The sequence below is a fragment of the Curtobacterium sp. MCPF17_003 genome (assembly GCF_003224385.1).
GTDB lineage: Bacteria > Actinomycetota > Actinomycetes > Actinomycetales > Microbacteriaceae > Curtobacterium > Curtobacterium flaccumfaciens.
In genome coordinates, this window is the sequence record NZ_QKLC01000011.1 from 1 (window position 1) to 110522 (window position 110522).

The window sequence follows — 110522 nt, forward strand, 5'->3', positions numbered from 1 at the left end:
AGATGTGTATAAGAGACAGCCCCGCCACCCCCGCACACGCGGAAGGGCCCCACACGCGCAGCGTGCGGGGCCCTTCCGTCAGACGGACTTAGAAGTCCATGCCACCCGTCGGGTCGCCAGCCGGAGCAGCAGGGGTGCGCTCGGGCTTCTCGGCGACGACGGCCTCGGTGGTCAGGAACAGACCGGCGATCGACGCAGCGTTCTGCAGCGCCGAGCGCGTGACCTTGGCGGGGTCGATGATGCCGGCGGCGATCAGGTCGACGTACTCGCCGGTCGCGGCGTTGAGGCCCCAACCCGACTCGAGCTCGCGGACCTTGGCGGCGACGACACCCGGCTCGAGACCGGCGTTCAGCGCGATCTGCTTGAGCGGCGCGTCGATGGCCACGCGGACGATGTTCGCACCCGTCGCCTCGTCACCCTCGAGCTCGAGGGCCTCGAGTGCGACGGCACCGGCCTGGATGAGGGCGACGCCACCACCGGCGACGATGCCCTCTTCGACGGCAGCCTTCGCGTTGCGGACGGCGTCCTCGATGCGGTGCTTGCGCTCCTTGAGCTCGACCTCGGTCGCGGCACCCGCCTTGATGACGGCGACGCCACCGGCGAGCTTCGCGAGGCGCTCCTGGAGCTTCTCGCGGTCGTAGTCGGAGTCGGTCGCCTCGATCTCGGCACGGATCTGTCGGACACGGCCGGCGATCTGCTCGGCGTCGCCGGCACCCTCGACGATCGTGGTCTCGTCCTTGGTGATGACGACCTTGCGGGCACGACCGAGCAGGTCGAGCGTCGCGTTCTCGAGCTTGAGGCCGACCTCTTCCGAGATGACCTGGCCGCCGGTCAGGATCGCGATGTCCTGCAGCATGGCCTTGCGGCGGTCGCCGAAGCCCGGGGCCTTGACGGCGACGGACTTGAAGATGCCGCGGATCTTGTTCACGACGAGCGTGGCCAGGGCCTCGCCGTCGACGTCCTCGGCGATGATCAGGAGCTGCTTGCCCGCCTGGATCACCTTGTCGACGACCGGCAGGAGGTCCTTGATGTTCGAGATCTTCGAGTTGACGATCAGGATGTAGGCGTCCTCGAAGACGGCTTCCTGACGCTCGGGGTCGGTGACGAAGTACTGCGACAGGTAGCCCTTGTCGAAGCGCATGCCCTCGGTGAGCTCGAGCTCGGTGCCGAAGGTGTTCGACTCCTCGACGGTGACGACGCCTTCCTTGCCGACCTTGTCGATGGCCTCGGCGATGAGCGCGCCGATGGTCGGGTCAGCTGCCGAGATCGACGCGGTCGCGGCGATCTGGTCCTTGGTCTCGATGTCCTTCGCGTTGGCGAGGAGCTGGTCGGAGACGGCGGCGACGGCCTTCTCGATGCCGCGCTTGAGCGACACGGGGTCGGCACCGGCGGCGACGTTGCGGAGGCCTTCGCGGACGAGCGCCTGGGCGAGGACGGTCGCGGTGGTCGTCCCGTCACCGGCGACGTCGTCGGTCTTCTTGGCGACCTCCTTGACGAGCTCCGCGCCGATCTTCTCGTACGGGTCGTCGAGCTCGATCTCCTTGGCGATGGAGACACCGTCGTTCGTGATCGTGGGGGCACCCCACTTCTTCTCGAGGACGACGTTGCGGCCGCGCGGGCCGAGCGTCACCTTCACGGCGTCGGCCAGCTGGTTCAGGCCGCGCTCGAGGCCACGGCGGGCCTCCTCGTCGAAAGCAATGATCTTAGCCATGTGGTTTTTCGTCCCTCCCGGACGTCGTCTTGGGGGTCGTGCTGGCACTCAGCGTGAGCGAGTGCCAACGCCGATTCTGGCACTCGCCGGGTGTGAGTGCAACACAGTCGGGAGGCTCGTGACGACTTCCCAGGACACGTCGCGTCCGGCGGACCCCGCACCACCGCCGCGGTCGCGCTCCCCGCACCCGTCACCGTCGCCGCACACGACGAACGCGCCGCCCCTGACGGGACGGCGCGTTCTGGAAGTGGTCGTGCTCAGGCGGGGCGGACGGACTCTGCCTGCGGGCCCTTCGACCCGGTGCCGACGTCGAACACGACGGCCTGGCCCTCCTCGAGGACCTTGTAACCCGACATGTCGATGGCCGAGTAGTGCACGAACACGTCCTGGCCCCCTCCATCCACGGTGATGAAGCCGAAGCCCTTTTCAGCGTTGAACCACTTCACGGTTCCGTTGGCCATGATCTCTTGCTCCCTGGTACTGCAGTGCGGAACGACGTGATCGTCGTCTGCATGGGACTCTGACCGAACGCGCCCGATCAGGCAAGAGGTGTGACGTTGTTTCACGTCGATTCCGTCAGAAATCAACGTGCCCGAAACACAGCCGTCACACAATGCGCGGAAAACGCGGCGCGACGTGGCACCGCGGCCGATCAGCCGGTGTAGTCGGCGCCGAGCACGACGCTCACGTCGGCGTTCGGGAACGCCGCCGACTGCTGCACCGCCGTGACGCCGAGCTGCTTCGCGATGCCCTGCGCGACCGCCGCCTGCGACGCCTGCTGGTAGTAGACGATCGTCGACGTCGACCCCGTCGTGCCGGCGTCGCCGGTGGAGGCGACCTGCCAGCCGGCGCCGGTCAGCGCCGCACTCGCCCGGCTGGCGAGGCCCGTGGTGGTCGTGCCGTTCAGGACGACGACGGTGGTGGTGCCCTGCTGTGCCGGCGTCGCGGCCGCAGCGCTGCCCGCACCAGCCGATCCGGAACCGGCGGAGGAGGACGCGGACGGCTTCGACGTCGCCGAGGGCTTCGCGGTCGCCGACGCCGACGTGGACGCCGAGGGAGAGTCGGAACCGTTGAACGAGTAGCTGCCGTTCAGCAGTGCGAGGACGAGCACCCCGATGCCGACGAGCACACCGGTGGCGAGCGCCGCCCAGGCGAAGGCGATCCATCCACGGCCGCGACGCTGTGCTCCGCGGTGTGCACCGACCCGCGGGCCGTCGGCGACGTCGTCGAACCGGTCTCGGGGGAATCTCGTGCTCATCGTTCCTCTTCACGTCCTTCGGGAGCTGCACCGGGCGCGACGAAGCTGCGCGTCGCCCTGGCGCTGGTGCGCGCGTGACGGAGCCGCTGCAGCCGGGTGACGAGCTGCGGGTCGTACGCGAGTGCCGCGGGTGAGTCGATCACGCGGTTCAGCACCTGGTAGTAGCGCGCCGCCGACATCTCGAACTCCACCCGGATCTCCGCTTCCTTCGTGCGGTCGTGCCGTGCCCTGTCCTGCTCGAACGACAGCACGTGCTTCGCGAGCTCACTGAGCTGGTCAGCACCGAGCTGGTCAGCATCGAGCTGATCAACGCTGCGCTCGTCGACACGGCGTTCGTCGGTGGGGCTGGTCACGGCGGTTCCGATCACGTATCGGGTAACGGGTCTCGCACATCGTAGGGGTGGAGTCGATCCGGACCCTGGCACGGCGCTGGACTGTCGCGAACACCGGTCACAGGTTCGGCGTGCGGAACCACCGCACACGCGTGCCGAACGGGTCGGAGACGGCGACCGCGACCCCGTCGAGCGAGACCGTCGCGAACGAGTCCGGGTCCGCCACGTCGACGTCGTCGGGCAGCGTCGCCGCCACCTGGCGCAGGATCCCGGTGCGTTCGAGGGCGATCCAGTGCACGCTCCGCTCGCGGATCCGGTCCACGAACCGCTGCCGGTCCGCGCCCGGCACGTAGACCAGGGTCCCGGTGGTCAGGACGACCGGTTCGACGTCGTCCGGCAGAGCGTCCAGTGCACGGTCGAGGTCACCTGGCACGGCGCCGACGAGTCGGTCTGGAGGCACGGCGAGCGTCGCGCGCGCAGCCTGACGCATCAGGGCGGTCCGGTCCGACGCCTCTGGCGGGACGGCCTCGACCAGACGGTCGAAGGCACCGGGGAGCGACAGGTCGATCGGGTTCGGGTCGAGCGTGACTCGTGCGCCGACCGTCATCGGGACACGGGCCGGCGCGGGGACGGCCCCGGAGGCGTCCGCGACCAGCCGGAGCGCGGGATCGGCGACCGCCGTGTGCATCCGGAGGACCGCGGCCCCGGAACCGACCCGGTAGTCCAGGGTCACCCGGTCCGGGATCGAGCACAGCCCGGCGGCGGCCCCGGCGTCGACCAGACCGAGCGGACGCGCGGACCGTTCGGCGAGCGCCGCGAAGAGCGGGACGACCGGTGCGAGCCGTTGCGGGTCGTTGGCCTGCACCGTGGCGGAGGCGAGGGCCGCGACCAGCGCGGGGCGGGCCTCCAGGCCGAGCGCGCGCAGCGCACCCGGGTCCGACGGGTCCGCACCCAACCGCCGCGCGACCGCGAAGAACAGTTCGGGCTGCCGCTGCTGCTCGGGGACCTCGGCGAGGAGCGCGACGAGGGAGTCGTCGAGCGACCGTGCCCAGGCGGCGTACGACGGCGAGACGGCCTGGATGCGGTCCGCGTACGCGTCGTACCGGGCGCGGGTGTCCATCAGCGCCCGGGCCGGTGCATGCCGACGTGACGGATGCCGGCCTCGTCGTACGGCTCCCCGAACCGCACGAAGCCGTGCCGCTCGTACAGGGCGGCGACGTACTCCTGGGCGTGCAGGACGAACGGGTCGTGCCCGTGTTCGTCGAGCACAGCGGCGACGAGCCGGCCGGCGATCCTCTGCCCACGGTGCTCAGGGTCGGTCGCGACCCGTCCGATCACCCACGCCGGCGGCGCTGCACCGTCGGGGTGGACCTCGTCCGCCGCCGGGCGGATGAGCCGCAGGTACCCAACCGCAGCGGTGTCCGTGCCGAACCACCAGTGCTCCGTGTCGAGCTCGCGGTCACGGCCGTCGAAGTCCTCGGCGGTGACCCGCTGCTCGAGCGCGAACACGCGGTTGCGCAGGACGACGATGCCGTACAGTTCGTCCGTCGTCAGACGGGTCCAGCGGGCGTGGTGCACGGAATGCTCGGACATCGTGGCGAGTTTAGTGAAGTGGTCGGGAGTGCCCGGAAGAGCCCGGCCGGAAGCAGGAGGAACCAATGGCATACAACGTCGACAAGTCCGACGCCCAGTGGCGCGAGGAGCTCTCCCCGGACCAGTACGCCGTCCTCCGCCAGGCGGGGACCGAACGACCGTGGACCGGTGAACTCCTCGACGAGGAGCGCGCGGGCGTCTACACCTGTGCGGCCTGCAACGCGGAGCTGTTCAAGAGCGGCACGAAGTTCGACTCCGGCTGCGGCTGGCCGTCGTTCTACGAGTCGGTGAACCCGGACGCCGTGCAGCTCATCGAGGACAACTCCCTCGGCATGGCCCGCACCGAGGTCCGTTGCGCGAACTGCGGTTCGCACCTGGGCCACGTGTTCCCGGACGGCTTCGGCACCCCCACGGGTGACCGGTACTGCATGAACTCGATCTCGCTGAACTTCTCGGAGAAGTCGGGCGAGTGAGCCCCGGACGCCCTCACCGGTAGGATGAGCGGCGTCAGCCGGCATGGCGCAATTGGTAGCGCACCGTACTTGTAATACGGGGGTTGCGGGTTCAAGTCCCGCTGCCGGCCCCAGAACTGCCATCGGCGTGTAGCCGAATGTGTAGCCCATAGTGTCACGACCCCCAATCTGGGGTGGGCAGGTCGTGGCACCTGGCGTACTTTCTGCACATGACCGACGAAACGACTTGCGACCACCACTGGACGATCGAACGCTACTTGGGTGCGAAGACTGGCGACGAGGTTTGCGCGAGGTGCGGTGCCGACCGGCCCAGGGAGCGCCGGCAGCTCCCTTCGGACTCTCCCTCCTGACGCATGGGCCGTGAAGCGCTGAGCTTCACTTCGGCGAAGTGAAGCTCAGCGCTTGTCACTGGCCCGGGGCACACTGCTCCCCATGCCGCAGTACCAGTGGTCTCCACCCGAGCACCCGGACCCGCCGGAGGACCAGCCGCAGGGCATCGATGGCGTCGAGTGGTCCGATTCGGTCGACCACGCCCCCGTCTGGGTCGACGTCGTGTTCTCCCGCACCGGCCGCCAGCGGCTCCCGGGCTTCGTCGACGCCGCCACCGACGATCGCGTCTACGTGCAGCTCGTCCACATGGGCAACGCTCACAGACTGTGGCTGCCACGCGACCGGGTGACTCGCAGACGATTGAGGCGCGGGCGCTAGGCAGCAGACTCCGATAGCGCTACGATCGAAACAGCCCCGGCGAGTGCGTCAACACTCAAGCCGGGGCCTAACCACTCACTTGGTACTAGCAAGGAGCAGCTGCGATGCAGCCTACCAATACCCCGACTCTGCCCGACAAGTTCGCCGAGCGCATCGACGTGAGTCCGGAAGGCAACTGCTGGCGGTGGACTGGCTACCTGATGCCCGCCGGCTACGGTCAGTACACGGTCGGACGGCGTCACTACCTCGCGCACAGGATCGCTTACGAGCTCCTGGTCGGGCCGATACCAGCGGGCATGTTCATCGACCATCGGTGCTTCAATCGTGCATGCGTGAACCCGGAGCACCTTCGGGCCGTGACGAACAAGCAGAACATGGAGCACCTCCGCGGGGCCAACATGGACTCGTCGACTGGCATGCGGAACGTGTACCGGTGCCGTGAGAAGTGGCGAGTTCAGGTGGGCCACAACGGGCGTGTCGTGCACGGTGGCGTCTTCGTCGACCAGGCGGACGCGGTCAAGGCTGCCGCGGCTCTTCGCGCGCAGCTGTTCACGCACGATGATGGACCGATCGACGGAGGAACCCGATGAGCGAAGCAACTGACCTGGCCCGCCCGAGGCGCGCAGACCAGGCGACCCGGATCCTCGTGACCGTCCGCAAGGGTCTGTCGACGGCAACCTGGCTGTGCGACGAGCTACTCGGCGTGCTCGAGCGCGGAGCGAAGCGCTGATGGGGCTCCTGTTTCGCCGCAGCAAGCGCGTCGGCCGCGGGGTCCGCGTGAACGTGACGCAGCGCGGGGTGTCCGCGAGCGCCCGGCGCGGGCCGGTCTCGATCTCGTCGAAGGGACACGTGACGATCCGTCTCGGGAAGGGGTTCAGCTTCCGGCTGTTCTAGCCCCCACGCGAACAGGGGTGTCGGCACGGCGGCAGCAGTCCGGCATGATGGCCGCATGGGGACCTTGACGTACACACAGCAGCCGAACCGCGCCCGCGACATCCTGCGAGCGCTGATGGCGCTCCTCGTCGGATGCGTCCTCGTCTTCGGCACTGCGACCGCCGCGCACGCTGCCGACAAGGTGAAGATGCCGAAGGTCGTCGGGACGTCCGCTGACGACGCTCGTGACAAGCTCGAGAATCTCGGATTCAAGGTGAAGCTCAAGGCGAAGCCGAAGGCCGACGGGCCCGTGTTCCTCGAGTCGAACTGGAAGGTCTCGAAGCAGAGCGTCAAGGCCGGCAAGAAGGTGAAGGAGGGGAAGAAGATCACCCTCACCGTCAAGAAGAAGAAGGCCGCGACCACCTCGCCCGCTGCGACCGCTTCACCCACCGCAGACCCCGCCGTGACCACCGCCGGGCTGGACTCCGCGCACGCCCTCACAGCCTGCGACCGGTACGGCGAGCAACAGTTCCCGTACGGCTGGAAGGGACACGTCTTCCTCGGCGTCCTCGCCAGCGAAAACCAAGGCGACCACTACTTCGTGAAGTTCGAGGCCGACGTCACCAACGCGTACGACGCCACAGCATCCGGCACCGCCGAATGCACCGTAAGCGGCTCCAACGACGCACCCGTAGTCACCGAGTTCAACGTCTACTGACCTGGGGAACGACGAAAGAGCCCCGCAGACCATGAAGGTCTGCGGGGCTCTCGTTCGTTACGGCTTCGCAGTCACAAGCGCCAGTGCGGCGTCGAGCTCGCCCTGCACTGCTGCTGCCCACACCTGGTACCCGGGGCCGGTGGGGTGGACGCCGTCGGCCGGGTTGACGAGGTCGCTGAGCGCGCGTCCGTCGTTGAGGAACGCCTGGTAGGTGTCGATGACGTCGACGCCGGGGAACTGCCGCGCCCAGGCGAGGGTCAGGGCGCGGCGGGCCCGGTGCCCGTCGGTGCCAGGGTCGGCGACTGTGCGGGGATTCTGGGTGAGGACGATGCGGGCGCTCGTCAGCTTGTCGGCGGTCACCCCTGTCACCCAGGCGGACAGCCGCGTCGCCCAGAGTGCGTTCCGGGCCTGGTAGTCGTTGTGGCTGCTGCTGAAGAACGTGACGAGCTGCCCGTAGTTCGGTGACATGTGCCGCATGTACTGCGTCAGGTAGCTCGCAGTGGTGCCCGCAGGGGTGTCGAACGGGGTCTGGTAGTCGTAGCCGAGGCCACCGCCGGAGCGTCCCGCCATGAGCCAGGTCACGACCGGGGTGCCCTCGAGGGTCGGTTCGTACTGGCCGATCGAGCGTGCCCAGTGCTCGGGCATGATCGGCACGATGTTCGGGCCGTTGATGCCGTCACGGACCTGAATGGCGTAGATCTTGGTGCCGGCCGTCAGTGAGTTGCTTCCGCGGTGGCCGACGATGTAGCGCGAGGTCGACGGGTTCAGGGCGACGACGCCGGTCGCGGTCTGTGTCGTGCCGACCTGGGTCCAGGTCACACCATCGGTGGACGTGTAGAACTTCACGTCATTACCGCTGGCACCGTTGTCGACGTCGTGCACCACGCGGATCCATCCGTCGGTGTTGTCAGCGAGGGCGACGGGGGCAGTGGAAATCTTGTCGACCAGTGTGCTGCCGTCGGCGTTGTAGGCGCTGTACCGCAGTGTTCCGGTGGAGTTGATCAGGAGCAGCCAAGACCGGGATGCGTCGTTGGTCCACTTCCCGATGATGGCCTGCGTCTCGCCGGGGACGTAGCTCGGCATGCGCAGGTTGACTCGCGCGTCGAGGTCACCGGTCACGTTCGGGCCGGGCGACTGCGGGCCGGACCGCTGCGACGCTGTCCCCGCGGCCATCACGAGCGCACGTCGTGTGGCGTCGCTGGGTGCGTTGAGGACCACGGGCTGGTCGAAGTCCAGGGTGGACTCGTTCCACTTCCGGTAGTGGTGCACGAGCGCCGGGAAGCGTGCGGCGACGGCGTTGGCGAGTAGCCGGAACCACGCGGTATCCGGCACGGTGGTGCTGTCGCCGGTCGCCTGGATGGCGAACGACTGGTTGCCTTCTGCCAGCGCGACGGCCGCGCCGAGGAAGGCGTCACCGGTCGCAGCGGTGACCTGGCCTCCGCCAGCTGCTTCTGCGACTTCAACGACCGCAGCCCCTTCCGGGGTGCCCGGGTCGGCGAGGTTCGATGCGATGCGCGCCCGGACGGCGTCCGGTAGCTGCAGGGTGTCCGAGTCGACGGACGGGAGGAGGTTCGTGCCCATGATGAGCCCTTTCAGTCGTGGGCCGGGTCAGCGTCCGGCTGGTGGTAGTCGGCGCGCATCTGGGAGATGCTGCGCTCGTCGAACGTTCCGTCGAGGTCGTCTTCCGCGAGCAGCTCGCGGATGTGGGCGTCAACCTCCGGTGGCTCGACCGCGCGGCCCCACTGCGCCCGGACCGCTCGGATGTACTCGCGGAACGCCTGACGGACACTGCGCAGGGTGGTAGCCAGCTGCGCGTAGCCGCGCTCGAGACGCTCGACGCGCGCTACCCACGGTTCGATTGCCTTCGCGACTGCCGCGTCGATGCGCTCCTGCGTGTACCGATCCAGCTCGATGGCCTGGTCGAACTGCGAGGTCTTCGACTGCTCGCGCACCTTGGCTTCCTCGACCCGGGTCGACCGGCGGGACGTCCAGATGGCAATGCAGCCGGCGATCAGCGCCACGACGACCGGGGCGATGTACGGCAGGAACGGCTCGAGCGGCGAGGGCGCGGCGGTGGCCGCGGCGGCGATCACTTCCACTGGTGTACCTCCCGGTCGCGGGCGATGTCGCTGACTCGCCACGACGGGACGACGGCCATCGCGAGGATGGCCCAGCCGACGCCGGAGCGGCCGATGTCGCCACCGACCGCCCCGGCAAGGAACACGGATCCCGAGTACAGCAGCAGCAGCCCGAGCAGGAAGCACTTGCCCCAGAACTCGATCCGCCACAGCAGCGCGGGGAACGCGATGCCGCAGAGGCAGACGAGCGCCGTCGCCGACAGCATGAGGCCGAACGACTGGGCGTACCCCTCACCGAACGAGTCGCGCAGCGCCGGGATGCCGCCCAGGTACCCGAAGATGCCGAACGCGATCGCGAAGACGTCGAACGCGGGGAGGCCGACCCGGAGCAGCCACCGCACGCGGTCGTCGCTCGGGTCGACCCCGTTCGGGCCCCAGATGGACGCGGCAGCGAGCCGCTTGATCAGACGGATGGGGTGCATCCGGGGCCTCCTCGGCTCAGTCGCCCTGCTCGGTGCGGTAGTCGGTGCCGCTCGGTTCGAACCGTGCGGGCTGCAGCTCCTGCGACTTCGCGGCCGCGCTGTCCTTCGCGACGGCGCGCGGGACCGAGCCGAGGCCGATGACGGTCAGCCACCGGTTCACCGTCGGGATCGCGATGATCGCGGTGAGTGCCGCGTTGATCGCGACGGCCTGCACGGCGACAGCGGTCAGCCCGGTCGCGGCCGGCCACTGGCCCTGCACGATCTGCACGATCTGCGGGACGATCGGGAGGACCGTCAGGATCGTCGTGAACGCGGTCCGGAGGACGCGCTGCAGCCTGTACCAGATGGCGTCGACGTCGAACTGCTGCGGCTTGGCGATCTCGTGGTCGCCCATCAGACTGCCTTCCCCTGTGCCGCCTCGGCGAGCGATGCGTAGACCGCTCGGCGTTCGTCGAAGTCGCGGGCGTCGAGTACGACGGCCTTGACGCCTTCCCGGTTGAGGACGGTGCGGATGGTGCGGGCGTCGATGCCGGCGCGGTCGACGAGCCAGGTCTTCTTGCCGTCGCGGACGATGTCGACGAAGAGGCCGGGGCCGGCGACGAAGTACGTGTCCTGCGGCTTGCCGGTCTTGTCGTCCTTCCGCTGGAAGTAGGTGAGGGTGTCGGCTGCTGACATGAGGATCCTCCTGAGGGGTTCGGTGGGTGCCTGCTGCTGGGGCTTGGGGGTGAGGTCCGCTGCGGTGGCGGCGGCCCGGGTGACGGCGTCCGGGTACGGGGCGAGGCGCTCGGTGCGGGTCGCCATCTCGTGGTGCCACGGCTCACCGAAGTTGACGCCGGTCCACGTGCCGCCGCGCGCTTCGACGACCTCGTGGAGCTTCGCGAACTCGGTGTCCGTCAGGGCCCGGTTCGACCCGTCGGGCATCGTGATGCCGAAGTCGAGTGCGTTGCCGTGTCGTACTTCGTCGTGCCGTGACGTGAACGGTGGCGCGACAGTGACGCCGAGGGAGAAGCGGTTGGCCCACAGGTAGGACTGCCGCGGGCGGGAGCGCATGCCCTCGTTCACCGACAGGGCACCGACAGCGCCGCGCGACTTCTGCCAGGCGTTGAAGTCGACCATGACGGACAGCACCTGCAGTGCGATGCGAGCCGTCGAGACGAACTGTTCCACGCCGCGGAGGTCGCCGTACGACGACTTCCGGACGCTGTACTTGGCGACCATGTGGCCTCCTCATGAAGAAAGCCGCCCCGGACGGGACGGCTGAGCGGATGGTGCAGGGATCGCTACTCGATGTCGGCGACGGGCTCGAGGCGTTGATGCCAGGCGACGTGCTCCGCCTTGTACTCGCGGACGTTGTCGACCAGGCCCGAGCACGCACGGCATCGTGCAGTGGGCGCGATCGTGATCGTGATGTCGGGCGGGTCCCACCCGTCGGGCACAAGCTGGCCATCGTCGCCGAGGCGCAACTGCAGGACATCGGGGGCGAATGCTCGCATGGGGGCTCCGATCAGTTGACGCGGTACGGGCTGATGCTGTCGAGGATGATGTAGTTCGCGCTGTACCCGGTCGGCAGCCCGAAGATCCCCACGACGCCGTTCGCCCCGATGCTGAGCCGCGGCACGAGTCCCGCCGGGCCGCCCGCGTTGATGATGAGGTCGCGAGATGGCCGGAACTGCGGTTCCAGGGTGAAGAGGTTCGTGTCGGAATCGGTCATCGTGCCGTTCTTGCACGTGATCTGCCCCACGAACGTCACGAACTGCCCGACCCTGCTCACCGATGCCCCACGGGTTCCGGTGTATGCAGATGCGACGGCGAGCGGCACCCACCCGGTGTCGTCCATGAGGATGTACCCGGTCCTCGGGTCGTAGATCCGAGGTGCTGCCATCTCCTGCCCGACACGCAGGATGCGCGTGTACGCAGTCGCACTGCGGGGCATGGTCGCCGCCTGGCCATCAGGGCGCGGGATGAGGCCGCCGATGGTGGTGTCGGGCAGCAGGCCCGCGATCATGCCGTAGTCGCCGTCACCAGGATTGCCGACCTCGATGCCGCCGACCACGGGCTGCACCACAGCACTCCCACCCGGAGTGCCCGGGTTGAAGAAGCGGAGGGTGCCCCGCTCCTGGCCGTTGACGGTCTCGTTCTGGATCTCGACACGAGTGTCCGAGTTCGACGTCCGCACGATGCCGGCGGTGACCATCTTGGCCTGGACCACGTTCGCGAAGAGGTACTCGATGACGGCCTGCTGCATCGTCGCACCCTCGGTGACGAACAGGTTCCCCACGTTCACCGTCTGGATGTTCGCCGTCGACGCCGCGATCTTCAACGCAACCAGCTCCGCGATCGCCGCTTGCCCGGCGGAGAGCTTGCCGACGTCGAGGTTCGCGAAGGTCTCCGAAGCGATGAGCCGGGGCGTCCACACGGGCACGTCCTTGGTGCCGGTCTGCTGCCACTGCCCCGCGATGTTCTCCTCCGCGTTGAGCATCCACCAGGTTGACCCCGGCGGGGCCTTGTCGTCCGACGTGGGCGGCACCGTGGAGAACAGGAGGAGCACCCCACCACCAGCGCCGACGACGATCTGGTCGACCTTCGTGGAGAGGTCCGTCAGCCCTTGCCCGAACGCGTCCGACACCTCCTGCACGGCCGCCGCGACATCGGCACGTGCGTCGTCCAGCTCAGCTAGTGCGTCCTCGAGCTGCGCGTCGAGGTCGTCGTCGTTCGTCGAGATCGTGTCCTGCAGGTCGGCGACACCGTCGTTTCCCGCGGCTGCGTCGTCCTGCACGGCGGGGAGGGCGTCGTTCGTGACGGCGGACTCCTCGACGACGGATGCGACGGGGATCGCCTTCTCGCCACCGACGGTCGAATAGGCAGTTTGCGCGGTGCGGCCGAGCTGGCTGATCTGCTGCTCCTGCTGGAACAGCTGCGATGCGATCTTGCTGCTCGACTTCATGCGTCGACTCCTTGCCCGTAGAGGAACGAGTCCGTGCGCTCAAGCGAGAGCTCGGTCGTGTTGTCGGTGGTCTCGCTGAGGGCGACGATGCGGTGCCACAGCTCGAACCGGCCGTAGTGCGGTACGTCACCCTGGACGAAGATGTCGTCCCCGACGTCGTACGTGCCGCGCTTCGAGTTCGGGTGGTTCAGCACCGTGATGCTGTCGACGGAGAGGTTGTCCTGACGGGCGGCGAGCTCGGCCCGGAGCTTCACGTCGAGCGCCTGCTTCGTCTTCACGTCCTTCGCCTGGAACGTCGCGACGCGGCGGAGCTTGCCGTTCCGGATCCGGATCGAGCGGCGCAGTGCGCCGGCACCGTCGCCGGCACCGATGCCGTACGCTTCGGTCGCCATGTCGGTGCCGCTGGTGGCCGGCTTGAGGGCGACCGAGATGTTGACACCCTGCACGAACGACGGGTCGGACGGTCCGCTGAGCCGCCGGCCGATGCGCGGGTACGCGATGCGGATGCGGGTCTGTGGGAGGTCGTCCGCCCAGTAGTGCTCTTCGGCCCAGTCGAACGGGGTGGACTTCGCCAGGTCGTTGATCAGCTGGCCGCAGTCCTGCGCCTCCCACGGCTCGAGCGCGTACGCCCCGCCGTCATCGGACTCGACCTGCTGTGCGGCACTCTTGGCGTCGGACGCCTTGTCCTTGGCGGCCTTGGCGGTGGCCACGACCTTCGACTGCGTCGTGACGTCCGCGTTCTGCGACTTCACGAAGCTGTTCGCGCTGTTGAGGCTGTCGGTGGCCTGTCGCAACGCATCTGTCTTGCTCGTGAGCACGGTGTTGGCCTGAGCGAGCACCGCCTTCGCCGCGGCGATCTTCGCCGGGTCCTTCGTCTTCTGCGCCGCGGTGAGAGCGGACTTGGCGGCGGTGACGGACTTCTTCGCTGCGGTGACCGCGCGGGACGCTGCAGCGCGTGCGGTCCGGCGGGCAGCTGCGACCTTGCGGGTGTCTGCGACGATGCCCCGGAGTCCCTGCAGCGCCTTGTTCGCCTGGTCGTACGTCTTCACGGCCTGCTCGTAGGCGGCATCCGCGGCGAGGCGGCGCTGGGTGGAGAACGAACCGACGCGGACACTGGTCTTGCCGACCACGGTGACGCCGAGGTCGGAGTCGGGGAACGACTGCACGTGATCCCACACACGGCTCACGATCGCCGCCGGGTCGACCTCCGCCCCGTACCAGGGTGCCCCCGAGTACGGGATCCCGAACGGGTACGTCGACATCCCCGACACCGTGATCGACCAGGTGCCGTCCTCACCGTTCCACGTCATCGCGGTGACGATGCCGCGGAACTGGATCTGCCCGTCGTTGTCGAGGGTGACGATCGTCTCCCACTCGCCGAACAGGGGCCGACCATCGGCCGCGGGACGCGTCACGATGCCAGCGTCGATCGTCAGCGGCAGAGCCCCAACAGCGGACAGCTGCCGGCCGGTCGCCCCACGCCTCACCCCCTGCAGATCGTTGGACAGCACCTCCTTCGTCAGTGCTCGCTGGATGATGAAGCGCTCGGCCATCGGAACCCCTTGTCAGCTGATCCGTTCGACGAACGTGACGTCCGCGAAGTAGTAGTCGCCCGCCGCGGTGCCGATGCGGGCCCCGTTGTTCGCCGCCGAGTTCGGCTGCACCAGCCCGGTGAGCTGCACCGTGGTGCCGCGCATCGACGCCGGGATCGGGAAGTAGTCGCTCGAGGGGGCGATGAACGGCTGCCGGTACTGCCCGCCGACCGTTGTCGCGTCGATTCCTTGGGTGGCGAACAGGTTCGCGGTGGCCTGCGCGCCAGCCGGGCCGATGAAGCCACGGAAGTTGCCGTACGCGTTGCCCTCGAGGTACTTCATCGCCGTCTCGAGTCGGATGATCGCGTGCGTCGCCCACTCGGGGACCTGCAGGCCCGTGATCGGATTCTCGGGGAACGGCTTCCACTGCCCGGTCGCCATCGTGACGTAGTAGTCGGTCGGCGTCGCAGACACACGCACCTGCTCCGTGCGAGGCGTCGCGAGGGTGCGGAGGTCCGTGATGGTCGCCGCCGTCACCGTCCCCGTCGAAGCGGGCAGGTCGATGCGTGCCAGCTCGATCGCCGACAGCCCCTTGTACTGGTCCAGGTCACGGATGCGGCGCGTACCTGCCGGGACGTCGGAGATGATGTCGAACTTGTCGTACGGTCCGTGCACGGGGTCCGCGGGTGCCTGCGCGTTGCCGTCGACGTAGGGGTTGTCGACTCGGCAGATGACCAGGTGTGACCGGCCGCCCGCGGAGCCGGACGCCGGTACTCGGATGGATTCGAGGTCGGCGGTCGGGTTGCGGACGCCGTACGACTGCTGCGAAGCCACCCGGTTGAGGATGGTCCCAGCGCCGGAAGCGATCCGCACACCCGCGCCGGGTACATCGAGCGCGGTGACCTTGAGGTCGCCGGGGCTTCCGACGCCCTGCTTGCCGCCTGTGGCGAGGTACAGCGCCTGCCGGAAGACGTCCGGGCCGTGCTCAGCGTCGCCGCCGATGACGAAGGGGACAGGGTCGAGTGCCATCGGAACGCTCCTACGGGGTGGTGTACGCGGGACGCCAGCTGATGAGCGCCTTCGGAGCGCCCGTCGCAGACGACCCAGACAGGGTCATGGTGTGAGAACCCGGCGGCAGGGCTGCCGCCGGGAGGAGCGTCGACATGCGCGTCAGCGCCGCGCTCTGGACGTCGTTCTTCGTGACGAAGCGGCGGCCCGGACGGGTGTCGATGGTCAGCCACTCGTCGTAGGCGAGTGACGCAGTCGCGGAGAACCGGAAGACGCCGGGCACCTCGACCGTGGGGTTCAGGATCGGACCCCGGATGGTTATGACGGGCCAGGTGGACCTGGTGCCGCCAACGACGAACCCGTTCGAAGCGTTCGTGTACCCGCGTGCGACGAGCGGGAACTTCAACCCGTCTGCGGTTACCGGCCGAGACGAGGGCGAGTACATGCCCGACCCGACGGGGAACTCCACCAGACCTTCTGGTGAGTAGAGGCCGGAACCGGGTGGCGTTTCGGTCAGACCGTTCGGGATGTAGAGCCCGGAGCCCGGCGAGCTCTCCTCGAGCGTCAGCCCAACGCCGTCGGCGTACTGCCGAAACACGAACCCGCCGCCCTGGGAGAGACCAAGCGGCACCTCAAGGAACTCTTCCGCGCCGTACCAGAGGTCGTCCGCGGTGGCGAAGTCGGCGGTGATGCCGATCGCGCCCGCGTCGTTCGGGTAGAACGTCGGAGTGATGCGCCGAGGCCGCCCGAACGTCGACCGTCCGGAAGGAGCCGTCAGGGTTGCGAGCGAACCAGGCGTCTGCCGGATCGTGTCTGCCCGCCACGCACGCCGGAACTCGTCGTACAGCGCCCGGGCGTCATCGTCGGTCTCGCCGAGGGCGGTGAGTCCGAAGGCAATGGTCTGCCCCGCGAACGTGTCGACCCCGAAGGTCGACCCATCCACGCCCGGCAGGTTGCCGTCCTGGGTGCTGCGCTCCGGGTCGCCGATCTCCGGCGCGATCGCGAAGGGGTACCTCGAGGCCTGCGGGCCGAACGGGATGACCCCGTCCGGCCCGCAGTCGATCGTCCAGTCACCGTTCACAGGCGGCCTCCTCGGCGCATCGATTCGATCTTGTGGTCAACCTCGTCGAGGTCCTGCTTCACGTCTCCGGAGGAGACGAGGTGCAGGTGCAGCGGGGTGCGGCCTTCGCTGGACGGGCGGTTCGCGCCGAGGAGGTTCTCCTTGATGCGCGGGGTGAGCGGCACCACGGCCTCGTCGTACCGGCCTTCGCCGACGTTGACGAGCGATCCGCCCGGCCGGCGGCCGATGAGCGCGCCGGCGGCGAGCTGCGGCACGTTCTGGGACATGCCCTTGAACTCAAAGTGCCACGGCTCCCGCTGCGAGAACCCGAGCCCGGTGTTCGCCCAGCCGTACTTCGCGCCGTTCGCGCGGAGCCAGTCCTGTCCGCCGGCGACGTCTGCTGCGAGGCCGAAGCCGTGCACCGACGTGCCGGGGGTGGCGGCGAGGTTGCCGCCGTTCTTGAACAGCGACCACCGGTACTGCTGCGCCTTGAGGTCGCGGTACCCCTCCGTGAGTCGGAGGACGCCGCCCGATGCCCGGTACGCGTTGTTCCACGCGGACGCGGCGGCCTTCTGCATGAGCCCGCCGGTCGCGCCGACGCCGGAGCCCGGTGCGAAGCCGAGCGCCTTGCCGAGTGCCGACGACGCGAGGTTGCCGTTCTTCCCGTTCCCACCGAAGGGGGTGAGCCCGCCGAGGTCGCCGATGCCCTTGAGCTTGTCGATCGCGCCGGACAGGATCTTCTGCCCGACACCCTTGGCGACATCGAGCATCCCGCCGGCACCGGGGATCTGGCCGATGAGCCCCTTCGCGAGCTTGCCGAGGGTCCCCATCGGGTCGGAGACGACCGACTGGGCGGTCTCGGCGGCGTTCTTCGTCCAGTCCCACGCCTTGCCAGCCTTGCCCGCGATCCAGTCCCACCCGGACGACGCGGCACCGACGAGCCCGCCCTTGGCGTACCCGTTGTTCGCGATCGCGTGCAGCTTCGCGACGCCGAGGCGCGCGGTCTGCTCCTTGGTGAAGACGAACTCGCCGCGGTGGACGATGCCGGCGGGGTCGTACTTGCCGCCGTCGCCGGTGTACCCACCCGTCGCGAAGCCCTTGGGCAGCGACACGTCCGGGAGGTGCTTCGTCTTGAAGAAGTCGGCGGCCTTGTTGAAGTTGTCGATGATCCCCTTCTGGATCACCGTCTCGACCACGAACTTGATCGGAGCCTTCACGACGGACTTGACCAGGTCCCACGCTTTGCCGATCCCGTCCTTCATCGTGGAGAAGGCCTTCGGGATGGTGTTCTTCGCGATGTCGACGATCTTGTCGAAGACGGGCTTGATCCAGGATTTCCAGACGCCGCGCACGACGGTGCCGATCGCGGAGAAGACCGGGCTGATGATCGTGTCGCGGAGCCAGGTGAACACTGGGCCGAGGGTGTTGCGGAGGAATCCGACCACGGCCGAGAAGATCGGCATGACGATCCCGTTCCACCAGGCGGAGAACAGGGCACCGATCCAGGTGAAGACCGGCGAGATCACGCCGGACCACAGCCAGGAGAAGGCTGCGCCGAGGGTGTTCCGGACGAAGCCGACGACGAAGCCGAAGATCGACGACACCGTGGTCCACCAGACCGAGATCGCCGCACCGATCCAGGTGAAGACCGGCTGGATGACGCCGGTCCACAGCCAGGAGAACGTCGCACCGAGGGTGTTGACGATCAGGCCGACGATGCCGGAGATGGCCGAGGCGAAGATGCCGCCGGCCCAGACGACGATCGCGCCGATCAGCTGGAAGACCGGCGAGATCCAGCTGTTCCAGAGGTAGCCGATCGCGTTGCCGATTGCGGTGAGCGGCGGCTGGATGTAGTTCGTCCACAGGGCGGCGAAGAACCCGCCGACGGTCTGCACTGCGAGGGCGATGCCGGTGAACGCGGGCTGCAGGATGGTCTGCCACAGCCAGGTCGCCCCGGCGGCGATGCCGTCCCATGCGGGCTTGATCGCGTTCTCCCAGAGCCACGTGAAGGCATCACCGACCGCTGCGACCGCGACCTTGATCGCGGCGAAGGCGGTCTGCACGATGGCTTGCCCGAGCTTCGTTTGGGTGAAGAACCAGACGAGACCGGCGACGAGCGCGCCGACGATGGCGATGATGATGCCGACCGGCCCCATCGCGACCTTCACGGCAGCGCCGAAGACGCGAAGTGCGCCAGCGCCGATGAGCATCGCGACAGTGCCGACCGTCGTCGCGGCGGTCGAGATCCGCTGCGCGAGAGTGAGGCGGCCGAGCGCTGATGCGTTCTGGTTGGTGACGCCGGTGTTGGCGGCGGTCGCGGCAGCGGAGACACCCATGCCGCGGGCGGTCGCGTACTCAAGGCGCGCGGCTTCGAGGCGGAGGATGTTCCGCTTGATCTGCACCGGCAGGGCCAGGAGCTCGGCGGTGCGGAGCACGACCGAGGCCCCGGCCGTCGCCCGGGAGGCGAGCTGCCAGGCGATGAAGCCGGCGACGATCAGCGGCATGTACTTGACGATCGTGTCGACGTGGTCGGCGAGGAAGCCGAGCCCGCCGGCGAGGACGGTGATCCCGGCCGCGGCGAGCTTGCCGGCGGAGTCGCCAAGCTCCGGCAGCTGGTCACGGAACGCGGTGAAGGCCGGGGTCAGCTTGGACAGGGACGCACCGACGCTGCCGAGGGCGGTATCGGTGTCGCCGCTGCTCAGCGAGGTGAAGACGTCGCGGACCTTGCCGGCGAACGCGGAGGCCCCGGCGATGACCTTGCCGAAGTCGACGCGGTCGATCCACCCGGCAAGGGCGGCCATCCCGGCCGAGACCTTCTCGTTGAGGACGTCCGCGTAGGGCTGCAGCGCAGCTGTGCCGCGGTCGACTGCCCCCGTGATGGAGGTGAAGAGCTGGGGAGCGCCAGCGACCGCTCCGGAGAGGAACATCGCGCCGAGACGGCCGAGGGACGCGCCGACGTTCGCCCACGCGCCGCGGACGGTCTTCCCGGAGGCGAGTGCCGCGCCGCCGATGTTCTCCTCGATGACCTTGCGGAAGGTGGCCGCGTCGACCTCGCCCTTGCGGACCATGTCGGAGAGGTCGTCTGCGGAGACCTTGTACTCGTCCTGCAGCCACTGGAAGATCGGGATGCCGCGGTCGGCGAGCTGGTTGAGGTTGTCGGTGTAGACCTTGCCGCTGGTGGTGGTCTTGTTGATGATCGAGCCCATCTCGCCGAGCGAGGTGCCCGCGATGGTGGCTGCGTCAGCGGTGAGCTTGAGGTACTTCGTGAGTGCCTGGCCGGGCTTGATGCCGGCGGCGACGGCGTTCGAGGCGACACCGGCGGCGTCGCCGAGCCCGAACGCGGTGCCCTTCACGGACGCGAGGGCGCTGTCCATGATCTTGGCGATGCCCTCGGTGGAGGTCTTGAGGCCGGCGAGCTTGCCCTTGGCGTCGTCGATGTCGAGGAGCCGGGCGATGCCCTTCTTCGCAGCGACGGCAGCGATGCTCGCGCCGATGGCCGTGACGCCCGCACCGACGATCGCGGTGGACTTCACGGCCATCGACCCGACCGACTTGAGGAAGCCGGGCGACATCTTGCTGCCGATGGATGTGCCGAGCGCCTGCGGGTTGATCTCCCGCTCGATCGCCCGGCCGGCACCCTTGGCCTGCGGGACGACGGAGACGTATGCGATGGCGGACTCAGTCGACATGGGTCAGGCCCTCCCTGTTTCTTCGCAGCACCTCCCGCGCTGCTGCAGGGGTGAGGTTGGTCTTGCCGAGGCGGTTGGTGTTGGCGTTCGGCCAGGGGCGCGGGTACGGCTTGGGGCGGGGGCTGCCCTTGGTCCACTGGGCGGCGGCGAACTGGTCCATCGAGTCCGCGTTCTGGATCCACTCGCGGCTGACGGGGAAGTCCCATCCGTGCTGCGCGGCGAAGAGCACCGATGCGGTGTCGCGGGTCGCGACACGCAGAAGGCGGTCGACCTTGACGTGGTCGACCGCCTTCGCGATCTGCTCTTCGGTGGAGTCCTCGTCGTCGCCGATGTCGTCGACGTCGAGGCCCAGCTGGTAGAGCTCCCAGACGAGCTCGTCGGGGTAGGACTCCGCTAGCTGTCGGAGTCCTTCGATTCCCCCAGGCCGACGTGCTCCGCCCAGTGCTCGAAGACCGTCTCGATGTCCTCGAGGTCGACGACGGCACGGAAGTCTTCGGGCAGGACGAGCTCGAGGAACTTGTCCATCGTGGCGACGCCGAGTTCGCGCTGCCACTCCTCCTGGACCTTCTTCTCCGGGTTGCGCGGCTTCTTGTACTGCGCCCGGATGGTCATGATCTCGGCCGGGATGCGGCCGGGCAGCGTGTACTCGGTGCCGTCGTACTCGACGACCAGCGGCGGACGGGACTTGGCCTTGATCTGCAGGGCCTTGGTGGCGGTGTCGCCCATGTGGTTCTCCTAGCTCGGTGGGAGTGCTCGGAAGGGGTAGGAGGTGTGCCGGGGCCCGAGCGCCCCGGCACACCGGTTGGTCACTCCTTGGGCGCGGACGCCTTCGAGGTGGTCTTGGGGGTCGCCGTGCCGGTGTCGGGCTTGTCGCTCGACTCGGTGGTGGCGGTCGGGGGCGTCGGCTTGACGTCCTCGCCGGTGATGAGGACCCAGATGCCCTTGTCCTGGATCTCGCGCTGCTCCGGCGTGACTTCCCGGATCTCGTCCGTCCGCATGTTGCGGACGTGGATCGGCTTCGCCGCGGTCATGCGCCGGCCCCCGCGGTGGTGTCGAGGGAGCCGTACCACTTGACGGCGGAGTAGGACTCGCCCGTCTCCTCGTCGGTGATCTCGTAGCCGGTGATGGTGATCTCGTAGCCGATGGGCTCGCCGTTGACGTAGACCTGGTCGCCGACCTCGGTGATCTCGCCGTCCGGGACGTCGACGCGGATCAGGTCTTCCTCGTCGATGACGTCCACGGCGAACCGGCGGCGGCCGCCGGTCTTCGACGGGTTGATCTTGATCGAGCCGTTGTCGGCGACCTTCGCGCCGTAGTAGAGCTCGATGTTCTCCTTCTTGGTCTCGAGGAGGACGCAGGCGTACTTGATGGAGGACTCGGTGACGGGCTCGCGGACGAGCGCACCGTTCTGCCACGCGCGGATCTGGTTCGTCGACCGGTCGCGGGTCTCGGTCACGCCGCCGTCGCCGATGTAGCCGTGGTCGATGTAGCCGGTCAGCGCGCTGGTGGCGCTGGTGGGCCGCGTCGCGGTCTTCGGGGCGCTGTACACCGCGCCCGTGACCGCTACGCGGACGTTCTCTGCTTCGAGGGACACGAGGGCCCTTCCTTCCAGTTGTGGTGTGGTGGGCGTGTGCCCCTGGGGTCCCTGCTCGGTGGGAGGAACGAGAGAAGCCCCGCCGCCGGCAGGGCTTCGAGATGGTGGGTCAGAGGCTGCGACCGCGATGTCGCAGCTCGAGCTGCGCGGTCTGCTTGAAGTAGCCGTCCGCCGCGGGGTCCTCGTTCGGGCCGCCGTTGACCTCGGCGAACGTGATGGGAGAGCCGTCGACCATGCCGCCGGCTCCGCGCGAGGTCGCCAGCGCGAGGACGAGGTTGATCAGGTCGGTCGTTGTGCCCTGGTCGTCGGTGATCACGTCGACCGTGACGTAGGAGGTCCGGACGGTGTTGCTCGTGCCGCCGCCGGGGCTCGTCGTCAGGACGACCGCGCGGCGGCTGTCGGCCGACTTCCGGTCGGAGACCTCGACGCCGGCCGCGTGCGGCTCGCTGCGCGCCGTGAGGAGGGCGTCGGTGCGTCGGATGAGGTGGGCGAGGAAGTCGTCGTAGACGATGCCGTACACGGGCCCTCCTAGCGGGACTGGGCGTTGCTGAGGACCTGGCGCATCGCGGAGATCAGCCGGGCGCGTTCCCACACCTCCGCCTCGACGCGGAGGCGGACACGGGAGTTCGAGGTGCCAACGCCGGTGCGGATCGCGGTGACGGTCGCGCCGCCGGGAATCTGCGCGGCAATGTCGTCGGCGTAGGGGCGCAGCTGGTCCTCGATGCCCTTGGACGCGAGGACGGCTCCGAAGCCGCGGCGGTTGAGGACGACGCGTGACTTAGGCACTGACGTAGTCCTTCCGCTCAAGCTGCACGACGGAGCCTGGCTTCCAGTCGCTCATGCCGGTCGACCAGTCGGCCTCGTCGGCGAGGACCCTGTAGCGGGTGCCGCGGACGGTGAGCTCGTCGTCGGAGCCGATGCCGGCGACGACGGGAAGGTAGAGGGTGATCCGGGTGCTCGAGGTGTTCTCAGCGGTCCCGGTGACCTCGTCGCCGAGGTTCGGCGCGACGAGCACGTCGTCGAGCGGGGTGTCGGCGTCGGCGAGGATCGGCTTGTTGTACCGGTCGCGCTTGCCGGTGTCGGTGCGGTGGTGCCAGGTGACGGTCTCGCCGGTCATCAGTACCCCTGCACGATCAGGCCGTACGACTTCACCCGGTACGACTGCGCCACCTTGACGTCGTCAGGGGCGAGGCGCGGTGCGGCTCCCTGCGCCCATGCCGCGTACGTCTCCTGCACGCTGAACGGGCCGCGGGTCTCGCCGCGCTGGGAGACGCCGGCGCGAGCGCGTGGGTCGGCCTCGAACAGCTGGGCGACGATGCCGGCGACCGTGGTGACCACGAGGCCGGGAATGGCGTCGTAGCCGTGCTCGTAGTCGACGACGACGAACGTTCCGGTCTGCGCCGGTACCTCGAGGCGCTGCCCGAGGAGCGTGAACCGGTCGCCGGGCTGGCCGTCGACGGTTAGGACCGCGCGCACGGGGCGCTGCGGGAGGGTGAGCCCGCCGGCAGTCACCCGGAGCCGGTTGGTGGACCGGCCCGGGGTGAACTGCTGGCGGGCTTCGAGGCGGAACAGTTCCGACACCTTCGTCAGGTGTGGGATGACCTGCTTCGCCTCAGAGGTGGTGAGGTCACGACCGAGCGCCGCGACGACGTCTTCCTTCGTTGCCAGCTCGTCGGCCATGACCTCACTCCTCTCAGGATCCCGCGGAGGCGGTCTTCGCGGTGAACGTGACCTTGACGGCGCGGACGAACTGCAGCTTGGGCGTGTCGTCCGCGTTGAGGTCGAGCGACCCGTCCGCCTTGGTCTTCGGGTCGAGGACCGGCGCTGCACCCGCGAAGGAGTGCACGATGGACCGGTCCTTGAGGTGGTCGCTGTCGTAGTCCCACAGCTGCGTGACGGCGAGGCCGTTCCCAGCCGCGACCGCACCGCCCTTGGCGACGCCGTTCGGGACCACCGGCGCGACGTTCGCGATCGCGACGGCCGACTCGTGCACGAAGAACGAGGCGGACGGGTCGAGGGCGTCGAGCTCGATGATGGTGAAGCCAGCCAGGCGGCCGACGACACCGTCACGGAGCGCCTCAGGCAGCCCGGAGGTATCGACCTCGAGCAGCTTGTCGTAGCCGGCGATCGCCTCGGAGACGTCCGCCCCGACGAGCCAGTAGCGGCCGGTGACGGGGACGTGCGCGGTCTGGAACAGCTTCCGCGCGCGGATCGCGACCTTGCGGGGGTCGGACTCGACGTCGAGGGCGCTGTTCTGGTCGAACTTGACGGTGTTGACGTAGGTCGCCCCCGTCAGCGCTCCGACGACGATGCCCTCGATGTACTCGGCGACCGCGGTGACCTGCGGAGCCTGGATGTCCCGGACGTAGTTGATCTCGTCGAGGGTCTCCTCCTCCGGCGAGAGGTGCACACCGGAGTAGACGTGCTTGTTGAGCCCGACCTGCATCTTGGTGTTGACGAGGCGGTCGATCACGATCGCGTCGTCCCCGCGCCACGGCTTCTCGCGCGCGACGAGGACCGCCGGACGCTTGATGTTGATGACGTCGCCGGCGGCTCCCGCGAAGTCGGCGACACCGTACTTCGTGGTGAACAGGCTCGGGGCCTTGACGGTCTTCCGGAGCAGAGCCAGCGCGGTCTGCGCGAGCTTCTCCCCCTTGGTGAAGATGTTTGCCACGATTCCTCCTTGGATGGTTGAGATGGCCGCTTGGGGTTCGTGGCGAACACCAGCGGGGGTTACCTGGCGGTCGCTGCCGCCACGATGTCTTCGGCCGACATGTCGCCTTCACCGATCTGCTCACCGGTCTTCCCCTGCCCGTCGGCCGAGGGGCCGGCGGCGGGTGCGGGGACCAGGGCGAGCAGCTCGTCGGCGTGCGCCTCGAGCTCTTCGCGAGTCGAGCCTCGGAGGGCGGATGCGTTGATCTTGCGATCCCCGAAGCCCTTCTCCGTGGCGATCTCCTCGCGGAGCTTGGCGGCTGCCTCCTTGGCCTCGCGTTCCGCGTTGACCTTCTCGGCTGCCTCGGCGCGCTCCTTGAGCTTGTCGAGCTCGGTCTTGGTGGCCTCTTCGTGCTCGTCGAACTTCTTCGCCTTCTCGGCGTTGTCCTTCGCGCGCTGTTCGTTCTGCCGGGAGAGCGTCTTCCACTTCTCGGCTTCGGCCTCGGCTGCGGCGAGCTTCTCCTCGAGCGTTGCGCCCTCGGTCTGCTTCGTCTTGTCGTCTTCCGACATCGGTATCTCCCGTTTCGGGTTGGGTGGTTGACCGTTTCGGTCACTCCCCGCGGGTGCGGGGACGTCAGTTGAGCGCTGCGATGTCCGCGGCGCTGGTGAACTTGTCGGACCGCCACGCGAGGGTCGGTCCGAGCTCGCCGTGATCGTTGACCACGACGAGGTCCGTGAAGTCGCTGAGCGGCTTGCCCGCGGACGACGTCTTCTCGATGCTGAGGTCGCGTGCGCCGCGGTCGGTGCCGCCGAGCTTTTGGTCGATGAGCGTGTGGGTACGCTCGAGCAGGTCCGGGTCGAGGATCGTGCCGGGCCCGTCGGCTTCCCGGACGGGCTGCACGCCGCAGTCGCAGCCGGGGTGGATCGGCATGAGCTCCGACTTGGAGTACTTCTGCGTCGATGCGATCGCGCAGAGCGCGCAGTTCTCGAGGCCTGTGAGGACCCGGCGGTAGCCGTAGAACCCGGACGCCTCGATCGCTCGCTGCGCTTGCCGGTTCTTCGCCTGCTGCAGCTCGGTCGCGACGATGGTGAGCATCCGGTCGAGGCCGTACGCGACCGCTGCGTCGAACGGGGAGCCGTTCGACAGGGCCGTGTACAGCGTGACCGCGCCGCGGCGGTAGACGTCGGCCGAGGGCACGCCTCGGTAGCCGAGGATCGCGTCCCGGTCGACCGTCGCCGGCGCGAGCTCGGCACCGGTGACGCGGGCGGCCTGCCCGATGTAGGCGTTCGTCAGCGTCGCGGTCGCGAGCTGACCGGCCTGCACCTGGGGCAGGATCTGCGAGATCAGCCGGTCGATGTCGGCGTCCCGGTAGTCCGGCGAGGTATCCCACCGGGCGGCCGTGACCGCGAGGGTCCGGTCTCGGATCTGCTTCGTCGTCGTCTGGTGCGCGGCCGTCAGCTGGTCAAGCGTTGCCAGTGGCACTCGGTGCTCCGATCAGAGTCGCGGCGAGCAGCTGCTCCGCGGACCGGTCCGTCTCTTCCTGGTCGATCTCGTCCGGGGACATGCCCCAGATGTGCTCGTCGATCCAGCGCTGCGACTTGCCGCCTGCCTTCGCCTGCGCAGCCGCCGACGCCTTCTCGCTGAGCGACACGTGCTCCGGCGTCTCGAAGGTGATCTGCACCGTCTCGCCGTCGTCGAGCCCGAGGATCTGCAGGGCTGCGAGCATCGAGCCTTCCATCGGTGCGCCGGCGCGGGCGATGCGGTCCTTCGCCTTCTGGATCTCGCCCTTGTGCGCGTTCGCTGCCCCGGTCGCGGACTGGTTCTGCCCCTCGGGCACGAAGACGTCCAGCGGGGTCCGCATGACGGCAGCGAAGTCGCGCGCGTCGACCTTCTCGCCCTCGAGCAGGGGACGGATGTCGGTCGCCGGCGACTCCCACACGTCGATGCCCTCGGGCAGGTCCCAGAGCGCGCCGGGGGCGGGCTCGAGGATCTTCGCCCAGTCGATCGCGTTGTCGTCCTCGTCGGTCGCGTCGAGCCCGCCCTTGAGTGCGCGCTGCTTGAACGCCTGCATCGCCGTGGTGACGAGGCGTTGCAGCTTGCCGAGGTTGATGCGGTCGATGACGTCGATGTGCGGCTCGAACTCCGCGACACCGTCCTTGTTCTCGAGGACGTAGACCGGCACGCCGCCGGTGTAGGTCTCCGGCTCACCGAGCGGCTCCCACTCGCCGTCGACCTGCGGAATCGGTGTTCCGGTGCTGCTGGTCGACTTCCGGGTGAAGTGCTGCCGCTCGCCGGGAGTCCAGACGAGCGCGTGATCGAGACCCGTGTCGGGGTCGCGCCATGCCTTGAGTGCGGCGCGCGCTCGCCAGGGCTGTGTCGGGTCCGATGCAGTGATGACCTGCTCGGGGATCTCGGCCGTGATGATCGGGCTGCCGTCGCGGACGCCGACGATCAGGTAGGCGACGCTCGTGGTGAGCATCGTCGAGATCGCGTCGCCGAACACGACGTCGAGGCGGTTGTCGCGCCAGACGCGCCGAGCGGCCAGGACAGCGGGGCTCGTGGTCGAGGTGCCCACGCGGACACCGTTCGGCACGATGCGGCCGCCGAGCGATTCGCATGCCAGGCCGCCGTAGTTGGTGCGCGCCTTCTTCTGGAACGCCTTCCACGTGGCCTTCGTGTTCTTGCCCATTTCGGGCAGGGGCGCGCCGCCGTTCGAGTAGGACCGGTTCTTCGCGATCCGCGCCTGGCGGGCGTCGAGACGCTTCGCCAGGACCGGGAGCCATTCGGCGGGTGTGGTAGCCACAGGACCCCTCTCAGTAGATGCGGCGGGCGGCGGTCTTCTTCTTCGTGAGCTTCATGCCGAGCGCGTCGATGCCGGCCGCGTAGGCGAACATCGCGCCCCAGGCGGCGTCGATCTTCGAGCCGTCCGGGTCGTGCTCGGGCTTCATCAGCACGTAGCCGGACCGGCGACGGTCGCGGCGGGCGTTGATGAAGTGGGCGGTGAGCTCCTTCGAGCCGTCGTAGGTGATCGACTCGGGGCCGGCGGAGATCGCCGACTCGAGCTGGTCGAAGGTGCCCGTCGTGCGCGCGAGGTCCTTCTGTCGCCACCGGATCGGCTCGTCGCGGGACATCCGGACCTTGAGCCGCTTCGAGTACTCGGCCTCCCACGTCTTCACGTGGCCTGCCCAGCCTGCGGACGGGTCGGCGTAGAACCCGACGACGTTGTAGTCCTTGAACGCCTGCCGGATGGCCGCCTCGATCTCGAGGACCGGCGGCCGCCACCCGTCACCCTTCGGACCGTCGGGCTGTTCCCAGACGCCGATCTTGAAGAGGTGCTTCTGGGTGACGGAGTAGCCGATGAGGACCGTCGAGTCGGCGGTGCCCTTGCCGGGCTTGCGCCCCTCGGAGCCGTCGAAGCCGAGCGTGACCGGCTCGGTCTTCGAGATGACCTTGTCGAGGTCCTGGATCGCGCGCAGCTCGGGCTGCGAGACGAACGAGTTCGTCGCGTGGGTGATCTGGTTGAGGAAGTCGGCGCGGAGCACCTGCGGGTCGTTCGAGGTGTCGAGGAACGCCAGCATCTGCCGTTGAATCGGTGCCCAGCCGGGCTCGCACGGCGGGTTGTGGATGACGCAGCCGTCGGGGTGGTCCGAGCTGTCCCCGTACGCGTACCGCAGGCCGTACTCGAGCGATGCTCGGTCTGACGGGTCCGTGTCCGCTGGCGCTTCGCGGTGGTCGTAGAGGATCTGCCGCGCGGCGGCGAGGTCGGGGTACTTGCCGGACTCGATCAGGTCCCAGTCGCGGGCGGACGCTTCCGCGACTGAGTTCTCGCCTGGGGTGAATGCGTTCGGAGACTCGATCGTGACGCCGCCGGCCTTCGTCGAGTTGTTGCGGATGTTCTGCGCGAGGCGGAGTCCGCCGTTGCCCTTCACCCACTCCTCGGTCTGGTCCATGATCGCGGCGACCTGACCGGGGAGGCCCTTGATGGACCGGCCGGACGAGGTGCGCGGCTCGATCTTGCCGCCGGGGATCGCGATGAACGTGTCCATCGGGTCGACATCGAATTCGTTGACGAGAGAGTCGAGCCGCGCCATCTCGAGCATCGGGGCCCAGGTGTTCTGCACCTGGTCATCGCTCGTTGCGGTGACCGGGACGTTGATGATCGTCTTGAAGTCCGACCAGGGCCTGGCGACAGGCTGACCGTCAGCATCCCAGCCGTCGGGGACGACCTCGAAGAGCGCTTCGCTGATACCGAGCGCCCCGAGCTTCGGGGACTTGCCCCACCCACGAGGTCGCTGGATGATCCCGCGGGTCTTGATGCGTCGGCAAGTGAGCGGGTCGATCTCGTAGAAGCGGATCAGGAACTCAAGCTGCTCGCGGGTGACGACGTAGTCGAGGAACTCGGCCATCTGGTCGGCGACGTGGAAGCCGAGAGTCGGGAACGCCTCGCCGTCGAGCGGTCGCCACGGCATCAGTTCGCCGTCGCTTCCGGGGGGAGCGCGATGCCGCCGAAGCGGTCACGCGAGCTGCGGCGGGCGGTGGTCTTCGTCTCCGCCTCCTCGGCCTGCGCGAACGTGATGCGCAGACGCGCGCGGTCCTCGGGGGTCGCGCCGAACTTCGCGGTCCGCAGCCGTAGCTCCGCGGCGAGCTTGATGTCGCCGTTCCAGTAGCGGGCGTGGATCAGCGCGGTGTCGCGGAGCTCCGACCAGTCCGTCGCGGTGAAGTCGAGCGAGAGAGGCGACGTCGCCCACATGTCCCACCACTCGCGGGTGATGGCCGGCCACTTGAACTCGCGGAGCTCGCCGTCCTCCTCGACAGCGATCGTCGGGAGGGCAGGTTGCGCGACGACCGCGCGCGGGAGGATGCGGACGACGGTCGGGTCCGAGTTGCGGCGTGCTCGCTTCTTCGGGTCCTTCGGTGCAGGGCCGTGTCCAGGCATGGTGAGCTCCCGTTTCGGGTGAGGCCGCCTGCTCCGTTTCGGTCAGGGGTCGGGTGGGACGCCCTGGCGTTGAAATGTCAGGGTGTGGTGAAACTCGGCGAAAACCCCAGACCCGTACACGGCCTCGGTCACAGCACCTCTACGACCAGGACGGACCCGGGGGGAGGGGGTGGACGGGGGCCTCTGTGCGCCCGCGTGCGCGACGTTCATCGGCCCGGCGTCTACCTGAGCCCTGGGTGCTTCTCGCGTGGCTTACGGGACGACGGGACGCGTGTGAATCGTCGTGCTTCGAGTGCTTCGCGTGCGGTCTTCTTCTCGTGGTGCCATGAGCAGAGCCACTGCAGGTTCGAGAGTGCGTGGTTGTCGCCGTGCACAATGTGGTCGCAGTCTGTGCCGACCTCGACGCAGCGTGTGCCGTCGCGCATCGTGGCTTGGCACCGGCCGCCCGCTCGATCGCGCACGGTGGCGCGTCGCTCTTCCCAGTCGCGCGGGAGTCGCTGCTTGCGTGTGCTGCCTGACCACTGCTCACCCACGTCGCGCTCCTGTCGTCAGCGTTGCTCGTCGTCGAGCTGCCATGCGTACAGCGGTGCGCCCTCGCCGTCGTAGCCGACGGGCTCGAGCGAGGTGCGGGTGTTCGTCCTGGTGCGGTGCGCGCTCACCGGGTCGAGCGGTGTCAGCTGGGCTACCGGGTATCCGGCACCTACCCCGGTATCGGGTAGGCGGGTAGCGGGGCTCCGGTCCACGATGCCCCGCCGGTCTAGCTACGGCGTCCCCGCCACGGGTGAGTGCGCGGGATACGAACCCGCTTCCACTTCACCCGGACAGTGTCGCCGTCGATGATCGGACCGCCGTCCTCCGCGAGGGCCATGTACGCGACCTTGATGTACCGGCCGTTGATGCGGCGTGCGTGCTCGTCGAGGACGTACGTCTTGTGCCGGACGATGTCGAGGACCCGGTCGTAGTCCTCGGTGCCGCGGCGGACGAGATGGTCACGGTCCCACTGGGCCGCTGCGACCATCTCCGGCGTCACTCTGATCGTCGCGCCGGCGAGCTTCATGCGCTGGGCTCGACGGGCAGGTAGGCGACGGTGCCATCGGTGAACATGACGTCGACGCCGATGAGTGCGCCGGCGGCACGCTTCACGTCGAAGCGATCGATTTCGGCGGAGGTCTTGTGCCCATGCTTCAGCAGCAGGGCACGGATCTCGGAGAGCTTCACAGCGGTCCTCCTCGTGACGTGGCCGGCCGTCCTCGTCCGGGGTCCGCATGCCAGCGCGGCTTCCCTCGGGGGTCTCGGCCTGAGTAGGTCCTCGTCGCGCCCTGACCCGAACAGGTCACGACGAGGGAAGGGATCCCCGAGCTCGACGCAGCAAGACGATGAGGTGCGTGTCTGCGGGCCGGGGAAGATCAGGTGTGACGCGGCAGCGTCAAGAGGCGCTCGTCGACGTACGGGTAATGCTCCCGCACGTGGGCGACGTACGCCTGGTACGCATCCCACGGGTCGTCGAAAGCTCCGAGCGTTGCGTAGCGATCGCCGCGCTTCGCCTGCGCTCGCCACTTGCCGCGAGCCGCGTAGAAGGTCACGCCCGGGTAGCCGGACGTGTTGTTCTTGTACAGACGCGTCACGTGTTGCTTGTTCTCCGCCTGCGAGATCGCACGGAGGTGGCTGGGTTCCACGCAATCGCGAGTGCCGCACGTGTGGTCGATCTCGCAGCCCTCGGGTATCTCTCCCACGGACGCGGTGTAGGCCACGCGGTGGGCTTGCTCGTCTCGCCTGCCGTTTCGGATGCGGCCGTACCCATCGCGATTTCGGTAACCCGTTCATCGCAGGCATCCCGTGCGCGGGTCCCTGACGCTGCGTTCCTTCAGATGGATATCGACTCCTTCCCGAGTCGGTCACGCCCCGGGCTGTTAGCGCAGCGCCGGGGCTTCTCTGTGGAGTTAGAGCCCCGCTGACGGTGGGCTAGTCCGGTCGTCGTTCAGGCCTGGACGCGACGACGCGTCAGTGCGCCATCCCTGGCTGCCTTAGTTGTTGCGGGCGGCGCTTGCCGGCCTCGCTCGGTACTCGCGCAGCGCTTGGCATGGTCGCGGGTACGTCTGGGGCCGCGCCTGTCGGGGGCGCGGCGGATGATGTGGGCATGACTGATGACGAGCGCGCGATCCTCGTGTTCGAGGAGCAGCGACCGCGGAACGACCGGGGCAAGGAAGCGGCGGTGCGTGTCGAGTTCGGGGTGTCGTGGGTTCGGTACCAGCAGCAGCTGCTCCGGCTCGTTGCCCGCGATGACGTCCTGGCAGAGTTCGCGCCGGTCGCGCACCGGGTGCAGCGCGTGACCGCTGACCGTGTGGCGGCCCGCGCGGCGCGACGCTTCGCCTGAAACGACGAAAGCCCCCCGCGACGGCGGAGGGGCTTTCTAGGTCGTTCCCGGCAGTAGACACACTTCTGACGAGCAAGGTTCATCCTAGCAGATTCCGATGCATTCCGGTGATTGTCGAGGCGTGTCGGTGAGAGCCGGTTATCGCCGAGGTGTGTCAGTGATGGCCCTGACGACTGCCGCCTCGACGTCGATGCCGATGTTGTCGGCGAACCCGACGAGCAGCCGGCGCGGCCACTCGAACGTGCACGCCTGGCAGTAGACGTCGATCGTCTCCCCCGTCTGCCGGTCGCGGCGCATGACCAGCGCCCACTCGAGGTAGTCGTCGCCGTCGGTCGTCTTCGTGACCTTGTCGTGTCCGCACTTCGGGCATGGGGCGAGGATCTGCGCGTTCTTCGGGGGCGCGAAGAACGCCTCGATCGCGGCGACCCATCTCTCGGCGTGCCGGTAGGCGGTGGTCTCGACTCCCTGCCGGTAGACGGCCTTGTCGACGGTCAGGGCCGGAGCGTGCACGCGGACCACGTCGTGATCGCGGACGAGGTCGCCCCACGCCCTGACGTAGTCCTGCGCGTGCCCGAGCGGAGTCGGCGTCGGGTCGACGGCGGCGAGGGCTTCGGCGGCCTGCTGGGCGATCAGCTCGAGCAGGTCGACTGCTGCGAGGTCGATGGGCGGCTTGCTGCCGAACGACGCCCCGCCGCCCGTGGATTCCATCCCGCCGAAGACGGCCTCCTGCAGGCGCTGCAGGAGGCCGTCGTCGTCCGAGAGCTTGGCGATGAGCTCAGCGAAGCTGGCCCGGAGCTCGAAGGTCGGGATCTCGTCGCCGTCGGCAGGATGCGGCGAGCGCTCGGGGTTCGTGGTGGTTGGGGTCATGTGGTCTCCCTCGGTCATGCTGCGAGTGGTCCGATGGGACCTGTGGTCTTCGGTGCTTCGGTCTCGAAGTAGGCGGTGATGCCTTCCTCGTCACCGCGGACGTAGTAGTCGTCGTCGGCCATGACGATGCGACCTTTCGCCTTCTCGAACGCGAGGTCGGCCTGGTGGAGGAAGTCGCCGATGTCGCGTCGGCTGAGGCCCTCGGCGGTGGTGTTCTCCATCCGGACCTGGTGGCGGGTCACGGTGGTCGTTGCGTGCTGCGCGGTGTTCATGTGGTTCTCCTGCTGGGCTCGGTACTCGTCGAGGAGTCGCTGCTTGATCTGTGGGGTGTCACTGCGTTGCGTGGCTTCGGGGCATGGCCACTCGGTGACGGGCATCCAGTCGTCAGCTTCGGTGTTGTCGCTGCAGGCTTCGCAGCAGACGATGGGCGTCAGGGGGCAGTCGGACGGGTCCGCGCCACCAGACGGGTCCGCGTGCTCGCACGCTTCGTCGAGGCAGTCGGAATGCATCGTCTCGAGAACGACGGGCGTGTGTCCGGTCACTGGGTGGCTCCTTCCAGGGCTGCACGGATGCCGACGAGGAGCGACTCGGTGGTCACCATGCCGCCCCGTGACTTCCACTCACGGATCGCCTGTTCGATGACGGTCATCGGTTCGGGCATGTCGAACTGCTTGCCGATGTCCTCGCGCAGCTCTCGGCTGATCTCCTGCGACTCGGGGTCAGCGTCGAACCATCCGCGGATGAAGGCGTCGAGGTGATCGATGTCGATGATCCGGAGCGTCGAGGGCGGCGGGGTCGGGACAGGCAGCTCGTTGACGATGCTGCGCAGCTCCTCGACCATTCCCGCCCGGGAAGCCTCCGCGATCCGGGTGAGCAGCTCGTTCGGTGTCGGCGTGGTGTCGGCGGTCATGGCTGTTCCTTCCCGCGGCGCTCGCCGCTGGTCTCGTCGGTCTGGTGCGGGCAGGGCGTCGTGAAGAGCTCGACGAGGTTGTCCAGCTCGGCGCGGGTCGCTCCCCGGACGGTCCACCCCTGCTTGACCTCGCGGTCCCGCTCGCGCTTCCGCGGGGTGAGCAGCCTGTGAGCGGACTCCGCGGTCGGGTGCCGGATCCCGCCGACCGCGGAGCCGTCGATGCAGCCGCACGGCTTCACCAGGAACCAGTGCGTCGGGATCGTGAAGGTGGTCGTGGCCGCGTCGCTCATCGCTGCACCCCCTGGTGCTCGATCAGGGCGCGGCACCACTTCTGCGCGACCGCGGCGACCTGGATCAGCTCGTCGAACAGCTTCTCCGGGTCGTCTTCGGCGAGCGCTTCGAAGTGCTCCTCGACGAGGATGTGGCGGTAGGTCACGTCCCCGGCGGCGGTGGCGAGGTCGCACTCGCTCTTCGCCCAGTCGGCGATCTCAGCGGCTTGGTTGTCCTCGCTGATCGAGTAGTCGTCGTGGACGCCCTTGATCGGGTACGAGCGGGAGCCGGTTCCGTTCGGCAGGTGTTTCGGCGCACCCCAACGAGCATCCTGTCGGGCGCGCTCCTCGAGGACGAGGCCGCTGACGTGGGCATCGAGGTCGACGACTGTCTTCGGGTCGGGTTCCGGCGCGTCTGCGGCGGTGACGAGGTACTGCACAGCGGCGGGGAAGACAGCGTCGGGCTGGCCGTCGTAGACGACGCTGACACGGTCGGGATCCCCGGTCGGGTAGTCGGTCACGGTGGCCCACTCGGCGGGCTCCGCCGGCGCGAAGTCCGGCGTGGGTGGAGTCCAACCGGTGAAGTACACCCGGTCGCCGGGCTTGAACAGGTCTGTCTTGGCATCGGTCATCTCGTGTTCCTCCTCTGGGAACGACCACGGCGAGCTCTCCGCTGCCGGAGGGCTCGCCGTGGTGGGGTCGGTTGGTTCGATGGGCAGGACTCTGGTTCGTCCTTGCAGGCCGGGGTGCAGGGCTCCCCCGGTGGGTGGTGCGGGTCGAGCATCAGGTGCCGGGGCCGAGCGATACGAGGCATGCGGGGCACTTGTCGCGCTGGTTGCCGCACTCCCACCCGGCCGCCCGGAACTCGTCGAGCGGCAGGTCGCGCTGGTCCCACGCCGGCCGGCTGCGCGTCTGCTGGCAGAAGTCGCACTCCATCCACCAGATGAGCTTCCGGGGGTAGTGGTTGTTGAGCTCTTGCGACAGCCGGGTCACGTCGTCCTCCGTCCGAGGCGTTCCGCGTGGATCGCGTTCTGTGCCTGCTCCTTGAGTTCGTCGGCCAGGTCGACGGCCTCCTGCGGTTCGAGCCCGTGCTGCGATCCCGGCACCTTGAGCACGACGGAACCCGGCACATGGTCAGCGGTGATCTTGCGGTCCATCAGTCGTCTCCCTCTTCGTCGTCGGCGTACTCGCGGCACATCAGGTCCGCGGTGCCCTCATCGATGCCCTGGTCGAGCAGCCGGACACGCCACTCCTCGCGGGTCAGTGCCATCGGTTCCTCCATGCGGTCTGACTGGCGTCGTCGAACCAGACCTGGGCGAAGCGGACGCCGCCGGCCGCGATGATGCAGCCGACGGCGTCGAGGGCGATCTGCAGGGCGATCACGTGGTCACCGCCGGCGGGGTCACGTCGCGGATCGTGGACGGGTCGATCGACGACTTCGGTCCGATACCGAGGCCGGACACCACCTGACCGTCCGTGCGTACCGCCCAGCGCCAGATGTCAGACGTTGCGGCTGCCGTGAACGTCGTCCCCGGCACCATGGCGGCGATGGACGGCGGTGCGGCATCTGCGCGACACGCGGTACACCCGTTCCGCATCGTGATCTGTCCCGGCTCCCAATGCGGGCAGGCGACCGTCTCGGCGGTCGGGGTCGGCTGCGAGAGGAGAGCGCGGAGCCTGTCGATCTCCTCCCACAGTTCGTCGTTGTCGCCCCACTCGGTGACGTCGCCCTCACCGCTGACGTCGGCCCAGTGCAGTTCGGCGTGGCCGAGGTCACCCTGGCAGCGGACGCCTTCCATGCCGTCGTTCACGGCGGAGCACTGCGACACCGGCACCTGCACGGACTGCTCAGGCACGGTTGGCTCCTTCCTGCTCGAATACGACCTGCAGGGCGCGTCCGTTCTCGACGAGCTCCACGTGCACGCCCGTGACGCCGAGGAGCCCGACGACGCGACCGCCGGGCCCGAAGACGTTGAGGCGGGTGACGCCGAGGTACGTGACGCTGGTCTCGTCGGACAGCAGCGGCGACGCCGGCGAGGTGGCGATCGCGCTCTTCTCGCAGCTGCAGGGCTCGCCGTCGCGGGTCATGAGCAGCCGGCACAGCTCGGCGTGCGGGACCGCGGCGAGCGCTCTGCGGAGGGTGTCGATCTCGTCGGCGGAGTCGGTGAGTGCTTGGGCGGTTCCGGGGAGGCCCATCGCTTCCATGTTGCGCGCTCGGGTGCGCTGCTCGGTGGTGTCGACGGTCACGAGACGGCCTCGTACGTCGCGGCGAAGATGTCGGGCTTGCAGGGGTAGGTCTCGCCCTGCACGCCGACGATGATGAAGTCACCCGGGGAGGCAGTGATGACGCCCTCGAGGGTGGAGATGCGCAGCTCGGCGTGCTCCCGGTGCTCGGTCTCGTTCGTCTCCGCGAACGACGGCACCTGCGAGTCGGGGTGGTTGTCGAGGATCCAGCTGATGATCCGGCCGGCGTCGTTGACCGTTCCGTCCCACTGCTCGGCATCAATGACGACGGGCTTCTTGCGGTACTGGGCCACGATGGGCCTCCTGTCTGCGGCGAGCGCCGCGTGATGCGGCGAGCGCCGGCCCCGGAGTAGTGGGGTCGGCGCTCGTCGGGTGTGGGTGGTCACTGCTGCGGTGCGGCGGTGACTTCGTTCTTGTGGTCGCGGTGCCAGGCCTTGCGCTTGGTGCCGCTGGTGAGGACTGCGGAGGTGGCTCCGCAGCTGCAGAGTGCGTAGCCGGTGCCGGAGGTGGTCCAGCCGGGGGTGACGCGGAGGTGCTGGCCTCGGCGGTCGCCCTTGCGATAGGCAGCACCCTCGGAGCGGAGCTCGTGTCCGGGCACCCGGGTGGTGGCGGGCATCAGTCGGCAGCGGGTGCGGACTCGACCTTGGTGAAGCCGCTCCGGAGGCTGTGGGCCGCGACGACAGTGGTCTTCCCGATGAGGTGCGGGCGCTCGTCGTTGCTGATGGTCTCGGCGACGAATCGAGGGCGGCCATTCCAGTCAGCTGGTGCTTCGCTGGTCAGGCGGAGCCGGCGGTTCCGCTCGTTGCTGTGTCGGTCCTCGTAGACGTCACCCACGGCGGGCGTGGGCTTCTTGCTGGCGTTCGACATCGATCTCCTTCGGCGGGTCGGGTTCAGGCTGCGGCTGCGGCCGCGGTGCTGGGTGGGCTGTACGGGTTGTCGTTGTAGGGCAAGTCGAGTTCTTCTCGGATGCGGAGGACGGTGCGGTCGGAGCAGTGGAGGCGTTCGGCGATGTCGGGGTCGGTGAGGCCGTAGCTGTGGAGCTCGGTGACGGCCAGGCGGCGTTCGGCGGGGGTGAGGCGGACGTCCTCACCTGCGACGGCGAGCTCGACGGCCATGTCGTCGACGCTGTCGTTGCGGAGCGCTTCCGCGGGGCGGTCGTCGAGGTCGATGTCGTCCCAGGCGAGTGGCGGGTGCCAACCGTGCGCCTTGGCGTAGTTCACCGAGCGGTTGTACGAGTTGAGGTCCACGGAGCGGGTGCGGTCGGGGAGCTTGTCCCAGAGATCGGCGAACAGGGCGACGATCTTGCGGTGCATGCCCGCCGTGACGTGGTCCGCTCGGAGGATCATGTTGAACTGCGCGGGACTCATGCCGAGGCGGGACGCGAGCTTCCGCTGCGACCAGCCCTGCCGCACGAGCGCTTGGATGCGGCGGTGCGTGCCCTGTGAGCTGATGAACCCGCGGTCCGCGACGTGCCGCACCTCCGGGCGGACGGCGAGGATGCGGCGGGACAGCTCCGCGCCGACCCTCTTCGGAGGGTGTCGGCGGGTGTCGGTCGACTTCCCGGTTCGCCCGTACATGAGGTTCCGGATGCCGGCCTCGGTGACGTTCGCGATCATCGCGACGCGGTCGATGCCGATCCCGAAGTCACTGAGCGCTCTGACGTGCCGCCTGGCGGGGGCTGCGTCGACCATCGGCGGCGGCTGGTACCGGCCATACAGCTTCGCCCGACGGAGCGCACGCGCGCTGCGTGTGTGTTCCGACCGGCAGGCGGCGCAGCGGCAGCGGTGGGATGAGTAGCAGGTGCCGGTCTGCCCGTGCTTGTGGTCGGGCGGGCAGACGTGCTCCTTCGATTCTCTGGTCATGGTGTTCCTCGGATGTCAGTGGTTGGTGCCTACGCGACTCCCGGGAGGTCGAGGACGTCGACGGCGATGCGTCGGATCTCGTCTCGCTTCTCGCAGGCGCGGGCGATGTACGCGGTGGGTTGCAGCACGGGCGTGCGGGCCCGGCGGAGGATGACCTGCGCGAGCTCGATGCCGTGGCGTGGGTTCAGGTCGCCGACGATCGGCTCGAGGAGCCCCAGCACGGCGGGGAGGTCGTCGACCCCGGCCCGTTTCGCTTCGCTGATGACCTCTTCGGACAAGTCAGTCCTCGGGCTCGCACGGTCACCTACGTGACTTGACTCGGGATCGTTAGTCGTGTCAGTCAGTGGGGACGGGACGGGACGGGACTGGGACGGGACGGGGTGTTCGGACACCGGATCACGTCCGGGCGGTGTCCCACTGGGACTCCGCTTGGACTGTCTCTGGTTCGCTTTCCGGACGCGTTCCGCTTCCCGATCAGCGACCGTCTTCTCTCGGCTGGGGTTGTAGACGAGGAAGTCGTGGATCGAGATCCCGCCGGGCGGCGCTGGTCGGCACTGCTCCGGCCCGCTCGTGCAGTCGTCGCCTGGCCGGTGCCAGAGGCCTACCCGAACCAGTTCGTCGATGTCGGTGTCCTTCGCGTCGAGCTCGTCGAGCTCGTGCTCCTCGAGCCGTCCGTCGGTGAGGGCGCGCACTGCGTAGTTGCCGGCGAGCGTCCAGAGGCCGACGCACTGCTGGCGTCGCTTCCTCGGGATCCGGATCACCTTCTGAGAGACCCCGAACTGGTCGTCGATCTTCTGCCACACCATCAGGTGCCTCCTCCATCCATGCGTCTTCGCGCCTCGTGGTCGCTGATCTCCGTGATTGATCCGTCGTCGCCGTACAGCGCCCAGCCCTTCCGGACGGTGACGCCGTCGAGGTTGCGGTACCAGCGGCGCGCGGGCCACTGAGTGGGGTCGGCCCACCGTGGGACTGCCCAGCCGTCCGCGAGGGCGTCCGCGGGATGCTCGGTCTTCCACAGGTGACAGATGAGCCCGAGGGTCTGCAGGTTCGACGGAACGGTGTTGCCCGGCTGCCGGTTCTGCCGGTGGTCCTGCTGGGGTGCGCCGCACCAGCCGAGGCAGCGCTGGCAGGTGAGGTCGTCACGGCCGGCGGCGATCACGTACGCCTGCTTCTCCTCGGCCGCGGTGGGCTTCGCCGTCTTCGGGCCGATCACGACGCGCCCTTCCAGCTGTAGAGGGCGACGCCGGTCTGTCGCCAGCGGTCGGCGATGGGGCCGACTGCGGCGACGTAGCGGTGCTTCTGCCCCTCGTGGGTGACGATGACCTCCGGGGCGTGGAGCTCCGTGGCCGCGGCGATGGGGACTCTCTCGCCGTCGGAAGGGCCGCCGTCGAGGAGTGCGGTGGTGCAGATCACGCCGCCACCTCCTCTGCCGTCTGGACAGCTCCGGCGAGCGCCGCGGTGATGACGGCTTGTCCGAGGAGGGGTGGGACGGCGTTGCCGATCTGCAGGAACCGCTTGCCGCGGTTGCCCTGGAACGGGAAGTCCGCGGGGTAGGACTGCAGGACGGCGGCCTCGGATGGGGTGAGGCGTACGCGGGAGGTGGGTGAGTCCCACTGGGGGACCTTGCTCGTGATCGTCACGGATGGTTCGTGCAGGGCCCGCTCGGTGCGGCCACGTTCTTCCGCGGTCGCTCCGGCGCGGCCGTTGTTGCTGTAGTTCGACCGCTGTACCCAGTCGGCGCGGTCGGTGTAGCGGGCGAGCTTCGCGATCGGCTCAGCTCCGCCGGTCTCTGTGCCGCCGCCGGTGATGGTCGGTGACGGTCTGCCCGTCATCCCCCACCCGAGCGCGTCGGCCATGCTCACCCAGGGCAGAACACCCGGGTCCCGACGCTCCGGGTCGCGGGAGTAGAACCGGGAGTGCGTCGGCTCCGGCATCCGCGCCGGCAGCCCGTCACGCCGAGCAACCAGGATCGCCCGGCGACGCGTCTGCGGCACCCCGTACTGCTCAGTGCCCAACACCCCGGTCACCACCGAGTACCCCAGCGCCCGCATCTCCCTCGCGACCGCCTCCCACACCGGCAACACCGCAGGCACCTGCTCGAGCACCACGTGCACCGGCCCCGAGTGCGCCACGTACGCCAGCGGAGACAACACCAGCGCCGTCCGATCATCGAGACCCGCAGCGCTCGCCGCATCTCGGAGGGCGGTGCCCTTCTGTGCCCACGCTCCGGTGCGGATCAGTGCGAGGACGTCGTCGAGCGCCTTCCGACCTGCTCCCTTCCCAGCGACGCTGAACGTCTGGCACGGCGGCGACGCGATGAGGAGATCGTGGTCGGGGATGACGGCGGGGTCGGCCAGGCCGTCCCAGACGTCGCGGTACGCGGTGTGCATGCCAGCGGCGGTGCGTGAGGCCACAGCCTCGGGCATCAGCTCGACGCCGTGCTCCTCGATCCCGAGGCGCTGGCAGGCGACGCCCCAGCCGGTTCCGGCGAAGAGGTCGAGGGCGATCATGCGGCTGCTCCAGATTCGTAGAGGTGTCGGTCGAGGACCTGGCGCTCGTACGCGGCGACGGTCACTCGGGGGTGGGTGGCCCAGTGCTCGATCAGCTCCTCCGACGCGTACGCCCGGGCGCGCGCCTCGTTGCCGATGAACAGGTCCCAGGCGTCGATACCGGCGCGGCGACCTCGGTCGTTGAGAAGCCGACCGCGGCACGCCTCGGATGCGGCTTCGTAGGCCGCCAGGCGGTACTCCTCGAACTCGGCTCGGATCTGCTTGTAGAGCTCGATCCCGAAGCCGACCGCGGCGCTGCCGTGTCTCTTCGTCATGCGGGTCTCCGGACAGTGATGGGCTCGCCGATGTTCACGGTGAACGACGCCTGGTCGACGCCCTGACGGACGACGAGCTGCATGCGGTTCGGCGAGGTGGGGTCGGGTGGGCGGACGCCGACGAGCCGCCCGATCGTGCGGTGCTGCGGCTCCCGGGAGAGCCGGTGGCCGGCGGTGCGGAACGCGATGACGAGGTCGACGTCGGTGGTCTGCAGCAGGCGGGCGGGGGTGGTCTCCTCGACGAACGACGGGCGGGTCTGCTCGAGATGGGCGAGGATCCGGCGTCGTTCCCGGCCGCGCTTGCGGCTCACGACGCGTCGTCCTGGTCGTCGGTCTTCCACCAGTCGGTGACGACCAGGCTCTCGTCGACCGCCTCGAGGTCGCGGCGCATCTCGCTCGCGCGCCGCGACCGGTGGTAGTTCCGCCAGGACCGCGGGGCCAGGTCGCCGGCGGCCTTGTCGTCGTCGCTCACAGCGCGGACGGGAGGAACAGAGCGGCGAGGACCGCGGCGAAGAACGCGAGGGCCAGCAGGCTCTCCTTGGCCTTCGGGCCGATCACAGGTCACCACCGCCTGCGATGACGAGCACGGCGCAGACGACGAGTGCGCCGGTGACGAGGGTGAAGTAGGCGGCCCAGGCGATGCGGGTGCAGAGGTCGTTCATCGGACGGCCTTCCAGGTGCGGCTCTTGCCGCCGCTGCTGGTCTTCCCGTACTCCTTGGTCCAGACGACCTTGCCGGCGACGACGAGCTCGGCGCGGCGGGATCGGATCGACTGGTCGGAGGGGACCGTCAGTCCGTGCTCGGCGGCGTACCGCTTGTACTCGTCGATGAGCTGCTCGTCGGTCAGGCCGGCCGAACGGTCGAAGAACGACGTCCGGGCGGGGAGGAGCTGCAGGATGCGCTGCTGCACCTCGGTGGGGTTGTGCGCGGTTCTGGCGGCGAGGTGGCTGGTCTCGACGTCGTGTGTGCGGGCTGCGGGCATGGCCGAGCTCCTTCCGTGTGTGGAGGGCTGGTGAGGGTGCAGCGACGGCGGAGGTTCGGGTCAGCTCCGTCGCTGTCGTGGTCTGCCGAGGACGTCGAACCCCGGTCGCTCCGGCTGCGCGTCGCCGGACCTGTCAGACCTGCCGGCGCACCGCGGATCTCGCGGCCTGACGGCGGTCACGTCGTCGTCTCCCTGTTGCGCGGGGTGCCTGTGTTCCAAGGCCGGACGAGACGTGCATCGCTTCTTCGACTGCCCTGGCCACGTACCGCTCCACACGTCTGTGCTGGGGACGCGATCGCTCCGTGGCTGGGTGAGCCCTCTGTGTAGTTCTGATGTTGCGAGCGCGGCGACGGCGTGCTCCGCGGAGCCGTTTCGAGGCGCACCAATCAGCGCCCTCCGTGAGGCGCGCGGATCGGAAGATGTGGAACCGGTGGTTACGCGGCTCTTTCAGAGCGGAGGCGTGCGATCCACGCATCTGCTTCGGTCGGTTCGATCAGGTACTTCGTCCCGTAGCTGATTGCCACGAGCCGGTGCGCCTTGATCTCGTTGCGGATGGCCTGTGCGCTGAGTCCGGTAGCGGTCGCCAGCTCCTTGACGGAGTAGAGGAGCGTCCCGGGGCGCGTCGGCATGTCCGTGTTGGTCATGCGGCACCTGCCATGAGTTGAGCGGGGTTGATACGGAAAACGCCGCCGACGGTGGCGAGCTCGGGCCACGTGAAGTCCGACTCACCGAGGAGTCGTTCACGCAGCACGGGCTCGCCGATGTCGGCGGCGTGCGCGAGAGTGCTGATGTCGACACCGCGCTCCTGCATCACGGCTGTGATGCGCTTCGCGACGGTGTCGGTGACGGTTGCTCTCTCCATGTGGCTAGCTTACTCCCCACTTGGAGAGTGTCAAGCACATATGTGCCCATACGCCACGTTTCTCGTCCATATGGCCGGTAGGCTGCTCCATGTGGAGAAGTCAGTCATCAACGAGGCGCTCGCGGCAGAGATCCGCGCGGAGCGCGCGCGCAAGAAGGTCACCATCAAGCAGCTGGCGCTAGCGACCGGCATGGTGGAGTCAACCCTGAACCGCGTGCTCGCCGGCCAACGTGACATCAACGTCACGCAGATCGGCCTGATCGCGCGCGCACTCTCGATCGACCCGTCCACCCTTGTGGACCGCGCCGTCGCATCTATGGGAGGGCTGGATGTGCTGGTGTCAGAGGTGCAGAGCAACAATGGGACTCCACTTCGACCCGTCGAGGACTTCACCCTGGAGGACCTCGACAAGGAGCGGTACGCGGCGAACCGCGACAAGGAAGCGGACACGGACGAGCAGTTTGACTGACCACCGACCTGGGGGGACATGTACGACCCATACGAGCACGCTGCGGAGCTCGGGATCACAGTGATCCATCGTCCAATCCGGACCGAGAACGGCCGGTGGTACCCGCAGCACAACCTCATCGTGATTCGCGATGGACTTCGGAGAGTTCACGACCGGTCAGCCCTCGCACACGAGGTCGCTCACGCACTGCTCGGTCACCATGACGATCGACCGAAGCACGAAGTCCAGGCCGACCGTCTCGCTGCGGAGAACTTGATCGACCTGGACCAGTGTGTGGAGTTGATGAAGTGGACGCCTGACTGCGCGCGGTTGGCGCGCGAGCTCGACGTCTCTACGCGCCTAGCTCGAGTGTTCCTTCTGACGCATCGCCTCGCGGGTTGAAGAGCTCGGAGAACTTCGTCATCCCGAGCCGCATGCGCGCGATGTCGTGCCGGCGGCGGTAAGCGTTCGTCTGCAGCCGGGATGCGTGGCCGGCGATCTGGACAATCAGGTCGTCGTCCACGCCGGCGAGGGTGAGGAGATCGATCGCGCCGTGGCGGAGATCGTGGAGGCGGACGTTCCGGTCGATGCCGGTCTGCTTCAGCAGGGTGCGCCAGTCGCGCGAGTGGTCGTTCGGGTCGATGGGCCGGCCGCGATCGGTGAAGACGAGCCCGTTGTCGCCCGGTGGGTACGCGGCCATGTGGTGCTCGAGGATGGACGCGAGCGGATCGACGAGCGGAATGATCCGCCAACCGTTCTTCGACTTCGGCCGCGTCAGGAACAGTCCGCCCTTGACGTGCCGGTACTCGTAGTCCGCGGGCGCTTCGATGTGCCGGGCAGGGCACTCCGCACCGCGGAGGTTGAGGCACTCCCCACCGCACCCGTGCTGCCATGTGAAGCGCTGCAGCTGCCACGAGATGTCGAGGACATCGGACACCCGGTCAGCTTCGAGACCGATGATCTCCCCGCGGCGAGCGCCGGTGAGGAGCGTCGTTGCCCAGAGCGCGAACTCGGGCCCGCCAGAGTCGCGCACGTGTGCGTAGACGTCGAGGGTCTCTTGGAGGTCGAGGACATCGAGGTCGGGGACACCCTTGCGGGGCGCGGCCATCATCTTCGCCGGGTTGATGCTGATCCGCCCTTCACGTACCGCCCACTCGAGGGAGGCAGACATGATCCGGTGCGCGAGGTTCGCGGTGTCCGGTGATTGGCCGGCTCGGAGCATGGCATCGCTGACGCGGCGGATGATCGTCGCAGACAGCCCGGAGAGCCGCGTGGTTCCGATCGTCGGGATGACCCACTTGTAGGTGATCTGCCGGTACCGCTCGGCGGTCTTCGGCCGGACTTCACGGACCGCGATCTGCTCGTACCAGTAGGTGAACCACTGCTCGACGGTCATGTTCGCGGTGGGGATGTCGCCGCGCTTGCGCAGCTCGGCGCGGGCCTCGTCGAGCTTGGCGAGGACGACGCCCTTGTCCTTGTTGCGGATGACCCTGCGGCGGCGCTTGCCGTCGAGTGGCGGGAGCTCAACGGCGACGGTCCAGTAGCCACGCCCGTCCTTGTAGACGGACGATTCGCCCTTACCTCGCGCCATGTCTGCTCCTAGTTGCTGCTGCGGTCTTTGCCGTTGGCGGGGACTCCGTTGTCCCCTACTGCTCTTCTGTCGTGCTGTCGGTGGTCACGCATAGCGTGGTCGTGTTCCTCTCGTGGTTCAGTCACGGGTTGGGATTCAGGGCTGGTCCGTTGCCGCGGGCCAGTCCTTCGTCGTCAGTGGAGACGTCTTCTCTTGAGCTGCTGCAAGTTGTGGTGCCAATCGTGTAGCCATGCCTATCGGCACATCGTGTTGTCGGTGGGCCGTATGGTCAGCATAACTACCCCATGGTGCACATGCAACTCCATATGGAGAGATTACACCGTACTTGTAATACGGGGGTTGCGGGTTCAAGTCCCGCTGCCGGCCCCGGATGAAGCGATGCCCCGGGCGAAGTCTCGCCCGGGGCATCGGCACACGGAACGCGGATCAGGGGGCGTTCCGGGCGCTGGACGCGGTAACCAGCCGGTCGTGCGACGAGGATGACACCTCACCGACCCGCACGTCCACACCCTGACCCCACATCCGCGGAAATCCGCACGATGTGCACGAACGCGCAGCGGCCCTGTCCGCTCAGCGACCGCCCGTGATCTTCCGCTCCCGCTGCGCCACGCCGGCCGTGCCGTAGGGGTAGTCGTCGATGCGGGGAGCGCTGGCGTCGGTCAGCCGGGCGAGCTCGTCGTCGGTGAGCACCAGGTCCGCGGCACCGAGGTTGTCCTCGAGCTGCGACAGGGTGCGGACGCCGAGGATCACGCTCGTGACCGCGGGACGGGCCAGCAGCCAGGCGAGTGCGACCTGCGACTTCGACGCGTCGTGGGCGTCGGCCACCTCGGAGACGGCGTCGAGCACCTCCCACGTGCGCTCGTCGCCGTTGCGGGCCTCCCACGCCTCCATGCCGCGCTGCGGGTTCTCGCCCAGGCGGGTGGCGCCGGTCGGGGCCTCGTCACGCTGGTACTTGCCGGAGAGCCAGCCGCCGGCCAGCGGCGACCAGGGCAGCAGGCCGATGCCGGCGTCGAGGCAGGCGGGCACGACCTCGTGCTCGATGTCGCGGACGAGCAGGTTGTACTGCGGCTGCAGGGTGACGGGCGGCGCCCAGCCGTGCGCCTTCGCCTCGTAGACGGCCTTGGTGACCTGGTAGCCGAGGTAGTTCGAGAACCCGTAGGAGCCGATCTTGCCGGCGGACACGGCGTCGTCGAGGAACCGCAGGGTCTCGTCGATGGGGGTCAGGGCGTCCCACGCGTGCATCTGGTACAGGTCGATGTGGTCGACGCCGAGCCGCTCGAGCGAGGCGTCGAGGGCCACGCGCAGGTGTCGTCGGGACAGGCCGAGGTCGTTCGGGCCGTCGCCCTGCGGGAACCGGCCCTTGGTGGCGAGGACGACCTGCGCGGCCTCGGTGGGATGTGCTGCGAGCCAGCGGCCGATGATCCGCTCGGACTCGTTGCCGGAGTAGACGTCCGCGGTGTCGACGAGCGTGCCGCCGGCTGCCACGAAGGCGTCGAGGATGGCGTGTGAGGTGGGTTCGTCGGCTTCACTGCCGAACGTCATGGTGCCGAGGGTCAGCGTCGACACCGATGTCCCGCTGTTGCCGAGGAGTCTGTAGTCCATGGCGGGGACGGTACGCCCGGTGCCGTCCGACCGAGGGGACCCACGAGTACCCCTCAGCGCGGGGCGGACAGGAACCGCAGCGCCGCTTCGCGGAACGGCCGCGAGGTCGGGGCGTTGGAGTGGTTCCGCCCCGGGATCTCGAAGAAGGTGGCGTCCGGTGCGGCCTCGGCGAGCCGGACCGCGCTGTCGCGGATGCCGTCCTCGCTGCCCGCGGCGATCAGGAGCGGCTGCGCCGGGGCGTTCTCCGGGGTCGGCTCGATGCTGTTCCGCATCCCCTCGACCATGGCCACGAGCGCGCCGAGGTCGTTGCCCTCGACGTTGCCCGCCATCGTCAGGTACCCGTTGGTGACGCGGTCCTCGATGGGGGTGCCGTCCGCGATGTACGCCTTCGCCTGGTCGACGCGGACGCGACGCATCGGGTCGGCGTCCGGGATCCCGCCGAACACCGCGCGCGAGATCCGGCCCGGCAGCCGTTCGGCGGTGTGCCAGCCGACCCGTGCGCCGAGCGAGTAGCCGAGGAACGCGACGTCGTCGAGCAGGTACGTGTCGATGACCGTGGTGACGTCGGCGACGAGCAGGTCCATCGAGTAGGCACCCGGGTCGTGCGGCTTCGCGCTCGCGCCGTGCCCGCGCTGGTCGAGTGCCAGGACCCGGTACCCGGCACGGACCAGGTGCCGTGTCCAGCCCGAGGCGTGCCAGTTGAGCACCGCACCGGACGCGAAGCCGTGCACCGCGATGACGGCCGGGGCGTCGGGGTCGCCGAAGTCGTAGGTCGCGAGTCGCAGGCCGTCGGGCGACATCACGAACCGGGGGCGGGGCGCTTCGGGGACGAGTGACATGTCCTCTCAAGCGTATCGGGGCAGTGTGGTGGCCATGGACGGCTACGGCGGCGATCAGATCCGGGCGGCGGAACGCCCCCACCTCGACGCGGGGGAACCCCTGATGCAGCGTGCCGCCGACGGGCTCGCGCGCATCGTCGGCGACCTGCTGGACGACCCGGCCGTGCGGCCGGTCGACGGGCCGGGATCCGTCCTCGTGCTCGCCGGCAGCGGCGACAACGGCGGTGATGCCCTGTTCGCGGGCGCACGCCTGGCAGCGGCCGGGAGGCACGTGGCGGTCCTGCGCGTCGGCTCCCGTGTCCACGAGGCCGGCCTGGCAGCGGCGCTGGACGCCGGCGCCCGTCTGCTGGACGGCCCGTCCGGCGCCTCGGGACCGGACTCGGGCGGAGCGGCCGACATCCTGCGGGCCGCCGGCCGGAGTGACGGCGAACGCCTGGCGGACGTCGCGACCGAGGCGGCGCTCCAGGCCGACCTGGTGCTCGACGGCATCCTCGGCATCGGGGCACAGGGCGCGAACGCGCTGCGGTCCCCCGCACGCGAGGTCGTGGACGCCATCCGTGAGCTCGCCCGCGACCAGCGTGCGCCGTTCGTCGTCGCGGTGGACGTGCCGAGCGGCATCGACGTCGACACCGGCGGCGTCGCGGACGACCACGTCCTGCACGCCGACGTCACCGTCACCTTCGGCGGTGTGAAGGCCGGCCTGCTGACCGGTCCAGCCGCCACCCTCGCCGGGCGGATCGAACTCGTCGACGTCGGGATCGGTGCGGACCTGGCGACGACGGAGCCGCTGATCCGCACCTGACCCCTCGCCCGTCGGCGTTGATCGAACGTCAGTGGTGCTCGTAGAGCACGGGCTCCGGCAGACCGTGCTCGGCTCGGATGCTGCGTGCGATGCCCTCGATCGCGACCAGGGTGTCGACCACGAGCTCCGGCGTCACCGGGAACGGCATGTTGTGGATGGTCTCGCCCTCCACCGTCGCGGCCTCGGCCACGGCGTGCAGCACGTCACGATCGTCCACCGTCAGGCCGATCTCGGTCAGGGTGTTCGGCAGGCCGACCTTCGTGGTGAAGACGACGAAGTCCTCGATCTCCTCGGCCGGGGCACCCTCGAGCACGAGCTGCGCGATCGTCCCGATGTTCACCTTCTGCCCGTGCGCCAGGCCGTGCGCCTGCGGAGCCGCGGTCAACCCGTTGTGGATCGCGTGGGCGGCGGCGAGCCCACCGGACTCGAAGCCCAGGCCGGACAGCAGCGTGTTCGCCTCGACGACCTTCTCGAGCGCCGGGGTCACGACCTTGGCCTTGACGGCCTCGATGGCCTGCAGGGCGTTCTCGTGCAGGAGCTTCCACGACAGCTCGGCGAGCGCGACGCCGGTCTGGGTCTGCAGGCCACCGGCCATGGTGTCGGCGTTGGCGCGCTTCGCGGCACGGGCCTCGACCCAGGTCGCCAGTGCGTCGCCGATGCCCGCGACCAGGAACTGCACCGGCGCGTTGGCGACGAGCCTGGTGTCGATGAGCACCAGGTCCGGATTGTGCGGGAAGAAGCGGTACTCGATGAACTCGCCCTCGGCGGTGTAGATGACGGCGAGCGCCGAGGTCGGGGCGTCGGTGGACGCAGCCGTCGGGACGCTCACCCACCGGATGCCGGCGAGGTGCCCAGCGGCCTTCGCGGCGTCGATCGCGGAGCCGCCACCGAGCCCCACGATGACGTCGGCGTCCTTCGCGCCAATCTGTTCGACGAGCTCGTCGACGGCCTCGGGGGTGGCGAATCGGCCGAACCCGACACGCTCCACGCCCAGGTCGGCGGATCGGAAGCTCTCGGTGACGGCGGTCTCGACGATGCCCCAGACCACGTCGTCGGCGACGATCAGGGGCCGCTTGCCGATCGGGGCGATGAACTCGCCGACGCGGGTGATCGCGTCCTTGCCCTGGACGTAGCGGGCGGGGCTCATCACGGTGCTGATGGGAGTGGCCATCGTGCGGTTCCTTCCGGTTGTACGACAGGTGTACGACAGGTGTCGGGGTGGCCGACGCCGCCGACGGTACGCGGGGCCGCTGATCGGTAGGTTCGGGATCATGACGTTCAACGACGACTCGCGACTCCGGGGCGGCAAGGTCAAGCGGCGGGGTCGCACCACAGCGATCGGCGGAGGTGCCGTGGGCGTCGGCGCCATCGTGGTGTTCCTGATCGCGCAGTTCACCGGCTTCGACCTGAGCGGGATCGTCGGCGGCGGCGACGGCCTGACGACGATCCAGCAGGAGGGCGAGTCCGCCGACGCCGCTCCCGAGTGCCGGACCGGGCGCGACGCCAACCTGCGCGTCGAGTGCCGGATGGAGGGCGCGGCCGAGTCGCTCGACGCCTACTGGACGTCCGAGGCGCGGTCGCTCGGCATCTCGTACACGTCCCCGGAGTTCTTCCTGTTCCAGGACTCCACCGACACCTCGTGCGGGCAGGCATCGGCCGCGACCGGCCCGTTCTACTGCCCGCCGGACCGTGCGGTCTTCCTGGACACCGCGTTCTACGACGACTTGCAATCGCAGTACGGCTCGTCCGGCGGTCCGCTCGCGCAGATGTACGTCGTCGCACACGAGTGGGGCCACCACGTGCAGCAGCTGCAGGGGTCGTTCGCGAACACCGACCGCTCCGGCACGGGTGCGTCGTCGGGCAGCGTCCGCGTCGAGCTGCAGGCGGACTGCTACGCCGGAGCCTGGGTCGGCGACGCCGCCACGACCGAGGACGCGAACGGCGAGACGTTCTTCGAACCGATCACCCGCTCCCAGATCACCGACGCCCTGTCGGCGGCGAGCGCCGTGGGCGACGACAGCATCCAGGAGCGTGCGACCGGCCGCGTCGACCCGGACTCGTTCACGCACGGGTCGAGCGAGCAGCGACAGCGCTGGTTCCTGCGGGGCTACCAGCAGGGCGCGACGAGCTGCGACACCCTGAGCATCCCGGGTTCGGCCCTGTAGCCGCACCGATCACGGACTGGCGCGACCCGCTCAGCGGCGACGCGAAGCGTCGCGCGGGGCGCGCCGACCGAGCCTGCGAGGGAGGGGTGCCAGCCGGCACCGGGCCTCCCGTCCGTGGTCAGCGCGTCAGCGCTCCTCCAGACGACAGCGCTCGTCGAGACGTCAGCGCTCGTCGAGACGTCAGCGCTTGGTCGGCGTGGGCGACGGGGTCGCGCTGGGCGTGGGTGTCGGGGTCGCGTCGGTCGCCCCGGCGGCCGTCACCACGAAGGTGCGGAAGTCGTCGTTCGTGACCGGGGAGGTCAGCTCGTAGCGCTGCCCGTTCACGAGCACGAGCGGCGTGCCAGGGAACTCCTTGAGCGTCGACCCGGGGATCGTGCCCCCGGATACCGCCGTCGTCTGCTCGTCCACCCACTTGGCGTAGTCCTGGTCGGCGATGCAGCTCCGGACGGCGCTGCGTTGCTGCAGCCCCTGCACGCCCGTGACGACGTCGGTGAGCTCGGCGTTCGTCAGGCCCGGGGTGCCCTCGTCCGGCTGCTTCGCGAAGAGCGCCTGGTTCACCGCGTAGAACTGGTCCGGGGAGTGCTCGGCGACGCAGGCGGCGGCGTTCGCGGCGCGGAGGGAGTACTTCGTGCCCTGCGAGCGGTTCGACAGGATCGCGACCGGGTGGATGTCGACCGTGGCTGCACCGGAGTCGACGAGGTCCTTGATGTAGTCGCCGTTCGCCTGCTCGAACTGGCCGCAGCCCGGGCAGAGGTAGTCGACGTACAGGGTGATCCGGACGGTGCCGGCCCCCTCGGTCGCGGCGCTGCTCGGCGACGCGGAGGCCGATCCGGACGCGGACGCCGTGACGGGCTTCAGACCCTGCCCGATGGTGATGCCGCCCTGCGACATCGTCGACGGGCCGGGGCCGGCGGGCTTCACGGAGTCGACCAGCACGAGCGTGACGATCGTCGCGGCGGCGAGGAGCACGACCCCGAGCCCGATCTGCAGGCCGAGCCGGACACCACGCTGGCGTCGCTTCTGCTGGGTCCGGGCACGCTGGGCTCGCTGGCGGGCGGCTTCACGGCGCTCGTTCCGCGCGGCGCGGGCGGCACCCTCGGGGCGGTTGTTCATCGGTGCGTCGTCCTCCTGATCGGTGTCCGCTCGGCGTTCCCCTGCTCGGCGGACGGACCCGGCGATTGTAGTGGGGCGCTCTGGGAAGCCGCCGACCAAGGGGGAAAACACTGGCGCACCCGGGTGAACTCGTGTTGTATGAACCTCGACAGTCGACGGCGACTGTCCGGGGCCCGTACGGGCACACCGCTTCACTCGGATCGTCCGGCACGTACCTGCCGGTGAAGGAAGGACCGAACGCTCATGGCGTCCGTCACCTATGACAAGGCAACCCGTCTCTACCCCGGAGGCAACCGTCCCGCGGTCGACTCCCTCGACCTGGACGTCGCCGACGGCGAGTTCCTCGTCCTCGTCGGCCCCTCGGGCTGCGGCAAGTCCACCTCGCTCCGCATGCTGGCCGGCCTCGAAGAGGTCAACTCCGGTCAGATCCGCATCGGCGACCGCGACGTCACGGACGTCCCGCCGAAGGACCGCGACATCGCGATGGTGTTCCAGAACTACGCGCTGTACCCGCACATGACCGTCGCCGAGAACATGGGCTTCGCGCTCAAGATCGCCGGCGTCGGCAAGGAAGAGCGCGCCACCCGCGTGCAGGAAGCCGCCAAGCTCCTCGACCTCGAGGACTACCTCGGCCGCAAGCCGAAGGCGCTCTCCGGTGGTCAGCGTCAGCGCGTCGCGATGGGCCGTGCGATCGTCCGTCAGCCGCAGGTGTTCCTCATGGACGAGCCGCTGTCGAACCTCGACGCCAAGCTCCGCGTCCAGACCCGCACGCAGATCGCGTCGCTGCAGCGTCGTCTCGGCGTCACCACGGTCTACGTCACGCACGACCAGACCGAGGCCCTCACCATGGGTGACCGCATCGCGGTGCTCAAGGACGGCATCCTGCAGCAGGTCGGCACCCCGCGCGACCTGTACGAGAAGCCGAACAACGTGTTCGTCGCCGGCTTCATCGGTTCGCCGGCCATGAACCTGCTGCCCGCCGACGTCATCGAGGGCGGCATCAGGTTCGGCACGCTCAACCACGCGATCGACCGCGACACCCTGTCGAACGCCCGTGCCGCACAGATCACGGTCGGCATCCGCCCCGAGGACGTCATCGTGTCGCAGTCCGGCGAGGGCCTGCCCGTCACGGTCGACGTCGTCGAGGAGCTCGGCGCCGACGGCTACCTCTACGGTCACGCCGACGTGAACGGCCAGCGCGCCGACATCGTCGCCCGTGTCGACGGTCGTGCGCACCCGTCGATCGGTGACACGATCGTGATCACGCCGAAGCAGGGCCACGTCCACGCCTTCGACACCGAGTCGGGCGACCGCCTCGACGACAAGGCCGTCGTCAGCGCGTAACCAGCGCACTCCCCCGAGAGCCCGCGCCCGCCTCACAAGGGCGGACGCGGGCTCTCGGCTGTCCCCGACACCAGAGGAACCACCGTGCCCGACTCGATGTCCATCACCGCCGCCACCGTCGACCCCGGCCTGCTCGACCTGCCGTGGGACCTGCCGCTCGCCGACTGGCCCGACGACACGATCGTCGCGCTGCCGAAGGGCATCTCGCGGCACCTCGTGCGGTTCGTGCACCTGAGCGGCTACGTCGCCGCAGTGAAGGAGACCGGCGAAGAGGTCGCCCGGTCCGAGTACGAGATGCTCCGGACCCTGCAGCGCATGGACGTGCCGTGCGTGGACCCGGTCGCGGTCATCACCAATCGCGTCGACGCCGACGGTGAACCACTGCACCCCGTGCTCGTGACCCGCCACCTGCGGTTCTCCCTGCCCTACCGCGCGCTCTACTCGCAGACGCTGCGCCCCGAGACCGCCACCCGTCTGGTCGACGCCCTCGCGCTGCTCCTCGTCCGCCTGCACGTCATCGGTTTCTACTGGGGCGACGTGTCCCTGTCGAACACGCTGTTCCGTCGCGACGCCGGAGCCTTCGCCGCGTACCTGGTCGACGCCGAGACCGGCAAGCTCTACCCCGGCGGGCTGTCGAACGGCCAGCGCGAGAACGACCTCGAGGTCGCCCGCGTGAACATCGCCGGCGAGCTGCTCGACCTCGAGGCCGGCGGTCGACTCGACGAGAACGCCGACCCCGTCGACGTCTCGAACCGCATCGTCGCCCAGTACCGCACGCTCTGGACCGAGCTCACCGGCACCGAGCAGTTCGACATCAAGGAACGCTGGCGCATCAACGACCGCGTGGAGCGCCTGAACGAGCTCGGCTTCGACATCGAGGAGCTCTCGATCCACACGACCGAGGGCGGCTCGCAGGTCCGGATCCAGCCGAAGGTCGTCGACGCCGGGCACCACCAGCGCCGACTGCTGCGGCTCACCGGGCTCGACGCCGGCGAGAACCAGGCCCGGCGCCTGCTCAACGACCTCGACTCGTACCGCGCCCGCAACGGCCGCGACGAACTCGACGAGGAGATGGTGGCGCACGAGTGGGTCTCTCGGGTCTTCGAGCCCGTCGTCCGCTCGATCCCCCGTGACCTGCGCGGCCGACTCGAACCCGCCGAGGTGTTCCACGAGCTGCTCGAGCACCGCTGGTTCATGTCCCAGCAAGAGGAGCGTTCCGTCTCCCTGCCCGAGGCCACGACCGCCTACATCAACGACGTGCTCCGACACCGTCGCGACGAGCGCCTGCTCATCAACCCGCCGACCTCGTCGATCACCGTGCCGATCCCGGTGCTGGGCGACGACGACGCCGACGAGTCCGACGACGTCGACGACTGGCGCGCCACGGTCTGACGCGGGCCCCGCTCGGTCACGACACCCCGCCGGGTGGGCGCCGACTGGTCGCAGACCGTCGCCTGCGGCGTCGCGCAGCGACGACTCGTGACCACACGGCGGGCAGCACCAGACGTGTCCCGACCGTTCGGGGGTCGAGAACGCGACCGTCTGGAGGCCCGGCCCGCGTCCCGGAGACCGGCGCCGGCCCTCCAGACCGTCACGCCCAGCCCCGCCTGTGGTGACGTTGGACGTCGAGCGGTCACGACACCCCGCCGGGCGAACCTCGACCGGTCACGGACCGTCACCTGCGGCGTCGCGCAGCGACGACGCGTGACCGCACGGCAGGCATCAGCCGACGTGTCCTGACCCTTCGGGCCCGCCCGAGCCAGCACCGTGAGCAGGAATGGTCGCCTCCCGCTCGGGGAGGCGACCATTCCTGCGCACGAAGAGCTGCGGCTACGCGGTGCGACGGCGCCGAGCGACCTCCCACAGCGTGACGCTCGCGGCGATGCCGGCGTTCAGGGACTCGGTGGCGCTCGAGATCGGGATCGACACGATGGCGTCACACGTCTCGGTGACCAGGCGCGACAGGCCCTTGCCCTCGGAACCGACGACGATCACGATCGGGCGGTCGGCGAGCTCGAGGCCGTCGAGCTCCACGTCACCGTCGCCGTCCAGGCCGAGGACGAACAGGCCCATCGACTTGAGCGACTTCAGGGTCTGCGTGAGGTTCGGGGCCATCGCGACGGGCGTGCGTGCCGCGGCACCGGCCGAGGTCTTCCACGCCGACGCCGTCACGCCGACCGAACGACGCTGCGGCACGATGACGCCGTGTCCGCCGAAGGCCGCGGTCGAGCGGATGATGGCGCCGAGGTTGCGGGGGTCCGTGATGCCGTCGAGCGCGACGAGCAGCGGGACCTGATCGCGCGAGAAGGCCTGCTCCACGATGTCCTCGGACACGGCGTACTGGTACGCCGGCACCTTGAGGGCGACGCCCTGGTGCACGCTGTCGTGTCCGGTGATGCGGTCGAGCTCGGGACGCATGAGCTCGATGATCGGCACGCCACGGTGGTTGGCGAGCGCGAGGATCTCCTTCACGCGGTCGTCGACCTCGATGCGCGACGCGATGTAGAGCGTCGACGACGGGGTCTTCGTCCGCAGGGCCTCGAGCACGGAGTTGCGCCCGGTCACCAGCTCGGAGTCGTCGGTCTTGCGTGCCGGCGGACGGCCCGTGCGACCCTGCGGGGTGCTCGAGGAACCGTGCCGACCCTTGGCCGCCTCGAAGCGGTCCTTCGCGGCCTTGCGCTTGCCGGCGGGGTGGTACGGGCGGTCCTCGGCCTTCGGGGTCGGCTTGCGGCCCTCGAGCGCCTGGGCACCCTGTCCGCCGGAACCGACCTGCTTGTTGCCCTTGCGACCGGCGCGGACGGCGCCGGGCCGACCCTTCTTGCTTCCCGAGACGTTCTTCATGCGTAGCTCCTGTTCGGCACTGCCGTGTTCAGGCGATGCTCCAGCGTGTTCCGGACGGCGTGTCCTCGATCGTGATGCCCGCGGCGGCGAGGTCGTCGCGCACGCGGTCGGCCGCGGTGAAGTCCCGTGCTGCCCTGGCGTCCGCGCGCTCCTGCACGAGGCGTTCGACGAGGGCGGCGAGCGGGCCTGCCGAGGTGTCGTGGCCGCCGCCCGACCAGTGGGCGGCTCGCGGGTCGATGCCGAGCACCTCCACCATCGCAGCCACCTGATGGTACGCGGTCCCGAGCGTTTCCGCATCGTCGGCGTCCAGGGCAGCGTTGCCGGTGCGCACGGTCTCGTGCAGCACGGCCAGGGCCTGGGGCACGGACAGGTCGTCGTCCATGGCGGCGGCGAAGGCCTCGGGCACGGCCGGGGCGTCGGCGAGGTGGACGCCCTCGAGCCGGGTCTCGGCGCGCTCGAGGAACCCGGCGATGCGGTCGTACGCCGCCTCGGCCTCGGCCAGGGAGCCCTCGTGGTGGTCGATCGACGAGCGGTAGTGGGCGGCACCGAGGAAGTAGCGCACGACGGCGGGACGGGCGGATCCGAGGAAGTCCGCGGCGAAGATCGAGTTGCCGAGCGACTTCGACATCTTCTGGCCCTCGACCGTCACCAGTCCGTTGTGCAGCCAGTAGGACGCGAACGAGTCCCCGGCGGCCGTGGACTGCGCCAGCTCGTTCTCGTGGTGCGGGAAGCGCAGGTCGAGCCCGCCTCCGTGGATGTCGAACGCGGGGCCGAGGTACCGACGGGACATCGCCGAGCACTCGATGTGCCAGCCCGGGCGGCCGGCGCCCCACGGGGAGTCCCAGTTGGCCGTCGACGGCTCGCCGGGCTTCGCACCCTTCCAGAGCGCGAAGTCACGGGCGTCGCGCTTGCCACGCGGATCGGCGTCGGCGGCCTCGACCATGTCCTCGCGCCGCTGCCGGGTGAGCACCCCGTAGTCGGCCCAGCTGCCGGTGTCGAAGTAGACGTCACCCGAGCCGTCGTCGGCGGCGTAGGCGTGCCCGCGGTCGATGAGGCGCTGGATGATCTCGTGCATCTGCGGCACGCTCGCCGTGGCCCGCGGCTCGTAGGTCGGTGGCAGGATGCCGAGGGCGTTGTACGCGGCCGTGAACTCGAGCTCGACCCGGTAGGCGCGGGCGAACCACTCCTCGTCCGTGCCGGCAGCCAGGTCGAGGACCTTGTCGTCGATGTCGGTGACGTTGCGCACCAGGGTCACCCGGTAGCCGCGGTGGGTGAGCCACCGACGCCAGATGTCGTAGACGAGCGCGGACCGCAGGTGCCCGATGTGCGGCGACGACTGCACCGTCGGACCGCAGACGTAGACGCTCACGTGTCCGTCGACCAGGGGCACGAGGTCGACGACGGCTGCGGCGCGGGAGTCGTAGAGGCGAACGGTCACGCCTCAACCCTAATCGGCGCGGAGCCGCGGTTTCAGGAGGGACGCACGAGTGCCGTGGCGATCGCCGCGAGCCCCTCGCCGCGGCCGGTGAACCCGAGCCCGTCGGTCGTCGTGCCGGACACGGCGACGGGTGCTCCGACGACCGCGGACAGGGCGTCCTGCATCTCGTCGCGGCGACGACCGATGCGGGGCCGGTTGCCGATGACCTGCACGGTGACGGACACCGGCACGAGCCCGGCGTCGGCGAGCAGCGCGACCGCGCCGCGGACGAACACGTCGCCCGTGGCGCCGGCGTACCGCGGGTCCGCGGTGCCGAAGCGTCCGCCGATGTCACCGAGGCCCCCGGCGGAGAGCAGGGCGTCGCACACGGCGTGCGCCACCGCGTCGCCGTCGCTGTGCCCGGAGAGGCCGGGTTCGCCGGGGAAGTCGAGCAGCCCGACGCGGCAGGGCGAGGCGTCGTCGAAGGCGTGCACGTCCACCCCGAGCCCGAACCGGACCGCGTCGACAGCGTCCGCCGCCCGCACACCGGCTCCGGCACCAACAGTCGCCTCGGTCCGCGCCCGCACGATCGACTCGGCCCGGCCGAGGTCCCACGGCGTCGTGATCTTGAAGGCGTCGGCGTCACCCGGCACGAACCGGACGGTGCCCCCGACGGCCTGGAACACCCCGGCGTCGTCCGTCTCGGACTGCGACGACACCGCGTACGCCCGCCGCAGTGCCGCGAGCGGGAAGCCCTGCGGCGTCTGCACCCCGACGAGCGCCGCACGGTCGACGGTCTCGACGACGACGTCACCGTCGACCCGCTTCACCGTGTCCGTGACGGGGAGCGCCGGCACGACGCCCGCACCGTCACCGGCGGCGACGGCGTCGAACACCCGCGAGAACTGTGCCGCGGGCGTGAGGCACCGCGCCGCGTCGTGCACGAGCACCGTGGCGACGGAGTCCGGCAGGACGGCCAGGCCGGCCTCGACCGAACCGTGGCGATCGGCGCCTCCGGCCACGACGGCTGTGTAGGCGACCGCAGCACCCGCGACCGAGCCGACCACCTGCCGGCACTCGTCCAGGTGCGACGCCGGTGCGACCACGACGACGAGCGTCGGCGACGGCAACGCGAACAGGGGTTCGAGCGCCCGCGCGAGCATCAGCGAACCGGCCACGGGCACGAACGCCTTCGCGGTCCCGATGCCGAGCCGGGTGCCGGAGCCCGCCGCAACGACGACGACCGCCCGGTCCACCCCTTCGGGGAACCGTGCGGTCGTCGTTCGTGCTGTCGCGTTCAGTGCGCTGTCGTCAGGCTCAGGAAGCCAGGACCTCGTCGAGGACGGTCGATGCCTTGTCCTCGTCGGTCTTCTCGGCCAGCGCGAGCTCGGAGATCAGGATCTGCCGGGCCTTGGCCAGCATCCGCTTCTCACCCGCGGAGAGCCCGCGGTCCTGATCGCGCCGCCAGAGGTCGCGGACGACCTCGGACACCTTGATGACGTCACCGGAAGCGAGCTTCTCGAGGTTCGCCTTGTACCGGCGTGACCAGTTGGTGGGCTCTTCCGTGAACGGCGCCCGGAGGACCTCGAACACCTTGTCGAGTCCTTCCTTGCCGATCACGTCGCGGACGCCGACCAGGTCGACGTTGTCCGCCGGGACCTCGATCGTCAGGTCACCCTGCGTCACCCGCAGTTTCAGGTAGACCTTTTCCTCGCCCTTGATGACGCGAGTCTTGACTTCAGAGATGGTTGCCGCCCCGTGATGGGGGTAGACGACGGTCTCGCCGACCTCGAATTGCATGTATCAGGCTCCGTTCCCAGACATCCAGTTTACCACAAGGGCCGTTCCGGTAAGGGGACCCTCAACGCTCACCCCTCCCGGTGATCGCTAGGATGGGCGCGGGGACCGCCCGGTCCTCATCGTGACTTACGGAGGAATCTCTTGCGACCTCGGGTACTCGTGTCCGTCGCCGTTGCGGCAACCATCGCGCTCGGCGCCACCGGGTGCGAGTTCATGTCGCCGGCCCACACCGTCGACATCAAGCAGATCACCGACGGCGTGGACGTCTCGGCCGGCAAGGTCGACGTGCGGAACGCCCTCCTGATCTCGGACGACGGTGAGAGCGCCCGCTTCATCGGCACGCTCGTGAACAACGACGACCAGGACGACTACACCGTCTCGATCGAGGTCGGCGGCGACACCCAGACCGTCGACGTGCCGGCGAACACCCACGTCGACCTCGCCATGGCCTCGGGTGCGGGCAGCGACGACGAGTCGAGCGTGCAAGAGGGCGACACCACGCAGGGCACCACCGCCGGTGACGCCGAGCCGATCGTGTTCGACAACGCGGACGCGAAGCCCGGTTCACTCGTCAAGGTCTACTTCAGCTACCCCGACGCCGAGGGCGTCTCCGCGAACGTGCCGGTGCTGACGAGCTCGCAGGAGGAGTACCAGACCCTCGCGCCGAGCCCGACCCCGACGCCCACCTCGACGTCCCCGTCCGAGAGCGGCGCACAGTCGACCGGCGAGGCCGTCCCCGGCACGCAGCCGACCGACTCGCAGACGGATTCGTCCGAGGGTGACAACGGCACCAACTGACGCCGACGGGCGCGGCTGACACCGCGCCCGGACCGTTCGCACAGGAGGCCCGGTGCGAGTCCCACGGACTCGCACCGGGCCTCCTGTCCGTACGTCTCGGGCCGCGTGCCTCAGGCCTCGATGCGGTACCCGAGACCGCGGACCGTCACCAGGATCTCGGGGGTCGACGGGACCCGCTCGATCTTCGAGCGGATGCGCTTGATGTGCACGTCGAGGGTCTTGGTGTCGCCGAAGTAGTCGGAACCCCACACCCGGTCGATGAGCTGCCCGCGGGTCAGCACTCGGCCGGCGTTCCGGAGCAGCAGCTCGAGGAGCTCGAACTCCTTGAGCGGCATCGGCGTCTCGGACCCGTCGACCGACACCGTGTGTCGCTCCACGTCCATCCGGATGCCGCCGACCTGCAGGATGCCACTGTCCGCCGGGTCGTCCTCGGTCCGGCGACGGAGCACGGCACGGATCCGGGCCAGGAGCTCCCGGGTCGAGTACGGCTTCGTCACGTAGTCGTCGGCGCCGAGCTCGAGCCCGACGACGATGTCCACCTCCGAGTCCTTCGCGGTCAGCATGATGATCGGCGCGTTCGACCGGGTCCGGATCTGCCGGCACACCTCGGTGCCGCTCAGGCCCGGCAGCATGAGGTCGAGGAGCACCAGGTCGGGGTTCTCGGCGTCGAACTTCGACAGCGCGGTCACGCCGTCGGCAGCGACGGAGGTCTCGTACCCCTCACGCTGCAGCAGGAACTCCAGGGGCTCGCTCAGGGCCGGCTCGTCGTCGACGATGAGGATCTTGGTCACGATGGCTGCTCTTCCAGTTGCTCTTCGAGTGCTGTGGTCAGTTCGGGATCCGCCTCGGGCAGACGGATGGTGAAGGTCGAGCCCTTGCCGGGCTGCGACCAGACGCGCACGTCACCACCGTGGTTGCTGACGACGTGCTTGACGATCGCGAGCCCGAGGCCGGTGCCCCCGGTGGCGCGCGACCGTGCGGGATCGACACGGTAGAACCGTTCGAAGACGCGGTCGAGGTCGGCCTCGGGGATGCCGACGCCCTGGTCGGTGATCGCGATCTCGACGAAGCCCTTGGACGACCGGACGCCCACACCGACGCGGGTGTTGTCCGGCGAGTACTTCACCGCGTTGGCGATGAGGTTCGACACCGCGACCTGCAGCAGCCCCCGGTCGCCCATCACCCGCAGCTTCGACTTCTTGGCGCGGATGATCTCGATCGAGCGGGCGCGGGCGACGACCTCGTTCGCGTCGATCGCGGCCTGCACGATCTTGTCGATGCCGGTCTCCTCGCTGTTCTCGAGCGCGTCGACGGACTGCAGCCTGGACAGCTCGATGATGTCCTTCGTCAGCGCCCCGAGCCGCTCGGACTCGGTGATCAGCTGCGCGGCGAACTTCTTGACGTGCGCGGGGTCGTCGGCGGCGAGGACGAGGGTCTCGGACAGCAGGCCGATGGCGCCGATCGGCGTCTTGAGCTCGTGCGAGATGTTGGCGACGAAGTCGCGGCGGACCTCGTCGATGCGCCGGCTCTCGGTCAGGTCGTCGGCGGTGAGCAGGACGTACCGGTTGCCGAGCTGGGCGGCGCGGAAGCTGAGGTAGCCGATGAGCTCCCCGTGGCGGCCGCGCGGCAGCTCGAGGTCCTCCGACCCCATCTCCCCGCTCTTGCGCACCCGGTCGATGAGCTCGAGCAGTTCGCGGTGCACCAGGCGTCGGCGCACGACGAGCCCCGCCGTGAGCGCTTGGGGGGATGCCGCGACGACGGTGTTCGACGGGTCGATGACGACCGCCGGGTTGTGCATCGTCGCGATGACCGCTGCGACGCCGTCCGGCAGGGTCCGCTCCGCCACGTCGGCAGCACGTGCCGTCCGCTCGGCGGTGATGATCAGCACCACGACGCCCGCGCCGAAGACCCCGCCGAGGAGCATCGACAGTGGCACGAGCCACGCGTTGTCCATGCCGCCAGTGTAGGGATGGTCATGCGGGGTTCCGGTACCGTTCACCGTCTGCGGAAGGCCAGAACGCGAAGCGTTCAGCCCCGCGTCACCGTTCGTTCACCTGGGCTGACGACACTCGTCCGGTACGCAGAGAGAGGTACTCCCCCATGCGCGAAGTCTTCCAGCAGGAACTCCAGGACGTCCAGGAGCGACTGACCGAGATCGCCGGGCTCGTCGAGTCCGCCATCACCCGAGCCACCCAGGCCTTCAGCGACTCCGACGTCGCCCTCGCCGAAGAGGTGATCGCCGACGACGAGAAGATCGACCTCGCCGCGAACAGCCTCGACGAGATCGCGATCGACATCCTCGCCCGCCAGGCACCGGTGGCCCGCGATCTGCGCGTCGTCGTGACCGCCCTGCGCGTCAGCTCCTCGCTCGAGCGCATGGGCGACATGGCCGAGCACATCGCGCAGCTCGCCCGCCAGCGCTTCCCCGAGAAGGTCGTGCCGAAGGGCCTGCGCAGCACGTTCAAGGAGATGGGCCGGCACGACGTCGCGATGGCGCAGAAGCTCACGCGGCTGCTCGCCACCGAGGACATCGCGCTGTCGGCCGAGATCCGCGACGAGGACGACGCCGTCGACGAGCTGCACGCCAGCGTCTTCGACTTCGTGCTCGGCGAGGCCTGGAAGGGCGGTCCGATCGACACCGTCGACGCCACCCTGGCCTCCCGCTACCACGAGCGCTTCGCCGACCACGCGGTCTCGATCGCGAAGAAGGTCGAGTACCTGGCGACCGGCGACTGGACCGGCGCGTCCACCTCGACCGCGGCGGTCTGACCCGACCCGATCGGTCTGACCCGGCCCGATCGGTCTGACCCGGCCCGATCGGTCTGACCCGGCCCGATCGGTCTGACCCGGCCCGATCGGTCTGCGAGGATCGTGGCATGGCCCAGGTCGCGATCATCGTCAACGGCATGCCCGGTTCCGGCAAGAGCAGCATCGGCACGGCACTCGCCGAGGTGCTCGGCTGCCCGTTCCTGTCGAAGGACCGCATCAAGGAGCCCCTCGCCGACGTCGTCGGCCCGATGATCGCCTCGCGGCCGCTCGGTGGCATCGCGATGGACACGATGTGGTCCATGGCGCGGGCCGTCGAGAACGGGGTCGTCCTCGACGCCGTCTGGCTGCCGTCGCGTGACCGGGACCTCCTGGAGGCCGGACTCGCGTGCGCCGGGTCGCCTCGCGCCGTCGAGGTGTGGTGCGACACGGACCGCGCCACCGCCGAGCAGCGGCTGCGCGACCGGTACGAACCGGGCACCGTGCCGGTGCGGCACGAGGTGCACGGGGACCTGGCCGACGTGCTGGCCTTCTGGGACGAGCACGGCGACGACGCCCGGCCCGTCGGGCTGCCCGGCGTCCCGGTGATCCGGGTCGACACGACGAAGCCCTACGACGTCGGGGCACTGGTGCAGGAGATCGCGTCGCACTTCGTCTGAGCGTCTCGATGCGCGGGGCTCGGCTTCGACGTCGACACAGCGAAGGCCGCAGCCCCCGTCGGGACTGCGGCCTTCGTCGTTCGCGTGGGTGCTACTTCTTGGCGCCCTGGGCGGCCACGGCGGCGGCGCCGGCTGCGGCGGCCTCGGGGTCCAGGTAGTACGCGGGCTTCGTCGGCGTGAAGTCGTCGTCGAGCTCGTACACCAGCGGGATGCCCGTCGGGATGTTCAGGCCGGCGATGTCGTCGTCGGAGATGCCGTCGAGGTGCTTCACGAGCGCACGCAGCGAGTTGCCGTGGGCCGTCACCAGCACGGTCTTGCCGGCGGCGAGGTCCTTCGTGATGTCGGACTCCCAGTACGGCAGCAGGCGGTCGATCACGAGCTTGAGCGACTCGGTGCGGGGCAGCTGGTCGCCGAGCTCGGCGTAGCGACGGTCACCGAACTGCGACCACTCGGCGTCGTCGGCGATGGGGGGCGGCGGGACGTCGAACGAACGGCGCCACTCCATGAACTGCTGCTCGCCGTACTCGGCCAGGGTCTGGGCCTTGTCCTTGCCCTGCAGGTCGCCGTAGTGGCGCTCGTTGAGGCGCCAGTCGCGCTTCACCGGCAGCCAGGCCAGGTCGGCCTGCAGCAGCGCGATGTCCGCCGTCTGGATCGCACGGGTCAGGAGCGAGGTGTACAGGACGTCGGGGACGATGCCGGACTCGGCGATGAGGTCGCCGGCGCGCTTCGCCTCCTTCTCGCCCAGCTCGCTGAGCCGGACGTCGACCCAACCGGTGAACAGGTTCTTCTGGTTCCAGTCACTGTTGCCGTGACGGAGCAGGACGAGCGTGGAGGTCATGCCTCCGAGTCTACCGAGCGGTACCGGCCCCGTACCCTTGACGCATGCCCATCGGGAACGTGACGCGCGGGACGACCGGGTACAACCGGCTCCGCCGCGTCGACCGGTGGATCGCGACCCTGCCGGTGCTGCGCCGGACGGACGACCCGCTCGTCGCCGACGTCGGCTACGGGGCATCGCCGACCACCACCCTCGAACTGCGCGACCGGCTGGCCGCCGTCCGGCCCGACGTCGAGGTGACCGGCATCGAGATCGAGCCGTCGCGGGTCGCACTCGCGAACGCCGGGGCCCGCGACGGCGTCACGTTCCGCCTGGGGGGCTTCGAGACGCCGACGCCCGGGCAGCGCCGGCCCGCCGTCATCCGGGCCTTCAACGTGCTGCGGCAGTACGACGAGTCCGCGGTGGTCGGGTCGTGGCGGATCATGCAGGACCGGCTGCAGCCCGGCGGTGCGCTCGTCGAGGGGACCTGCAACGAGGTCGGTCGGGTGGCCTCGTGGGTGACGCTCGACGACGTCGCGCCGCAGACGTTCACGGTGTCCCTCCGGCTCGCCGGGCTCGACGTGCCTTCGATCGTCGCCGAGCGTCTGCCGAAGGCGCTGATCCACCGCAACGTGCCCGGCGAACGGGTGCACGCGTTCCTGCGGGACCTCGACCTGTCGTGGGCGGTCGCCGCACCGCTCGGCACGTACGGGCCCCGGCAGCGGTGGATCGCCACGGTGCGCGGGATGCGTGACCGCGGCTGGCCGGTGCTGCACGGTGTGACGCGCTGGCGGCTCGGTGAGCTCAGCGTCCCGTGGTCGGCCGTCGAGCCCGCCTGACGCCAGCGCGCAGGACACCGGTGTTCGCGCTCCGAACACCCGCGAACCGCGGTGCGACCGGCGAACACCGGTGTCTTGCGACCCTCAGCGCGCAGGCTAGGAGCGCTTGACGGCTCCGAGGCGGGGCAGGCGCGGGACGTTCGCCGTAGCACCGGCCTCGGGCGGGACGATGGTCTCCTGCGCCGCGGTCACCACGACGTCGTCGGCCTCGAGCCGCAGGGTCGCGGTGGGGTCGAGCGAGCGCTTCACCACGGCGAGCCCTATGGGACCGAGCTCGTGGTGGATCGCCGACGCCGACAGCCGTCCGACGGGCTTGTCGTCGAGCAGCACCGGGGTCCCGGGCGCCGGCAGTACACCGTCCGACCCGTCGAGGTGCAGCAGCACGGCCCGACGCGGCGGGTGCCCGAGGTTGTGGACCTTGGCGACGGTCTCCTGCCCGCGGTAGCAGCCCTTCGACAGGTGCACGGCGGAGCGAAGCCAGTCGAGCTCGTGCGGGATCGTCCGCTCGTCGACGTCGGACAGGGTCGGGCGCCAGGCGGCGATCCGCAGCGCCTCGTACGCGAGCAGCCCCGCGACGGGGACGTCCGACGCGGCGATCGCGGCCGCGGTGCCGGTGGTGACCACGGCGGTGCGCAGGGTCCAGTCGGAGCCGGGGTGGGCCTCCTGTTCGGCGTAGCCCCATCCGCCCGGCGTGACGGCGCCCCACGGGTCGACCCACTCGGCGACGGGCGGTTCCGGCAGTTCGACGGACGCGAACGGGGCGTCCGCCCCGAACCAGCCGAGGGTCACGAAGTCGGCGGATCGGTCGGCGACCTCGACGCGCAGCATGAAGCGCATCGAGTCGAGCCAACCGGCGAGCGGCGCAGCGTCAGCGCGCTCGGTGAGCAGCCAGACCGTCGCACCGTCGTCGACGACGCGGGCCGCGTGCTCGACGCGTCCGGCCTGGTCGAGCACGAGCGTCTCGGTGCTGACGCCGGTCGGCAACCCGGTGAGCTGCTGCGAGGTGATCGAGTTGAGCCACGACAGCCGGTCCGGTCCGGAGACGGTGACGACACCGAGTCCGAGCTCGACGACGGCACGCCCCCGGGTCAGCAGGCGCTGCTCCCCGATCGGGTTGCCGAAGTGCGCGGCGACGGCGTCGGCGGCGACGAAGCCGTCACGCGCGGCGAACACCGACATCAGTCGACCTTCGCGAGCTGCCCCGAGGCGTGCGAGGTGAGTTCGCGACCGAGCGCGGCGATGTCCCACGCCCAGAAGAGCTTGCCCTCGACCAGCCCGTACAGGCGGGTCGCGGCGGAGTAGTCCTTCGCGTTCGGCGAGCGCAGCACGGCGTCGGTCGACAGGTCGATCCGACCCTTCCGCACGCGGCCGACGTAGAGCTCGTTGACGCCCGTCGGGTGGATGATCGCTGCCTCGACGTCGAAGCCGTCCGTGGTGTTGCGGAGCGCCTCGACGCTCTCGACCGTGCTGAAGGGCGTGGGCCCGTCGCCCAGGAGCATCGCGGGGCCGCGGTCGCCGGGCTCGGTGGGCCGGTCGATCCGCCAGTAGCCCATCTCGGCGGCGAGCGGGGTGTGGTCGTCGTCGAGCAGCCAGGTGGTCGACGAGTAGTTCAGGTACGGCAGGCCGTCGTGGCTGAAGCTGACACGCTGGCCGAACTCGTAGTTCCGGACCTCGTCGTCGTCACCGACCGGGTACTCGACCACGCCGGTGCCCTCCCACACGCCGACCAGCCACGACAGCGGGACCAGTTCGGGGGCGAGGCCCTCGGGCAGCTCGATCAACGCTGGCCCTTGAACAGCTTCACGACGACGACCACCGAGATGAACGCGATCGCGAGCGACGCCAGGCCGAGCAGGCCGACGTAGAAGAGCTCGAGCGCAAGCAGCGAATCCATGCTCGGAGTCTACGCGGCTCGGCTCAACGCGCCAGGAGCACCACCGCGGTGACGAGGACCACGACGAACGCCCCGGACGACGCGATGCTGATCCGTTCGACCAGACCGTCCTTCGTGGCGGTGATGAGCTGCAGCACGAAACTGACCATCACGCAGGCGACGAAGACGAGCAGCAGCCAGGCGAAGGCGTCGCGCTCGGCCAGGGTCAGCACGAGCACGGCCCCGACGACCGCCAGCACCCAGACCGGCAGGACGGACGTCAGCCGCAGGCGACGCTGGTCGGTGGGGTGCACGGGCTCGGTCACGCGCTCCATCATGGCAGGGACGTGCGGAGCGCACGCACCGTGCGGTGCGGGACGACGCGCAATCCGTCCGGCCGGATAGGTGGTTCGCGAGCATCACTAGGATGTCTCCACGACGTCATCCACCTCCGGAGGTCCTGTGGCACAGCTCCTGGTACTCACCTCGACCGCGCCCGGAGACGTCCTGCCGAGCCTGGGTCTCCTGAGCCACCGGATCCGCCACGTGCCGGCCGAGGCCGCACAGCTGGTCAACGCCCCGCAGAGCGACCTGATGTTCGTGGACGCCCGCACCGACCTGGTCAGCGCGAAGGCCCTGTGCAAGATCCTCGCCTCGTCGGGGTCGACCACGCCGATCGTGCTCGTCGTCACCGAGGGCGGGCTGACCGCGGTGAACAGCGACTGGAACGTCGACGACGTCGTGCTCGAGAGCGCGGGCCCGGCCGAGATCGACGCCCGGATCCGGCTGTCGGCCGGTCGTGCGGCGAAGGGCCAGACGAGCTCGAAGATCCAGGCGTCCGGTGTCGTCATCGACGAGGCCAGCTACTCCGCCAAGGTGCGTGGCCGGCCGCTCGACCTGACGTTCAAGGAGTTCGAGCTCCTGCGCTTCTTCGCCACCCACCCGTCACGCGTCTTCACCCGCGAGCAGCTGCTCAGCGAGGTCTGGGGCTACGACTACTTCGGTGGCACCCGCACGGTCGACGTGCACGTCCGACGACTGCGCGCCAAGCTCGGCGACCTCGAGTCGCTCATCGGCACCGTCCGCAACGTCGGGTACCGCTTCAACGTCTACGACGACGAGGCCGAGCGCCTGATGGGGCAGTAGTGCTGCCCGACCTCGGCAGTTTCGTCGCCCCCGGTGAGGCTCCCCCGTTCTCCGACCAGACCCTGGTGGACGTCCGCGCGGGACGCGCGACCGTCCTGACCGTCGACCACGGGGTCGCGGTGGTCCGTGACGGCGAGCTGGAACTCGTCGTCGCCCAGGAGGCCCGTGGCCGGGGCATCGGCACGGCCCTGGTGTCGCAGGCACTCGCGCCGGGCGGCGGGGCCGCTCCCCGGCTCGCGTGGGCGCACGGGGACCACCCGGCAGCGCGTGCGCTGGCCGACCGGTTCGGCTGGCGTGCGGTCCGCACGCTGCTGCAGCTCCGGGCGCCCGTCGCCGACTCCGATGTCGACGTCGCCGCCGAGGTCGAGCTGCCCGACGGCTACTCGCTGTCGGCGTTCCGCCCCGGCACCGACGACGAGACCGACTGGCTCGCGCTGAACGCCGCCGCCTTCGCCCACCACCCCGAGCAGGGGCGGATGACGCTGGACGACCTGCACGCCCGCGAGGCCGACGACTGGTTCGCAGGCGAGGACCTGCTGCTGCTCCGCGACGCCTCCGGGCAGCTCGCCGGCTCGTGCTGGCTCAAGGTCGAGGACCGCATCGGCGAGTTCTACGCCGTCGCCGTGCGGCCCGACCTGCAGGGGCAGCGACTCGGTGGTGTGCTCATGCGTGCGGGCACCGCTCGGCTGCGCGGCCGCGGCCTGACCGCCGCCGCACTGTACGTCGAGGGGGACAACGAGCCGGCGCTGGCGCTGTACCGGCGCTCGGGGTTCACACAGCACGCGATCGACGTGCAGTACGCGGCGCCGGAGCAGGCCGCCGGCCGGTAACATTGCGTGGCCGGCGAGGGGTCGGCCATCGGGGGGATCGGGGAACGCGTGGCGCAGGACCGTCAAGGGCAGTACGGCCAGGGCGAACCGCTCGGCGCGTCCTACCGACTGGTCGAGCTCCTCGGGACCGGCGCCACCGGAGAGGTCTGGCGGGTCGAGCACTCCGCGACCGGCGAGGCCTTCGCGGCCAAGCTCCTGCGTGCCGAACTCGCCGCCGACCCGCAGATCGTCGAGCGCTTCGTCCGCGAACGCTCGGTGCTCCTCGCCCTGCAGCACCCGTCCATCGTGCGCGTCCGCGACCTGGTCGTCGAGGGCGACCGGCTGGCGATCGTCATGGACCTGGTGCCGGGTGGGTCTGCCCGCGACCTGCTCGCGTCGAACGGCCCGCTCCTGCCGCGGGACGCCCTGACGATCACCGCCGAGACCCTCGACGCACTCACCGCGGCGCACGAGCAGGACGTCACCCACCGTGACGTGAAGCCCGACAACGTCCTGCTCCAGACCGCGTGGGTCCCCGGTGCCACCGGTGCCGTCCGGGTCACCGACTTCGGGATCGCTTCGGTCGTCGCCGAACGCGAACGCACGACCACCGGGCTCCTCGGCACGCCGCAGTACATGGCGCCCGAGTCGATCAGCCACGGACGCTCGGGTCCGGCCGCCGACGTCTACGGCGCCGGGGTCATGCTCTACGAGCTGCTCTCCGGTCGCACACCGTTCGCCGGACCGGGCACGGACTTCGCCGTGGCCTACCGCCACGTCACCTCGAACCCGCCCCCGCTCGACGTGCCCGACGCCCTGTGGGCCGCGGTGTCCGCCTTGCTCGCGAAGGACCCGAACGCCCGTCCGTCGGCGGCCGACGCGGCGGGGACCCTCCGTCGGCTCGCACGGTCCCTCGCGTCGGCACCCGCACTGGTCGCGTCCAGCGACCCGGACACGTTCGACGAGGTCGAGCGTCCGGCGACCGTCGTCCGTGGGGTCCGTCCCGACGACGCGACGGAATCTCGGACCACCGCCACCGGGGACGACGCCGCGGTCGTCGGACCGACCCCGGAGCTCGGCCCCGCCGGGTCGCAGACCGTCATCCGGCCGATGGCGCGGCAGCCGCTGCCCGCCGCGCCGGCCGCCGAGCCCGAACCGACGCGTCGGTTCGCCCGCCCCGAGTGGCTGACCGACCGTGCGCTCCTGTTCGGCGGCATCGGCGTCGTGCTCGTCGCAGTACTGGTCGTCGGTGGCGTCGTGTGGCTGCCCGGAGCCCTCCGGAAGACGCCGGGCACGGGTACCGCGACCGCACAGGCCGCCAACGCCTACCAGCAGGACCGGCCACTGCCCACCGGGCTGGCGACCACACGGCGCGCCACCGTCGACCCAGCGAAGGGCACCGTGGACCTGCGCGTCACGTACGCGGCGCAGGCGGCCACCCTCGGCGGACCGTTCCTCGAGGTGCTGCCGGGTGCCCGGTCGGGAGCCTCCTGCCCCGCGGTCACCTGGTCCGGCGAGGGCATCACCGCGAAGCGCAACCAGCCGTCACTGACCGGCGTGGACACCGCGTGCGCGTGGAGCCTGTCCGGCGTCGAGGTCCCCGCCGGCGGAGACGTCACCGTAGAGGCCTCGGTGCCACTCGCCGTCGAGGACGGTGCAGCGCTGCAGACCTGGCTCGACGGCGTCGGCGAGGCGACCACCGCAGCCGTGACCGACGACGCCGTGCGCGGGACGGCCTACCCCGTCCAGCGGCTACAGGGTGTCGAGGTCCGGACGCCCGACCGGACGGTCAGCCAGACGGCGCTGCCGGTGACCCTGGTGCCGGTCTGGCCGAACGGCGCCGACGAGCTCAACCCGCTGTACCGCAGTCCGAGCAGCGGGCGCCCGTCGCAGATGCTCGTCGACGTGGCCGGCGGGGAGTCCGGCGTACGGTTCGCCGACGGCTGCTCGGGCGCGTTGGCCGTGTCGTCCGACGGGCTCGTGGTCACCGCACTCTCCGTCGCCCCGTCGTGCACCGTCCGGGCGACGGTGGGGAACTTCACGAACCTCGAGAGCTCGCCCTTCGGGATCACGACGCGCGACTGAGCGCGTCCGTCGGGACTGAGCGCGTCCGTCGCGCGACCAGCTGACAGCCTGGAGGCCCGTGGCGGCGTCGCCACGGGCCTCCAGTCCGTCAGTCGGTCGGGTCAGCTGCCTGCGGACGCGGTCTGGACCAGGCGGACGGCCCCGCCGGACGACGCGTAGCCGCGACCAACGGTCAACGCGACCGGCGCACGGCGCGGGAGCGTGACCCCCAGGAGCTCACCGTCGTAGTCGACGTCCGGTTGCAGGAGCACGCCGCACCGCGACTTGCGGACGGCGCGGGTCCAGTGGCTGTAGAGCGACCGGAGGTCGGCGGACCGCCCGGCGGCGACCACGCACAGACCGGGACGCTCCGTCGCGAGCAGGGTGGCGATCGCCTGGTCGCCGTCGTCGAAGCGTTCGGCGTCGTCGACGAGCAGCAGGACCGGACCGCGCTCGAGCCGCAGCCCGGCCAGCAGTGCGGGGACCTCGTCGGGTCCGACGGCGATGCGGTCGAACGCTCCCGAGGCGAGCGGTGACCGACGGTCACAGATCGCCCAGACGGCCGGGCGGACGCCCTCTGCAGCGCGCGCCAGTGCCGCCAGCGCCAGCAGGACGGTCGACTTGCCCGAGCGGGCCGGCCCCGCGACGAGCACGTGTTCGCCGTCGTAGACCTCGAGCGTGGCCGGAGCGAGGTCGTCCTCGGCGATCCCGACCGGCAGCCGCCACGGCTCGCTGGTGAACACCGCGTCCGCGCCGAGCTCGTCGACCAGGACAGCGTCGGGCAGCCGCCCGACCGCACTCGCCTTCGCGGCGGTGCCGGACCAGCGTTCCGCGAGGCGCTCGACCGCCTGCGCGAGCGGGACGTCGGGCGTCGCCACGTGCGACTGCAGGCGCAGGACCGAGTCGATGAAGCGACCGGGTACCGGCGGCGGGACGTCCTTGGGGCGGACGCCGATCGAGGCGTAGTCGTACGGGTCCGCCAGACGGAACATCCACTTCTGGGTGGTCACTTCGTCCATCGCGGACGGCACGGCCTTGGCCCGCGTCGTCGACACGGCGAACGAGATGCCCAGCGCGGGCCCCTCGGCGTAGACGCGGTACAGGGCATCGAGCAGCAGCTGGCCCTCGAAGTCCTGGTACTCGTCGCGCAGGGCCGCGAGACCGTCGATCAGCACGACGGCACGGCGGCCGCCCGGAGTGGCACGACGGCGCTCGAGCTCGACGCGCAGGTGGCGGAGGAACCGCGCCTGCAACTCCCCCGCGCCGGCTCCGGAGCCGACGTAGGCCGTGGTGTGCGGCAGCCGGGCGAGCGGAGCGAGGTCCCCGGGACCCATGTCGAGCACGAGCAGGTCGAGGTCCTCCGGACTCGTCGCGGCGGCGAGCTGCAGGGCGAGGGTGGCGAGCGCGGTGCTCGTCCCGCTGCCGGGGATGCCCATGAGCATGAGGTTGCCCTCGTCGAGGTCCCATCCGGTGGTGACCTGACGCTGGTGGTCGGGGTCGTCCGCCAGGGCGACGGGCACCGTCCGCGACGTGTCAGCGGCGTCGGCTGCCGCCAGCGCACCCAGCTCGACGCGGTCGCCGAGTGCCTCGGGCCAGATCGGGCGCGGCGGGGCGTATCCGGCGGCGGCGTTCGCCTGCCCGATCGACTCGATGAGCTGGTCGAGGTCGGTCACGTCGGACGCCGTCGGAGCCGGGGCGGGCATCGGCGCGGGAACGCCGAAGACGTCCGTCGGTCGGACCGACACCGGCTGTTCGGCGCGTTCGTCACGGGCTCGGCCGGTGACGAGGGCTGTCTGCACCGGGGTGATGTCGTCCTGCCCCAGCTTCACGTAGGCGCGACCGGTCTGCTGGCGACCGATGCCGGCGGCCGCGGGGACGCCGATCACGTTCGTGGAGTCCTCGCGGCTCTGCACCCGCAGCGCGACACGCATGTTGGTGTTCGCCAGGATGTCCTCGCTCACCACGCCGGCCGGCCGCTGGGTGGCCAGGATCATGTGGACGCCGAGTGTGCGCCCGACCGCCGCGACGGCGACGAGCGAGGTCAGGACGTCGGGGAAGTCCTTCGCCAGCATCGCGAACTCGTCCACGACGAGGAGCAGGCGCGGCATCGGCTCGTCCGGCTTCGTCGCCAGGTAGGCGTCGAGGTTGTCGATGTCCGCCCCGGCTGCGGCGAACACCCGCTGACGCCGCTCGAGCTCGGCCTCGAGCGCACGGATCGCCCGGTCGGCGAGCTGCTCGTCGAGGTTGCTGATCGTGCCGATGGTGTGCGGCAGCCGCTCGCAGGCGGCGAACGCGGCCCCGCCCTTGAAGTCGACGAGCAGGAAGTTCAGGCGCGTCGGGTCGTTCCGCGCAGCGAGCCCGGCGACGAGCGACCGCAGGAACTCGCTCTTGCCCGAACCCGTCGTGCCACCGACCAGGCCGTGTGGTCCGTCGCGGACGAGGTCGATCTCGAGGACGCCGCTCTCCGACGACCCGATCGGGGTCGAGAAGCCGGTGCGGGCGTCCCAGGCCGTGCGGATCGCATCGGCGGGGCTCGTGCCCGTCGGGGTTCGCGAGACCGTGTCGTCGCCCGCGAGCAGCTCCGGCAGGCGGACGAGCGACGGCAACGACGCCCCCGGCACCAGCAGTTCGGGATCGTCGAAGTGCGCCACACTGCGGGCGCTCCGTTCGGCGGTCTCGGCGCTGAGGCCGGCGAGCACGACGTCCTCGACGCGGGTCCGGTCCTCCGGCCGGTAGACCGTCGCTGCGGCGTCGGCACCGACCGTGATGATCGTCGTGCAGGCTGCGGGGAGCTGCTGCTCGTTGGTCGCGATGACGATCCCGCTCACCCGTCGGGGCTGCTCGCCGGGACGGAGCGACTGTCCGGGCACGGTGCGCCCTTCGCCGAGCAGGTTCCGGGCGGGTGCGTCGCGGCCCTCGGTGAGCACTTCGGAGTCGACCACGACGAGCAGGTTCGGGGTCGGGAGTTCGTCGAGCGACTCCCGCAGCCCCCGGAGCATCGCGGCGCTCTGGTCGCGCTGCGCCGACATCCAGCGGGCACCGGTGCTGCTCCCCGCCACGCGCGCGTGCGGCAGCCAGGAGGCCCACCCCCAGTCGTCCGCGCGGCCGGCGTCGCAGAAGATGCCCACCGTCAGGTCGGCGGGCCCGCAGTGCACGGTGGCCTGCGTGAGCAGACTGCGCGCCAGTGCGAGCGCGCCCTCGCGGTCGCCGACGATCCCGACGACGCCGGCGTCGGACAGGTCGGCCACGACCGGCGCAGCGGTGAGGCGGCTGTCGGCGATGGCGGCCTTCGCCTCGTCCTCGAGCTTGGACGACGCCGCCCGCTGATCGAGTTCGGGGCGCCACGGTGCGTCACCGGTGCCGGCGTGCAGGCTCAGGAAGTCAGCGTCCTCGGAGCGTCGCTGCCACAGCAGGGTGGTGGGGAGCTCGGCCCGGCGGACGACGGTGGCCGGGTCGGGGACGAGTTCCTGCCGACGGGCCGCCTCGACCGCCGCGGCCTCGGCGATCTCACCCCGGAAGGACTCCACCGCCTCGGCGAAGCGGGTGTCCTCATCCTTCAGGTTCTTCGCCCGACGGTGCTTCTGCTCGAACCACATGCCGATCGCGGTGACCGGCGACAGCAGCGCGAAGAGGGCGAACCGGGCGTCGCCGAGCAGGAGCACCATCGCGCCGGCGAGGACCAGAGGCGCTGCGACGGTGATCCAGCTGAACTTCGAGGCCTGCGGGACCTCGCGCTTGGCCGGTGGGTCGACGGTCTCGGTCTCGGTGTTCCGCCCGGCTCGGGGCGGGCGGTTGAACGGCGCGGTCGCCGCGGGCGTCAGGTTGGCCAGGGAGCCCGCGGCCGGCACGGGGACCTCGTCCAGCGCTGGCCGGACCAGCAGCACGGCGCCGCCCACGATGACGCTCGTGGTCCCGGTGAGCAGGACTCCCTCGGCATCGATGCGCTCGCCCGCGATCACGGTGCCGTTCGTCGACCCGGCGTCACGCACCCGGACCCCGTCGTCCTCGCGCTCGATCGTGCAGTGCTCCCACGAAGCGCTCTCGGTGGGCAGCACGACGTCGGCTTGGGGCGCCCGGCCCACGACGAGCTTCCGGCTGCGCGGGACCGGTACGACGAGACCCGCCTCGAGTCCCCCGGCGAGGGTGACGCTCCACCCGTCGATCGTCTGCGGTCGCTCCTGTGGTGCGCGGCCGATGCGGGACCCCTCGAGCAGGACGAGGTCGCGCAGCGGGGTCGCCGCACTGGTGCGGTGACCGTCGACCGCGAGGGTCGTCTCGGCATCGAGCTCGACGCCGATCGCCGCCGAGAGGAGCTCCCCCAGCGAGGACGCGCCGGACCACCCGTCGACCTCGACCGCTTCACGTCGGTCGTCGAGCTCGATCAGCAGGCGCATGCTCGCGGTGTCCTTCTCGGGTTGTGCGTGGGTGGGTCAGCGTGCGGTGGAGTCCTCGAACCACACCAGCGAGGTGGCCTGAGCCGCGTCGTCGCCGGATGCGTCTTCGGAGCCAGCAGCGGCGGCGTTGTCGGGTCGGAGTCCGAGTGGCTGTGCCGAGGCCGCCAACACCGTCGCGGACGCACCGAGCGCCTGCTGCCGCGTGAAGTCGAGCGCCGGACCGGCGATGCCCGCCGCGGAGTCGAGGTCGAGCGCGGCGAGGGCATCGGTCACGTCGGAGGGCTCCGTGCTGCCGGACTTGCCGACCGCGCGGACCAGGGCGACGACGGCATCGTGGCTGCGGGCGTCCGCTGCCCCGGCCACCGCCGAGAACGGCCGGTCGCCCGTCAGGTTCTGAGCGTCGGCATCGTCGGCGAGCACCCGGACCCCACCGAGGAACGCGGACATCGCCCGACCTTCGGCGTCCGAGGAGAGCGCCCGTGCGTCGTCGGTGGCCACCCCGACGGTGCGGAAGGAGCCGCTCAGGCTGCCGCCGGCATCGATGAGTGCGGCGCCGAAGGCCGGACTCGTCGCGTCCGGGGTGAGGACGACCGACACGGTGACGTCTGCGGCCTGCAGTGCCGCCACCAGGGCACCCTGTCGTTGCGCGGACCCGCTGACGACGACAGCGTCCGAGTCCGGCGTGGCCTTCGGGTCGGCGTCCGCGGCCTCGGCGGTGTCGTCGTCTGCGTCGGTCGCGCCGGTCCGCGAGGCGATGGTCGCGGCGAGCTCCGCGGTGTCTGCGGTGTCGTCCCCGTCGAGGACGTGCGCCACTCGGAGGTCTGCGGGCGCGCCACCGCCGAGGTTCACCAGGAGCGGCGACTTCGCGTCGCCGAGCGCCGTCGTCATCGCGGCGCCGATCGACTCGGCGGTCGGCGCGGTCGACCACGAGTCCTTCTCGGCCGAGGCGTAGGGCACCACCACCGGGATGTGCTTCTCGGCCGCCGTCGTCAGCGCTCCGGAGACGTGATTGCCGGACGACGCGACGACGATGCCCGCGACGCCGCTCTTCGCCAGGGACTCCACCGCGGTCTTCGCCCCCGCGGACGTCCCGCCGTCGTTCTTCGTGACGAGGGTGATGTCGGTCCCGCCGAGCGCCAGTCGTCGCTCGGCCACCAGGGCGCCCTGTGCCGCCTCGTTCCACTCGGACCCTTCACCGTCGCCCAGGGTGACGACGACGCCGATCTTCGTGGTGTCGGGGACGTGCTTGACGGTGATCCTCACCGGCACGGTGGCCGGGACAGCCTCGGCCGGCGTGCTGCTGCCGATCGCCCGGAAGGTCAGGACGGCAGCGACCACCGCGGCGACCAGGAGCACCGCGATGGCGGCGATGACCAGCGGACGGCGATTACGCGGACGTCCCGCCTCGGTGCCGTCGGACTCGTCGATCGTCTGGTCGCTCATCGGTCCGCCCCGATCCGGAAGGTGTACAGCGTGGTCGAGGTCGCGCTGGCCGGCACCTTGAGCTGGAAGGCGGGCAGCGTCGTCGCGGCGTCGAGGGAGGCTCGGAACTGCTCCTGCTGGAGCAGGATCCCGGCGACGTCCTCGGCGCGGACGTTCGCGTAGCCCGCGGCGTTCTGCGATGCCAGGGCGAGCTGGTAGTCGGCGGAGTCGGACTTCGCCGCGCTCGTGGCCATCGCGCCGAGGATGCCGGATCCGTTGACCTTGCGGTCGCCCAGGTCGAGCATCACCCGGTTGAGGTCGCCGGTGAGCAGCGTGGAGGCTCCCTGCACGTCGCGCGTCGAGGCGCTCGTGCTCGCAGCGATCTGCTCGAGACTCGAGGCCGTCTGACGGTCGACGGCGGATGCCAGCTCGGAGCCTTCCTGCTCGAGCGTGCCCTTCTGCTCGTCGATCGTGCCCTTCGAGTCCTTCGTGACCTCGCCCGAGGTGGACCGGAGCCCGGCAATCGACTTGTCGAAGGCCGAGATGACCGCATCACGGCTGCCCTTCGCAGTCTCGCTGACCTGCCGCACCTGCTGGTCGATGATCTTCTGCACGTCCTTCTCGGACTGCGTCGATGCGTCGGCGAAGGCCTTGCGGACGGCGTCCTGCAGCTGGGTCTGCTGCGTGCTGATCGCGGTCAGCTGGGTGCCGACCACAGCGCTCGACTTCGTTGCCTGCTCGACGAGTTCCTGGAGCTCCTGCGCCGCTCCCTCGACCGAACCACCGTCGTTGCGCACCGCCCGGCGGACCTCGGCGATGCCGTCGTCGAGCGCGTCGACGTCGTCGGACAGCGTCGTGACCGCGGCACCGATCCCGGTCTCGGAGCGGAGATCGGTCGCCGCGACCACCGCGTCCCACTGCTTCGCCTGGTCCCTGAGGCGTTCGTCCATCGGGGTGCTGAAGCGTCCACCGGGCTGCAACGTCGTGCCCTCTTCGGCGCCGGGGCACGGCGTGGCGGTCAGGTACCCGCGCAGCGCATCGGCCTGCTCGGCGTCGAGTTGGTCCGTCGCCGCGAGGGCGCAGAGCTGGTCGGCGACCTCGAGGTTCTGCGCCTGCATCGAGGTGCTGAACCGACCGTCGCCGGCGTTGCCCACCAGCCCGCGTGCTGCGACTGCCTGCCGGTTCACCGTCGTGACGGCGTCGCGCACGGGGCCGAGGTCGTCGGCGGTCTGGTCGCGGAGGTCTTGCAACGCCTGCAGGGTGCGCGCGACCTCACCGGTGCCGTCGGCGCCGAGGGCCTGCACGGCGGTGTCGATCTCGCCGAGCTTGGCGCGCAGGGCGTCCGACTGCTCAATCGCCATGTCCGCGAGCTTGGGGTCGAGCTGGTCGGCGAGCTGCTGCCCGGTGCTGACCAGACCGATCAGCGAGGTGCTCACCGCACGCGACGAATCCCAGAGCGCGCAGGTCAACGATCCACGGGCCTCCTGAGGGGCGCACGTCGTCTCGTCCGGCGACGCCGGGCCGACGGCGCCCGCCAGCTGCCCGCTCACCTGCTGCTTGCACGCCTCGCTCGCATCGGCGTAGCCGGTGAGCTGCGCCGAGACGCGGAGGAGGTTGCCGTAGACACTGCCTCCGGTGGACTGGGTCTTCGGCGTGGCCGCGCACCCGTTGCCGTCGAGCACCGTTGCCGGCGCGGTCGCGGACGTGTCCCCGAGCAGGCTGTCGAGGCTCGTGGTGGTCTGCTGGAGCTGCTGCAACACCGTCGACTGCGTGGCCTTGACCGTGGTGCCGAGGTCGCTGTTCAGGGAGCCGAGCTGTCCGGAGAGGGACTGCATCGTGCTGGCGAGGGAGGAGCTGCTCTCCTTGAGGCGCTCGGCTGTGCTGACGCCGAGGGTCTCCGACGTCGTCTCGAGGTTCGACCGGACCTCGGTGATGGTGCCACCGGCACGCGCCAACACCTCGTTCACCTGGGAGATGAGGTCGATCGTGCGGCGCTGGAGCGCGATTTCGGAGTCGCTGTCGGACCCGAAGGCGGCGTTGACGACGCCCGTGGAGGACAGGTCCGTGGACAGCCCGGGCTGCGCGGCGACGTCGATGGTCGGCGCGGTGAAGTCCTCGACGTCGGCGACGAGGTGCAGCGTGCTGCTCGCGCCGGAGGTCGGCGGGGCGAGCAACCGGCCCCACTGGACGACCGCGTCGCCGTCCTCGTTGGTGCTCACGACACCGTCGGTCGACGAGCCGGAGTCGGCGGAGTCCGTGACGACGCGGTCGGCGGCGGTCCCCGCCAGCACGGTCGACGCAGCGATGCTGAAGGGCGCGCCCACGAGTGCCGGGGTCGACCGCGACGTGCCGGCGACGTCGTAGGTCAGGTTCTTCGACGTGACCGTCAGGTTCTCGATCGTCAGGTCGATCGACACCCGACCCGAGTACCCGTCGAGGTCGGCCAGATCCGTGCCGGTCTTCTTCTTGGTCGAGTACTGCGTCGTGATGCGCAGTGGCAGGTCACTCGCCGCCTTCGCGGGGTCGTGCTCGGTCGTCGCCGACGAGGAGTCCTTGCCCGCGACGGAGATCGCGGTGTCCGAGATCGACGTGATCGAGCCGTCCGCGGCGAGGCGCGTGTCGACGGTCTGCAGGACCCGCGAGGGGTCGGCAACAGGCTTGTCGTCGGAGGTGCAGCCGGCGAGCACCAGCGCTGCGATCCCCATGACGGCGACCGTCCCCGCGATCCGTCGTCCGGTCCGTCGTGCTCCGGTGTTCCCGGCACGCTGGTTCATCACGGTCTTCCCCCCAAGAGAATCGTCGAGCACATCGATGCTAGTTGCTGAACGGCGTCAGGTCCGGGCTGGTCCGCCCCGGGAGCCACCCCCGTTCGGGCCACAGCTCGCTACTGAAATCCAACATAGAGCATCCGCGACGATGCTCGGGCCTGTCCACAGGGCGCTGATACTCTGCACGCATGATCCAGGGGGACCAGGGCATCACGCCCTTCGAACGGCGCACGAACGCAGGAACGGGGGCGGACCGGTGAACATCAACCTTTCGCCGGTGTTCATCGCGCTCATTGCCATGATCACCATCCCGGCCGCCGTCAGCGCGCTCGTTCGTCAGAACGACCGGAAGCGGCCACCGTCCACCGTCGTGGGCGACGAGGCGTACGGCGTGCTCTTCACCGTCCGGGCTCGCCGGTTCAGCTACCTGCTGCTCCGGATCATCGGGATCGTCGTCATCGTCGTGGGCGGGTTCTTCTTCCTGGTCACGCTCAGCGTGCTCGACGACCCCGACGCGATCGGGATGCTCATCGCCGGCGTCGGCATGGTGCTGTTCGGTCTGCTGTTCGTCTACCTCGGCGTCGGGCAGAAGCGCCGTCGCGTCGAGGCGTACGACTCGCAGCTGGTCGTGACGCCGATGTTCCGTGCCGCGCGGACCGTCGATCCGGCGGCGATCAAGCGCATCCGGCCCACCACCAACCGGTTCGGTGGCCTCGACATCAAGGTGAACGGCCAACGCGGCGTGATCAGCGTCCTATCGATCGACGCCGCCTATCCCGAGCTCTGCGCGTGGCTCGAGCAGCGGGCGCCCGCGCAGTGGGGTGAGTTCGCCGGGGCCTTCGGGCGCTGACCGGCGTACTGCTGCTGCACTGGGCCGACGGACCTGTCGCGATCCACACCCCACACAGCACATGCGCCCCGCAGTCGGACGTCTCGAAGACGACCTGCGACGTCGACGAGCCGGTGCCCTTCACGGAGTGAGACGAGCCCGCAAGACTGTGCGCGGAGCTGACGGTGCGAGTCGTTCAGTCCTGGATCACTCGACTGCAGCCCCGGTGTCCGTCGTGCGGTACGGGCCAATGTCGCGTCGCACCGCTTCGGAAAAGGCCAGCACCAGCGCCCCCAGCTCGCTCTCGTAGGGCCAGGTGTCGGCAACAAGGCGGGCTGCGCCCTGTATCCCCCTGCGGTACCCCGAATGGTCGGGCGGCTGCTCGGACACGGCGACGAGAGCAGATCGTACGGCGGCTATCTGCAAAGCCGACGCGGCGTCCTCGACGGCGTGATCGTCGAGTCGCTTGAGCAATTCCGACAATGTCATGTTCTCCCGTGCCCCTTCAGCGCCGGAACAACGAGTCCATCACGGAAATGTGCGCGTCGCCCGCAGCAGCGCGGAGAGTGACCGCTGGAACGCTTCGGTCGCAGGGACATCGCCCGCGCCGTCAGGCGTGACCACGAACATGTCGCCCATGCCCCCTGCCCCCGAGTTCGACGCGGAGTAGATCCTTCGGTAGATCCGCCGCCGAGCAAGCCGCGCTTCCTCCACGCGAAGCGCCTCGGCCTGGCGGAGGTAGAAGCCCTCCGCTTCACGAGCCTCCATCCGACCGAGGAATCCGGCTACCTCGTTGCACAGCGTGACGACCTGGACACGTGTTCTCCTTCGTCTCAACATCACCGCTCCGGCTCACTCGTCGTTTGTGCTGTCACGCGGTCCGCGCCGGGGCGCCTCCGAGGCGGGCACTCCGGTGTAGCTGTAGATCTCCGGCGCTACCTTCAGGATCTTGAGACCGGCACGCAGCCGGAACGAGCCCGCTCCCCGCTTTTGCTGATTCAACCGTTCAGGTCACTGACATCAGATGAGAATCGTCGTACGCACCCAAAGCGATCGGCGCTACGAAGAATGCCCAGATCGGGACGACAACGACGAGGAAGAGCAAGAGCAGGGCGACGGCGCGGTTCCGAAAGACACGCCGCCGGGCAACCTCCGTCCCAAGCCGAGTCTCAGCATTCGGCACGGTTGCGCTCTCCTTCTCCCGTCGCCGCCACTTCCGCCAGTGCCCTGATTCTTCGGGATTGGTCTCCGCCGCTTGAAGCAGCCCTCAACTGCTGCAATTCATTGCTTGTACTCAAAGGCCGTCGGATACCAATTCATCACCTGGAGCGCACCTCGGAACCGCCGCGAAGATGTGCCAAGCGAGAACTCGAACGTCCCGCCTCCGCACAACCCCTGCGCAACGCGCTCAATCGCGAAGGCGCGGTCCGGGCAGGCAGAGCTGAATCGCCCGATTGGCGAAGCCGACCCCAAAAGGAGGAAGCGGAATTCAAGCGGATTCAAAGCTCTTCACATATACGGCCTGACGAATCATGTTCAGGAATTTCGCATATTGAAGGACCCTTCGCCCACATCGAATCTGTAACGCCCTCGCTTGTCCACGCTTCGGGCGATTTTGTCCTCGTTGTCACGCGTGACACCCCACTGCAACACGAGCGTCCCACAATCTGAAGTCTCAAACACAACTTGAGATGTCGACGATCCAACGCCCTTCAACGAACGAGACGAATCAACGCTGCTGTGCGCCGAGCTGACGGTACAGATCGGGCTAACCCGGTGCCCCGCGTCGTACGCCTTCAACGTAATCGGCCCAACGAAGAAGCCGAGCAATGGAAACAGGACAACAAACACCAGGACAATGGAAGCTAAGGCCCTCCTCCTACGCGCAAGCCTTCTCTGCACTGTGCGATCAGGCGCCGATCTCGTCAACTACAACTCCGATGTTCCGTGGTTCTCATCAGCGGGCGTGGAGACCAATGGTCTTCCGGTGCGTTTCGTCGTACGTGCTCAACCAAAATGGCCATACCAGCAGCACTACTTGCGACACCACGACTCCAAAAGCCCAGACGGCCAGGGCCGTCCAGGCCCTTCGACTCGCCTTCTTCGGGGGCTTCGTCCTTCCCTTCCGCGCGGAACAGCGTCCCAATCGCCCAGCAGCGTCAAACTCGGACGACACCACTCCCGAGGGTCCGTCAAGCGAGGTGGTCCGCGCATCGGCATCGCCGCCAAAGCCCCCCGACACGGTTCAAGCTTATTCGTGAGCTACGTAGGACTGCACGATCACCGGTGTCCGGACGGTGTGGAGCACTTCCCGCCACTTGAACGACCCAGCCCCGATGCGGAATTGCACACGTCCGGCGGAGCTCAACTCGTCCGCGATCTCCTACTTGTTCTGCTCAGTCACTCCGCGTCGCAGCACCAGGGGGCCACAATCTTTCGTGTCGACTTCAACCTGATCGAATAGGGTCCCGACACCCCTCGAGGAAGTCGAGCCACCTGATGAGGCCTCAGCCTTCTGAACTTCGCAAGTCTCCTCGATCTGGTGCGATCTGTCATACGCTTCAAACAGCTGCCCGCCACCGACGATGCCGATCGTGACGAAAACCGCAAGACCGAGAACGAAGAAAACGAGAATATTTCCCCTTTTTCGTTTCCTCCGCAGAGCATCAGCACCCCGAGCTTCTTGTTCCAATCACTGCCCCTTTTCCGTCGACCCTGCTACGCGCCTCGGCGTCGAGTGCGTCTGACCTTCTGCTTCAGACAACAGCCCGTTGGCAGCTCCTCGCACAGGCCCGTTGCCTCCGAGCCGCATTCATTCGTTCACGCCGTCCCGCAAGCCGCCCACGAAGTGACCGACTCCAGCCGTCACTTCCTGCCGGTGAACTGCGCGGTTGCAAGCCTCAACGACTCGTCGGCAGGCAACCTTGTACTTCTCGTCTTTTTTCACTCACTTCAGAGTCGCAGCCTCCGTCGGATCGCTGCCTCGGATCTGACCCTGACCACTAGATGACGAAACAATCGGGATCGCTCGACATCTGGGGAACCATCGTCACAAGTGATATAACGATCGGCTAGCGTACCCGACCCCTCGCGAAGCATTCCTTCGACGTCCGCCAGTGCCCTGACTCTTCGGGCCTTGTCTCCGCTGCGGATGGCGATCACATCCTGCTGGAACGCCCTGGCGTAGTCCACCTCTTGCATGCTGAGAAGCAGAGGGACGAGCTGCTCAATTCTTTCAATTGACTTACTCAACAGCACTCCTAGGAAAGCGGCCATTGGTTCACGATGGTGCCGGTGACACCCCCCGGCAGGTCGAGCAGCGACGTGTCGGCGATCTTGTGTGTCTACCTTCAGGTAGGAGAACGGCACCCCCAAACCAGTACGGCTCACCGTGGACCCGGCGTAGACCTCTGCGCTGGAGACGCTGCACGGCATGGTCTTCCGGTGCGTTTCGTCGTACGCGCTCATCCAATATGGCCATACCAGCAGCACTACTAGCGACACCACGACGCCGAAAGCCCAGACGGCCAGGATGATCCAGGCCCTTCGATTCCCCTTCTTCGGGGCTTCGATGCGGCGGTCGGCTCGCTCAATGCGATGACACTACGCAGAGCGGAAGCCGTAGGCGGTAGGCAGGCGATTGATCACGCCAAGAACCGAGCGAATAGCGTAGGACCCCGAGCCCACCTCAATCTCAACCTTGCCGCTCTCTTCCAGCGCGGTCGCAACCCGCTTTGAGTTCGCTTGAGTGATGCCTTGGCGCAGCAGAAGCGACCCGCAGCCCTTCGTACTTATTTCAACCTCTGCACGCGAACCACCAATCCCCGTTCGACTCACGTTACTACCAGTCTCTGCATGAGCGGACTTCACTTCGCAGGTTATCCAGGTGTGGTTCGCCGCGTCGTAAGCGTTCAACCACGCCGGTCCCACGAACACGGCAAGGATAATAAAGATCAATACGCCAAGGGCCGAGAAAAAACGAATCCAGCGCGATCTCGAGTAACCCCCACGGCTCGCATGATCCGAATCGTTCACGGTAGCTCGCGCGGTTCTACGGTCATTCATCGAGCACACCCTCTCAGTGTCCAACCCAACGTGGACCTTTCGCTCCGGAGATGAATCCTCCCATAGCGTCCGGGAGCAAGTCTGCCCCGCGGTCACCGTTGGGTCGCACGACTTCGTTGACCACGGACTGTCCCGCTCCGACAACGTGGTTGGCCACGAGGTCCGTGCTCTCGTTGACGAGCCCGGCGGCTCGAGAGGCGACGCCCTGCGCGTTCACCAGGGGCAGCCGAAGTTCGCCTGCCAGCTTGCCAGCGAAGACGCTCCCGCCTGCACCCGTGGCGAAGCCGCTACCGAATGCGTGCACATAGCCACCCAGGTTGCGGTTTTCGCCGTTTATGCCGTAGTCAAGCGTGTTCGAACTTGCTTGCTGCAGCCCTCCCGAGACCGCTCGCTGTCCCATCGAACCCACGGCGGCCCGCGCCACGTTCTGAACGCCTGAATTGCCGATGTTCTGAATTGTAGGGAGGGCAGCACGGGTCGCCTGCGTTCCGTACTTGGCGATCGTGCCAGCAGCACCACCGCCGACCAACCCAGCCGCGCCGCCGATCACCATCTGGATCCCAACTTTCCCCCAGTCGACGTTTCCCGTGTCCGGCCCCTGCTGAATGATCGAGATCCCCCCGGCCATGAGCGCACCCGACCCAGCCGCAGCGGCGGCCATCACTGCGATGTTCACTCCTGGAACGAACATGAGGGCCACAGCCCCGACAATCATCGCCGTCGCCAGGAGCGCCTGTTTGTGCTCACCGATCCATTTGCCGGCTCCTACGATGAACCCCTGGTTGGCATCCCGGTACGCCTGCATGTCGGCATCGGTCGCCGGCCGCAGCCCGAGCGGGTCGACGGCCTGCAACGGATCGTTGCCCGCGTACGAGTACGGGTTCCCCGACCACGCGGCACCCAGGATCGGCGCGAGCGGATCGACCGACAGGAAGCCCCGCGCCGCAGGGTCGTACACACGGGCGCCGAGCCACTCCAGCCCTGCGACGGACACCCCACCCGAGCCGGTCAGGGACACCCCCGCGGGCAGCCCGACGTCGGTGACGGCAGCGAGCGCAGCCCACGGGTCCGCAGCATCGGTCGCGCGAGCACTGCGCCAGGCGGGCTGCGTCACGGCATCGCCGATCGCGGTGACACCCCCCGGCAGGTCGAGCAGCGACGTGTCGGCGATGCTGATGAGCGACGGCACGACCGCGGCGGAGTCCCACCAAGCGGCGACCCCGCCCACCTCGGCGAGCTCACCGAGCGCGTCGACCCAGACGTCCAGCCGACCGGCCTCGGCGTACGAGGCGTCGCGGTCGACGACGGCAGCGAGGTACCCCAGGTCGGACCACGCGTACTCGGTGGTCGAACCATCGGCTGCGGTCCGCCGGATGCGTCGGCCGAGACCGTCGTGGACGTACTCGGTCCGGCCGGCCTCGGTGATCGTCGCGACCAGCTGTCCGGCAGCGTCGTAGTCGTGGCGCGTCTCGACACCACCGACGGTCTCGGCGACGAGTCGCCCACCGTCGTCGTAGGCCCACGTCGAGTCCCCGGCGCGCACGAGCTGCCCGGCGGCGTCGTACTCGTACGACACCGCTCCGGACGGTCCGTCGACCGCGGTGATCCGCGCGTCGGCATCGCGCTCGATCCGCGTGCTGGTGGCACCGTCGAGCGTGGTCGAGGTGTGCGCGACGAGGGTGCCTCCCTCGTACGACCACGACTGCACCAGGTCGCCCGTGGCCGCCTGGACGATACGACCCGAGGCGTCGTAGGAGAACGCGCCGGCAGCGGTGCCGTCACGGTCCACACCGACGACGCGGCCGACGGCGTCGCGACGGTAGGTGGTTCGGGTGCCGTTCGGGTCGACCCGAGTGGTGCGGTTGCCGTCAGCGTCGTACTCCCACGCGACGGACTGGTCGCCGCGGGCTCGGCGGACGAGCAGGCCACGGCGGTCGTGCTGCAGCTCGTGCTCGATCGTCCGGCCTGCACCACGGGTGTGGTCCGACACGACGACAGTTCGGTGGACGGTGTCGCGGGTGATCTCCGACTGCACCGCACCGTCGACGAGCACGGCCTGCTGGCGGCCGGCTGCGTCGTACGTCCACTCGGTGGTGCGGCCGTCGGGATCCGTCTGCCGGATCTGGCGCCCGGCCGGGTCGTAGGCCGCCATGGTGGTCCGCCCGAGCGGATCGGTGACGGCGACCACGCGGTCGACGGCGTCGTACTCCCGTCGAGTGGTCCCGCCGGCAGGGTCGGTGATCGTCACCAGGCGCCCGCGCTCGTCGTACTCGAACGAGGTGACCCCGTCGAGACCGTTGACGACCTGGATCAGCTGCCCGGCGGCGTCGTAGCGGAACCGACGACGGCCGAAGCGTGCGTCGTGGCTGGAGACGAGCCTCCCGGCCTGGTCGTAGCGGAACCGCGCGGTGCCGGAACCCGGAGTCGTCTGCGTGACCGCGCGCCCGACTGCGTCGTACGTGATCTCCTCGACCTCGCCGGTGGGCAGGGTCCGGGCCACGACACGGGAGTCCGCGTCGTAGGTGAGCGTCGTCCGCGCCCCCGCGGCGTCGGTGGCTGCGGCGGGACGCCCGCAGGCGTCGTACTCGTACGTGGAGCGCGCGCCCGAGGGGGCGACCAACGCGACGACGCGACCGGCGAGGTCGCGCTCGAGTCGGGTCAGTCCGCCTTCGCCGTCGACGAGTTCGACGGGGCGACCGGCGGCGTCGTAGGTGATGAGTTCGGAACCGGTCTCGTCAGACGTGGACTCGACGGGTCGGCCGTACTCGTCGAACCGGACGGTCGCGGTGTCGAAGGCGTCGCGCAGCGTCGCGACGCCGGTCGCGACGTCGTCCGAGAATTCCTGACGGACGCCCGTCGGGTCGACGGTCGCCCTCAGCTCGCCGACGACGTCGTACTCGCGACGCCAGGTCGCGCCGGCCGGGTCGGTGACGGCCTGGAGGCGCGACAAGGCGTCGTGCGCGAACGTCCAGACCGCGCCGCCCGGCAACGCGAGCTCCGCCAGGTTCCCCTGGTCGTCGAACGTCCGTGAAACGCGTCGACCCAGTGGGTCGGTCGTGGTCGCGAGTTCGCCGTTCGGGGCGTACTCGAGCGTCGTCCGTGCTCCGAGCGGGTCCGTGATCGCAGCGATCCGTGCTCCGGCGGCGTACTCGAAACGCCAGACGGCTCCGTCGGCGTCACGTCGTTCGACGAGGAGCCCGGCGGCGTCGTAGCGGTACTCGCTCCGTGCGCCGGAGGGGCTGATCGCGGCGACCGGGTGACCGGCCGCGTCGCGCTCGATCCGAGCGGTGTCGCCGACGGCGTTGGTGGTCGAGACGAGCTCACCGAACGCGTCGTAGGAAAGCGTCAGGACCACGCCGGTCGGGTCGACGACATGGGTGAGGGAGCCGTCCTGCCAGGTCAGCTCCGTCCGGCCGCCGACCGGGTCGACGATGACCGACGGGTCGCGGTCGTCGCCCACGTACTCGTAGCTCACGACGGCACCGGCCTCGGTGACGACCGTCGTCACGCGGTCCTGGTCGTCGTACCCGTAGGTCAGGTCGCCGCCGGACGGCGTGACGGTCCGGGTCTTCCGGCCGCGGTCGTCGTACGCGTGGACGGTCACCGACCCGTCGCGCTCGGTCGCCGACACCAGGTTGCCGTGCCGGTCGTAGCTCATGGACTGGCGTCGGTCGTCGGAGTCGATGACCCCGACGAGACGCCCCTTGGCGTCGGCGATGTAGGAGTTCGACCGCGAGCCGTCGTGGTCGGACACCACCGTGACGCGGCCAGGCAGGTACGCGAAGCGCACGGAGCGGCCGTGCGGGCTGATCTGTTCGACCACGCGGCGCTGGTCGTCGTAGGTGTTGTCGACCTCGACGACACCGGCCGCACTCGTGACCGTCGTGATGAGGTCGTCGTCGTTCCAGCCGTAGGTCCGGGTGCCGACGGCGTCGGTCACCGAGACGAGTCGGCCGCGCTCGTCGTACCCGTACTCGACCCGGCGACCGTCGGAGGCGCGGAGCACCGCCACCCGGCCGTCGATGTGGTCGATGTCGATCGAGCGCCCGCGCTCGTGCAGCAGGCGCACGACGACGTCGTCGGCGTCCCGCTCGACGCGGACCGTGGTGCCGGCCCCGCCGCGCTGTCCGAGCCACAACCCGGACGGCGAGAAGTCGATGCGCTCACCCTGGTTGTCGCGGACGACGAGCCGGTCGCCCTCGGCCGCGAGCCAGCGGTTCTCGCCGACGCCACGGGCCCACCCCTCGCCGTCACGTGGGAAGCGCACCTGACGACCGTCGGCGCCGACGAACGACGCGCCCTCGTCGTCGAGGAGCAGGCGGGTCTCGAGGATCGACGCCCACCCCGGACCGAAGAGGCCGACGTGCTGGTCGAGGGAGTTGTACATGCGGGTCACCTGCAGCGCCGCAGATGCACCGGTGAACGCCAGGTCGAGCTCCGGCTCGAGGAAGTTGCCCGTCGTGGTGTTCACCGGGTCCATCGAGAAGCCGGTGGTGGGCTGGGCGCCGTAGGCCGATGGTGGATCGAACTGCAGATCGGTGCGGGTCTGCGAGACGCCGGCCGCGGCGAGCGCGGCTGCGAGCCCGGAGTCCGCGACGGTCGAGACCTCGCCCTCGCCGCCGGCGGCCGCGAAGGCGTCGGCGACGGTGTTGGCCCACGTGACGTCCTGGTCGTTCGCCGCGATCCACTGCTCGAACGCCGTCACGACGCTGCCGGCGTCGATGTGCGCCCACGAGCACTTCGTGGCGAAGTCGGCGAGCTTGCCGCGGAGCGCCCCGGGCTTGCCGTCGAGGGCGCGGTTCAGCGTCGAGGAACCGGTCGCGAACGAGCGGAGGTCAGCGGGCCGGGCGGACGACGTGCCGCCGCCACCACCACCGCCGGCTCCGGGGTTCGGGGTCTCACGCGGCTTCGTCGTCACGGCCGGCGGGTCGAACTTCGGCGCCGGTTCGTTCTCGACGGTCGGCATCGGGTCGTAGTGGACCGTGTCGTTGAGGAAGTCCTGGAAGCCGTTGCGGCCGTCCTCGCGCTCCTGCCACTCGCGGGCGGTCTTGCGGCGCGCGCGCTCGTCCGCGGCGGCGGCCTTCATGGTGTCGATCCACCCGGCGATGGTCTCGAGGGCGTCGACGATGTTGGTGGCATCGCTCGATGCCGTCCCCGCGTTCTGCGTGAAGAGCTGCGAGAAGTGCCCGCGGAACTCCTGGGAGGCGGTCGTCACGTACGACTGCCTCGATGCCTTCTGTCCGCTGATCGCGTCAGCCGACGTGGTCAGCGAGCTCTTCAGCGCATCCGCGGTGGCATCGTCGAACTCGATCGGATCCGTGTTGGCGTGGATCTTCGCCATGGTCGTCCCCCCAGGGTCGGTGCTGGTCCTGCTGATCGTGCTGGTGAAGCGGCCCCACCGACCGCGAACGCCCGGACCGCCGCGAGTGCGACGGTCCGGGCGGGAACAGGCCGGTGCTTACGCGCCGCCACCTGCGGTGAAGATGTCCTGCGAGATCTTGTCGAGCTGCGTGCGGAGCTGCTCGAGCTCGGTCTTCGCCTTGTCCAGAGCAGCCTTGGTCTCCGGCCAGGTGGACCCGCGGAACGTCGCCGCGAGCGGGCCGTCCCAGACGTTCGAGTCGGACAGGATCCGGCCCTGGGCGTCGAGCTGGGAGATCTGGTCGGTGAAACCACCGTTGATGATCGACTGGACCTGACGGATGGCGGTCTTGGCCTGCTCGGTCGAAAGGACACGCGACATGATGAACCTCTTTCATTCGTAGCTGCACCCCCGCGCAGTGGAATCCCCCCGGAGGCTCTGACACGGCCCACCATACCCACAAACCCGGGCAGATGTCACCGTCGGTATATCGTGACCCTTCCTCCACATCCGAACGGTTCACCGCCGGTTTCCACAGCGTCCACCGAGGCCCCTCCGGCGGGAGGGGCCTGGTGGCAGGATGTGGGGATGGACACCGAACCGCAGCTCGACGGCGAATCCGTCGCACCCGACCTCGACGACTTCGACGAAGTCATCGAGATCGAGCACGAGTCACTGCCGACGGACCGCTACTTCGACCGCGAGCTCAGCTGGCTGCGGTTCAACCAGCGCGTGCTCGAGCTCGGTGAAGACCGCACGCAGCCCCTGCTCGAGCGGGCGAACTTCCTGGCGATCTTCGCGTCCAACCTCGACGAGTTCTTCATGGTCCGCGTCGCCGGCCTGAAGCGCCGCATCGACACCGGCATCGCCGTCCCGACCAACGTCGGCCGTGCCCCCAGCGACGTCCTGCGTGACATCGCGAAGAAGGCCCACGAGCTGCAGGACCGGCACGCCCAGGCCTTCATCGGGTCGCTCAAGCCCGACCTCGACGCCGCGGGCATCCACATCGAGCACTGGTCCGACCTCGACGAGGCCGACCGGCAGCGGATGCGGGAGTACTTCAACGAGCAGATCTTCCCGGTGCTCATGCCCCTGGCCGTCGACCCGGCGCACCCGTTCCCCTACATCTCCGGGCTCTCGCTCAACCTGGCGGTACGGGTCCGCAACCCGAAGTCGCAGCGCCAGGAGTTCGCGCGCCTCAAGGTGCCGCAGAACTTCTCCCGCTTCATCAAGCTCCCCGACGACAACTCCGGCCGGATGCGCTTCATCCCGCTCGAAGACCTCATCGCGAACCACCTCGACGACCTGTTCCCGGGGATGGAGGTCCTCGAGCACCACGTGTTCCGGGTCACCCGCAACGAGGACGTCGAGATCGAGGAGGACGAGGCCGAGAACCTCATCCAGGCCCTCGAGCGCGAGCTCCTGCGCCGCCGGTTCGGTCCGCCGATCCGCCTCGAGATCACCGAGGACATGGACCCGGTGACCCTCGACCTGCTCGTGCGTGAACTCGACATCACCGAGGAAGAGGTCTTCCGGCTGCCTTCGCCGCTCGACCTCGGCGGGCTGTTCGAGATCTCCAAGATCAACCGTCCGGACCTGCACTACCCCAAGCACGTGCCGACCACCCCGGTGCAGTTCCAGCCGGGTGAGCCGAACACGAAGCCCGACCTGTTCCGCGCGATCAAGGCGAACGACGTCCTGGTCCACCACCCCTACGAGTCCTTCGCCACGAGCGTGCAGGCGTTCCTCGAGCAGGCCGCGGCCGACCCGAACGTCCTGGCGATCAAGCAGACCCTGTACCGCACCTCCGGCGACAGTCCCATCGTCGAGGCGCTCATCGACGCCGCGGCCGCGGGCAAGCAGGTCCTCGCCCTGGTCGAGATCAAGGCCCGCTTCGACGAGCAGAACAACATCACCTGGGCCCGGAAGCTCGAGAAGGCCGGCGTGCACGTCGTCTACGGCCTGGTCGGGCTGAAGACGCACTCCAAGCTGGTGCTCGTCATCCGGCAAGAGGGCGGGACGCTCAAGCACTACAGCCACATCGGCACGGGCAACTACAACCCGAAGACCTCGCGCATCTACGAGGACATGGGCCTGTTCACGTCGGACGACACCGTGGGCAAGGACCTCACGCGCCTGTTCAACGAGCTGTCCGGGTACGCCATCGAGAAGAAGTTCAAGCGGCTGCTCGTCGCACCGCTCCACCTGCGCAAGGGGCTGCTCAAGCGCATCCAGACCGAGGCGGCGAACGCCCGCGCGGGCAAGCCCTCGGGCATCCGGATCAAGGTCAACTCGATGGTCGACGAGCAGATCATCGACGCGCTCTACCTGGCGAGCCAGGCCGGGGTGCCGATCGACGTGTGGGTGCGTGGCATCTGCTCGCTCAAGCCCGGCATGGAAGGCGTCAGCGACACCATCCGCGTGCGCAGCATCGTCGGCCGCTACCTGGAGCACTCGCGGGCATTCGCGTTCCACAACGACGGCGACCCGGCGGTGTTCATCGGCAGTGCCGACATGATGCACCGGAACCTCGACCGTCGTGTCGAGGCACTGGTCCGGCTCACCGCCCCCGACCACATCGCCGAGGTGCAGGAGATGTTCGACCTCGCGATGGCGGACACCGCGAGTTCGTGGCACCTGGAGTCCGACGGCGAGTGGACGCGGCACTCCACCGACGATGCGGGCCGTCCGCTCGAGGACGTGCAGAATGTGACCATGCGGAAGATCTCGGCCCGGAAGCGCTCGACTCGGTGAGCGGCGGTCCCTCGGGCCCCGTCGTCGCTGCGGGTGCGGTCGTCTGGCGCGAACAGGACGGCACACCCCTCGTGCTGCTCATCCACCGTGACCACCACAAGGACGTCTCCCTGCCCAAGGGCAAGGTGGACCCGGGCGAGGCCGTCCCGACGACCGCCGTGCGCGAGATCGACGAGGAGACCGGGTACCGCGTCCACCTCGGCGCACCGCTCGGCACCGCCGAGTACGTGCTGCCGAACGGTCGCGACAAGGTCGTGCACTACTGGGCGGCCCGGGTCTCGGCCAAGGAGTACGCCCGCGCCGGCGCCTTCGTGCCGAACCACGAGGTCGCGGCGCTCGAGTGGGTCACCATCGACGACGCCCGCAAACGCTTGACGTACGAGCGGGACGTCGCGATCCTCGACCGGTTCGCCGAGCGTGCCGCCGCCGGACAGCACCGCACGTTCGCCCTGATCACCCTGCGCCATGCGAAGACGGTGCCCGGCTCGGACTGGGACGGTCCCGACGCCACCCGTCCGCTGCTGCCCGTCGGCCGCTCGCAGGCCAAGGCCGCCGCGGCGCCGGTCGCGGCGTTCGGCCCGAAGAAGATCGTGAGCAGCACGGCGGCGCGGTGCCTCGCGACCGTCGAACCACTGTCCGCCACGACGAAGCTCGGCGTCTCGAGCACCCCTGACCTCAGCCAGGACGCCCACGACCGCGGAGCTGCCGACGTCAAGGGCGTCGTCCGGCGCCGGCTCGACAAGGGCAAGACCGCCGTGTTGTGCTCGCACGGCCCGGTGCTGCCCGACATCATCGCCCGGATCGCCACCGCGACCGCCGACGAGTCCGGCCGGTTCGACCTGCGCCGCGCCGCGATGCTGTCGGTCGGGGACTTCTCCGTCATGCACATCGCCGGAGACACGCTCGTCGCGGTTGAGACGCACCGCAACACGATCCCGGCGTAGCCCGCCACCGCCCGACCACAGTGCCGGCGGACCGCAGCGCCGCCGGGCCACAGCGCCGGCGGACCGCAGCGCCGCCGGGCCACAGCGCCGCCGGACCGCAGCCAACGCGCCCGGTACCCGGCCACACGCCGGGGCCGCGCCGCGCCCGGGAACGCGATCCGGGCCTCCCGACCGCTCGTCCGCGATCATGCGTGCGCATCTTCCGAACGAGCGCACAGTGCCCCCGATCCTGCTCCCTGCGCGGTTGCGGCGCACGCCGCCCCGACGTGGACAACCCCTCGTTCACCTCCCGTTCACCAACGGGGGTGATTGCGGTCACCTCGCGTCCCTACAGTCGCTCCCGGGTCGGCACCGGCCCAGGGACCGCAGTGGTCCCACTGCATTCCATTCCCGAAGGGACCCCTGTGAACATCAAGCGAATCGGTTCGATCGCAGCAATCGCGATCGCCGGCGCAGTCGTGCTCTCCTCGTGCGCGGCGAACGAGGACGCGGGCAGCACCGAGTCCTCCTCCACCAGCGGTAACGACTACTCGAGCCTCTCCGGCACCCTGACCGGCTCCGGCTCCTCGGCACAGCAGACCGCGCAGGCCACCTGGGCCGCCGGTTTCCAGAACGAGGCCTCGGGCGTCACGGTCAACTACACCCCGGACGGCTCGGGCGCCGGCCGCGAGAACTTCATGTCAGGTGCCGCGGACTTCGCCGGCTCCGACGCCGCGCTCAAGGACGAGGAGCTCTCGGGCACCTTCGAGTCCTGCAAGGCGGACACCAAGGGCATCGACATCCCCGTCTACATCTCCCCGATCGCGATCGCGTACAAGGTCGACGGCGTCAGTGACCTGACCCTCGACGCGAAGACCATCGCGGGCATCTTCTCGGGCAAGATCACCAAGTGGGACGACTCGCAGATCGCCGACCTGAACAAGGACGCGAAGCTGCCGGACGCCGACATCACGGTCGTGCACCGCTCGGACGACTCGGGCACCACGCAGAACTTCTCGGAGTACGTCTCCGCGAACGCCGCTGACGTCTGGACCGAAGAGCCCAGCCAGACCTTCCCGTACTCGGTCGGTGACAGCGCGAAGGGCACCTCCGGTGTCGCCTCCGCGATGGGCAGCGCCACCAACGCCATCACCTACATCGACGACTCCGGTGCGGGCGACCTCGACCGCGCGAAGCTGATGGTCGGCGACAAGGCGACCGAGCTCTCGGCCGAGGGTGCCGCGCAGGTCGTCGCCGACTCCGAGATCGCGACCGGCCGCGAGGACAACGACCTCGCGATCGACATCGACCGCAAGGACACCGCTGACGGCGCCTGGCCGCTGGTCCTCGTCTCCTACGCCATCGCGTGCCAGGAGTACAAGGAGGCCGACAAGGCCGAGCTCGTGAAGGGCTACCTCGACTACGTCGTCTCGAGCGCCGCTCAGGACGCCGCTGCGAAGGAGGCCAAGTCGGCCGCCCTCTCCTCCGACCTCGCGTCGAAGGCCAAGGACGCGGTCGCGTCCATCAAGTAAGGCCCCCTGAGCGCCCGGACGCCGGTCCCACCCACCTGACCGGCGTCCGGGCACTCAGCCGTCCAGGACCCCACACGGACGGCCCCCGTCCAGGAACCCACCCGGACGCGCCCCCGTCCAGGACCCCACACGGACGGGCCCCCGTCCAGGCCCACGGCCCGGACACCGCACCACCACCACCCCCAGAACCCGTCGCCTCCCCCGGCGTTCCTCCGACAGGAGTACCCCATGACGACCGCACCGGCCCAGCCAGGGGCCACCGTCACCCCGATCAAGCCGAAGGCCGTCGTCCGTGTCGGCGACCGCGTCTTCTCCGCCGCCTCGGTCATCGCCGGCGGCCTCATCCTCTTCGTGCTCGTGCTCGTCGCCGCGTTCCTCGTCTGGCAGAGCATCCCGGCCTTCTCCGCCAAGGTCGGAGAGCTGCCGGGCAAGGCCACGAACTTCTGGGACTTCGTCGGCCCCCTGGTCTTCGGCACCGTCTGGTCCGCGCTCATCGCGCTCGTGATCGCCGTGCCGCTGTCCCTCGGGATCGCCCTCTTCATCTCGCACTTCGCGCCGCGTCGACTCGCGCCGGTCCTCGGCTACGTGATCGACCTGCTGGCCGCGGTGCCGTCGGTCGTCTACGGCCTCTGGGGCATCGCCGTGCTGGCGCCCCTGGTGAAGCCGTTCTACGTGTTCCTCAACGAGTACCTCGGCTGGTTCCCGCTGTTCTCCGGCCAGGTGTCCGGCACCGGCCGCACGATCCTGACGGCGTCGATCGTCCTCGCCGTCATGGCTATCCCGATCATGACCGCGGTCATGCGTGAGATCTTCCTGCAGGCCCCGACCCTCAACGAGGAAGCGGCCCTGGCCCTCGGCGCGACCCGCTGGGAGATGATCCGCCTGTCGGTCCTGCCGTTCGCGAAGTCCGGCATCGTCTCCGCGATCATGCTCGGCCTCGGTCGCGCACTCGGCGAGACGATGGCGATCGCGCTGGTGCTGTCGGTCTCGACGAACGTCACGTTCCAGATGCTGACGTCGCAGAACCCCTCGACGATCGCCGCGAACATCGCCCTGCAGTTCGCCGAGGCCTCGGGCACGGCACTCAACGCGCTCATCGCGTCGGGTCTGATCCTCTTCGTCATCACCCTGGTCATCAACATGCTCGCGCGGTACATCGTCCGCAGCCGAGTCAGCTGAGAGGTCGCACCCGATGTCCCTCGCGCTCCGTCAGACCGGCACCGCCGGCAACGTCTACGCCAACGGCAAGCTGCACGCCTCCGTCCCGTGGCTGCTGCTGGTCGGCAGCTGGGTCGCCCTCGTCCTGGTCTTCGCCCTGCTCAACGCGGGTGGCGCCGTCGAGGACTTCAACGTCGTCGCCGCGATCTTCCTCGGCACGGTCCTGTTCGACGTCCTCATCGTCGTCATCTCGCGCATCGTCGAGGGCGGCCGCAAGGCGGTCGACCGCCTGGTCACCTCGCTCGTCATCACGGCGTTCGTCATCGCGGTCCTGCCGCTGGTGTCGTTGCTCTGGACGGTCATCGCCAAGGGCATCGCCCGCTTCGACGCGAACTTCTTCTCGTACTCGATGCGCGGGGTCATCTCCGAGGGTGGCGGCGCTGTCCACGCCCTCATCGGCACGCTCGAGATCACGCTGTTCGCGGCGCTCATCTCGGTGCCGATCGGCCTGCTCACCTCGATCTACCTGGTCGAGTACGGTCGCGGCGCACTGGCGAAGGGCATCACGTTCTTCGTCGACGTCATGACGGGCATCCCGTCGATCGTCGCGGGCCTGTTCGCCTACGCGCTCTTCGCGCTGTTCCTCGGCCCGGGTGCCCGCTTCGGCCTGGTCGGCTCCGTCGCCCTGTCGGTGCTGATGATCCCGATCGTCGTGCGCTCCACCGAAGAGGTGCTGAAGATCGTCCCGATGGAACTCCGCGAGGCCTCGTACGCCCTCGGTGTGCCGAAGTACCTCACGATCCTCAAGGTGGTGCTCCCCACCAGCCTCGCCGGCATCACCACCGGCGTCATGCTCTCGATCGCCCGCGTCATCGGTGAGACCGCCCCGCTGCTCGTCACGGCCGGCTTCACCGCGAGCATGAACTACAACCTGTTCCGTGACCCGATGATGACCCTGCCGGTGTACGCGTACACGCAGTACTCGCAGCAGGGCGCCAACCCGGTGCCGTTCGTCGACCGGGCCTGGACCGCGGCCCTCGTGCTCATCCTGATCGTGATGCTGCTCAACCTGCTCGCCCGGTTCATCACCCGCCTCTTCGCCCCCAAGCTCAGCCGCTGACCCTCCGCCCCCCGCGGAACCAGCGACACCACCCACCCAGAAGGATCAACGTGTCCAAGCGCATCGAGGTCGACGGCCTCAACGTCTACTACTCGAAGTTCAAGGCGGTCGAGGGCGTCGACATCACCATCGAGCCCCGCACCGTCACGGCCTTCATCGGCCCGTCGGGCTGCGGCAAGTCCACCTTCCTCCGCACCCTGAATCGCATGCACGAGGTCATCCCCGGCGCATGGGTCGAGGGCTCGGTCAAGATCGACGGCGACGACCTGTACGGCGCCGGCGTCGACCCCGTGCTCGTCCGTCGTCAGGTCGGCATGGTCTTCCAGCGTCCGAACCCGTTCCCCACGATGTCGATCCGCGACAACGTGCTCGCGGGCGTGAAGCTCAACAACAAGCGCGTCTCCCGCTCCGAGGCCGACGACATCGTCGAGCGCTCGCTGCAGGGCGCGAACCTGTGGAACGAGGTCAAGGACCGCCTCGACAAGCCCGGCATGGGCCTGTCCGGTGGGCAGCAGCAGCGTCTCTGCATCGCCCGCGCGATCGCGGTGGAGCCGGACGTGCTCCTGATGGACGAGCCCTGCTCGGCCCTCGACCCGATCTCGACCCTCGCCATCGAGGACCTGATCGAGGAGCTCAAGAAGGAGTTCACGATCGTGATCGTGACCCACAACATGCAGCAGGCGTCGCGTGTCAGCGACAAGACGGCGTTCTTCAACATCGCCGGTACCGGCGCTCCCGGCAAGCTCATCGAGTTCGACGACACCGCGACGATGTTCTCGAACCCGTCCGTGCAGGCCACCGAGGACTACGTCTCGGGCCGCTTCGGTTGATCGGCATCCGTCCGTCGCGCTGACGGACTGCCTGGAGGCCCGGTGCACGTCCGCCACGGACGCGCACCGGGCCTTCGTGGTTGCGCCCGGCCCCGTGCACGCGTGTCGCGACCGGACACCCGTCGATCGACTCGTGGAACGACGAAAGGTGCCTGCGCATCGACTGCACAGGCACCTTCCGGAAGTGGGTCAGGCGGTGGTGGTGGGCACCGCCATGATCGGCGAGGTGGTCGGCTGCTCGGAACCGCCCTCGGGCTCGACCGTCATGCCGATCGTCGCGCCCTCGGACATCGAGCCCTGCAGCACGGCGGAGTGCACACCGTCGGCCACACCGTCGACCAGGCCGGCCGACTTGATCGTGCCGCCCTGCTCCTCGGAGCCGATGTACCAGAGCTCGTACGTCTTGCCCTTCGGCGCCTGCTCGACGCCGTCGAGGATCACCGCGGACTTGCCGAGGTCGTTCGACCACACCACCGTCGCCGAACCCCCGCCCGCGACCTTGGTCGTGGTGCGCTGGAAGTCCGAGGCGGCGTAGATGCGGTCGAGGCCGCTCGAGGCCTGCGTGGTGCCGGTGCCGGAGCCGTTCGGGTCGAAGATCGATCCGACGCCGAGTCCGCCGAAGAAGACCGCGGCGACAGCAGCGGCGGCCGTCAGCATGACTGCAGGACGCTGGAACCAGCGGCGGCGAGCTTCGGACGACGCCCGGCCACCGGCGGTGGGGCCGTCGGCGATCGAGGCGACGTGCCTGGCGGGCTCGGGACGGGCCTCCTGGACGGAGGTGGTCTCGGCGACCGGGGTCTGGTCGACCGTCGTGTCGGCGAGGGGTGCGGCCTGGGGGGTCGTGGCGATCTGGGCCAGCAGCGACGCCTTGAGCGACGCGGGGGGCTCGATCGGTGCGACGGCGTAGGCGAGCTGCAGCGCGGTCTCGCGCAGCGAGTCGTTCTCGGCCTGCAGCTCGGGAGACGTCCGGAGGGCGTCCTCGAGGAGCGCGCGCTCGTCGTCGGACAGCGCGTCGAGGGCGTGGGAACCCGTCATCAGTGCGGGGTCGTCGTGGCGTTCGGTCATGAGGTCACCCCCATCTCGTCTCGGAGTCGGATCATCCCGTCACGGAGACGGGTCTTGACGGTGCCGATGGGGACACCGAGGTGTTCGGCCATCTCGCTGTGCGAGTAGCCGCCGTAGTACGCGAGTTGCACGGCCTGCCGCTGGAACTCGGTGAGCTTCGCCAGCGCTCGGCCGACGCGCTCGTGCTCGATGCGGATCTCGACGGACTCGGAGACCTGGTCGAAACCGGCCTCGAGGTCGCGGATGCCGATCTTGGTGTCGCGGTCGTGCGACGACTGCGAGGCACGGACCCGGTCGACCGCCCGGCGATGAGCCATGGTGAGGACCCAGCTGGCGGCGGTGCCGCGCTTCCGGTCGAAGCGGGTGGCCTGCTGCCAGACCTCCAGGAAGACCTCCTGCGTGACCTCTTCCGACTGCGCGCGGTCCCGGAGGAGGCGCGTGATCAGACCGAGGACCCGACCGGAGAGTGCGTCGTAGAGGTCCGCGAAGGCGGCTTGGTCACCGGCGGCGACCCGGGCGAGGAGGTCGTCCGGCGATGCCTGAGCTGGCTCTGACGAGCTCCAGCGTTCGGGGTCGCTATCCACGAGGGCAAGCATTGCAGGTTTCCCTCCTCTCGGTTGCTTTCGTTGACCAGGCGGGTAGCGCGAAGCCTCCGCATGGGCGGTCGAGACGAGGGGCCGGCGTGACCCACAGGGAATTGACCGGCGGTGCCGGTCCGGGTCACACCGGGCCTCTCGCTTCGTGACGGGCATTCCGTCCGTCACGCAGATGATTCGGCGCGGTCCCCGCTGTGGATTGGATGGGGGTCGGGATTTCTCGGCGGGACGGGCGCGGCGTGCCTTCGCAGGGGTGCGCGCTGGCACGCCCGGGGCCGGTTCTGTCCACCATGAGTGAACAGGGTCGAGTGATCAGCCAGCGTCTCGTAGACTTGACCTCGCCGGGCCGCAGCAAGCCCCGGGCTCCAAAATTCGCCGCTTCGAGCGGCCTCGCGCCGAGAGGCGCTTCTGCGGCCCGGTCTTTCCATGCCCGGGTGCGTTCCGGTCTTCTGCTGTGCGGCCCTGGCCTGGTGCGTCATCGCGCTGCTGTGCGGCCCTGGCCTGGAGGCCCGGTGCGGGTCCGTCCCGCAGCGCGCTCAGTCCAGGCTGTCGCGGCGCCAGAGCGCCGCCGCCTCGGTCAGATCGGCCGCCAGCTCCGTCAGGCGGAGCGCCCGCGTCGTGAGTTCGCTCGCGCGCTCGGACGCGACCAGGTCCGACTCGTCCGCCACGGCGGTCGCGCCGGCAGCGGTCAGACGGCAGAACGACGCCCCGCGGTCGAGCGCCACCGCGAGGTCGCCGGTGTACAGGCCGTGCAGGATGCGGTCGGCGAGCGTCAGGATCTCGGCCGGGCCCGTCGGTTCCTCGGCGCCCGCGACCGCCTGGTCGATCGTGCCGATCTGCGCGGTGCCCCGCTCGAACAGGTACGCGATCTCCTCCGGGTTCTGCCGGATGACGATGCGCACCAGGTACACCCGCCAGAGCGCCCCCGGCAGGGTGTGCGCCCCGACCCGTGCCCACAGCTCCGCGATGGCGTCGATGCCGTGCACGTCGGTGTAGGTGACGAGCCGCTCGACCACGGCGGGGTCCGGGTCCTCGCGCACCCGGTGCAGCAGGGCGTTCGCGGTCTCGTGCGCGACACGGTTCACCAGCGCCGGGTCCTCACCGCCCTGGATGGCGGCGAACTCGGCGTCGGTGAAGTGGACGGGACGGTGGTGATCGCGAGGCACCGCAGCAGTGTAGGCGCGGCCGGTGACACGCCCGCGTCCCGTTCGCCCAGAACGCAACGGCTGCGCCACGCGTACCGTGTTGCGGCAGGGAGGCGCTCCTCCCTGCACGTGAAGGAGAGGATCATCCATGAACGCCCTGCTCATCATCCTGGCTGTGATCGCAGTCATCCTGCTGTTCGTCGGCGGGTTCGCCGCGAGCCTGAAGTTCCTGCTCTGGGTGGGCATCGTGCTGCTGGTCATCGCGGTCATCGCGTGGCTGCTGCGCTCGCTCACCGGACGTCGGGGCTGACCCGGACCGACGGTTCCGCTCCTTCAGGCCCTCACCCGCTAGCCTTGCGGGTGAGGGCCTCTAGCTCAGTTGGTAGAGCACCGGACTTTTAATCCGAGGGTCGTGGGTTCGAGCCCCACGGGGCCCACACCCTCCTGAACCCCGGCGTGTCAGGCAGACGCCCCACCGGCGGCGATGCGGATGGCGGTGGACAGGATGGCCCCGGCGGTGGTGCCGGTCGCGACCGTCGGGTGGACGCCGTCGGCGTCAGCCGCACCGGACGCGTAGGTGCCGTCGAGGCGCCGGACCGGGAACCAGGGGTCGACGAGCAGCCACCCCCGATCGGTGGTGAACCGGGCGAGGTCGCGGTTGTGGGCGAACCCGCCGGCGGCACGGTCGATGTGGTCGGCGCCGTGGTCGGTGAGGTTGGACGGTGCGACCTGCCCGATGACGACGTGGTCGGCGCCGACGACCTCGACGATCGCGGCGATGTTGTCGCGGATGGTCGACCGACCCACGCCGAGGCGGATGTCGTTGGTCCCCACCATGACGACGAGGACGTCAGCGTCAACGGTGGCCACGGCGTTCCGCACCGCCGCCGACGTCGCGCCGCTGATGCCGACACCGCTGACGAGCCGCAGATCGGTCCCGGTCAGGAACCTGGTCCAGGAGAACGAGTTCTCGGGGTTCGTGATGCTGTCGCCGGCATAGGTGACGGTCGTCACGGGAGCTCCCAGGGTCGGTTTCGGTCGCGGGTGTCCAGCCAACCACGCCCAGTACAGCGCTCCGCGTGCCGCCAGTGGTGTTCGCGGACACTCCTCACCGGTCAGCCGCGGTGCGGATCGGGCCGCGTAGAATCCCGGCCGTGGCCCGACGAACCGACGGCGGATGGCCGGACGGTCCCCGTTCGCTGCTGCTCAGACGACGACGCCGGAGGCGACGCCTGTTACCGGCTGTCGCCCTCGGCGCGATGAGCCTCGGCGTCGCCGGGTTCCTCGTCATGCTCCCGGCGGTGTCCGACGCGTGCCAGCCGGAGCCGGGAGCACCGACCGTGTCGGCGAGCGAGGCGGCGTCGGCGATCGCCACCGGCTCGGACGTGCTCATCGTCGGCGACTCGTACACGGCCGGGCGTGGCTCGTACGACGGCATGCACGGTTGGGCGCAGGACCTCGTCGCGGAACGCGGCTGGGACGCCACCATCGACGGCGTGCCCGGGAGCGGCTACGTGAACACCGGGAGGTCGCACTCCTCCGCACGGACCTACATCGCGCGGATCGAGCGGCATGCGTCCCTCGACCCCGAGCTGGTCATCGTGCAGGGCAGCCAGAACGACTGGCTCGTCGATGCCACGACCCTCGAGACCCGCGTCGAGCAGACCCTGCGGACCGCGGAGCGACAGTGGCCGGACGCGGTCGTGGTCGCGATCGGCCCCTCGGCACCGCAGCCCCGCGCGAAGACCACCGTCGCCATCTCGGCGGCGGTCGCCGCCGGCGCACGAGACGCCCGGGTGCCGTTCATCGACGCGATCGACCGGCAGTGGTTCACGTCGAGCAACAGTGCGAGCTACGCGGCGGGCGACGGGCAGCACCTCAACGACGACGGGTACCGCTACCTGGCCGACAGGATCGACGGGGCGCTCGAAGAACTCACCAGGGCCGCGCCGAGCGAACGCTGCTCCTGACGACGTGACCGGGCACCGTGGGCGGCGGCACCGGGGTACAAGTCGTCCCCAGCCGGCTCATGGCGGATCCCCTGCACAGCCCAGCCCGCCCTCAGCGGATTGTTGGCATACCGCCGATAGTGTCGTTCCCGGATCCGATCGACGGATCCTGCAACACCGCACCACCACGAACGAACGGGGTACACCGTGATCGAGCCCATCGACGCCACGCAGACCAGCACCACCGGTGACGCGCGCCGCATCGTCGAGCTCGCAGCAGCGACCAACACGACGATGAGCAACGAGCTCCTGCTCGACACGCTCCGCCGCAACGCCCAGGTCACTACTCGCCACATCCGCAAGGACTTCATCGAGGTCGCGACGGCCACCGCTGTGCTCGGCTACGTCTGCCGGCAGCGCAAGGACTTCATCGCGCTCCGTGGCGATGATCCGGCGTGGGCGCACGAGGTCGGCCGCTACGCGACCGAGTCCCTCGCGGTCGAGGCGCTCCGGATGCGCCGCGGCTGACGCCCGGCTTCCGACACACACGCAGAAGGCCCCGCCGGACACCCGGCGGGGCCTTCGTCGTGTCAGCGGTGCGAGCCGACCGGAGTCCTCAGGACCAGACGCGGCGGATCCCCCACGAACCGGTCCAGGTCTCGTCCGGCTCGAGCCAGCGCAGACCCTCGCCCGAGTTCAGGGCGTTCGCGGGCGCCGTCATCGGTTCGACCGCGACGGCCAGGCCCTTCCCGTCGCCCCGCGGGTACTCGCGCGACGTGAAGACCTGCACGTAGGGGAACGAGGCGTCCTGCCAGAGCTCGACCCCGTCACCCTCGGGCCCGTGCATCGTCGTGCGGCGGATCCCCTCGGCGTCTGGGGTGACGTCCTTGTACGCGGTGTCGAGGTCCGAGTCCCCGGCACGCCGCCCCTGGCGCAGGTCGTACGGCGTGCCCTCGACCGGCACCGAACCGTTCGGCACCTTCTGCTCGTCGACCGTGAACGCGGTCGCGGCGTCGAGCGTGACGACCAGGTCGTCGGCGGGGGTGTCACCGGCACGCAGGTAGGGGTGCGCGCCGACCGCGAAGGGTGCGCGGACACCCGAACGGTTCGTGACCTCGTGCGTGACGCGGATGCCGTCGTCGACGAGTTCGTGCAGCACGCGCGTCTCGAGGGTGAAGGGCCACCCGTGCTGCGGGTGGATCGTCGCCGCTTGCTGGATCGACGTCTCGGTCTGCGAGACCACCCGGTACGGAGCGAACCGGAGCAGTCCGTGCGACGCGTTGCCGTACTTCGGCTCCGAGACGTCGAGCTGCTGCCGCTTGCCGTCGAGCTCCCACGCAGCGCCGGCGACGCGGTTCGGCCAGGGTGCGAGGACGATACCGTTCGCGCCCGGCGGCTGCTCGGTCACGGGGAACGGCTCGGTGATGTCGAAGCCGGCGACGCGGAGTTCGCGGATGCCCGCGGCGACCTCGGTGACCACGGCTTCGACGACCCCGTCGGGTCCGGCGTGGTGGAGGCGGTACTGGCCACCCGTGGGTGCTGCGGTCATGGGGCGTTCTTCCTTCCGGCTGGTTCGGTGCGACGCTCGCCGTCGGCGACGATCACCTGGGCCCCGGCCGCCCGGATCGCGGCGACCGCGGCGGCATCGGCCTCGGCGGTGACGACGACGTCAATGTCCTCGAGCGCGCGGACGACCCCGATGTGGGCCCGGCCGAACTTCGACCCGTCCGCGACCACGACCGTACGCCGGGCCGTCGCCGCGAGCATCCGCTTTGCTTCGGTCTCGGGCAGGTTCACGTTCGTCAGCCCGTGGTCGACGTCGAGTCCGGTGCCGCCGAGGAAGACGAGGTCGGCGGCGATCATCGGCAGGACCGCGCCGTTGAAGGGGGCGACGAGTGAGTGCTGCAGGGGCCGGAGGGTGCCGCCGGTGACGATCACGGTGAAGCGCGGGACAGCTCGCTCGAGCGCGAGCGCCGTGGTGAGGGAGTTCGTGACGACGGTGACGCCGGTGAGTTCGGTGCGCGCCACGAGGGCCTCGGCGACGGCGGCCGGCGTGGTGCCGACGTCGAGGACGACGCACTCCCCCGGGCGCACCAGCGCGGCGGCCGCACGGCCGATGGCCGCCTTGGCCACCTGGTGCTCGACGGCGGTCTCCTCGAAGGGGCGCTCGGTGGACCCGGCCCCGAGGCGGACGGCGCCCCCGTGCACCCGGCGGATCCGGGCCTCCTGGTCGAGGACGGCGAGGTCCTGGCGGACGGTCACCTCGCTGGTGCCGAGGGACGCGGCCAACGCGGCCGTCCGGACCATGCCCGGGGCGCCGTCGACGATCGCGACGATGCGGTCCTGCCGCAGGGGCGCGGGCAGCGCGCCGGCGAGGAACGAGAGGTCGGCGTCCGTCATGTGGACAGTTTCGCTTGCTTCCGATGTCTTTCGCAACGCTTCAGTCGAGCGCTAGGCTGTCCCGGTGATCACCAAGCGCGTGACGAAGCTCGCGGACGGCCGCGACCTCTTCTACTTCGACGACGCCGACTCGACGCTGCCAGCAGAACGCAGCATCGACGGGCGCGTGCTCGACCCGCGGCCCGAGACGGCGCGGATGCGGCAGGACGTCCTGACGGGCGAGTGGGTGTCGATCGCGGCGTCCCGGCAGAACCGGGTGTTCCTGCCGCCGGCCGACCAGGACCCGCTCGCACCCCAGAGCCCGGCCAACCCGTCCGAGATCCCGAGCCGCTACGACGTCGCGGTGTTCGAGAACCGTTCGCCGTCGTTCGGCCCGCTGCTCGAAGCCGACGACGCTCCCGAGTCGCTCGAGTCCCTGAGCGACGTCGGCCTGAACCGCCAGCTCCGCTCGGTCGGCCGGTGCGAGGTCGTGTGCTTCTCACCCGAGACCTCAGGGTCCTTCGCCTCCATCTCCGAGTCGCGCGCCCGCACCGTCGTCGAGGCCTGGGCCGACCGCACCGCTGCACTCTCCGCGATGCCGGGCATCCAGCAGGTGTTCCCCTTCGAGAACCGGGGCGAGGCGATCGGCGTCACGCTGCACCACCCGCACGGGCAGATCTACTCGTACCCGTACATCACCCCGCGCACGCAGCGACTGCTCGCGAGCATCGAACGGTTCGGCCCGGACCTGTTCGAGCAGCACCTCGCGAACGAGCGGGGTTCCGAGCGGGTCGTCCTCGCTGGCGAGCACTTCACCGCCTTCGTCCCGTTCGCCGCGCGCTGGCCGATCGAGATCCACATGCTGCCGCACCGCCACGTCCCCGACTTCGCCGGCCTGACCGACGCCGAGAAGGACGAGCTCGCGCACATGCACCTCCGGCTCACCCGCGGGCTCGACGCGCTCTACGGCGACCCGACGCCGTACATCGCCGCGTGGCACCAGGCACCGGTGCACACCGCCCGCGACACCGTGCGGCTGATGCTGCAGATCACCTCGCCGCGACGTGCGGCGGACAAGTTGAAGTTCCTGGCCGGCAGCGAAGCCGCCATGGGCGCCTGGATCGGGGACCTCGTGCCCGAGAAGGCGGCCGAGTTCATCCGACAGGGAGTCGAGCGCGCATGACGTTCCAGCAGGTCTACGGGTACGAGCCGACGGTGCGGTACTCCGCCCCGGGTCGCGTCAACCTGATCGGTGAGCACACCGACTACAACGACGGCTACGTGCTGCCCTTCGCGATCGACCGTCGCACCACCGCCTCCATCGCGCAGCGCGACGACCGGACGATCCGCGTCGCCTCCGCCTTCGACGCCATGAGCGAGCCGGTGGCGCTGTCCCTCGACGACCTGTCGCCCGAGGCCATGGACGGCTGGTCGGCCTACGTCTTCGGCATCGCCTGGGCCCTGCACGAGCAGGCCGGTGCCGATCTGAGCGACAAGACCGGGTTCGACGTCTTCATCGAGTCCGACGTACCGGTCGGTGCGGGCCTGTCGTCGAGTGCCGCGATCGAGTGCGGTGTCGCGCTGGCGTTCAACGACCTGTGGGAACTCGGCCTCGACCGGAAGACCCTGGCGCGCGTCGGGCAGTACTCCGAGAACCACGCTGTCGGTGCCCCCACCGGGATCATGGACCAGTCCGCCTCGCTGCTCGGCGAGCAGGACGCCGTCGTGTTCCTCGACTGCCGCACGCTCGACACCGCTGTCGTCGACCTCGCGCTCGAGGCGAACGGGCTCGAGGTCCTGGTGATCGACACCCGTGTCGAGCACGCCCATGCGACCGGTGGATACGCGGCTCGTCGGGCCTCGTGCGAGAAGGGTGCGCAGGTGCTCGGTGTCGAGGCCCTTCGTGACGTCGGCGTCGACGACCTACCCCGCGCGCAGGAGCTCCTGGACGACGAGACCTTCCGCCGCGTTCGGCACATCGTGACCGAGGACCAGCGTGTCCTCGACACCGTCCGCACCTTGCGCGAACAGGGCCCACGGGCGATCGGTTCGCTGCTCGTCGCGTCGCACGAGTCGATGCGCGACGACTTCGAGATCTCCGTGCCGGAGCTCGACCTGGCCGTCGCGACGGCTGTCGGGCACGGTGCCGTCGGTGCCCGCATGACCGGGGGCGGATTCGGCGGTGCGGCGATCGCGCTCGTCGACCAGGAGTCCCGCGGTGCGATCACCGCGGCCGTCATCGATGCCTTCGCCGAGGCCGGGTACCGCGAGCCGAACGTGTTCACGGTGCACGCCGCGCAGGGCGCCCGGCGCGACTGACGGCCCTCGGCCGCTCGACGTTTCGCGCTCAGCGACAGTTCACGCGGCGATCAGCCCGTGGACTGTCGCTCGGCGCGAAAGAACGGCAGCGCCCGCCGCGCGCCCGCCTACTCAGCCGGAGTAGTCCGCGTACCCGACGCGCTCGACGACGTTTCCGAGTACGAACGGGTGCGTCCGACCGTGTTCCACGGCCCACTCCACCCACGCGGTCTGTGCCGGCATGAGCAGCCACACCAGGGCGGTCGTCCCGAGCACGGCGGCCAGGGTCAAGCCCATCACGGTGTGCTCGTCGAACCGGGCTGCACCTCGCCGGGCGATCGCGACGACGAACCCGACGACCGCGAACCCCACCGTCGCGAGCGTCCATCCGAACCAGGGGCCCGACGTGAACGTGTACTCCTGGCCGGCGTGCACGAAGGTCGTCGCCCAGCTCGAACCCGGTGCCTGGAACAGCACGCAGATCGCCACGATGACGATCAGCCACCGGGCGTCCTTGGTCAGTTGCGACGGCTCGGACCGGGCTCGCATCACCGGCGTTGTCTGCAGTCGTTCATCCCCCATGCCGCGACCGTAGCACCGGCGGAGTGCGCTTCGTGTGCAGCAATGGTCGGGTGCGACGACGGCACCCGACCATTGCTGCACACCATCAGCACGCGACCAGCACGCGAGCGCAGGCAGCGCGCGACCCCGCGCGCTACGACAGCTGGCGCTCGGCGGCCTCGACGACGTTCTTCATGAGCATCGCGCGGGTCATCGGGCCGACGCCACCGGGGGTCGGCGACAGGAAGCCCGCGACCGACGCGACCGCGGGGTCGACGTCGCCGTGCAGCTTCGCCTTGCCGGTCTCCTCGTTGACCACGCGGGTGATCCCCACGTCGATGACGGCGGCACCGGGCTGCACCCAGTCGGGCTTGACGAGCCCGGCGACCCCCGCAGCGGCGACGATGATGTCGGCACGACGGCACTCCGCGGCGACGTCGGCGGTCAGCGAGTGCGTCAGGGTCGCGGTCGCCTCGAGCCGCGTGAGCAGCAGACCGAGCGGCCGCCCGACGGTCAGCCCCTGGCCGATGATCGTGACGTGCGCACCACGGATCGGGATCTCGTACGCGTCGAGCATCGCGACGATGCCCCGGGGGGTGCACGGCAGCGGTGCGTCGATCGTGCCGGCGCCACCGGGCACGGCGAGCACCAGCTCGCCGAGGTTCGTCGGGTGCAGGCCGTCGGCGTCCTTCGCCGGGTCCATCAGCTCGAGCATCGGCGTCGGGTCGATGCCCTGCGGCAGCGGGAGCTGCACGATGAACGCGGTGACCCGGGGGTCGTCGTTCATCTGCAGGATCGCGGCCCGGATGTCGGCAGCGGACGCCGTCTCCGGCAGGTCGATGCGGTGCGAGTCGAGCCCGATCGACGCCGAGTCGCGGTGCTTGCCCGCGACGTAGGACATCGAGCCGGGGTTCGAGCCGACCATGATCGTGCCGAGCCCAGGACGGATGCCGTGCTCGTGCAGGCGGTCGATCCGGCCCCGGAGTTCGTCGAGCGTCCGGGCGGCGAGGGCGGTGCCGTCGATGCGGACGGCACTGCCCTCACCGGCCCAGGGCTCGCGCGGGAGCGCCGCGCTGACCGAACCGCTCACGCGTAGAGCGGGAACGCGTCGGTCAGGACCTTCACCCGGGCCGAGAGCGCTGCGACGTCCGGGTTCGGCATGAGGGTCAGCGCGATGATGTCGGCCACCTCGGTGAACTCGGCGTCGCCGAAGCCGCGGGTCGCCAGCGCCGAGGTGCCGATGCGGACACCCGAGGTGACCATCGGCGGGCGCGGGTCGAACGGCACGGAGTTGCGGTTCACGGTGATGCCGACCTCGTGCAGCAGGTCTTCGGCCTGCTTGCCGTCGACCTCGGACGCGCGCAGGTCGACGAGCACCAGGTGCACGTCGGTGCCGCCGGTGAGCACGTCGATGCCCACGGCCTTGGCGTCGTCAGCGGTCAGGCGGGCGGCGAGGGCCTGGGCGCCACGGATCGTGCGCTCCTGACGGTCCTTGAACTCCGGGGTGCCGGCGAGCAGGAACGCGGTGGCCTTCGCGGCGATCACGTGCATGAGCGGGCCGCCCTGCTGGCCCGGGAAGACCGCGGAGTTCAGCTTCTTGAACAGGGTCTCGTCGTTCGACAGGATGATGCCCGAGCGGGGGCCGCCCAGGGTCTTGTGCACCGTCGACGAGACGACGTGGGCGTGCGGGACCGGGGACGGGTGCAGACCGGCGGCGACGAGGCCGGCGAAGTGCGCCATGTCGACCCAGAGCTTCGCGCCGACCTCGTCCGCGATCTCGCGGAACTTCGCGAAGTCGAGCTGGCGCGGGTAGGCGGACCAACCGGCGATCAGGACCTTCGGCTGGTGCTCGATGGCCTTGGCGCGGATGTCGTCGTAGTCGACCTCGAACGTCTCGGGGTCGACGCCGTACGCCACGGCGTTGTAGATGCGGCCGGAGAAGTTGAGCTTCATGCCGTGGGTCAGGTGCCCGCCGTGTGCGAGCTCGAGGCCGAGGATGGTGTCGCCGGCCGAGGCGATGGCGTGCAGGACGGCCGCGTTCGCCGTCGCGCCGGAATGCGGCTGCACGTTCGCGTACTCGGCACCGAAGAGCGCCTTGGCACGGTCGATGGCGAGCTGCTCGGCGACGTCGACGTACTCGCAGCCGCCGTAGTAGCGCTTGCCCGGGTAGCCCTCGGCGTACTTGTTGGTGAGCACGGAGCCCTGCGACTCGAGCACGGCGCGCGGCACGAAGTTCTCGGACGCGATCATCTCGAGGGTGTCCCGCTGGCGGCCGAGCTCCTGCTGCAGGACGGCGGCGATCTCGGGGTCGACCTCGGTGAGCGGGGCGTTGAACGCGGCGCGGGCGGCGGCCTGCTCGGCCACCTCGGCCGAGTCGGAGACGAACGGGGGCAGATCGGCAATGGACACGGGACTCCTACGGTGTGCGGACGACCAGCTGGTCGCACTCGGACGGTCGGTCGGTGCAGCCCAGGCGTACGGCCGCGCACCGTGTCTTTGTCGCTCCCCGATGGTGACCCATCCAACGCCAGTCGCGACCTGACGATCGTACCGAGCGACCCCGCCCTGTGTCACCCTGGAGGCATGACGCTGCTCTCGCCCGACGTGGACGAACGGACCACCACGGACGAACGGACCAGTGCGCGGGCGGACACCCCCTGGGTCGCGGTGGTGTGGGACGACCCGGTGAACCTGATGTCGTACGTCACCTACGTCTTCCAGCGGCACTTCGGGTTCTCGCGCGAGCAGGCCGAGCGGCTCATGCACCAGGTGAACGACGACGGTCGGGCGATCGTGGCAACGGGCC

The 110522-nt window shown here is 69.6% G+C and carries 121 protein-coding genes, 3 tRNA genes, 1 pseudogene and 1 riboswitch (1 of these 126 running past the window's edge); of the genes and pseudogenes, 36 read left to right on the top strand and 89 right to left on the bottom strand.

What is annotated here, in order from left to right; translation table 11 throughout:
* Window positions 1–88: 88 nt before the first annotated feature.
* From groL to DEJ30_RS11820, 6 genes are all read right to left on the bottom strand, one after another.
* Window positions 89–1711 (bottom strand): chaperonin GroEL, encoded by a 1623-nt coding sequence (groL, locus tag DEJ30_RS11795; protein ID WP_071404070.1) that lies wholly within the window; start codon window positions 1709–1711, stop codon window positions 89–91.
* 257 nt (window positions 1712–1968) lie between these two features.
* Window positions 1969–2172: a cold-shock protein gene (locus tag DEJ30_RS11800; protein WP_017888049.1), complete on the bottom strand. Its 204-nt coding sequence runs from the start codon at window positions 2170–2172 to the stop codon at window positions 1969–1971.
* 191 nt (window positions 2173–2363) lie between these two features.
* Entirely contained in the window at window positions 2364–2969 is a 606-nt protein-coding gene (locus DEJ30_RS11805; protein ID WP_110861640.1) for a LytR C-terminal domain-containing protein, read from the bottom strand.
* Entirely contained in the window at window positions 2966–3322 is a 357-nt protein-coding gene (locus DEJ30_RS11810; RefSeq protein ID WP_110861879.1) for a DUF3263 domain-containing protein, read from the bottom strand. The genes DEJ30_RS11805 and DEJ30_RS11810 overlap by 4 nt, the downstream gene beginning before the upstream one ends.
* Window positions 3323–3419: 97 nt before the next feature.
* A complete protein-coding gene (locus DEJ30_RS11815; RefSeq protein ID WP_110861642.1) occupies window positions 3420–4421 on the bottom strand; it encodes a DUF2332 family protein in 1002 nt (333 codons plus the stop codon).
* Entirely contained in the window at window positions 4421–4894 is a 474-nt protein-coding gene (locus tag DEJ30_RS11820) for a GNAT family N-acetyltransferase (protein WP_181420118.1), read from the bottom strand. Before DEJ30_RS11820 ends, DEJ30_RS11815 begins: the two co-directional genes overlap by 1 nt.
* A 65-nt stretch (window positions 4895–4959) precedes the next feature.
* On the opposite strand from DEJ30_RS11820, the gene msrB reads away from it, so the two are divergent.
* The 7 genes from msrB to DEJ30_RS11850 all read left to right on the top strand — a co-directional run bounded on the left by msrB (window position 4960) and on the right by DEJ30_RS11850 (window position 7666).
* On the top strand, window positions 4960–5367 hold the full coding sequence (gene msrB, locus DEJ30_RS11825) for a peptide-methionine (R)-S-oxide reductase MsrB (RefSeq protein ID WP_027466599.1): 408 nt from the start codon (window positions 4960–4962) through the stop codon (window positions 5365–5367).
* Window positions 5368–5404: 37 nt separating this feature from the next.
* Window positions 5405–5480 (top strand) — tRNA-Thr (locus DEJ30_RS11830).
* A gap of 319 nt (window positions 5481–5799) precedes the next feature.
* Entirely contained in the window at window positions 5800–6075 is a 276-nt protein-coding gene (locus tag DEJ30_RS11835) for a hypothetical protein (protein ID WP_110861646.1), read from the top strand.
* A 104-nt stretch (window positions 6076–6179) separates the two neighbouring features.
* The gene (locus DEJ30_RS11840; RefSeq protein ID WP_110861648.1) at window positions 6180–6665 is read left to right on the top strand and encodes an HNH endonuclease signature motif containing protein; all 486 of its coding nucleotides are present in this window, start codon (window positions 6180–6182) and stop codon (window positions 6663–6665) included.
* Window positions 6662–6805 (top strand): hypothetical protein, encoded by a 144-nt coding sequence (locus DEJ30_RS18215; RefSeq protein ID WP_181420119.1) that lies wholly within the window; start codon window positions 6662–6664, stop codon window positions 6803–6805. The genes DEJ30_RS11840 and DEJ30_RS18215 overlap by 4 nt, the downstream gene beginning before the upstream one ends.
* Window positions 6805–6969, top strand: coding sequence for a DUF4236 domain-containing protein (locus tag DEJ30_RS11845; RefSeq protein ID WP_110861650.1), 165 nt, complete (start codon window positions 6805–6807; stop codon window positions 6967–6969). Before DEJ30_RS18215 ends, DEJ30_RS11845 begins: the two co-directional genes overlap by 1 nt.
* A gap of 55 nt (window positions 6970–7024) precedes the next feature.
* Window positions 7025–7666: a PASTA domain-containing protein gene (locus DEJ30_RS11850; protein WP_110861652.1), complete on the top strand. Its 642-nt coding sequence runs from the start codon at window positions 7025–7027 to the stop codon at window positions 7664–7666.
* 57 nt (window positions 7667–7723) lie between these two features.
* Here the strand turns inward: DEJ30_RS11850 and DEJ30_RS11855 are convergent, their stop codons facing one another.
* From DEJ30_RS11855 to DEJ30_RS11985, 28 genes and pseudogenes are all read right to left on the bottom strand, one after another.
* The gene (locus DEJ30_RS11855; RefSeq protein ID WP_110861654.1) at window positions 7724–9247 is read right to left on the bottom strand and encodes a hypothetical protein; all 1524 of its coding nucleotides are present in this window, start codon (window positions 9245–9247) and stop codon (window positions 7724–7726) included.
* Between the two features lie 11 nt (window positions 9248–9258).
* Window positions 9259–9759, bottom strand: a complete 501-nt coding sequence (locus DEJ30_RS11860; RefSeq protein ID WP_110861656.1) for a hypothetical protein — start codon at window positions 9757–9759, stop codon at window positions 9259–9261.
* A complete protein-coding gene (locus DEJ30_RS11865) occupies window positions 9756–10226 on the bottom strand; it encodes a hypothetical protein (protein ID WP_110861658.1) in 471 nt (156 codons plus the stop codon). Before DEJ30_RS11865 ends, DEJ30_RS11860 begins: the two co-directional genes overlap by 4 nt.
* Window positions 10227–10242: 16 nt before the next feature.
* Window positions 10243–10620: a hypothetical protein gene (locus DEJ30_RS11870; RefSeq protein ID WP_110861660.1), complete on the bottom strand. Its 378-nt coding sequence runs from the start codon at window positions 10618–10620 to the stop codon at window positions 10243–10245.
* Window positions 10620–11444 carry a hypothetical protein gene (locus DEJ30_RS18220; protein WP_181420120.1) on the bottom strand — a complete coding sequence of 275 codons (825 nt, stop codon included), beginning with the start codon at window positions 11442–11444 and terminating at the stop codon, window positions 10620–10622. Before DEJ30_RS18220 ends, DEJ30_RS11870 begins: the two co-directional genes overlap by 1 nt.
* Window positions 11445–11506: 62 nt before the next feature.
* The gene (locus DEJ30_RS17875) at window positions 11507–11719 is read right to left on the bottom strand and encodes a hypothetical protein (RefSeq protein ID WP_146238575.1); all 213 of its coding nucleotides are present in this window, start codon (window positions 11717–11719) and stop codon (window positions 11507–11509) included.
* An 11-nt stretch (window positions 11720–11730) separates the two neighbouring features.
* Complete coding sequence (locus tag DEJ30_RS11880) at window positions 11731–13170, bottom strand: hypothetical protein (protein WP_110861662.1); 1440 nt, start codon at window positions 13168–13170, stop codon at window positions 11731–11733.
* Complete coding sequence (locus DEJ30_RS11885; RefSeq protein WP_110861664.1) at window positions 13167–14723, bottom strand: hypothetical protein; 1557 nt, start codon at window positions 14721–14723, stop codon at window positions 13167–13169. Before DEJ30_RS11885 ends, DEJ30_RS11880 begins: the two co-directional genes overlap by 4 nt.
* A 12-nt stretch (window positions 14724–14735) precedes the next feature.
* Entirely contained in the window at window positions 14736–15731 is a 996-nt protein-coding gene (locus tag DEJ30_RS11890; RefSeq protein WP_110861666.1) for a hypothetical protein, read from the bottom strand.
* A gap of 10 nt (window positions 15732–15741) precedes the next feature.
* The gene (locus DEJ30_RS11895) at window positions 15742–16791 is read right to left on the bottom strand and encodes a hypothetical protein (protein WP_110861668.1); all 1050 of its coding nucleotides are present in this window, start codon (window positions 16789–16791) and stop codon (window positions 15742–15744) included.
* 899 nt (window positions 16792–17690) lie between these two features.
* Window positions 17691–20459 (bottom strand): annotated as a pseudogene (locus tag DEJ30_RS11900) (tape measure protein); the annotation flags it as partial.
* Window positions 20449–20688, bottom strand: coding sequence for a hypothetical protein (locus DEJ30_RS17880; protein WP_146238576.1), 240 nt, complete (start codon window positions 20686–20688; stop codon window positions 20449–20451). The pseudogene DEJ30_RS11900 and the gene DEJ30_RS17880, both read right to left, overlap by 11 nt.
* 164 nt (window positions 20689–20852) lie before the next feature.
* Window positions 20853–21185 carry a hypothetical protein gene (locus DEJ30_RS11910; protein ID WP_110861673.1) on the bottom strand — a complete coding sequence of 111 codons (333 nt, stop codon included), beginning with the start codon at window positions 21183–21185 and terminating at the stop codon, window positions 20853–20855.
* Window positions 21186–21265: 80 nt separating this feature from the next.
* Complete coding sequence (locus DEJ30_RS11915) at window positions 21266–21490, bottom strand: hypothetical protein (protein WP_110861675.1); 225 nt, start codon at window positions 21488–21490, stop codon at window positions 21266–21268.
* The gene (locus DEJ30_RS11920; RefSeq protein WP_110861677.1) at window positions 21487–22053 is read right to left on the bottom strand and encodes a hypothetical protein; all 567 of its coding nucleotides are present in this window, start codon (window positions 22051–22053) and stop codon (window positions 21487–21489) included. The genes DEJ30_RS11915 and DEJ30_RS11920 overlap by 4 nt, the downstream gene beginning before the upstream one ends.
* A gap of 109 nt (window positions 22054–22162) precedes the next feature.
* The gene (locus tag DEJ30_RS11925; RefSeq protein WP_110861679.1) at window positions 22163–22573 is read right to left on the bottom strand and encodes a hypothetical protein; all 411 of its coding nucleotides are present in this window, start codon (window positions 22571–22573) and stop codon (window positions 22163–22165) included.
* Window positions 22574–22581: 8 nt separating this feature from the next.
* Window positions 22582–22839, bottom strand: a complete 258-nt coding sequence (locus DEJ30_RS11930; RefSeq protein ID WP_110861681.1) for a hypothetical protein — start codon at window positions 22837–22839, stop codon at window positions 22582–22584.
* A complete protein-coding gene (locus DEJ30_RS11935) occupies window positions 22832–23170 on the bottom strand; it encodes a hypothetical protein (RefSeq protein ID WP_110861683.1) in 339 nt (112 codons plus the stop codon). The genes DEJ30_RS11930 and DEJ30_RS11935 overlap by 8 nt, the downstream gene beginning before the upstream one ends.
* Entirely contained in the window at window positions 23170–23733 is a 564-nt protein-coding gene (locus DEJ30_RS11940) for a hypothetical protein (RefSeq protein WP_110861685.1), read from the bottom strand. The genes DEJ30_RS11935 and DEJ30_RS11940 overlap by 1 nt, the downstream gene beginning before the upstream one ends.
* Window positions 23734–23746: 13 nt before the next feature.
* A complete protein-coding gene (locus tag DEJ30_RS11945; protein WP_110861687.1) occupies window positions 23747–24727 on the bottom strand; it encodes a hypothetical protein in 981 nt (326 codons plus the stop codon).
* A gap of 59 nt (window positions 24728–24786) precedes the next feature.
* Complete coding sequence (locus tag DEJ30_RS11950) at window positions 24787–25275, bottom strand: hypothetical protein (RefSeq protein WP_110861689.1); 489 nt, start codon at window positions 25273–25275, stop codon at window positions 24787–24789.
* 64 nt (window positions 25276–25339) lie between these two features.
* Window positions 25340–26188: a hypothetical protein gene (locus DEJ30_RS11955; RefSeq protein WP_110861692.1), complete on the bottom strand. Its 849-nt coding sequence runs from the start codon at window positions 26186–26188 to the stop codon at window positions 25340–25342.
* The gene (locus DEJ30_RS11960) at window positions 26169–27509 is read right to left on the bottom strand and encodes a phage portal protein (protein WP_110861695.1); all 1341 of its coding nucleotides are present in this window, start codon (window positions 27507–27509) and stop codon (window positions 26169–26171) included. Before DEJ30_RS11960 ends, DEJ30_RS11955 begins: the two co-directional genes overlap by 20 nt.
* A 10-nt stretch (window positions 27510–27519) precedes the next feature.
* A complete protein-coding gene (locus DEJ30_RS11965; RefSeq protein WP_110861697.1) occupies window positions 27520–29175 on the bottom strand; it encodes a terminase in 1656 nt (551 codons plus the stop codon).
* Window positions 29175–29642 carry a hypothetical protein gene (locus DEJ30_RS11970; protein WP_110861699.1) on the bottom strand — a complete coding sequence of 156 codons (468 nt, stop codon included), beginning with the start codon at window positions 29640–29642 and terminating at the stop codon, window positions 29175–29177. The genes DEJ30_RS11965 and DEJ30_RS11970 overlap by 1 nt, the downstream gene beginning before the upstream one ends.
* 757 nt (window positions 29643–30399) lie before the next feature.
* Complete coding sequence (locus DEJ30_RS11980) at window positions 30400–30699, bottom strand: hypothetical protein (RefSeq protein ID WP_110861704.1); 300 nt, start codon at window positions 30697–30699, stop codon at window positions 30400–30402.
* Entirely contained in the window at window positions 30696–30860 is a 165-nt protein-coding gene (locus DEJ30_RS18225; protein WP_181420121.1) for a hypothetical protein, read from the bottom strand. Before DEJ30_RS18225 ends, DEJ30_RS11980 begins: the two co-directional genes overlap by 4 nt.
* A gap of 188 nt (window positions 30861–31048) precedes the next feature.
* Entirely contained in the window at window positions 31049–31393 is a 345-nt protein-coding gene (locus DEJ30_RS11985) for an HNH endonuclease signature motif containing protein (RefSeq protein WP_181420122.1), read from the bottom strand.
* Window positions 31394–31779: 386 nt separating this feature from the next.
* Between DEJ30_RS11985 and DEJ30_RS11990 the strand changes: the two genes are divergently transcribed.
* Window positions 31780–32016 carry a DUF3263 domain-containing protein gene (locus tag DEJ30_RS11990; RefSeq protein ID WP_181420123.1) on the top strand — a complete coding sequence of 79 codons (237 nt, stop codon included), beginning with the start codon at window positions 31780–31782 and terminating at the stop codon, window positions 32014–32016.
* 138 nt (window positions 32017–32154) lie between these two features.
* Here DEJ30_RS11990 and DEJ30_RS11995 read toward each other — a convergent pair whose 3' ends face one another.
* The 24 genes from DEJ30_RS11995 to DEJ30_RS18240 form a co-directional block, all read right to left on the bottom strand.
* Window positions 32155–32883 carry a hypothetical protein gene (locus DEJ30_RS11995; RefSeq protein WP_146238578.1) on the bottom strand — a complete coding sequence of 243 codons (729 nt, stop codon included), beginning with the start codon at window positions 32881–32883 and terminating at the stop codon, window positions 32155–32157.
* 14 nt (window positions 32884–32897) lie between these two features.
* On the bottom strand, window positions 32898–33425 hold the full coding sequence (locus tag DEJ30_RS12000; RefSeq protein ID WP_110861712.1) for a hypothetical protein: 528 nt from the start codon (window positions 33423–33425) through the stop codon (window positions 32898–32900).
* The gene (locus tag DEJ30_RS12005; RefSeq protein ID WP_110861714.1) at window positions 33422–33793 is read right to left on the bottom strand and encodes a hypothetical protein; all 372 of its coding nucleotides are present in this window, start codon (window positions 33791–33793) and stop codon (window positions 33422–33424) included. Before DEJ30_RS12005 ends, DEJ30_RS12000 begins: the two co-directional genes overlap by 4 nt.
* On the bottom strand, window positions 33790–34083 hold the full coding sequence (locus DEJ30_RS12010) for a hypothetical protein (RefSeq protein ID WP_110861716.1): 294 nt from the start codon (window positions 34081–34083) through the stop codon (window positions 33790–33792). The genes DEJ30_RS12005 and DEJ30_RS12010 overlap by 4 nt, the downstream gene beginning before the upstream one ends.
* Window positions 34080–34694, bottom strand: a complete 615-nt coding sequence (locus DEJ30_RS12015) for a hypothetical protein (RefSeq protein WP_110861718.1) — start codon at window positions 34692–34694, stop codon at window positions 34080–34082. The genes DEJ30_RS12010 and DEJ30_RS12015 overlap by 4 nt, the downstream gene beginning before the upstream one ends.
* Window positions 34695–34845: 151 nt before the next feature.
* Complete coding sequence (locus DEJ30_RS12020; protein ID WP_110861720.1) at window positions 34846–35055, bottom strand: hypothetical protein; 210 nt, start codon at window positions 35053–35055, stop codon at window positions 34846–34848.
* Window positions 35052–35219, bottom strand: a complete 168-nt coding sequence (locus DEJ30_RS18230; protein WP_181420125.1) for a hypothetical protein — start codon at window positions 35217–35219, stop codon at window positions 35052–35054. Before DEJ30_RS18230 ends, DEJ30_RS12020 begins: the two co-directional genes overlap by 4 nt.
* A 103-nt stretch (window positions 35220–35322) precedes the next feature.
* The gene (locus tag DEJ30_RS18550) at window positions 35323–35445 is read right to left on the bottom strand and encodes a hypothetical protein (protein ID WP_258369908.1); all 123 of its coding nucleotides are present in this window, start codon (window positions 35443–35445) and stop codon (window positions 35323–35325) included.
* Window positions 35442–35918 (bottom strand): hypothetical protein, encoded by a 477-nt coding sequence (locus DEJ30_RS12025; RefSeq protein ID WP_110861722.1) that lies wholly within the window; start codon window positions 35916–35918, stop codon window positions 35442–35444. The genes DEJ30_RS18550 and DEJ30_RS12025 overlap by 4 nt, the downstream gene beginning before the upstream one ends.
* Entirely contained in the window at window positions 35911–36309 is a 399-nt protein-coding gene (locus tag DEJ30_RS12030; RefSeq protein WP_110861724.1) for a hypothetical protein, read from the bottom strand. The genes DEJ30_RS12025 and DEJ30_RS12030 overlap by 8 nt, the downstream gene beginning before the upstream one ends.
* Window positions 36306–36599, bottom strand: a complete 294-nt coding sequence (locus DEJ30_RS12035; RefSeq protein ID WP_110861726.1) for a hypothetical protein — start codon at window positions 36597–36599, stop codon at window positions 36306–36308. The genes DEJ30_RS12030 and DEJ30_RS12035 overlap by 4 nt, the downstream gene beginning before the upstream one ends.
* Before the next feature lie 89 nt (window positions 36600–36688).
* The gene (locus DEJ30_RS12040; protein ID WP_110861728.1) at window positions 36689–36922 is read right to left on the bottom strand and encodes a hypothetical protein; all 234 of its coding nucleotides are present in this window, start codon (window positions 36920–36922) and stop codon (window positions 36689–36691) included.
* Window positions 36922–37173, bottom strand: a complete 252-nt coding sequence (locus tag DEJ30_RS12045; protein WP_110861729.1) for a hypothetical protein — start codon at window positions 37171–37173, stop codon at window positions 36922–36924. The genes DEJ30_RS12040 and DEJ30_RS12045 overlap by 1 nt, the downstream gene beginning before the upstream one ends.
* A gap of 23 nt (window positions 37174–37196) precedes the next feature.
* A complete protein-coding gene (locus DEJ30_RS12050; protein ID WP_110861731.1) occupies window positions 37197–37997 on the bottom strand; it encodes a helix-turn-helix domain-containing protein in 801 nt (266 codons plus the stop codon).
* Between the two features lie 200 nt (window positions 37998–38197).
* A complete protein-coding gene (locus DEJ30_RS12055) occupies window positions 38198–38974 on the bottom strand; it encodes a hypothetical protein (RefSeq protein ID WP_110861733.1) in 777 nt (258 codons plus the stop codon).
* Window positions 38974–39381 carry a hypothetical protein gene (locus tag DEJ30_RS12060; protein WP_110861735.1) on the bottom strand — a complete coding sequence of 136 codons (408 nt, stop codon included), beginning with the start codon at window positions 39379–39381 and terminating at the stop codon, window positions 38974–38976. Before DEJ30_RS12060 ends, DEJ30_RS12055 begins: the two co-directional genes overlap by 1 nt.
* Window positions 39378–39581 (bottom strand): hypothetical protein, encoded by a 204-nt coding sequence (locus DEJ30_RS12065; RefSeq protein WP_110861737.1) that lies wholly within the window; start codon window positions 39579–39581, stop codon window positions 39378–39380. Before DEJ30_RS12065 ends, DEJ30_RS12060 begins: the two co-directional genes overlap by 4 nt.
* A complete protein-coding gene (locus tag DEJ30_RS12070; RefSeq protein WP_110861739.1) occupies window positions 39578–40678 on the bottom strand; it encodes a DNA cytosine methyltransferase in 1101 nt (366 codons plus the stop codon). The genes DEJ30_RS12065 and DEJ30_RS12070 overlap by 4 nt, the downstream gene beginning before the upstream one ends.
* Window positions 40675–40992: a hypothetical protein gene (locus tag DEJ30_RS12075; protein ID WP_110861741.1), complete on the bottom strand. Its 318-nt coding sequence runs from the start codon at window positions 40990–40992 to the stop codon at window positions 40675–40677. Before DEJ30_RS12075 ends, DEJ30_RS12070 begins: the two co-directional genes overlap by 4 nt.
* Entirely contained in the window at window positions 40989–41303 is a 315-nt protein-coding gene (locus DEJ30_RS12080) for a hypothetical protein (protein ID WP_110861743.1), read from the bottom strand. The genes DEJ30_RS12075 and DEJ30_RS12080 overlap by 4 nt, the downstream gene beginning before the upstream one ends.
* On the bottom strand, window positions 41300–41464 hold the full coding sequence (locus tag DEJ30_RS18235; protein ID WP_181420126.1) for a hypothetical protein: 165 nt from the start codon (window positions 41462–41464) through the stop codon (window positions 41300–41302). Before DEJ30_RS18235 ends, DEJ30_RS12080 begins: the two co-directional genes overlap by 4 nt.
* A 186-nt stretch (window positions 41465–41650) precedes the next feature.
* Window positions 41651–41974 carry a hypothetical protein gene (locus DEJ30_RS12085; RefSeq protein WP_110861745.1) on the bottom strand — a complete coding sequence of 108 codons (324 nt, stop codon included), beginning with the start codon at window positions 41972–41974 and terminating at the stop codon, window positions 41651–41653.
* Between the two features lie 434 nt (window positions 41975–42408).
* Entirely contained in the window at window positions 42409–42618 is a 210-nt protein-coding gene (locus tag DEJ30_RS12090; RefSeq protein ID WP_110861747.1) for a helix-turn-helix domain-containing protein, read from the bottom strand.
* On the bottom strand, window positions 42615–42836 hold the full coding sequence (locus DEJ30_RS18240) for a hypothetical protein (RefSeq protein WP_181420127.1): 222 nt from the start codon (window positions 42834–42836) through the stop codon (window positions 42615–42617). The genes DEJ30_RS12090 and DEJ30_RS18240 overlap by 4 nt, the downstream gene beginning before the upstream one ends.
* A 91-nt stretch (window positions 42837–42927) precedes the next feature.
* Between DEJ30_RS18240 and DEJ30_RS18245 the strand changes: the two genes are divergently transcribed.
* Complete coding sequence (locus DEJ30_RS18245) at window positions 42928–43305, top strand: helix-turn-helix domain-containing protein (RefSeq protein WP_181420128.1); 378 nt, start codon at window positions 42928–42930, stop codon at window positions 43303–43305.
* Window positions 43306–43323: 18 nt separating this feature from the next.
* Complete coding sequence (locus DEJ30_RS18670; protein ID WP_110861752.1) at window positions 43324–43686, top strand: ImmA/IrrE family metallo-endopeptidase; 363 nt, start codon at window positions 43324–43326, stop codon at window positions 43684–43686.
* Here DEJ30_RS18670 and DEJ30_RS12105 read toward each other — a convergent pair.
* The gene (locus DEJ30_RS12105; RefSeq protein ID WP_110861754.1) at window positions 43637–44875 is read right to left on the bottom strand and encodes a tyrosine-type recombinase/integrase; all 1239 of its coding nucleotides are present in this window, start codon (window positions 44873–44875) and stop codon (window positions 43637–43639) included. The two genes, DEJ30_RS18670 and DEJ30_RS12105, sit on opposite strands and share 50 nt — an antisense overlap.
* A 258-nt stretch (window positions 44876–45133) precedes the next feature.
* Between DEJ30_RS12105 and DEJ30_RS18250 the strand changes: the two genes are divergently transcribed.
* Window positions 45134–45242, top strand: a tRNA-Thr gene (locus tag DEJ30_RS18250).
* 203 nt (window positions 45243–45445) lie between these two features.
* Here the strand turns inward: DEJ30_RS18250 and DEJ30_RS12110 are convergent.
* The gene (locus DEJ30_RS12110) at window positions 45446–46477 is read right to left on the bottom strand and encodes an aldo/keto reductase (RefSeq protein WP_110861756.1); all 1032 of its coding nucleotides are present in this window, start codon (window positions 46475–46477) and stop codon (window positions 45446–45448) included.
* Window positions 46478–46530: 53 nt separating this feature from the next.
* Window positions 46531–47316 (bottom strand): alpha/beta fold hydrolase, encoded by a 786-nt coding sequence (locus DEJ30_RS12115; protein WP_110861758.1) that lies wholly within the window; start codon window positions 47314–47316, stop codon window positions 46531–46533.
* Here DEJ30_RS12115 and DEJ30_RS12120 point away from each other — a divergent pair.
* Window positions 47315–48118, top strand: a complete 804-nt coding sequence (locus DEJ30_RS12120; RefSeq protein WP_258369911.1) for an NAD(P)H-hydrate epimerase — start codon at window positions 47315–47317, stop codon at window positions 48116–48118. The two genes, DEJ30_RS12115 and DEJ30_RS12120, sit on opposite strands and share 2 nt — an antisense overlap.
* A 28-nt stretch (window positions 48119–48146) precedes the next feature.
* Here the strand turns inward: DEJ30_RS12120 and DEJ30_RS12125 are convergent, their stop codons facing one another.
* Entirely contained in the window at window positions 48147–49289 is a 1143-nt protein-coding gene (locus DEJ30_RS12125; RefSeq protein WP_110861762.1) for a glycerol dehydrogenase, read from the bottom strand.
* A gap of 100 nt (window positions 49290–49389) precedes the next feature.
* Between DEJ30_RS12125 and DEJ30_RS12130 the strand changes: the two genes are divergently transcribed.
* A complete protein-coding gene (locus DEJ30_RS12130; RefSeq protein ID WP_110861764.1) occupies window positions 49390–50283 on the top strand; it encodes a neutral zinc metallopeptidase in 894 nt (297 codons plus the stop codon).
* 180 nt (window positions 50284–50463) lie between these two features.
* Here DEJ30_RS12130 and DEJ30_RS12135 read toward each other — a convergent pair whose 3' ends face one another.
* Window positions 50464–51396: a thioredoxin domain-containing protein gene (locus tag DEJ30_RS12135; RefSeq protein ID WP_110861766.1), complete on the bottom strand. Its 933-nt coding sequence runs from the start codon at window positions 51394–51396 to the stop codon at window positions 50464–50466.
* A gap of 243 nt (window positions 51397–51639) precedes the next feature.
* Between DEJ30_RS12135 and DEJ30_RS12140 the strand changes: the two genes are divergently transcribed.
* Together DEJ30_RS12140 and DEJ30_RS12145 are read left to right on the top strand one after the other, a co-directional pair.
* On the top strand, window positions 51640–52740 hold the full coding sequence (locus DEJ30_RS12140; RefSeq protein WP_027466605.1) for an ABC transporter ATP-binding protein: 1101 nt from the start codon (window positions 51640–51642) through the stop codon (window positions 52738–52740).
* Between the two features lie 84 nt (window positions 52741–52824).
* The gene (locus DEJ30_RS12145; RefSeq protein ID WP_110861768.1) at window positions 52825–54132 is read left to right on the top strand and encodes a DUF4032 domain-containing protein; all 1308 of its coding nucleotides are present in this window, start codon (window positions 52825–52827) and stop codon (window positions 54130–54132) included.
* Between the two features lie 438 nt (window positions 54133–54570).
* Here DEJ30_RS12145 and rlmB read toward each other — a convergent pair whose 3' ends face one another.
* The 4 genes from rlmB to DEJ30_RS12165 are packed head-to-tail and all read right to left on the bottom strand — an operon-like array spanning window position 54571 to window position 58798.
* Window positions 54571–55581, bottom strand: coding sequence for a 23S rRNA (guanosine(2251)-2'-O)-methyltransferase RlmB (rlmB, locus tag DEJ30_RS12150; protein ID WP_017888063.1), 1011 nt, complete (start codon window positions 55579–55581; stop codon window positions 54571–54573).
* 28 nt (window positions 55582–55609) lie between these two features.
* Entirely contained in the window at window positions 55610–57019 is a 1410-nt protein-coding gene (gene cysS, locus DEJ30_RS12155) for a cysteine--tRNA ligase (protein ID WP_110861771.1), read from the bottom strand.
* Between the two features lie 32 nt (window positions 57020–57051).
* The gene (gene ispD / locus DEJ30_RS12160; RefSeq protein ID WP_375231879.1) at window positions 57052–58299 is read right to left on the bottom strand and encodes a 2-C-methyl-D-erythritol 4-phosphate cytidylyltransferase; all 1248 of its coding nucleotides are present in this window, start codon (window positions 58297–58299) and stop codon (window positions 57052–57054) included.
* 16 nt (window positions 58300–58315) lie between these two features.
* Window positions 58316–58798: a CarD family transcriptional regulator gene (locus DEJ30_RS12165; RefSeq protein ID WP_017888066.1), complete on the bottom strand. Its 483-nt coding sequence runs from the start codon at window positions 58796–58798 to the stop codon at window positions 58316–58318.
* Window positions 58799–58957: 159 nt separating this feature from the next.
* Here DEJ30_RS12165 and DEJ30_RS12170 point away from each other — a divergent pair, with 159 nt between their 5' ends.
* Window positions 58958–59596 carry a hypothetical protein gene (locus DEJ30_RS12170; protein WP_110861775.1) on the top strand — a complete coding sequence of 213 codons (639 nt, stop codon included), beginning with the start codon at window positions 58958–58960 and terminating at the stop codon, window positions 59594–59596.
* Window positions 59597–59706: 110 nt separating this feature from the next.
* Here the strand turns inward: DEJ30_RS12170 and DEJ30_RS12175 are convergent, their stop codons facing one another.
* Both DEJ30_RS12175 and DEJ30_RS12180 read right to left on the bottom strand, forming a co-directional pair.
* The gene (locus DEJ30_RS12175; RefSeq protein ID WP_027466611.1) at window positions 59707–60387 is read right to left on the bottom strand and encodes a response regulator transcription factor; all 681 of its coding nucleotides are present in this window, start codon (window positions 60385–60387) and stop codon (window positions 59707–59709) included.
* Window positions 60384–61550 (bottom strand): cell wall metabolism sensor histidine kinase WalK, encoded by a 1167-nt coding sequence (locus tag DEJ30_RS12180; RefSeq protein ID WP_110861777.1) that lies wholly within the window; start codon window positions 61548–61550, stop codon window positions 60384–60386. The genes DEJ30_RS12175 and DEJ30_RS12180 overlap by 4 nt, the downstream gene beginning before the upstream one ends.
* A 146-nt stretch (window positions 61551–61696) precedes the next feature.
* On the opposite strand from DEJ30_RS12180, the gene phoU reads away from it, so the two are divergent.
* Window positions 61697–62365: a phosphate signaling complex protein PhoU gene (gene phoU / locus DEJ30_RS12185; RefSeq protein ID WP_027466613.1), complete on the top strand. Its 669-nt coding sequence runs from the start codon at window positions 61697–61699 to the stop codon at window positions 62363–62365.
* A 107-nt stretch (window positions 62366–62472) separates the two neighbouring features.
* Entirely contained in the window at window positions 62473–63021 is a 549-nt protein-coding gene (locus tag DEJ30_RS12190) for an AAA family ATPase (RefSeq protein ID WP_110861779.1), read from the top strand.
* A gap of 91 nt (window positions 63022–63112) precedes the next feature.
* Here DEJ30_RS12190 and DEJ30_RS12195 read toward each other — a convergent pair whose 3' ends face one another.
* Window positions 63113–63859 carry a phosphoglyceromutase gene (locus tag DEJ30_RS12195; RefSeq protein WP_071244006.1) on the bottom strand — a complete coding sequence of 249 codons (747 nt, stop codon included), beginning with the start codon at window positions 63857–63859 and terminating at the stop codon, window positions 63113–63115.
* Between the two features lie 44 nt (window positions 63860–63903).
* Here DEJ30_RS12195 and DEJ30_RS12200 point away from each other — a divergent pair, with 44 nt between their 5' ends.
* A complete protein-coding gene (locus tag DEJ30_RS12200; RefSeq protein ID WP_110861781.1) occupies window positions 63904–64677 on the top strand; it encodes a class I SAM-dependent methyltransferase in 774 nt (257 codons plus the stop codon).
* Between the two features lie 96 nt (window positions 64678–64773).
* On the opposite strand, the gene DEJ30_RS12205 is transcribed toward DEJ30_RS12200, so the two are convergent.
* The 3 genes from DEJ30_RS12205 to DEJ30_RS12215 form a co-directional block, all read right to left on the bottom strand.
* On the bottom strand, window positions 64774–65856 hold the full coding sequence (locus DEJ30_RS12205; protein ID WP_110861783.1) for a folate-binding protein YgfZ: 1083 nt from the start codon (window positions 65854–65856) through the stop codon (window positions 64774–64776).
* On the bottom strand, window positions 65856–66458 hold the full coding sequence (locus DEJ30_RS12210) for an FABP family protein (protein ID WP_110861785.1): 603 nt from the start codon (window positions 66456–66458) through the stop codon (window positions 65856–65858). Before DEJ30_RS12210 ends, DEJ30_RS12205 begins: the two co-directional genes overlap by 1 nt.
* A 136-nt stretch (window positions 66459–66594) precedes the next feature.
* Window positions 66595–66876 carry a hypothetical protein gene (locus tag DEJ30_RS12215; RefSeq protein WP_146238581.1) on the bottom strand — a complete coding sequence of 94 codons (282 nt, stop codon included), beginning with the start codon at window positions 66874–66876 and terminating at the stop codon, window positions 66595–66597.
* Between the two features lie 136 nt (window positions 66877–67012).
* On the opposite strand from DEJ30_RS12215, the gene DEJ30_RS12220 reads away from it, so the two are divergent.
* Genes DEJ30_RS12220 through DEJ30_RS12230 form a run of 3 tightly spaced genes read left to right on the top strand, consistent with a single transcriptional unit; the run spans window position 67013 to window position 70590 of the window.
* Complete coding sequence (locus DEJ30_RS12220) at window positions 67013–67696, top strand: response regulator transcription factor (protein ID WP_017888078.1); 684 nt, start codon at window positions 67013–67015, stop codon at window positions 67694–67696.
* Window positions 67696–68526, top strand: a complete 831-nt coding sequence (mshD, locus tag DEJ30_RS12225; RefSeq protein ID WP_110861789.1) for a mycothiol synthase — start codon at window positions 67696–67698, stop codon at window positions 68524–68526. The genes DEJ30_RS12220 and mshD overlap by 1 nt, the downstream gene beginning before the upstream one ends.
* A gap of 6 nt (window positions 68527–68532) precedes the next feature.
* The gene (locus DEJ30_RS12230; protein ID WP_258369912.1) at window positions 68533–70590 is read left to right on the top strand and encodes a serine/threonine-protein kinase; all 2058 of its coding nucleotides are present in this window, start codon (window positions 68533–68535) and stop codon (window positions 70588–70590) included.
* Window positions 70591–70691: 101 nt separating this feature from the next.
* Here the strand turns inward: DEJ30_RS12230 and DEJ30_RS12235 are convergent, their stop codons facing one another.
* From DEJ30_RS12235 to DEJ30_RS12245, 3 genes are read right to left on the bottom strand one after another with little or no spacing between them, the layout of a single operon-like run.
* Window positions 70692–74963: an FtsK/SpoIIIE domain-containing protein gene (locus DEJ30_RS12235; RefSeq protein ID WP_110861791.1), complete on the bottom strand. Its 4272-nt coding sequence runs from the start codon at window positions 74961–74963 to the stop codon at window positions 70692–70694.
* A gap of 36 nt (window positions 74964–74999) precedes the next feature.
* Window positions 75000–76406 carry an ABC transporter substrate-binding protein gene (locus DEJ30_RS12240; protein WP_110861793.1) on the bottom strand — a complete coding sequence of 469 codons (1407 nt, stop codon included), beginning with the start codon at window positions 76404–76406 and terminating at the stop codon, window positions 75000–75002.
* Window positions 76403–79090 carry a hypothetical protein gene (locus tag DEJ30_RS12245; protein ID WP_146238582.1) on the bottom strand — a complete coding sequence of 896 codons (2688 nt, stop codon included), beginning with the start codon at window positions 79088–79090 and terminating at the stop codon, window positions 76403–76405. The genes DEJ30_RS12240 and DEJ30_RS12245 overlap by 4 nt, the downstream gene beginning before the upstream one ends.
* Before the next feature lie 319 nt (window positions 79091–79409).
* On the opposite strand from DEJ30_RS12245, the gene DEJ30_RS12250 reads away from it, so the two are divergent.
* A complete protein-coding gene (locus tag DEJ30_RS12250) occupies window positions 79410–80003 on the top strand; it encodes a hypothetical protein (protein ID WP_110861797.1) in 594 nt (197 codons plus the stop codon).
* Window positions 80004–80189: 186 nt separating this feature from the next.
* Here the strand turns inward: DEJ30_RS12250 and DEJ30_RS12255 are convergent, their stop codons facing one another.
* The 4 genes from DEJ30_RS12255 to DEJ30_RS12270 form a co-directional block, all read right to left on the bottom strand.
* A complete protein-coding gene (locus tag DEJ30_RS12255) occupies window positions 80190–80471 on the bottom strand; it encodes a hypothetical protein (RefSeq protein ID WP_110861799.1) in 282 nt (93 codons plus the stop codon).
* Between the two features lie 3114 nt (window positions 80472–83585).
* Window positions 83586–84017: a hypothetical protein gene (locus DEJ30_RS17885; RefSeq protein ID WP_146238583.1), complete on the bottom strand. Its 432-nt coding sequence runs from the start codon at window positions 84015–84017 to the stop codon at window positions 83586–83588.
* 43 nt (window positions 84018–84060) lie between these two features.
* Entirely contained in the window at window positions 84061–89388 is a 5328-nt protein-coding gene (locus DEJ30_RS12265; RefSeq protein ID WP_110861803.1) for a DUF6531 domain-containing protein, read from the bottom strand.
* Between the two features lie 117 nt (window positions 89389–89505).
* A complete protein-coding gene (locus DEJ30_RS12270) occupies window positions 89506–89787 on the bottom strand; it encodes a hypothetical protein (RefSeq protein ID WP_027466625.1) in 282 nt (93 codons plus the stop codon).
* Between the two features lie 207 nt (window positions 89788–89994).
* Here DEJ30_RS12270 and DEJ30_RS12275 point away from each other — a divergent pair, with 207 nt between their 5' ends.
* The 6 genes from DEJ30_RS12275 (at window position 89995) to pstB (ending at window position 97723) form a co-directional block, all read left to right on the top strand.
* On the top strand, window positions 89995–92160 hold the full coding sequence (locus DEJ30_RS12275) for an RNA degradosome polyphosphate kinase (protein WP_110861805.1): 2166 nt from the start codon (window positions 89995–89997) through the stop codon (window positions 92158–92160).
* Window positions 92157–93104: an NUDIX domain-containing protein gene (locus DEJ30_RS12280; RefSeq protein ID WP_110861807.1), complete on the top strand. Its 948-nt coding sequence runs from the start codon at window positions 92157–92159 to the stop codon at window positions 93102–93104. The genes DEJ30_RS12275 and DEJ30_RS12280 overlap by 4 nt, the downstream gene beginning before the upstream one ends.
* Window positions 93105–93508: 404 nt before the next feature.
* Complete coding sequence (locus DEJ30_RS12285) at window positions 93509–94615, top strand: phosphate ABC transporter substrate-binding protein PstS (protein WP_110861809.1); 1107 nt, start codon at window positions 93509–93511, stop codon at window positions 94613–94615.
* 228 nt (window positions 94616–94843) lie between these two features.
* Window positions 94844–95794: a phosphate ABC transporter permease subunit PstC gene (gene pstC, locus DEJ30_RS12290; RefSeq protein ID WP_110861811.1), complete on the top strand. Its 951-nt coding sequence runs from the start codon at window positions 94844–94846 to the stop codon at window positions 95792–95794.
* A gap of 13 nt (window positions 95795–95807) precedes the next feature.
* Window positions 95808–96893, top strand: a complete 1086-nt coding sequence (gene pstA, locus DEJ30_RS12295) for a phosphate ABC transporter permease PstA (protein ID WP_110861813.1) — start codon at window positions 95808–95810, stop codon at window positions 96891–96893.
* Window positions 96894–96943: 50 nt separating this feature from the next.
* Window positions 96944–97723: a phosphate ABC transporter ATP-binding protein PstB gene (gene pstB / locus DEJ30_RS12300; RefSeq protein WP_027466631.1), complete on the top strand. Its 780-nt coding sequence runs from the start codon at window positions 96944–96946 to the stop codon at window positions 97721–97723.
* A gap of 189 nt (window positions 97724–97912) precedes the next feature.
* Here pstB and DEJ30_RS12305 read toward each other — a convergent pair whose 3' ends face one another.
* From DEJ30_RS12305 to DEJ30_RS12315, 3 genes are all read right to left on the bottom strand, one after another.
* Window positions 97913–98788: an anti-sigma factor domain-containing protein gene (locus tag DEJ30_RS12305; protein ID WP_110861815.1), complete on the bottom strand. Its 876-nt coding sequence runs from the start codon at window positions 98786–98788 to the stop codon at window positions 97913–97915.
* The gene (sigK, locus tag DEJ30_RS12310; protein WP_110861817.1) at window positions 98785–99384 is read right to left on the bottom strand and encodes an ECF RNA polymerase sigma factor SigK; all 600 of its coding nucleotides are present in this window, start codon (window positions 99382–99384) and stop codon (window positions 98785–98787) included. The genes DEJ30_RS12305 and sigK overlap by 4 nt, the downstream gene beginning before the upstream one ends.
* A gap of 536 nt (window positions 99385–99920) precedes the next feature.
* Window positions 99921–100550, bottom strand: coding sequence for a hypothetical protein (locus DEJ30_RS12315; RefSeq protein ID WP_027466634.1), 630 nt, complete (start codon window positions 100548–100550; stop codon window positions 99921–99923).
* Window positions 100551–100677: 127 nt separating this feature from the next.
* On the opposite strand from DEJ30_RS12315, the gene DEJ30_RS17890 reads away from it, so the two are divergent.
* Complete coding sequence (locus tag DEJ30_RS17890) at window positions 100678–100839, top strand: DUF2207 domain-containing protein (protein WP_138801981.1); 162 nt, start codon at window positions 100678–100680, stop codon at window positions 100837–100839.
* Window positions 100840–100893: 54 nt separating this feature from the next.
* Window positions 100894–100966: transfer RNA gene (locus tag DEJ30_RS12320), tRNA-Lys, on the top strand.
* A gap of 22 nt (window positions 100967–100988) precedes the next feature.
* Here DEJ30_RS12320 and DEJ30_RS12325 read toward each other — a convergent pair.
* On the bottom strand, window positions 100989–101543 hold the full coding sequence (locus tag DEJ30_RS12325; protein ID WP_181420129.1) for an SGNH/GDSL hydrolase family protein: 555 nt from the start codon (window positions 101541–101543) through the stop codon (window positions 100989–100991).
* Between the two features lie 245 nt (window positions 101544–101788).
* Between DEJ30_RS12325 and DEJ30_RS12330 the strand changes: the two genes are divergently transcribed.
* Both DEJ30_RS12330 and DEJ30_RS12335 read left to right on the top strand, forming a co-directional pair.
* Window positions 101789–102499 (top strand): SGNH/GDSL hydrolase family protein, encoded by a 711-nt coding sequence (locus DEJ30_RS12330; RefSeq protein WP_110861821.1) that lies wholly within the window; start codon window positions 101789–101791, stop codon window positions 102497–102499.
* 186 nt (window positions 102500–102685) lie between these two features.
* Window positions 102686–103006 (top strand): hypothetical protein, encoded by a 321-nt coding sequence (locus tag DEJ30_RS12335; protein WP_110861823.1) that lies wholly within the window; start codon window positions 102686–102688, stop codon window positions 103004–103006.
* An 88-nt stretch (window positions 103007–103094) separates the two neighbouring features.
* Here DEJ30_RS12335 and DEJ30_RS12340 read toward each other — a convergent pair whose 3' ends face one another.
* Together DEJ30_RS12340 and DEJ30_RS12345 are read right to left on the bottom strand one after the other, a co-directional pair.
* On the bottom strand, window positions 103095–104027 hold the full coding sequence (locus DEJ30_RS12340; RefSeq protein ID WP_110861825.1) for an aldose 1-epimerase family protein: 933 nt from the start codon (window positions 104025–104027) through the stop codon (window positions 103095–103097).
* Complete coding sequence (locus DEJ30_RS12345) at window positions 104024–104878, bottom strand: DeoR/GlpR family DNA-binding transcription regulator (protein ID WP_110861827.1); 855 nt, start codon at window positions 104876–104878, stop codon at window positions 104024–104026. The genes DEJ30_RS12340 and DEJ30_RS12345 overlap by 4 nt, the downstream gene beginning before the upstream one ends.
* 64 nt (window positions 104879–104942) lie before the next feature.
* Here DEJ30_RS12345 and galT point away from each other — a divergent pair, with 64 nt between their 5' ends.
* Both galT and galK read left to right on the top strand, forming a co-directional pair.
* Window positions 104943–106040: a galactose-1-phosphate uridylyltransferase gene (galT, locus tag DEJ30_RS12350; protein ID WP_110861830.1), complete on the top strand. Its 1098-nt coding sequence runs from the start codon at window positions 104943–104945 to the stop codon at window positions 106038–106040.
* Entirely contained in the window at window positions 106037–107176 is a 1140-nt protein-coding gene (gene galK, locus DEJ30_RS12355) for a galactokinase (RefSeq protein WP_110861833.1), read from the top strand. Before galT ends, galK begins: the two co-directional genes overlap by 4 nt.
* A 111-nt stretch (window positions 107177–107287) precedes the next feature.
* Here the strand turns inward: galK and DEJ30_RS12360 are convergent, their stop codons facing one another.
* The 3 genes from DEJ30_RS12360 to glyA form a co-directional block, all read right to left on the bottom strand.
* The gene (locus DEJ30_RS12360) at window positions 107288–107737 is read right to left on the bottom strand and encodes a hypothetical protein (protein ID WP_146238584.1); all 450 of its coding nucleotides are present in this window, start codon (window positions 107735–107737) and stop codon (window positions 107288–107290) included.
* Between the two features lie 133 nt (window positions 107738–107870).
* Window positions 107871–108806 (bottom strand): tetrahydrofolate dehydrogenase/cyclohydrolase catalytic domain-containing protein, encoded by a 936-nt coding sequence (locus tag DEJ30_RS12365; RefSeq protein WP_110861837.1) that lies wholly within the window; start codon window positions 108804–108806, stop codon window positions 107871–107873.
* Entirely contained in the window at window positions 108803–110080 is a 1278-nt protein-coding gene (gene glyA, locus DEJ30_RS12370) for a serine hydroxymethyltransferase (protein ID WP_110861883.1), read from the bottom strand. The genes DEJ30_RS12365 and glyA overlap by 4 nt, the downstream gene beginning before the upstream one ends.
* A 96-nt stretch (window positions 110081–110176) precedes the next feature.
* A riboswitch (ZMP/ZTP riboswitch) is annotated at window positions 110177–110261 on the bottom strand.
* 38 nt (window positions 110262–110299) lie between these two features.
* On the opposite strand from glyA, the gene clpS reads away from it, so the two are divergent.
* Window positions 110300–110522: the 5' portion of an ATP-dependent Clp protease adapter ClpS gene (gene clpS / locus DEJ30_RS12375; protein ID WP_110861839.1), read on the top strand. The gene runs 83 nt beyond the window's last position; only the first 223 of its 306 coding nucleotides appear in the window; it begins with the start codon at window positions 110300–110302; its stop codon lies off the right edge, out of view.

Coding starts and splice junctions, on each gene's coding strand:
- DEJ30_RS12195 (WP_071244006.1), bottom strand. CDS start 63,859: ATGACCTCCACGCTCGTCCTGCTCCGTCACGGCAACAGTGACTGGAAC.
- DEJ30_RS18220 (WP_181420120.1), bottom strand. CDS start 11,444: ATGGTCGCCAAGTACAGCGTCCGGAAGTCGTCGTACGGCGACCTCCGC.
- DEJ30_RS11965 (WP_110861697.1), bottom strand. CDS start 29,175: ATGCCGTGGCGACCGCTCGACGGCGAGGCGTTCCCGACTCTCGGCTTC.
- DEJ30_RS12110 (WP_110861756.1), bottom strand. CDS start 46,477: ATGGACTACAGACTCCTCGGCAACAGCGGGACATCGGTGTCGACGCTG.
- DEJ30_RS12120 (WP_258369911.1), top strand. CDS start 47,315: ATGTCCTCTCAAGCGTATCGGGGCAGTGTGGTGGCCATGGACGGCTAC.
- DEJ30_RS11855 (WP_110861654.1), bottom strand. CDS start 9,247: ATGGGCACGAACCTCCTCCCGTCCGTCGACTCGGACACCCTGCAGCTA.
- DEJ30_RS11915 (WP_110861675.1), bottom strand. CDS start 21,490: ATGACCGCGGCGAAGCCGATCCACGTCCGCAACATGCGGACGGACGAG.
- DEJ30_RS12330 (WP_110861821.1), top strand. CDS start 101,789: ATGAGCCTCGGCGTCGCCGGGTTCCTCGTCATGCTCCCGGCGGTGTCC.
- DEJ30_RS11980 (WP_110861704.1), bottom strand. CDS start 30,699: ATGAAGCTCGCCGGCGCGACGATCAGAGTGACGCCGGAGATGGTCGCA.
- DEJ30_RS12125 (WP_110861762.1), bottom strand. CDS start 49,289: ATGGCCACTCCCATCAGCACCGTGATGAGCCCCGCCCGCTACGTCCAG.
- DEJ30_RS12345 (WP_110861827.1), bottom strand. CDS start 104,878: ATGACGGACGCCGACCTCTCGTTCCTCGCCGGCGCGCTGCCCGCGCCC.
- DEJ30_RS12165 (WP_017888066.1), bottom strand. CDS start 58,798: ATGCAATTCGAGGTCGGCGAGACCGTCGTCTACCCCCATCACGGGGCG.
- DEJ30_RS11890 (WP_110861666.1), bottom strand. CDS start 15,731: ATGGCACTCGACCCTGTCCCCTTCGTCATCGGCGGCGACGCTGAGCAC.
- DEJ30_RS12190 (WP_110861779.1), top strand. CDS start 62,473: ATGGCCCAGGTCGCGATCATCGTCAACGGCATGCCCGGTTCCGGCAAG.
- DEJ30_RS18670 (WP_110861752.1), top strand. CDS start 43,324: ATGTACGACCCATACGAGCACGCTGCGGAGCTCGGGATCACAGTGATC.
- DEJ30_RS11800 (WP_017888049.1), bottom strand. CDS start 2,172: ATGGCCAACGGAACCGTGAAGTGGTTCAACGCTGAAAAGGGCTTCGGC.
- DEJ30_RS17890 (WP_138801981.1), top strand. CDS start 100,678: ATGAACGCCCTGCTCATCATCCTGGCTGTGATCGCAGTCATCCTGCTG.
- DEJ30_RS18240 (WP_181420127.1), bottom strand. CDS start 42,836: ATGGAGAGAGCAACCGTCACCGACACCGTCGCGAAGCGCATCACAGCC.
- DEJ30_RS12130 (WP_110861764.1), top strand. CDS start 49,390: ATGACGTTCAACGACGACTCGCGACTCCGGGGCGGCAAGGTCAAGCGG.
- DEJ30_RS12090 (WP_110861747.1), bottom strand. CDS start 42,618: ATGACCAACACGGACATGCCGACGCGCCCCGGGACGCTCCTCTACTCC.
- DEJ30_RS11805 (WP_110861640.1), bottom strand. CDS start 2,969: ATGAGCACGAGATTCCCCCGAGACCGGTTCGACGACGTCGCCGACGGC.
- DEJ30_RS12340 (WP_110861825.1), bottom strand. CDS start 104,027: ATGACCGCAGCACCCACGGGTGGCCAGTACCGCCTCCACCACGCCGGA.
- DEJ30_RS12040 (WP_110861728.1), bottom strand. CDS start 36,922: ATGCCCGCCACCACCCGGGTGCCCGGACACGAGCTCCGCTCCGAGGGT.
- pstC (WP_110861811.1), top strand. CDS start 94,844: ATGACGACCGCACCGGCCCAGCCAGGGGCCACCGTCACCCCGATCAAG.
- DEJ30_RS11815 (WP_110861642.1), bottom strand. CDS start 4,421: ATGGACACCCGCGCCCGGTACGACGCGTACGCGGACCGCATCCAGGCC.
- rlmB (WP_017888063.1), bottom strand. CDS start 55,581: ATGAAGAACGTCTCGGGAAGCAAGAAGGGTCGGCCCGGCGCCGTCCGC.
- DEJ30_RS11850 (WP_110861652.1), top strand. CDS start 7,025: ATGGGGACCTTGACGTACACACAGCAGCCGAACCGCGCCCGCGACATC.
- DEJ30_RS12245 (WP_146238582.1), bottom strand. CDS start 79,090: ATGGGGATCGCAGCGCTGGTGCTCGCCGGCTGCACCTCCGACGACAAG.
- DEJ30_RS12010 (WP_110861716.1), bottom strand. CDS start 34,083: ATGAGCGACGCGGCCACGACCACCTTCACGATCCCGACGCACTGGTTC.
- pstA (WP_110861813.1), top strand. CDS start 95,808: ATGTCCCTCGCGCTCCGTCAGACCGGCACCGCCGGCAACGTCTACGCC.
- DEJ30_RS12115 (WP_110861758.1), bottom strand. CDS start 47,316: ATGTCACTCGTCCCCGAAGCGCCCCGCCCCCGGTTCGTGATGTCGCCC.
- DEJ30_RS12105 (WP_110861754.1), bottom strand. CDS start 44,875: ATGGCGCGAGGTAAGGGCGAATCGTCCGTCTACAAGGACGGGCGTGGC.
- DEJ30_RS11970 (WP_110861699.1), bottom strand. CDS start 29,642: ATGCCTGGACACGGCCCTGCACCGAAGGACCCGAAGAAGCGAGCACGC.
- DEJ30_RS12240 (WP_110861793.1), bottom strand. CDS start 76,406: ATGAGCGACCAGACGATCGACGAGTCCGACGGCACCGAGGCGGGACGT.
- DEJ30_RS12140 (WP_027466605.1), top strand. CDS start 51,640: ATGGCGTCCGTCACCTATGACAAGGCAACCCGTCTCTACCCCGGAGGC.
- DEJ30_RS11840 (WP_110861648.1), top strand. CDS start 6,180: ATGCAGCCTACCAATACCCCGACTCTGCCCGACAAGTTCGCCGAGCGC.
- galK (WP_110861833.1), top strand. CDS start 106,037: ATGACGTTCCAGCAGGTCTACGGGTACGAGCCGACGGTGCGGTACTCC.
- DEJ30_RS11940 (WP_110861685.1), bottom strand. CDS start 23,733: ATGGCCGACGAGCTGGCAACGAAGGAAGACGTCGTCGCGGCGCTCGGT.
- DEJ30_RS11885 (WP_110861664.1), bottom strand. CDS start 14,723: ATGGCCGAGCGCTTCATCATCCAGCGAGCACTGACGAAGGAGGTGCTG.
- DEJ30_RS11865 (WP_110861658.1), bottom strand. CDS start 10,226: ATGCACCCCATCCGTCTGATCAAGCGGCTCGCTGCCGCGTCCATCTGG.
- DEJ30_RS12075 (WP_110861741.1), bottom strand. CDS start 40,992: ATGACGAAGAGACACGGCAGCGCCGCGGTCGGCTTCGGGATCGAGCTC.
- DEJ30_RS12070 (WP_110861739.1), bottom strand. CDS start 40,678: ATGATCGCCCTCGACCTCTTCGCCGGAACCGGCTGGGGCGTCGCCTGC.
- DEJ30_RS12135 (WP_110861766.1), bottom strand. CDS start 51,396: ATGAACAACCGCCCCGAGGGTGCCGCCCGCGCCGCGCGGAACGAGCGC.
- DEJ30_RS18215 (WP_181420119.1), top strand. CDS start 6,662: ATGAGCGAAGCAACTGACCTGGCCCGCCCGAGGCGCGCAGACCAGGCG.
- DEJ30_RS11835 (WP_110861646.1), top strand. CDS start 5,800: ATGCCGCAGTACCAGTGGTCTCCACCCGAGCACCCGGACCCGCCGGAG.
- msrB (WP_027466599.1), top strand. CDS start 4,960: ATGGCATACAACGTCGACAAGTCCGACGCCCAGTGGCGCGAGGAGCTC.
- DEJ30_RS11820 (WP_181420118.1), bottom strand. CDS start 4,894: ATGTCCGAGCATTCCGTGCACCACGCCCGCTGGACCCGTCTGACGACG.
- DEJ30_RS12055 (WP_110861733.1), bottom strand. CDS start 38,974: ATGGTGTGGCAGAAGATCGACGACCAGTTCGGGGTCTCTCAGAAGGTG.
- DEJ30_RS12205 (WP_110861783.1), bottom strand. CDS start 65,856: ATGTCGGTGTTCGCCGCGCGTGACGGCTTCGTCGCCGCCGACGCCGTC.
- DEJ30_RS11870 (WP_110861660.1), bottom strand. CDS start 10,620: ATGGGCGACCACGAGATCGCCAAGCCGCAGCAGTTCGACGTCGACGCC.
- DEJ30_RS12270 (WP_027466625.1), bottom strand. CDS start 89,787: ATGTCGCGTGTCCTTTCGACCGAGCAGGCCAAGACCGCCATCCGTCAG.
- DEJ30_RS12305 (WP_110861815.1), bottom strand. CDS start 98,788: ATGACCGAACGCCACGACGACCCCGCACTGATGACGGGTTCCCACGCC.
- DEJ30_RS12255 (WP_110861799.1), bottom strand. CDS start 80,471: ATGACATTGTCGGAATTGCTCAAGCGACTCGACGATCACGCCGTCGAG.
- phoU (WP_027466613.1), top strand. CDS start 61,697: ATGCGCGAAGTCTTCCAGCAGGAACTCCAGGACGTCCAGGAGCGACTG.
- DEJ30_RS11995 (WP_146238578.1), bottom strand. CDS start 32,883: ATGACCCCAACCACCACGAACCCCGAGCGCTCGCCGCATCCTGCCGAC.
- sigK (WP_110861817.1), bottom strand. CDS start 99,384: ATGCTTGCCCTCGTGGATAGCGACCCCGAACGCTGGAGCTCGTCAGAG.
- DEJ30_RS11935 (WP_110861683.1), bottom strand. CDS start 23,170: ATGACCGGCGAGACCGTCACCTGGCACCACCGCACCGACACCGGCAAG.
- DEJ30_RS12015 (WP_110861718.1), bottom strand. CDS start 34,694: ATGACCGATGCCAAGACAGACCTGTTCAAGCCCGGCGACCGGGTGTAC.
- DEJ30_RS11910 (WP_110861673.1), bottom strand. CDS start 21,185: ATGGGCGACACCGCCACCAAGGCCCTGCAGATCAAGGCCAAGTCCCGT.
- DEJ30_RS12275 (WP_110861805.1), top strand. CDS start 89,995: ATGGACACCGAACCGCAGCTCGACGGCGAATCCGTCGCACCCGACCTC.
- DEJ30_RS11950 (WP_110861689.1), bottom strand. CDS start 25,275: ATGTCGGAAGACGACAAGACGAAGCAGACCGAGGGCGCAACGCTCGAG.
- DEJ30_RS11880 (WP_110861662.1), bottom strand. CDS start 13,170: ATGAAGTCGAGCAGCAAGATCGCATCGCAGCTGTTCCAGCAGGAGCAG.
- DEJ30_RS12360 (WP_146238584.1), bottom strand. CDS start 107,737: ATGGGGGATGAACGACTGCAGACAACGCCGGTGATGCGAGCCCGGTCC.
- DEJ30_RS11990 (WP_181420123.1), top strand. CDS start 31,780: ATGACTGATGACGAGCGCGCGATCCTCGTGTTCGAGGAGCAGCGACCG.
- DEJ30_RS12085 (WP_110861745.1), bottom strand. CDS start 41,974: ATGCCCGCAGCCCGCACACACGACGTCGAGACCAGCCACCTCGCCGCC.
- DEJ30_RS12180 (WP_110861777.1), bottom strand. CDS start 61,550: ATGGACAACGCGTGGCTCGTGCCACTGTCGATGCTCCTCGGCGGGGTC.
- DEJ30_RS12235 (WP_110861791.1), bottom strand. CDS start 74,963: ATGCGCCTGCTGATCGAGCTCGACGACCGACGTGAAGCGGTCGAGGTC.
- DEJ30_RS12265 (WP_110861803.1), bottom strand. CDS start 89,388: ATGGCGAAGATCCACGCCAACACGGATCCGATCGAGTTCGACGATGCC.
- groL (WP_071404070.1), bottom strand. CDS start 1,711: ATGGCTAAGATCATTGCTTTCGACGAGGAGGCCCGCCGTGGCCTCGAG.
- DEJ30_RS18230 (WP_181420125.1), bottom strand. CDS start 35,219: ATGGACCGCAAGATCACCGCTGACCATGTGCCGGGTTCCGTCGTGCTC.
- DEJ30_RS12200 (WP_110861781.1), top strand. CDS start 63,904: ATGCCCATCGGGAACGTGACGCGCGGGACGACCGGGTACAACCGGCTC.
- DEJ30_RS12050 (WP_110861731.1), bottom strand. CDS start 37,997: ATGGTCGACGCAGCCCCCGCCAGGCGGCACGTCAGAGCGCTCAGTGAC.
- DEJ30_RS11845 (WP_110861650.1), top strand. CDS start 6,805: ATGGGGCTCCTGTTTCGCCGCAGCAAGCGCGTCGGCCGCGGGGTCCGC.
- DEJ30_RS17875 (WP_146238575.1), bottom strand. CDS start 11,719: ATGCGAGCATTCGCCCCCGATGTCCTGCAGTTGCGCCTCGGCGACGAT.
- DEJ30_RS12005 (WP_110861714.1), bottom strand. CDS start 33,793: ATGACCGCCGACACCACGCCGACACCGAACGAGCTGCTCACCCGGATC.
- DEJ30_RS12045 (WP_110861729.1), bottom strand. CDS start 37,173: ATGTCGAACGCCAGCAAGAAGCCCACGCCCGCCGTGGGTGACGTCTAC.